This window comes from Kitasatospora sp. NPDC002543, from assembly GCF_053594915.1.
The window spans coordinates 1-83,778 of sequence record NZ_JBSFWR010000029.1 but is presented as its reverse complement, the minus strand read 5'-3'; the positions used below and the strand labels follow the sequence as shown (position 1 = coordinate 83,778).

Below are 83,778 nucleotides of genomic sequence, written 5' to 3'. Positions count from 1 at the left end.
TGGAGGAAGCCGCCGCGGCGGGTGTAGGTGTGTCCTTCGGTGCCGGGGGTGGGGTCGTAGAGGCGTTCGGTGTCCCAGCCGCGGTTGACGGGGAAGTCGGTGGTGGCGTCGCGGCCGTCGGCGACGAGCTGCCAGAGCTGTTCGGGGGTGGTGATGTCGCCGGGGTAGCGGCAGGCCATGCCGATGATCGCGATCGGGTCGTCATCGACGGCCCCGACCACACCCACCGACACCGCGCCCGCCTCGGCACCGGCCGCGTCGGCGACCTCGGTGAGCAGGTGGCGGGCGAGCGCGACCGGGCTCGGGTAGTCGAAGACCAGGCTGGTGGGGAGCCGCAGGCCGGTGGCGTCGTTCATCGCGTTGCGGAACTCGACGGCGGTCAGCGAGTCGAAGCCGAACTCCTGGAACGCCCGCTCGGGGTCGATCGAGTCGGCGGTGGCGTGGCCGAGGACGGCGGCCGTGCGGGTGCGGACGAGTTCGAGGAGGGCGGTCTCCCACTCCTCCTCCGGGAGCGCGGACAGCTGCCGGCGCAGGCCGCTGGTCTCGTCGGACGCGGCGTCGCTGCTGCGGCGCGGGGCGGCCGGGACGAGGTCGCGCAGCAGCTCGGGCAGGGCGTCGCCCTGGGCGCGCAGGGAGGGGAAGTCGAGCCTGGCCGGGACGACGACGGCGGCGTCGACACCGGGCGCGGTGTCGAACAGCGACAGGCCCTCGTCGTCGGCGAGCGGAATGACGCCGCCCTGGGACATCCGGGTCCGGTCGACACCGGTCAGCGTGCCGGTCATGGCGCTGGCGCGGGCCCACAGGCCCCAGGCGAGCGACTGGGCGGCCAGGCCGTGGGCGCGGCGGTGGGCGGCGAGGGCGTCCAGGAAGACGTTGGCGGCGGCGTAGTTGCCCTGGCCGGGGGCGCCGAGGGTGCCGGCGACCGAGGAGAAGAGGACGAAGGCGGACAGGTCCAGGTCGCTGGTCAGCTCGTGCAGGTGCAGCGCGGAGTCGACCTTGGCGGAGAGCACCTGGGAGAGGCTCTCGGGGGTGAGTGAGGCGATCACGCCGTCACCGAGCACACCGGCGGCGTGCACGACGCCGCGCAGCTCGGTGCCGCGCGCGGTGAGGCCGGTGAGCAAGTCGGCGAGGGCGGCCCGGTCGGCGACGTCGCAGGCCTCGACGTCCACCTCGGCGCCCAGTGCGGTGAGTTCGGCGGCGAGCTCGGTGGCGCCGGGGGCCTCGGGGCCGCGGCGGCTGGTGAGGACGAGCCGGCGGACACCGTGCTCGGTGACCAGGTGGCGGGCGAGCAGGGCACCCAGCCCGCCGGTGCCGCCGGTGATCAGCACGGCGCCCTCGGCGCCGAAGGCGGAGGCGGGACGGGCCTTGCCCGGGGCGTCGTCGCCGGTGGTTCCGGCCACGGTCGCCCGGGTGAGCCGGGGGGTCCAGAACTCGCCGTCACGGTGGGCGAGTTCCGACTCCTCGGTGGCGAGCGAGGCGGCGACCAGGAAGTCGGTGGTGGCGTCGGCGGTGGCGGCCGCGTCGAGGTCCAGCTGGACGATGCGGCCGGGGTTCTCGGACTGCGCGGCCCGGACGAGACCGCGCAGGGCGGCCTGTGCCAGGTCGATGCGGGTGGCGTCGTCGGCGCCGGGCAGGGCGACGGCGCCGCGGGTCACGACGAGCAGCCGGGAGTCGGCGAACCTGGCGTCGGACAGCCACTCCTGAAGGATCGTCAGGGTCCGTCCGGTCGCGGTGTGGACGGCGGCGGCGTCGCTTCCGCCGTCCACCTCCAGCACCAGGACGGCGGGCGGCGTGTCGGAGCCGGCCGCGTCCTCCCAGCGGGCCCACGCGGCGGCGGGCGGAGCCGTCGGAACGGCGGCCTGATGCCAGCGCAACGTGAACAGGGAGTCGTGGACCAGTGCGCGGGCCGCCGAGACCTGCTCGGCCGAGATCGGCCGCAGCGCGACCGAGCCGACCGACGCCACCGGCCGGCCGGTGGCGTCCGCGAGGTCGAGGGTCAGGCTCCCGCCGGCCGAAGCGGTGAGCCGGACCCGGGCGACGGCCGCGCCGACGGCGTGCAGCGTGACGTCGGACCAGGTGAACGGCACCATGGCCTGCTCGCCCGTCAGCTCGGCGAAGAAGGCCGGGTGCATCGCGGCGTCGAGCAGGGCAGGGTGGACACCGAACCGGGCCGCGTCGGCGTGCGCGGACTCCGGCAGGGCGAGCTCGGCGAACAGCTCGCCGCCGCGCCGCCAGGCGGCCTTGAGCCCCTGGAAGACCGGTCCGTATCCCAGGCCGACCCGGGCGAAGTCCTCGTACAGGCCGTCGGCGTCCACCGGCTGGGCGCCGGCCGGCGGCCACGCGGTGAGTTCGGTGCCGGCGCGACAGGCGCCGGGGGCCAGCACGCCGGTGGCGTGCCTGGTCCAGGGTGCGCCGACCGAGGAGCTCTGCAGGCGCGAGTGGACGCTGATGGTCCGGGCGCCGGTGCGGTCGGCCGGGCCCACGACGACCTGGACGGCGACCGCGCCGCGCTCCGGGAGGACCAGCGGGGCGTGCAGGGTCAGTTCGGCCAGCGCCTCGGCGCGGACCTGCTGCCCGGCGCGCAGGGCCAGCTCGACGAAGCCGGTGCCCGGGAAGAGCACCGTGTCGCCCACCCGGTGGTGGGCGAGCCAGGGCTGGGCGTCGACGGAGAGGCGGCCGGTGAGGACGACACCGTCGGAGTCGGCGAGCACGACGGCCGCGCCGAGCAGCGGGTGGTCGGCGGTGTCGAGGCCGGCGGCGCGGACGTCACCGGCGGCGGGACGGGACTTCACCCAGTACCGCTCGTGCTGGAAGGGGTAGGTGGGCAGGTCGGTGTGCTGGGTGTTGAGGCCGGTGAAGGCGGTGGTCCAGTCGATGGTCACACCGGTGGTGTGGAGCGAGCCCAGGGCTGCGAGGAGGGTTCGGGTCTCGTCGCGGTCGCGGCGCTGGGTGGGGATGGCGGTGGTGTCTTCGGTCGTCTGCTGGGCCATGGCGGTGAGGACGGCGTCGGGGCCGATCTCCAGCAGGGTGGTGACGCCGTGGTCGGCAAGGGTGCGGACGGCGTCGGTGAAGCGGACGGCGGCGCGGACCTGGTCGACCCAGTACTGCGGGTCGGTGAGTTCGGTGGTGGCGAGGGTGCCGGTGACCGTCGAAACGAGCGGGATGGTGGGCTCGTTATAGGCCAACTCCCGTGCCACGGTGGCGTACTCGGCGAGCATGGGCTCCATGAGCACGGAGTGGAAGGCGTGGGAGACGCGGAGCTTGGAGGTGCGGCGGCCCTGGGCGGCGAAGCGCTCAGCGAGCGCCTCGACAGCGGTCGCTTCGCCCGAGATGACCACGGAGCGGGGGCCGTTGAGGGCGGCGATGTCGACGCCGTCGGTCAGGTGCGGGGAGATCTCGTCCTCGGTGGCCTCGACGGCGATCATCGCACCGCCGGTGGGCAGGGCCTGCATCAGCTTGCCGCGTGCGGCGACGAGTCGGGCGGCGTCGGCGAGCGTCCAGACGCCCGCGACGTGCGCGGCGGCGAGCTCGCCGATGGAGTGCCCGGCGAGGTACTGCGGCTGAACGCCCCACGACTGCAGGAGGGCGAAGAGCGCGACCTCGACGGCGAACAGGGCGGTCTGGGTGTAGGCGGTCTGGTTGAGAAGGTCGCTGTCCTCGCCCCAGACGACCTCGCGCAGGGGTCGGTCGAGCCACCGGTCGAGTTCGGTGCAGACCTGGTCGAAGCGGGCGGCGAACACGGGGTGGGTGTTGTACAACTCCTGTCCCATGCCGAGGCGTTGGGCGCCCTGGCCGGTGAACAGGAAGCCGGTGGTCCCGCCGGAGCGGGCCGGTCCGGTGAGCGGTTCGGTGCCGTCGGCGATGCGGTCGAGCGCGGTGAGCAGTTCCTCGCGTCCGGCGGCCGCGACGACCGCCCGGTGCTCGAAGCTCGCGCGGGCGGTGACCAGGGCGTGCGCGACGTCCGGCACCCGCACCTCGGGGTGCGCGGTCAGGTGGGCGTGCAGGCGGGCGGCCTGCTCCCGCAGGGCGGGCGCGGTCTTCGCCGACAGCACCACGGGCAGCACACCCGCACGAGAACCGGCATCGGAATCCGCGGCCGCACCCGCGTCGGCGACCGGAGCCTCGGTGCCCTCCGCGACCGGAGCCGCGTCCGCCTCCTCCAGGATGATGTGGGCGTTCGTCCCGCTGACCCCGAACGAGGACACTCCGGCCCGGCGCGGCTGCTCGCCGCGCGGCCAGTCCCGGGCCTCGGTCAGCAGCTCGACCGCGCCCGCCGACCAGTCGATGTGGCTGGACGGCCGCTCGGCGTGGAGCGTGCGCGGCAGGACGCCGTGCCGCATCGCCATGACCATCTTGATGATGCCGCCGACGCCGGCCGCCGCCTGGGCGTGGCCGATGTTGGACTTGATGGAGCCGAGCCAGAGCGGTTCGCCGTTCGCGCCGCGCTGCTGGCCGTAGGTGGCGAGGAGCGCCTGGGCCTCGATCGGGTCGCCGAGCGTGGTGCCGGTGCCGTGCGCCTCCACGGCGTCGACCTGGTCGGGCGTGAGGCGGGCGTCGGCCAGGGCCTGGCGGATGACGCGCTGCTGGGCGGGGCCGTTGGGGGCGGTGAGGCCGTTGGAGGCGCCGTCCTGGTTGACGGCGGAGCCGCGGACGACGGCGAGCACGGGGTGGCCGTTGCGGCGGGCGTCGGAGAGCCGCTCCAGCAGCAGGATGCCCACGCCCTCGGACCAGCCGGTGCCGTCGGCGTCCTCCGAGAACGCCTTGCAGCGGCCGTCGGGGGCGAGGCCCTGCTGCTTGCTGAAGGCGATGAACGGCGCCGGGGTGGCCATCAGCATGACACCGCCGGCGAGGGCGAGCGTGCTCTCGCGGCGGCGCAGCGACTGGACGGCCAGGTGCAGGGCGACCAGCGAGGAGGAGCAGGCGGTGTCGACGGTGACGGCCGGGCCCTCCAGGCCCAGGGTGTAGGAGACGCGGCCGGAGATGACGGCGGCCGAGCTGGCGGTGGTCAGGAAGGACTCGGCGAGCTCGGGGACGCTGTCGAGCAGGTAGCCGTAGTCCTGGAGGCCGGAGCCGGCGAAGACGCCGACCCGCCGGCCGCGGGCGGTGGTCGGGTCGATGCCGGCCCGCTCGAACGCCTCCCAGCAGGCTTCCAGCATCATCCGCTGCTGCGGGTCGGTGGCCGTCGCCTCGCGCGGGCTGATGCCGAAGAAGCCGGCGTCGAAGTCGGCGGCGTCGTGGACGAAGCCGCCCTCGTCGACGTAGCTGGTGCCGCTCTGCGCCTCCGGGCCGCCCTCGCCGGTGCCCGTGGCGCCGCCGCGCAGCGCCTCCAGGTCCCAGCCGCGGTCGGTCGGGAACCGGGAGACCGCGTCGGTGCCGTCGGCGACCAGCTGCCACAGCTCCTCGGGGGAGGTGACGCCGCCCGGGTAGCGGCAGGCCATGCCGACGATGGCGATCGGCTCGGACTCCTGGCTCTCCACGTCCTGCAACCGCTGGCGGGTCTGGTGCAGGTCCGCGGTGACGCGCTTCAGGTAGTCGAGGAGCTTCTCGTCGTTTGCGTTTGCCATCTCAGTCACACCGGGTCTCTTTGTGCAGGGCTGATGGTCCGCCGCGTGGGGCGGGCCGGTCGCGCGAAGTTCGGGGGCTTGCCCCCGGGCCGGCGGGTCGGGCGGGTCCGGGGGCGGTGCGGGGCGGCGGCCGGTGGGGCCGCTCGCCGGGGGGCCGTGATCAGGACAGGCCGAGCTCCTGGTCGATGAAGGCGAACACGTCGTCGGCGGAGGCGGTCTCCAGGCGGTCGGCCACGTCCTGGCCGGGCTCGCCGGCGGGCGGCTGGTTGAGCCGGGTCGCGAGCGCCTGGACGCGGACGGCGATCTGGTCGCGTTCGATCTCGGCGGGGGAGAGGAGCGCGATCGCGGCCTCCAGCCGGTCGAGTTCCTCCCCGGCGGGCAGTGGCCCGGTCGGGGCCTGCGGTGCGAGTTCGGCGAGCAGGTAGCCGGTGAGGGCGGTCGGCGTGGCGTAGTCGAAGATCATCGTGCTGGGCAGTCGCCGGCCGGTGGCGTCGCCGAGCCGGGTCCTCAGGTCGACGGCGGCGACGGAGTCGAAGCCGAGGTCGGTGAAGGCCCGGCCGGCGTCGATGTCGTCCGGGTCGGCGTAGCCGAGGACGGCGCCGACGTGCTCGCGGACCAGGCCGAGGACGGCCGTCCGCCGGTCGGTTTCGGAGAGCGCGGCGAGTTTCGCCGCGAAGGCGGGCGCGGCGGTCGCCGCGTCGTCCGGGGAGGCGTCCCCGGTGAGGGCGGCCCGGACCTCGTCCAGCTCGTCGAGCAGGGGTCGGGGGCGGGCCGCGGTGTAGGTCGGGGCGAACCGGGACCAGTCGAAGTCGGCGACGACGACGCCCTGTTCCGGGTCGGCCAGGACCTGGCCGAGGGCGCGCACGGCACGCTCGGGGGCCATGGCGGGCGCGCCGATCCGGCGCAGCAGGGCGGCGAGCTCGGCGTCCACCATGCCGGCGTCCCAGGAGCCCCAGGCGACCGTGGTGACGGCGAGTCCGGCGGCCCGGCCCTGCCGGGCGAGCGCGTCGAGCTCGGCGTTGGCGGCGCCGTACGCGGCCTGGCCGGCGCTGCCCCAGACGGCGGAGCCGGAGCCGAAGTGCACCAGGGTGGTGGCGGGGCGGCCGGTGAGCAGCTCGGCCAGGTGCCGGGCCCCGGCCACCTTGGCGCGGGCGACGTCCGCGAACTCCGCCAGGGGCAGCTCGGACACGGTGGCCACGCGCTGGGCGGCGCCCGCGGCGTGCAGGACGGTGAGCGGGCGGTCGGCCGGGACAGTCGTGAGGACCCGGCGAAGCTCGTCCCGGTCGGCGACGTCGCAGGCGGCGACGGTCACGGCCGTTCCGAGGGCGGCCAGTTCGGCGGTCAACTCGGCGACGCCGGGGGCGTCGGCGCCGCGCCGGCTGGTCAGCAGCAGGTCGGTGGCGCCGCGGCGGGCCAGCCAGCGCGCGACGTGCGCGCCGAGCCCGCCGGTGCCGCCGGTGACGATCACGGTGCCGCCGGCGGGCGGCGACCACGGCTCCGCGCCGGTCCCGGTGGCCGTGGTGGCCGCGGCGCGGACGAGCCGGCGGACGAAGGTGCCGTCGGGGCGGACCGCCAGCTGGTCCTCGCCGTCGGTCCGGGCGAGTGCCGCGCGGAGCGCCTCGGCGGCCCGGGCGTCGACGACGGCGGGCAGGTCGACCAGGCCGCCCCAGGTGTCGGGGCGGTCGAGCGAGCGGCTCACGCCGAGGCCCCAGACGGCGGCCTGGGCCGGTCCGGTCGCCTCCTCGGCCTGCCGGACGGCGACGGCACCGCGGGTGGCGCACCAGAGCGGGGCGGTCGCCCCGGCCTCGTCGAGTGCCTGGACCAGGGTGACGGTGGCCGCGAAGCCGCGCGTGAGCGGGGCGTGTCCGGCGTGCTCCCGCTCGTCCAGGGAGAGCAGGGAGAGCACGCCGGCCGGGCGTTCGGCGACCGCGCGCAGCTCGTCGGCGAGAGCGGGAACGGCGGTGTCGGGGGCGACGGTGACGGTCCGGACGTCGGCGCCGCCGGCCGTGAGCGCGGCCGTGACGGCCGCCACGACGTCCGTACCGGCCTCGGACCCGGCGGGGACGGCGAGCAGCCAGCTGCCGGCCGGCCCGGACGGCGCCGCCTCGGCGGCCGGGGCGGGGCGCCAGACGGTCCGGTAGTGCCAGGACGCGAGCTCGGTCTCCGCCTCGAACTCCCGGCGCCAGGCGGAGACCGCGGGGAGCACCTCGGCCAGGGCCTGCGGACCGACGCCGAGGCGGTCGGCCAGCCGGGCCGGATCGGTGGACTCCAGCGCCTCCCACCAGGCGCTCCCCGGGGCCGTGCCGCCGACCGGAGCGGGCGCGCCGGTGGCCGCGGTGGTCGGGGCAGCCCAGTAGTGGCGGCGCTGGAACGGGTAGGTCGGCAGCTCGACGCGCCGTGCACCGGATCCGGCGAAGTACGCGGCCCAGTCCACCGCGGTGCCCCGGGCGTGCGCGGCGGCGACGGCGCGGACCAGCTCGGCCGCCTCCTCGCGGCCGCGCCGCTGGGCGGGCACGAGCAGCAGGTCGCTGCCGTCGGGGACGCAGTCGGCGCCCATGGTGGTGAGCACGGCGTCGGGGCCGACCTCGATCAGGGTGGTGACGCCCTTGTCGGCCAGCGCGCGGACGCAGTCGGCGAAACGGACTGCCTCGCGGGCGTGCCGGACCCAGTACCGCGGGTCGGTGAGGTCCGCCCCCGGCCCGCCGGTCAGACCGGAGACGATCGCGACGGTCGGCTCGTGGTAGGTCAACTCCCCTGCCACGGCGGCGAACTCGGCGAGCATGGGCTCCATGAGGGCGCTGTGGAAGGCGTGGGAGACGCGGAGCCTGGAGGTGCGGCGGCCCTGGGTGGCGAAGCGCTCGGCGAGCGCCTCCACGGCGGCGGTCTCGCCCGAAATCACTATGGAACGCGGCCCGTTGAGGGCGGCGATGTCGACGCCCTCGGTCAGGTGCGGGGTGACCTCGTCCTCGGTGGCCTCGATGGCGGTCATGGCGCCGCCGCCCGGCAGGGCCTGCATCAGCTTGCCGCGTGCGGCGACGAGTCGGGCGGCGTCCGGCAGGGTCCAGACGCCCGCGACGTGGGCGGCGGCGAGTTCGCCGATGGAGTGCCCGGCGAGGTACTGCGGCTGGACGCCCCACGACTGCAGGAGCGCGAAGAGCGCGACCTCGACGGCGAACAGCGCGGTCTGGGTGTACGCGGTCCGGTCGAGGAGGTCACCGTCCTCGCCCCAGACCACCTCGCGCAGCGGCCGCTCCAACCACCGGTCCAGCTCCGCGCAGACCTCGTCGAAACGTGCCGCGAACACGGGGTGGGCCTCGTGCAACTCCCGGCCCATACCCAGGCGTTGGGCGCCCTGGCCGGTGAACAGGAAGCCGGTGATCGCGCCCGCGCGGGCCACGCCGAGCGCCGCGCCGGGGGCGAGGTCGCCCTCGGAGATCCGCTGGAGCGCGGTGAGCAGCTCCGTGCGCCCGGCGGTCGCGACGACCGCCCGGTGCTCCAGCCCGGCGCGGGTGGTGGCCAGCGAGTACGCGACGTCCAGCAGCCGCTCGTCCGGGCGGGCGGTCAGGTGCTCGTGCAGCCGGGCGGCCTGGGCGCGCAGCGCGGCGCCGCCGCCGCCGCTGAGCGGGACGGGGACGACGCCCGGAGCGGCCTCGGTGGCGGCGGCCTCGTCGGCGGGCGCGGTGTCGGCGGGGGCCTCCGGGGCCTCCTCGATCACGATGTGGCTGTTGGTGCCGCTGAGGCCGAAGGAGGAGACGCCGGCCCGGCGCGGGTGGTCGCCGCGCGGCCAGTCCCGGGCCTCGGTCAGCAGTTCGACCTTGCCCGCCGACCAGTCCACCTCGGGGCTCGGCGCGTCGACGTGCAGGGTGCGCGGCATCAGGCTGTGGCGCATCGCCTCGACGACCTTGATGATGCCGCCGACGCCGGCCGCCGCCTGGGCGTGGCCCAGGTTGGACTTGATGGAGCCGAGCCGCAGCGGCTCGCCGTTCGCCCCGCGCTGCCGGCCGTAGGTGGCGAGGATCGCCTGGGCCTCGATCGGGTCGCCGAGCGTGGTGCCGGTGCCGTGCGCCTCGACCAGGTCGACCTGGTCGGCGGAGACCTGGGCGTTGGCCAGGGCCTGGCGGATGACGCGCTGCTGGGAGGGGCCGTTGGGGGCGGTGAGGCCGTTGGAGGCGCCGTCCTGGTTTACGGCGGAGCCGCGGACGACGGCGAGCACGGGGTGGCCGTTGCGGCGGGCGTCGGAGAGCCGCTCCAGCAGGAGCAGGCCGGCGCCCTCGGCCCAGGCGGTGCCGTTGGCGGCGGCGGCGAAGGAGCGGCAGCGGCCGTCGGGGGCGAGACCGCGGTCCTGGCTGAAGCCGACGAAGGAGCTGGGCGTGGCCATCACGGTGACGCCGCCGGCCAGGGCGAGGGTGCACTCGCCGGAGCGCAGGGCCTGGGCCGCGAGGTGCACGGCGACCAGCGAGGAGGAGCAGGCGGTGTCGACGGTGACGGCCGGGCCCTCCAGGCCGAGGGTGTAGGAGATCCGGCCGCTGGCCACGCTGGCCAGGCCGCCGGTGCCGGAGCCCTCGGCGTAGTCGTGGTAGACGACCCCGGCGAAGACGCCGGTGCGGCTGCCGCGCAGCGAGGCCGGGTCGATGCCCCCGCGCTCCAGCAGCTCCCAGGAGAGCTCCAGGAGGATCCGCTGCTGGGGGTCGGTGTCGCGTGCCTCGCGCGGGCTGATCTTGAACAGGTCGGCGTCGAACTCGCCCGCGTCGTGCAGGAATCCGCCCTCGCGGACGTACGTCCGGTCGGGGGTGCCCGGGCGCGGGTCGTAGAGGCCCTCGGTGTCCCAGCCGCGGTTCTCCGGGAAGGGCGAGACGGCGTCGCGCCCGTCGGCGACCAACTGCCAGAGGTCCTCGGGGGAGTTGGCGCCGCCGGGGTAGCGGCAGCTCATCGCGACGATCGCGATCGGCTCGTGGGCGCGTGCCTCCAGCTCGCGCAGCCGGCGGTTCGCCTGCTGGAGCTCGGTGGTCGCGCGCTTGAGGTAGTCGCGGAGCTTGTCGTCGTTCCCCATCGCACCGTTCCTCATCGCACCGTTGCCGTTCGAGCCGTTGCCGTTCGAGCCGTTGTCCATCGAGCCGTTGCCGTTCGAGCCGTCGTCATTCGGGATTCGCCGATCGCGGGGCCGCCCGCGGCGGGGCCCCGGTCCGCCCACCGGTGCGCCATCAGAGCGCTCCCAGTTCGCCGTCGAGAATGTCGAAGAGTTCGTCGTCGCTGGCGAACTCGGTGTCGCGCACCGCGTCGGCGCCGTCGGCGGCCGGTCCGCCGGCGTCGTGCCAGCGGCGGGCGAGCGCGTCCAGCCGGGCGGCGATCCGGGGGTGGGCCGCGTCGGCATCCCCCAGGGCGTGCAGCGCCGCCTCCAGCCGGTCGATGTCGTCCAGCAGGAGCGCGGCCGGGTCGGCCTCGACCGGGGTGATCGAGACCGCCAGCAGCCCGGCGGTGGCGAGCGCGTTCGGGTGGTCGAAGACCAGGGTGGCCGGCAGTCGCAGGCCGGTCGCGGCCTCCAGGCGGCGGCGCAGTTCGACCGCGGCGAGCGAGTCGAAGCCCAGCTCCTGGAAGGCGCGGTCGGGCTCGACCGCCTCCGGCGCGGCGAGGCCGAGCACGTCGGCGACGTGCCGGCGGACCAGTGCCAGCAGAGCGCCCTCCCGCTCGGCCGCCGGCAGCTTCAGCAGCCGGCGCACCAGCCGGGCGCCCTCGGCGTCGGCGGCGGCCGCAGTGCCCTGGGTGCCGAGGAGGCCGGCGAGCGGGCCGACCGGTTCGCCGGCCCGGGCGCGCAGCGCGGCGCGGTCGAGGTGCAGGGCGGCGAGGGCGGGCTCGCCGGTGCCCAGCGCGGCGTCGAACAGGGCGAGCGCCTCCCGGTCGGTGAGGACGGGCGTGCCGAACCGTGCCATCCGGGCGTGCTGCGCCTCGTTGGCCGGGCGGCCGGCGTCCCACGGGCCGAGGGCCAGGGCGAGGGCGGGTGCCCCGGCGGCGCGGCGCTCGGCGGCCAGCGCGTCGAGGTGGGCGTCGGCGGCGGCCTCGGCGGCCCGGCCGAGGCCGTGCAGGGCGGCGGTCGCGCCGCCGACCAGGACGAACGGGCCGGGGACGGCGCGGGTGGCCTCGTCCAGGAGTCGGGCGCCGGCGGCGCGGTGGTGCCAGACGGCGGCGAAGCGCGGTTCGTCGAGCGCGTCGAGCAGGGCGCCGCCGCCGGGGTCGGCGACGTGGACGACGGCGGTGAGCGGGTGCTCGGCGGGGACGCCGGCGAGCAGGGCGGCGAGGGCCGTCCGGTCGGCGAGGTCCACCGCGGCGGTGGCGGCCCGCTCGGCGCCGAGCGCCCGCAGCTCCGCCGCCAGCTCGCCGAGCCCGGTCGCGTTCTCGGCCGTGCCTCCGGCCGGGTGCCCGGTCCCGGCCAGGAGCAGGTGGCGGGCTCCGTGGGTGCGGACCAGGTGCCGGGCGAGCGCGGCGCCGGCCGGCAGGTCGGCGCCGGTGAGCAGGACCGTGCCGGTGGCGAAGGGCCGCTCGGCGGACGGGCGGGCGGCGACGGTGTCCGCGGCGGGGGCGTACGGGATGCCCTGACGGATCGTCAGTTCGGCGTGACCGGAGCGCAGTGCGGCGCCGAGGGCCGCGCGGGACTCCTCGCCGCCGTCCAGGTCGACGACGGCGAACCGGCCGGGGTGCTCGGCCCGCGCGGCGCGCACCAGGCCGAGGACGGCCGCCTGCGCGGGATCGGCGGGCCGGTCGGGGGTGGCCACGGCGCCCTCGGTGACCACGACGAGCCGGCTCGCGGACCAGCGCTCGTCGGCCGCCCAGCGGCGCAGCAGCGCGAGGGTGCGGGCGGCGGGCCCCCGGTCGGTCCCGTCGGCGGGCGCGGAAACAGCCGTGGCGGGGACGGCCGCGGGGTGGAGCACGAGTGCGGGCCGGGCCGGGCCGTCACCCGCGGCGGCGTCGAGCGCGTCGAGGTCGCGGTGCACGGCGGCCGGGGAGCCGTCGGGCGCGGTCGTCGCGTACGGGTCGGTGCCGAGTACGGCCCACCCGTGGGCGTGGCCGCCCTCGTCGGCGGTGTGCCCGGACGCGCCGGCGGCCACGGGCGCCCAGCCGAGGCGCAGCAGGGTGCCGGTGGAGCGGGCGGCGGCGAGGTCGGCCGCGTCCAGCGGACGGGTGGTGAGGACGGCGTCGAGCACGGGCTCGCCGTCGGCGTCGGCGAGGTGCAGGGCGAGCCGGCCGGGCCCGGCCGGGGCGAGGCCGGCCCGCAGGGGGCCGTCCGACGCGCGGTGCGCGGTCAGGCCGCTCCACGCGACGGTGGTGTGGGCCCGGTCGGCGTCCTCGCGCAGCAGGTGGGGCAGGTGGGCCGCGGCGTCCAGCAGGACGGGGTGCACCAGGTGGCCCGGGTCGGTGACGCCGGAGGGCAGGGCGAGTTCGGCGAACAGCTCGTCGCCCCGGCGCCAGCCGGACTGCAGGGCCCGGAACGCCGGGCCGTACTCCTGCCCGGCGGCGGCCAGCCGCTCGTACGCCTCGTCGACGTCGACGGGCCGGGCGCCGCGCGGCGGCCACTCGGCGGCCACCGCCGGGGCGGGCGCCCGCTCGCCGTCGTGCCGGGCGGCCCCGAGGGCGCCGGTGGCGTGCCGGGTCCACGGCTGGTCGGTGCCCTCCGGGCGGGCGTGCACCCGGACGGTCCGCTGCCCCGGCTCCTGCCCGGGGGCGACGGTGACCCGCAGCTGCGCGCCGCCCTCCGGCAGCGCGGGGAGGGACTCCACGGCGAGGTCGACCGGGCCGCTGTGGCCGAGGTGCGCGGCGGCGGCGAGGGCCAGCTCGGCGAGCAGGCTCGCGGGCACCACCGCGGCGTCCAGCAGCCGGTGGTCGGCGAGCCAGGGCTGGGTGCCGGGGGAGAGCCGGCCGGCCAGCACGGTGAGGTCGCCGTCCGGCTCCTCGACGGCGGCGCCCAGCAGCGGGTGGCGGGCGGCGGTGAGGCCGGCGGCGGTCACGTCGCCGCTGCCCGGTCGGTGCTCCAGCCAGTAGCGGCGGTGCTCGAACCGGTAGGTCGGCAGCTCGACCGGCGCGGTGGCGCGGCCGGCGAAGAAGGCCGCCCAGTCGACGGCGAGTCCGTCGACGTGGGCCCGGCCGAGGGCGGCGAGCAGGCCGCGTTCCTCCGTGACGCCCTTGCGCAGCAGCGGTACGAACGCGGCGCCGGCGGCGGTGCCCGGCGCGGTGGTACTGCCCGGCCCGGCGTCGGGGGCCGCGTCCAGCACCGTGTCACCGAGCGAGCTGAGCGTGTCGCCGGGGCCCAGCTCCAGGAAGCGGGTGGCGCCGTCGTCGAGCAGCGCCCGCACGCAGTCGGCGAACCGGACCGCACCGCGTACCTGGCGGACCCAGTAGCCGGGGGTGAGCATCCCGGCGGCCCCGGCCGCGTCCCCGGTCAGGTTGGAGACCAGCGGGACGGTCGGCGCGCGGTAGTCCAACTCCTGTGCCACGGCGGCGAACTCGTCGAGCATCGGCTCCATCAGGGCGGAGTGGAAGGCGTGCGAGACCCGCAGCCGGGTGGTCCGCCGGCCTTCGGCGGAGAGCCGGTCGGCGAGCGCCTCGACGGCCCGGGCCTCGCCCGAGACCACCACCGAGCGCGGGCCGTTGACGGCGGCGATGTCCATGCCCGCGGTGAGCAGCGGGACGACCTCGGCCTCGGTGATCTCGACGGCGGCCATCGCGCCGCCGGCCGGCAGCGCCTGCATCAGCCGGCCGCGCGCGGCGACCAGCCGGGCGGCGTCGGGCAGCGACCAGATGCCGGCCAGGTGCGCGGCGGTCAGCTCGCCGATCGAGTGGCCGGCCAGCCGGTCCGGCCGCACGCCCCAGGACTCCAGGAGGCGGGCGAGGGCGACGCCGATCGCGAACAGCGCGGCCTGGGCGTACACCGTCCGGTCGAGGAGTTCGGCGTCCTCGCCCCACAGCACCTCGCGCAGCGGTCGGTCGAGGTGCCGGTCGAGCTCCCCGCAGACCTCGTCGAAGGCCCGGGCGAACGCCGGGTGGGCGGTGTACAGCTCGCGGCCCGCGCCGAGCCGCTGGGTGCCCTGGCCGGGCAGCAGGAAGGCGGTCGCGCCGCCGGGCCGGGCCTGGCCGGGGCCGGCCAGGGAGGCCCGGGCGGTGCCCGGGAGCGCGGCGCCGGGGGCGGCCGCGGCGAGCAGGTCGAGGGCGGTGAGCAGCTCGTCCCGGTCGGTGCCGAGCACCACCGCGCGGTGCTCGAACCGGGCCCGGCCGGTGGCGAGGGCCGCGCCGAAGTCGACCGGGCGCCGGTCCGGCTGGGCGCGCAGCGCGGAGGCCAGCGCGGCGGCCTGGCCGGGCAGCGCGGCACGGGTGCGGGCGGAGACCGGCAGCGGCACCACGGGCCCGTCGGTGTCGGTGCCGTCGGGGCCGGCGGTCCCGGCGGCGGCCTCCGCGTCCACCGGGGCCTGCTCCAGCAGCACGTGCGCGTTGGTGCCCGACAGCCCGAAGGAGGAGACGCCGCAGCGGCGCGGCCGGCCGGTCCGCGGCCACGGCCGGGCCTCGGTCAGCAGCTCGACGCCGCCCTCCGCCCAGTCCGCGTGCGGCGTCGGCGCGTCGACGTGCAGGGTGCGCGGCAGCACGCCGTGCCGCATCGCCATGACCATCTTGATCAGGCCCGCGGCCCCGGCGGCGGCCTGGGTGTGGCTGATGTTGGACTTGATCGAACCCAGCTGCAGCGGCGCGGCCCCGTCCGCGCGGCCCCGGCCGTACGTGGCGAAGAGCGCCTGGACCTCGATCGGGTCGCCGAGCGTGGTGCCGGTGCCGTGGCCCTCCACCGCGTCCACGTCGGCCGGTGCCAGCCCGGCGTCGGCCAGCGCCTGCCGGATGACCCGCTGCTGGGCGGGGCCGTTGGGGGCGGTGAAGCCGCTGGAGGACCCGTCCTGGTTGACGGCGCTGCCGGCGATCACGGCGAGCACCGGGTGGCCGTTGCGGCGGGCGTCGGAGAGCCGCTCCAGCAGCAGGACGCCCGCGCCCTCGGCGCAGCCCGTCCCGTCGGTGGCGGCCGCGTACGACTTGCAGCGGCCGTCGGCGGCCAGGCCGCGCTGCCCGCTGAAGTAGACGAACATGTCGGGCCCGGCCATCACCGCGACCCCGCCGGCCAGCGCGAGGTCGCACTCCCCGGCGCGCAGCGAACGGGCGGCCAGGTGCAGGGCGACCAGGGAGGAGGAGCAGGCGGTGTCGACGCTGACGGCCGGCCCCTCCAGGCCCAGGGTGTAGGAGACCCGGCCGCTGACCAGGCTGCCGCCGCTGGTGGAACCGGCGTCCACGCCGAGCCCGTAGTCGTGGTACATCACCCCGGCGAACACCCCGGTGGCGGAGCCGCGCAGCGCCGTGGGGTCGATCCCGGCGCGCTCGAAGGCCTCCCAGGAGATCTCCAGCAGCAGCCGCTGCTGGGGGTCCATCAGCTGGGCCTCCGCCGGGCTGATCCCGAAGAAGCCGGGGTCGAACAGCCCGGCGTCGTGCAGGAACCCGCCGTGCCGGGTGTAGGAGCGGCCCGGCCGGCCGGGCTCCGGGTCGTACAGCGCCTCGGTGGCCCAGCCGCGGTCGGTGGGGAACGGGGTGATGGCGTCGACGCCGTCGGCGACCAGCCGCCACAGTGCCTCGGGGGAGTCGACGCCGCCGGGGTAGCGGCAGCCCATCGCCACGATCGCGACCGGCTCCTCGGCGGCCGCCCGGGCGGCCTCGGCCTCGGCCAGCCGGCGGCGCGTCTCGCGCAGGTCGGTGGTGGCGCGCTTCAGGTAGGCGAGCAGCTGCGCCTCGTCACTCATCGTCGACTCTCTCCCCGTGTCGGCGCGCTGCCGCCGTCGTCCGAACTCTGGTGTGTCTGAGGGCCCCTGGGGGGCCTGGTGGTCGCCCGGCCGGTGGCGGGCGGGCGTGCCCGGTGCCGGCTCCGGCGGCGCCGTCGGTCGTGGCGACCGCGCCGCCGGAGCCGCCGTGCCGCTACCGGGCGGGGTCGGCGGCCGGCCGGACCGGCGCCAACTGCGGGAACTGGCCGAGCGCCTGGGCGTCGGTGAGCGGCGGGCGCTGCGGTCCGCGCATCACCGCGAACATCACGGAGGGCGCCATCATCGCGGTCATCGGCGCGACCAGCGTCGAGATGTCCTGCATCCGGCGCGCCACCATCGGGTTGTCGGCGACGGTGCGGGCGAAGCGGACGCCGAACTTGCGCTGGCCCTCGCCGCCGCTCAGCTTCAGGTTGGTCTCGACGCCGGGGAACCAGCGGTCGTTGGTGATGGCCATCTGCCACGGGCCGGCGCCGATCCGGGCGACGGCCTTCTGCACCCGGCGGGCCAGGCCGGGGACGAGCCCGGTCTTCTCCAGCTGGGTGCGCAGCGCCAGCGCGCCCATCGCGGCGACCGACATGCCGGTGCCGAAGTTGGGGCTGAGGACCATCACCGAGTCGCCGAGCGCGAGGAAGCCCTCGGGCATCCGCGCCTTCTCGAAGCGGCGCCGCCGGTTGGCCAGGCCGCGCGAGGCGCGCATCGGGGTGACCGGCTCGGCCATGGCGAGCAGGTCGCCGATGACGGAGTGGCGCATCGCGCGGGCGAAGTCGAGGAACTCCCGCTCCTCGGTGGGCGGGTGGTTGCCGCGGGTGCCCATCAGGGCGACGATCCAGCGGCCGTCCTCCTGCGGCATCAGGGCGCCGCCGGCGGCGTGCGGGCCGTTGCCGGGGCGGGTCTGCACCAGGATCCCGGGGAAGTCGTCGCCGAAGCCCTCGGGCACCAGGTAGGAGCGTCCGACATAGGCCAGCCCGGTGTCCAGGCGGTCCTCGTGGACCGGGCCGGCGCCGAGGTCGGCCAGCCACTGCGGGGCCTTGGAGCGGCTCCCGGTGGCGTCGACGACCAGGTCCGCGGTGAGCGTGCGGACGGTGCCGTCGGCGTCCTCCACCTGCGCGCCGGTGACCCGGGCGGCGGTGCCGGTGAGTCCGGTGACCTTGGTGCCGGTCAGCACCTCGACGGTGCCGGCGGCCAGTGCGAGGCGGCGCACGGTGTGGTCGACCAGGGGCCGGCTGCAGGCGATGGTGTAGGCGTCGCCGTCGGTGCTCCGGCTCCAGCCCTCGGCGCCGAGCAGCAGGAACTGGCCGACCTTCCGGTGGTGCGCCCCGGCCCGGTACAGCGCCTCGGTGGTGCCGGGCAGCAGCGCGTCCAGCGCCTGGGCGCCGCCCGCCATCAGCAGGTGGTTGTGGTGCGCCTGGGGCACCCCGCGCCGGCCCTGCGGGCCGTCCGGGTACTGGTCGCCCTCGACGACGGTGACGGAACCGACGTGGGGCAGGAGGGCGACGGCGGCGGTCAGGCCGGCCAGGCCGCCGCCGAGCACGAGGGCGGTGGTCACTTGACGACCTCCCCGGCCTCCAGGCGGCGCTTGGCCTCGGCCTCCAGGAAGTGCAGGCTCTCGACCATCTCCTCGCGGGTGGACTTGAGGAAGAAGGCGCGGAAGAACGGCACGAAGCCGCCGTGCACGGCCACGTCGCGGGTGATCTCCACCCGGCCGTCGGGCAGCACCTCGAAGCGGTTGTCGATGCACATCTTGCCCATGGGCATCTTGGTGGTGGTGGAGAAGGACTTCTCGACCTCGACGGCGTCCACGGTGAACGGGGCGCCGCCCTCGCCGGGGGTGCCCTTGGGCTTGTTCCAGCCGGTGGCGCCGACCACGAAGGGCCCCTCGAAGCCGGTCTTGACGTAGTGCTCGTCCCACTCGGGCCAGGAGGCCACATCGGTGATGGTCTGCCAGATGGCCGAAATATCGCCACTGATGACCGCCGACACGCTGAAGTTCAGAGCCATGGGTACCGCGACAGCCTCTCGTCGGAAGGTGAGGGACGGTGCATCGAAACGGGGAGGGAAGCGGTGCATCGCCGCAGGGTGCGCCGGGCAGGCAGGAATCGGGGGATCTCGGGAAACGCGCAGGTAGCGCCGGGCGCCCATTCAAGCCAGCCGGGCGGTGCGGCTGCCAGTGGATCCGCCCCCTAAACAGACCCCCGGCACCCCTAACCGCCCGCCCGTCGGCGCAGGCCACGCCCGGTGGGGCCGGTCACCTGCCGCGACCCCTTCCCCCTTACCCCGGTCGGCCCGCCGCCCCGTCCGCCGGAGGGCGGCCCCTAGCAGGCGGGGCGGGCCGGTGACCCCTAGATGTGCGGCGGGCGGCCCGGCGGGCCCGGACCGGGGTTGGAAAGGCACCCGCGCGTGGCGCACGGTGGGTCGGTGCTTACGTCGACCGATCACCTGTCCGGCCCCATCGGGGGAACGGCCCCCGTCGGGGGGATGCCCTTCGCGCAGGGCGCGCCCGCCGTGCCCGGGCCGCTGCGCTACGAGCTGCTCGGCCCGCTGCGCGTGGTGGACGAGCACGGCGAGCACAGCCCGAGCGCGTACAAGGTGCGGCTGCTGCTGGCGACCCTGCTCGGCCGGGCGGGCCAGGTGGTCACCATGGAGCAGCTGGTGGAGGCGGTCTGGGGCGATCGGGCCCCGACCCGGGCGTCGGCCAACGTGCACGTGTACGTGTCCCAGCTGCGCAAGTTCCTGCACCGGGACGGCGTGACGCAGACCCCGATCGCCACTCAGCCGCCGGGCTACCGGATCACGGTGGCACCCGAGTCGATGGACCAGTTCCGCTTCCGCCGCCTGGTGCAGGAGGGCCGCGGCCACGCCCGGGCGGCCCGGCACGAGGACGCGGCGACGGCCTTCGGCGCCGCGCTGTCGCTGTGGCGCGGGCCGGCCCTGGAGGGCCTGCGGGACAGCGCGCCGCTGGACACGCTCGCCTCGCGCCTCGACGAGGACCGGCTGGAGTGCATCGAGCTGCTGGCCGAGTCGGCGCTCGCGCTGGGCCAGCACCGCGAACTGATCGGGCTGCTGTACGCCGCGATCGACGAGAACCCGCTGCGCGAGCCGTTCTACCGCCAGCTGATGCTGGCGCTGTTCCGTTCGGAGCGGCAGGCGGAGGCGCTGCAGCTCTACCAGCTCGCCCGGCGTACGGTGAGCGACGCGCTGGGCGTCGAGCCGTGCCGCTCGCTGCGGGAGCTGCACCAGGCGATCCTGGAGGACGACGACCGGCTCTACCTCCGGACCGGAGCCTGAGGGCCTCCGTACCGGATCCGGGGAGCCGTGCCGCCGTCCCCGCCTCACCCGCCCGGCCCGCCGGCCGGCGCCGGGCCGGGCGCTCAGGCGCGCGAGCCGGTGACCTTCGCCTTGCCGAACGCGCCGAGCTTGACGTCACCGATCAGGGTGTCGCCGGTCACGGTCAGGGTGTAGCGGCAGTCCATCGGCATCGGCTTGACCAGGCGCACCTTGAAGGTGATCACGTTGTCCTCCAGCTTGCCCTCCTGCAGCGCCAGCGTGGTGCCGGCCGAGGTGCTGGTGCCGGTCAGGTCGTCGCCGTCGGCGACGATCAGCAGCGCGGCCTCCTGCCGGCCGATCGGGGTGTTCACGGAGATGTTCCACTTGCCGGCGACGTCCATCGAGCCTCCATAGTCGGGTGTTGGCCCGAGCCTAGGAGCCGGTCCTAGACCCGCCCTTGGCCCGGCCTAGCCCTCGCCTTGCGCCGGTCTAAAGCCGTCCGTCCGGAGCCGTCCGGAGCCGTCCGGGGCCGGCTCCGGACGGAGGGGCTCAGTCGCGCATGAACACCACGCGCCGCGCGGTGCCCGGCTGGCCCGGCACGGAGGCGTTCATGGCGGGCCGGCCCGCGGGGACGGCGCGCTCGCGGCCCCAGGTCCGGATGTCCTCCAGCTGCTCCGGGTTGGTGCGGCTGAACGGCGTCATGTTGGTGAAGGTGTCCAGCACGAAGGAGAGGTCGGGCTCGGCCGAGCCGCCGTCGAGGTGGACCTGGGCGGCGACGTCGTGCAGCGCGGCCTCGATGTCGGAGCCGGCGAAGCCCTCGGAGAGGTCGACCAGCCGCTCGACCTGGTCCGGTTCGGGCTCGATCCGCAGGTAGCGCCGGTAGTACAGCTCGATGATCTCCTTGCGGTCCTGGTCGTCCGGCAGGTCGACGAAGAACAGCTCGTCGAAGCGGCCCTTGCGCAGCAGCTCCGGCGGCAGGCTCCGGACGTCGTTGGCGGTCGCGACCACGAACGCGCGCGACTGGGACTCCTGCAGCCAGAACAGGAACTGGCCGATGATCCGCTGGGGCACGCCCGACATGTCGTGCCCGCCGGCCAGCCCCTTCTCGATCTCGTCGATCCAGAGCACGCACGGCGACACCCGGTCGGCCGTCTCCAGCGCCTCCCGCATCCGGCCCTCGGACTCGCCCAGGTACTTGCCGTGGATGCTGGCCATGTCGAGCCGGTAGAGCGGCAGTTGCCACTCCGAGGCGATCGCCTTGGCGGACAGCGACTTGCCGCACCCCGGTACGCCCACCAGCAGGACGCCGCGCGGCGGCCGCAGTTCGGTGCCGCGCAGGTCCGCGTGCATCAGCTGGTGCTTGCGCTTCAGCCAGGCGCGCAGGCTGGACAGGCCGCCGACCGAGTACTCGGAGGACTTCAGGTGGACCCGCTCCAGGCCGGCCAGGTCGCTGAAGATCCGGTCCTTGGCCCGGGCCAGCGCCAGGACGTCGTCCGCCTCCACCGAGCCCTTGGCGACGATGGTGGCCATCAGGTTGACCGCCTCGCCCTCGGTCACCCCGATCAGGAACTCCGAGGCCCGCCGCACGTCGTCCTCGGTCCAGCTGATCGGGACGACGCCGTGGTGGTCGTCCAGGAAGCTCCGGACGATGTCGTACATCTCCTCCGTGGTGGGCAGGTCGAGCTGCAGGCTCATGCCGAGCCGCTGGAGGCCGCTCCAGATCGGGTTGTCGGTGATGAGCACGATGCTGCCGGCGTTGGAGTCGGCGAGCCGGGCCAGTTCGGCGACGTGGCGGGCGGTCGGGCTGTCGACGTCCAGGCCGTCCGGGTCGACCAGCACCAGCGTCGCCTGCGGGCGGGCGGTGAACTGGGCGGCGGCGAACTCCATCGCGCCGACGAACGAACGGTCGTCCTGCATGGGGCTGTTGGTCCGCAGGTCGCGCAGGCCGGTGGCCCGGGTGTAGACCCAGAAGGGCAGGTTGCCGCTGCGGGACTGGGTGGCGACCTCGCGGACGAGGCGCAGCGCGCGCTGCTGCTCGATGGTGCGCAGGCCGATGACCGGCACCCGGGCGGTGAGGTAGCTGCCGAGGTCCCGGCGGCTGTCGGCGTAGTTGGGCATGGGGGCCTTCCGGCGTCGGGGGAGGGGCGGGTCAGCCGCGGACGATCCGGCGGCGGGGCGGGGCGGCGGGGTCGTACGACCAGCCGTCCCGGGAGGCCGGGGCGGTCTCGGCGATCACCGCGGTGAGCGGGTTGTCGCGCAGGGTCCGGCGGCGCTCCTCCAGCCAGCCCGGATCGACGTCGAGCGCCGCGAGCCGGTCCAGCTCGCCCTCCTGGTCGGTCTGGAAGCGGCGGATCCGCTCGTCCACCACCTCGGTCAGCCGGGTGCGGAACTCCTCGTCCAGGCCGGGGTGCTCGGCCAGGGCGCGGACGGCCCGCAGGCCGGTCCTGGCCTGGGCCAGGGCCCGGCCGGCGCCGAACTCGTCGGGTGCGGCGTTGAGCGCGGCGGTCAGCGCGTCGGACCAGTCCTGGAGCCGCCGGGTGAGCGCCTCGGTGACGCGCACCCGGAACCGCTCCCGGGTGTCCTCGGGGAAGTCCTCGAGGACGAGCGGCGGCAGCCCTTCGGCGGCCTCCGGCGCGCCCCGGGCCCAGCGTTCCAGGAAGTCGGCCCAGGCCCGGTAGGAGCCGCCGGAGCCCAGCAGGCCGGTCACAGCCCGGTGCCCGGGCGGCGCACGGTGAGCTCGCCCGGCGGCAGCGGCTCCCAGTCGGGCAGGCCCTCGACGAGCCGGCGCAGCCGGCTGGTGGCGCGGTCGGTGGAGGGGCGGGGGCTGGCGGCCCACGGGGAGCCGGCGGCCGGCGGTCGGCGGGGCGGCGGCGGGGGAGGGGTGGTCACCGGTGGCTCCCTTGCTGGGTCTGGTGGTCCTTGGTGAGGACGGTGCGTCCGTCGAAGGGGGAGGGGCCGTGGGCGGCCCCGGCGAGCGAGGCGATCATCGCGCGGGTCTGCTGCTCGACGGCGTCGGCGGCCCGGTAGCGGGACTCCCAGTCGGTCAGTTCCGCCGCCGCCGCGCGCAGTTGCAGCAGGGACTCCTGCTTGGCCTGTTCCAACAGTCGGCGGGCCGAGCCGACGACCCGGCGGCCGGCCTCGTTCCTCGTGTGGAGGACCAGCCCCCAGATCCCGCCGACGACCGCGGCGGCGATGAAGGCGAACCCCGCGTTGACGCCGGTGAACACCAGCAGGATCATCGCGACCGCGGCGACCAGCGGCACCAGCTTGCGCTTCAGCGGGTACGCGAGGGCGGCGAGGAAGGGCTGGGCGTGCCGGTCCCAGTGCTCGGCCAGCGAGTGCTCCAGGACCTCCAGCGGGGTGGTGAAGGCGCCGGTCCACGGCGGCAGCTGGAAGGTCTGCGCGCCGACGTTGTGGGAGGAGCCGAGCACCGCGTGCACCTCGGGCGGCACGGCCCGGCGGTAGGCGAGGGCGAAGGAGGCGTGGGCGTCGGCGAACCACTCGTGGCAGGCGGCGACGGCCAGCCGCTGGGTGGCGGCGGAGGCGCCGATGGCGCTCGGGTTGAGCGCGGCGGTGGACTGGACGGTCAGGTAGTCGAGCGTCTCGTCCAGCGAGGCCGCGTCGACCTCGACGGCGTGCCGGGCGCGGTCCAGGTCCCCGTCGTGGTCGACCACCGCCTGGTTGAACGCCAGGTCGCGCCGGAGCGGCAGCTCCTCGTTGTCGTACTCGGACACCAACCGGTCGAGGATGTCGTCGATGGCGTCCTCCAGCCGGTCCGACGCCTCGCTCTCCCGGGCCATCATGGCCGTGTACTTGTCCAGTACCCGCTGGTGCGCGCGGGCGCCGGACAGCGCCGCGTCGAGCTGCGGCCACTGCGGGGAGAGCGCCGCGAGCCGGGGGAACTCCGGCTGGGCGGTGGGCGTGCGCAGCGACTCGATCTCGGCGAGCCAGCGGCGGACCTGGGCGGCCCGGGCCTCGTCGTCGCCGAGCAGCGTCGCCCGCCAGCCGGAGAGGGTCTCCTGGAGCAGCTCGCGGCCGGCCGCGCCGAACGCGCCCTGCGAGAGCGACTCCAGGATGACGGCGAACTCCCGGCCCAGCCGGGCCGGGTCCTGGGCGATCAGGTAGTGGCGCAGCCAGCGCACGGCGACCGCCTGGCGCCGCTGGCGGCGCAGCACCAGGGCGAAGAGCAGCGAGGTGCGTTCGGGCGAGCGCCGGAAGGCCTCGTCGATCGCCCGGTCGCAGAGCGTCCGGTCGTCGGCGGCCCAGGCGGCGAGGGCGACCAGGGCCGGCGCCAGCCAGTAGCGCGGGGTCTGGATCATCAGCTGTTCGCTGACCGTGCGCACGGTGTCCTCGGAGACGAGGCCCGTGTCGAAGGCCTGGAGCATGCCGACGGCGGTGCGGCGCACGGTCTTGTGGTGGCCGAACTCGTGGTCGAGCTTGTCCTGGACGACGCCGATCCTGGTCTCCGCCCGCTGGACGGCGGCGGTCAGTTCGAACCGCTGGGCGAAGGCGAGGAACTTGTTCTGCAGGTCCTGCAGTTCGCCGCGGGTCTGCTGCTGGGCGGCGTTCACGGCCGTCACCTGGCCGGAGACCGCGCCGACCTGCTCGCCCAGCCGGACGACCATGTTGTTGACCTGCTGGACCTGGCCGCGCAGATAGTGGTCCACCTCGGTCATGCTTCGCTCCGATCGGTGCAGTGCGTGTGCGAGTGAGGGTGTGTGTGCGGGTGAGGGGGTGGGGTGCGGCTCACGGCCGGACCACCGTGCCGTCCTGGAGGACGGGCAGGACGAGGCCGCTGCCGTACACCTCGACGTAGGCGTAGGCGCCGGTGCGCACGATCATGCGCGCCGCCCCGAACGGCTCGGGGACCTGGTCGCCGGGCGCGAAGTGCTGCAGGATCACGCGGAACAGGTCCAGCCGGTGGTCGACGAACGGCGGGCCGAGGTAGCAGGTGGCGAGGAAGCCCAGCGGCACGTCGCCGTAGGCGGCCTGGTAGTGCTCCTTCAGCCAGTCGGACAGTTCGGCGCAGGCGGCCGGGTCCAGCCCGGCGTCCAGACGGCGCACCGCCCGGAGCAGGTCGGCGGGCCGCGGCCGCAGCTGGTCCGCGGTCGCGCCGGACCGCACGGCGCGCTGCGGGGCGGCGGCCGCCCGGGCGGGTGGAGCGGCGGCGGGGCCCGGGCGCACGATGCGCCGGGGCCCTTCGATGGATCCCATGATTCCCCCGAACCGAATGGCGTGATGTGGACTGCGCGGCCGGAAACCGTCGGCGGTCGCCCGAGCAGGATAGTGACGGATCATCAAGAATGCGAAGTGTTCGGCGGGCGGGATCGGACCGGCGACCGGAAGGCGCCCCGAAGTCGACCGCTCCGCGACCGGACCGCCGGTCGGTGGGGCCCGACGAGGCTGCCACACTTGCTCGCCATGGGGAACGTCCACGCACTTCTGGTCGGGATCGACGACTACACCGCCCTCGGGTACGACGCGCTCGCCGGCTGCGTCAACGACGTGACGGCGGCCGAGGAATGGCTGCGCCGACGGGTGGGGGAACGGCTGGTCGCGCACCGGCTGCTGGACCGCGAGGCCACGGTGGCCGCGGTCCGGGCGGGCATCCGCGAGCACCTCGGGCAGGCCGGCCCGGAGGACACCGCGCTGCTCTGGTACGCGGGCCACGGCGCCGAGTTCGACGTGCGCACGGAGGAGGAGGCGCGGATCGAGGCCACCGGCCGCTACCAGGCGCTGGTCTGCGCCGACGCGCCGCTGGCCGACAAGGAGCTCGCCGTCCTGCTGGACGAGGTGGCCGGCACCGGCGCGCACCTGGCGGCGGTGCTCGACTGCTGCTTCTCGGGCGGGGCGACCCGCCGGCCACCGCGCGGGCCCGCCGTCCGCTCGGTGACCCCGCACCCGTCCTGGTACGGACGGGTCGCGCCCCCGAACCCCGCGCCCGTCGAGGGGGCGCCCGCCGGAGGGATGCGCGACGCGACGGCGGGCGGCGCGCGGCCGGAGCGGGCCGGGCACGTCCTGCTGGCTGCGAGCCGGCTCGACCAGGTCTCGCACGAGGACTGGTTCGACGGCCGCCGCCACGGCGTGTTCACCCACGCCCTGCTGGGCGCCCTGGACGAGGCCGGGACGGGTGCGAGCTACCGCGAGATCATGGCGGCCACCCGGTGCCGGGTCCAGGCCTGGGGCGAGGTCCAGCACCCCACCCTCAGCCCGCAGGAGCCCGGCGGCCCCGCCGACCGGCCCTTCCTCGGCGGGGCGGTCCGCCCCGGCAGCCCGTACCTGCTGACCCACGGGGTGGACGGCTGGGAGGTCGACTGCGGCCAGGTCCACGGCCTGCGCGACGACGAGGGCGGCGGCGCCACCGAGTTCACCGTCACCGGTGGCAGCGGGGGCGGTAACGAGGACGGCGGCGGGGGCGGCGGCGAGAGCGCCGAGGAGGGCGCCGGCGGCTCCGGGCCCCGGGCCAGGACCGTCCGGGCCCGGCGCGTCCGCGCCCGGCACACCCTGGTCGACCCGGCCGGCTGGGAGCCCGACCGGGGCCGGGTCTACCCGGTGGCGCCGTCCGCGCTCGCCCTGCCCCCGACGACGGTGCTGATCGAGCCGGGCGCCCCGGAGGCGGAGCGGCTGCTGCGCGAGGCCGTCGCCACGGCCGGGCCCGGCGGCGGCCCCTCGCCGCTGCTCCGCGTCGCCGGCGACCCGGCGGCGGCGGGCGACCTGCTGCTCCGGGTCGACCCGGCCGGCGGGCGGGCCGTGATCACCCGGCGGGACGGCACCGGCACCGTGGACCCGCTGCCGCTCACCGGCCCCGCCGACGCCCGCACCGTCGTCGACTGCCTCGAACACCTCACCCGCTGGTACCGGCTCCAGCGGCTCTCCAACCCCGGCTCGGACCTCGCCTCCGCGGTGCGGATCGAGATCCTCCCGTGGGACGACCCGCAGGCCGGTCCGATCCTGCCCGACGGCAACGGCGAGATCGTCCGCGCCCACGAGCCCGACGCGGGCGGCTGGCTGGAGCCCCGGGTGACGATCCGGCTGCACAACCGCTCGCACCGCCGCCTCTGGTGCGCCCTGTTCGACCTGACGGACCGCTACCGCAGCCACTCCGCCCTCTACCGGGGCGACTTCATCGGGCCGGGGCGCACCGGCCACGCCCTGGACGGCCGCCCGGTCGCCCTGAGCCTGCCGGCCGGCCGCGCGGTGCGGCCCGGCAGCCAGGGCCGCGACTGGCTCAAGCTGATCGTCGCCGAGGAGGAGCTGAACACCGTGCCGTTCCACCTGAACGCCTGGGACCCGGGACGCCCGGCCGGGCGCGGCGGCGGCCCGGCCTCCGACGGGGTGCTGCGGTTCACCGCCCGCGGTGGTGCCGGCCGCGACCTCGGCGAGGGCCGCTCGACCGGGCGGTGGGCCACCCGGACGGTCGCCCTGCGGTCGGTGGTGCCCGGGCCGGGCCACTGAGGCCCCCCGGGCGGCCGGTCCGCCCGGCCGGCCGCCCGGACGCTACCGCCCGAGGTGGGTGAAGCCCGCCCAGGTCGTCAGGTCGTCGGGCTCGACCGCGCGCGCCCGCGCGGCGAGCGCCGGCGGCATGTCGGGCGGCGCCACCCGGTCCCGGTCCAGCATCCACAACTGGGCCGAGCGCAGGGCGCGTCCGGGCGGCTGCCCCTCGCGCCGCAGGAAGTGGTGCGTCATGAACATCAGCACCGAGGTGGCGTCGTCCGGCACCGTCCACAGCGAGCCCACCACCGACCGCGCGCCCGCCACCAGGAACGCCGTCGCCAGGCTGTACGCCTCGTTGTGCCCGCGCCCCGACACATGGGTGCGGCAGGCCGCCAGCACCACCAGGCCCGGCCGCGCCGAGCCCTCGGCCGTCATCGTCCCGGTGAGCTCCTCGGCCGCCAACTCGCCGCCGTGCAGCGACAGGTACGAGCTGTGCCGGTCGTTCGCCGCCACCGTGCCGTGGCAGGCCAGGTGCAGTACGGCGCCCGCGCTGCGCCCGTCGCGCAGCCACTCCAGCACCTCCCGCGGCGTCCCGCTGCCGTCCGGCACGCCCGAGGCGCGCCGCCCCAGGTAGCCGCCCCGGGGGTAGAAGCCCTGGTGCAGCGCCTCGGCCTCCTCGCCCGCGTAGCGCAGGTCGCCGGTGGGGTTGCCGACGATCAGCGCGGACTCCGAGTACGGCAGGTCGGGGCGGCGCGACACGTCGCAGAGCAGCCGGGCCGAGGCCGCGTAGGAGATCTGCGCCGCCTCGACGGCGTAGCGCCGCCGCCCCGCACTGCCCGGCTCGTACGCGGCGTGCCACGGCACGGTGCCGAGCGCCCCCATCGGCACCAGCATCAGGCGCGGCGTCCGGCCCTCCCCGACGAAGGGTTCGAGCGCGGTGAGCAGCGGGCGCACCGCCGCGTACCAGGCCCAGGAGCAGAGCCGGTCCAGCTGCCGGCGCAGCGGCGGCGGCGCCTCGCCGGGCGGCTGGGCCGGCCCCAGGTCACGGGCCGCGCCGGCGTCCGGGCGGTACTCCCGCACCGGGCCGGCGTCCTCGCGCAGCCGGGGCAGCGGCAGCGAGCGCACCCGCCCGTCGTCGGTCACCACGACCGCCGCGCCGCCGCCGTCCGGCGAGGCTGGCACCAGGTACGCCAGGGCGTCGACGCCCAGCCGGCGCAGCGCCTCCCCGACCTCGGCGGGCTCGGGCGGTTCGAGCAGCCCGTCCGCGGAGCCGTCCGCCCGGGCCGCGTCGGCGAGCACGGCCAGCACCTGGCCGCGCAGCCGGCTCGGCACCGTCCTCGCGGGCCGCACCAGCGCGCTCTCCCCGGGGGCGGGCTCCGCGGCGCCGGTGCTCAGCCACTCCTCGGCGAGGTCCGGCCGCCCCGCGGCCGTCAGCCGCTCGGGGACGGAGCGGGCGACGGCCGCCGAGTGCAGCACGAGGCCGCGGCAGGAGTCCAGCGCCTGCAGGGCCTGCTCCGGGACGCCGTCCTCCAGGCACCAGGCGGCCGCCTCCAGCGCGGCCTCGGTGGCCCGGGCGGCGGCGGTGGCGGCGTGCTCGGTGCCCGACTGCAGCAGCGCCGCCCAGGCGAAGCCGCGCAGGGCGTCCAGTCCGGCGTGCCGGCCCCGTCGGCGGTCGTCGCGGGCGGCGTCGGCCCGCAGCCGGTAGGCCCGGCCGAGGGTGAGGCAGGACGCCGCCCAGAGCCGGTGCGCCGGGCCGTCGAGGCGGGCGACGGCCCGCTCCAGCAGCACCACCCCCGCCTCGTAGCCGCGGCGGTCGCCGGTCGCGGCGGCCTGCCCGGTGCGGCCGTTGCCGAGGGCCATCGCGTAGCGCACCCAGTCCTCGGTGTCCTCGCCGACCAGCCCGAGCGCCTCCTCGACCAGCTCCAGGCCCTCGGCCAGCAGCCGCAGGTCGCCGCGCGGGCCGGCCGTCAGGCAGCGGGCGATGCCGCCGTCGCCGAGCAGCCAGGCCCGGTGCTCACGGGGCAGCCGGGCCGCCTGCCGGCGCAGTTCGGCCACGGTCGGCCTCCCCGGGGGCGGTCCCAGCTCGCGGGCGCCGAGGCGGCGGGCGAGCGCGTCGCGCAGGTTGTGCGAGTGCTCCAGGGCCAGCCAGAGCTCGGCGCGGCTCGGGTCCTCCGGGTCGAGCGCGCGGTACACGGCGGCGAGTTCGGCGACGGCCCGGTCGGCCCCGGCCAGGTCGCCGCGCGCGGCGGCGCGCTGCGCCTCGAAGCCGGCCCGCTGGCCGTCCATCAGGCGCCGCAGGTAGGGGGGGAAGTCCGGGTTGTCCCGCAGCTGCTCCATCGCCTCCAGCGCGGACTCCATCTCGTCACCGCGGGCCTGCAGTTGGCCGAGCTGCGCCGAGGCCATCGCGCGGGCCAGGTCGACCCCCGCCCGGAGGCGCTCGTCCTGCCCGTCCAGGAGCGCGGCCGCCGCCTCCAGCTGGGCCAGCGCCTCCTGGGTGGAGGCGGGGTCGCCCTTGGACACGCCCTCCCGCATCCGGGCGGCGCCGAGCATGCCCTGGACGGCGCCCCGGGTGGTGGCGGGCCCCTCGAAGGCGGCGGAGCCCTGGAACAGGGCGGCCTTCTCGGCCTCGCCGACCAGGGTGCCGTGCGGGTCGATCAGGGGCAGCGCGCCGAGCAGCCGGGCCCCGAACAGGGCGCGGTCCGGGCTGTCCGGGGGCAGCTCCTCCCACATCCGGTAGAGCCGCCGGAACCCGTCCTTCGTGTGCTGGTCGAGCGTCAGGTCGTTGGCGAGGTGGCTGAACTCGGCGTTGTTGAGGTTGATGAAGCTCCGGCCCTCGGTGATGTCCTCCTGGAGCTCCCGGGCGGCCTTCAGGGCGTCGGTGTAGACCGGGTCGTCGACCGGGGCCAGCGGGTCCGGGGCGTTGCCCGGCTCCTCCGTGCGGGCCCAGGCGAGCAGGATCCGGGCGGTCTGCCGGACGGCGGGGATCGCGTCCTCGGACAGCGCCTCGGTCGCGCCGCGGACCACGTCCGGCAGCCGCTGCCGGTCCCGGTCGTCGAGGTAGCGGGTGTGCTGGAGCACGGCGAGCAGGGCGGCCGGGGCCCACAGCGGGCCGTCCCGCTCCGGCTCCCAGCGGTGGACGGCCTCCCGGAGCAGTCCGAGGGCGCGGTCGCGGCCCTCGTTGTCGTCGCGTTCGGCGGCCCGGTCGTAGAGCAGGCGTCCGAAGGCGTCGAGGTAGATCGGGGGGAGGGTCCGCACGGCGTCCGGCCGGGCCAGCACCGGCGCCAGTTCGGCCTCGGCGGCGGCCGGGTGGGAGCGGTCCTCCCACTGCCACCAGAGCAGCGCGCGGATGAAGATCGCCCTGGTCTCGGCCTCCTCGGCCCACACCGGCGGTTCGGCCGCGCGCTGCCGGGCGGCGGCCAGGGCGGCCCGGAACTCCCGCCGGGCCTCCTCCAGTTCGGCCCGGTCGGCCCGGTTGCGGCCGGTCCACAGCAGCGAGGTGGCCAGCCCGTAGCGGAGCAGCGGCACGTCCTGGTCGGCGCCCGCGGCGGCGAGGGCCGAGCGGTAGTGCCCGACGGAGGCCTCGGCGTCCTCCGGGCTGTTCGCGAACCGGGCCCGCTCGTAGTGGAGGTGGCCCAGGTCGGCCCGGAGTTCGACGGCCTGCGGACTGTCCGGCGCCGCGTCGGGCAGCGCGTCGTGGTGGCGGCGCAGGGCGTCGTCGATCAGCGGCAGGCGTTCGGGCGGCGGGGCGCCGTCGGTGATCCGGGCCTTGGCGGCCAGGGCGATCAGCCGCCGGCCCAGCACCTGGACGTCCGGGTGGGCGCCGGGGTCGGCGGCCAGTCCGCGCAGGCCGGAGTCGACCAGTTCGTAGACGTGGTCGAGGAGTTCGGCCGACGGGTCGAGGTCGTACTGGAACGCGCGGACGTGCCCGTACACCACCCGCCAGGCGTGCCAGAGGTCGTCCTCGCCGGGCCGGGCGAAGGCCCGCTCCATCGCCTCGGCGGCCAGCCGGAGGTCCTCCGGGCGGTCCTGGCGCAGGTGGAGCCGGTAGCTCTGCTCCCCGACCGTGGCCCAGGCGGTCGGCGCGTCCGGGTCGTCCGGGTCGTCCGGGGCGTGCGCCACCTCGGCGAGCAGCGCGTCCCGTTCGGCGCGCAGTTCGTCGTCGGTCGGCTCGGCCGGTTCGGTGCTCTCTTCCACGGCGGTGCTCCTGCTGCGGGCGCGCTGCGGCGCGCTGGGGACGTGGGACCGGAACGGGGGCGCTACGGTGCGACCTGGGCGTGGTACGGGGCGAGGACGGCGTTGAGCCGGCGCAGCCCCTCCGGGGTGTCCAGGTCGATCGGCGGGACGCCGGCGGGCTCGACGGCGCCCGCCGGGCAGCGGTCCAGGAACAGCACCGCGGCGCGGTCCGCCGGTTCGCGCTTGGAGGGCCAGACGAAGCCCTGCGACCAGGGGGCGGTGTGGGCGCGGATCCAGTGGCCCCAGGCCCGGGTGAACGGGTACTCCGCCGCCTCCGCCTGGACCAGCCAGGCGTCCTGGGCCACGCTCGCCAGGTCGCGCCCGGCCACCAGGGAGACCACGGTGACGTCGGCCGCCAGGCGCAGGAACGACAGCCGTCGGCCCCGGACGGCGGCCCGCTGCACCAGCCGCGGCCCGGCGGCGGGGTCGAAGGGGATCGAACGCAGCAATGTCTCGCAGACGGCCGCCTCCACGGTCAGCCCCGCGTACAGGAAGCCGTAGTCGTCGAGCGCGGTGCCGTCGAACCGGCCGCCGCCGTAGAAGCAGTCGGCCGGATTGCCGTTGAACGCGGTGGCGGCGCGCCGGGCCGAGTGCACCCGGACCAGCTCCGTGCCGGCGGCCAGGGTCACCCTGGTCGGGTTCCCGGGCAGCTTCTCGGGCGGGCGGACGTTGACCACGGACTACTCCTCCTCGGTCAGGTAGCGGGCGGCCTCGACCAGCCGGCCGTCCTGGCCGGTGCCGAGCAGTGCGGACGGGACGGCGTCGAGCAGGGCGTCGCGGGACAGCCACCAGTCGCTCACGCCCCACGGGTCCCGGTCGCCGCCGAGCAGGGCGTTGACGTCCAGGACGGCGATCCACGGGGTGGCGGCCTCGGCGAACTGGAAGGCCGGCAGCCGGACCGCCCCGCCGGTGCCGGTCAGGCGGAGCAGGCCGGACGCGTCCGGGTCCCCGCCCAGCCCCCGCACCTCGGCGGCGGACAGCGCCGGAGCGGCGAGCAGCCGGCGGCGGACCGCGCCCAGCACCGGGCCCACCATCCGGGAGCCGTCGAGCACCAGGACGGCGAGGTCGGAGGCCCGGAACCCGAGGTGGGCGGCGTCCACCGCGCCGGCGGTGAACCGCGGGGAGCCGGTGCCGGCGGCCCGCGGCAGCAGCGGCAGCAGGAGCCGCGCGGCCTCCTCGGCCGCCTCCCGGTGGCCGGGGCGGTCGGGGCCGTCCGGTCCGCGCAGCCGCTCCAGCAGCCCGGCCAGCCGGGCGGCCCGGTCGGCGGGGAGCCGCGCCGACAGCCGGTCCCAGTCCGCGGCCGCCGCGGCGAGTACCAGGTAGGGGTTCATCCGTCTCCTCTCAGACGGCGCCGAGCAGTCGCTCGACGACGTCGGCGGCGGCCGGGCGGCGCATTACCAGGTGGACCTCCCAGTCGGCGCCGCGGGCCGCCTCCGCCTCCACGGCGGCCCAGAGCGCGCCCAGACTCGCCTCGTAGCGGAGGCCGCCGCGCCCCGAGCCGAGCAGAGGGAAGGCCACCGAGCGCAGCGGCGGGTCGAAGGCGGTGCGCTCGCCGGCCATCGTGGCGAAGACCCGGGCGGCGGCCCGGGTGATGTCGGCCAGCAGGACGTCGTAGTCGTTGCTGTCCGAGCGGGGGACGGCGGTGACGGCGTGGTAGATCCGCCGCACGCCCTGCTCGGCCAGCCGGCCGGCCCCGGTGGGAGCCACCGTGCCGGGGGCGACGGCCCGACCGGTGACGCCGTGCCGGGCGGTCCAGGCGCGCAGCTCGTCGTGGACGAGGTCCTCGACCACGTCGCCGCCCGGGCCGCGGCTCGCGCCGGCCCGCCGCAGCGCCGCGGCCACCGAGGACTTGTAGGTGGCCGGGAGGGCGAGGAAGGTGTTGGCCGGCGAGACCACCACGTCGACGTCCCGCAGCAGGTCCACCGGGTGGACGTGCAGGGTGAGCGGCACCGTCCGGCCGCCCGCGTCCGCCAGCACGGTCCGGTGGGTCGCGGGGAGCTGGTGCGGGGGCCTCCCGGCGGCCCCGGCCCCGCCCGCGGCCCCGCCCGCGGCCCCGCCCGCGGCCCCGTCACCGGTTCCGGCCTCGGTCCCGGTCCCGGTCCCGGCTCCGGACTCGGGCGAACGCGCGGCGAGTTCGGCCAGCTGCTGCGACAACTGACCCAGCAGCACCACTTCGTGGTACTTGCGGAAGCGCTCGACGCTCACCCTGTACACGTCGGCGGCGCGCCTGCGGCGGTCGGCCGCGGCCCAGTCCCGGGTGCCCCGGGCCAGGCCGAGGCTGAACCCGGCGGCCTCCTGGAGCGTCCCGGCCTCGATCCGGGACAGGGCCAGCCGCAGTACCGCCTCGATGGCGGCGGCCCGTGAGGACCGCCCGCCGGTCGTGCCCACCCGGGCGGCGATCCGGCCCAGCGCCGGGAGTTCCAGGTCCCGCAGCCGCACCACGCCCGCCCGCCGGACCTGGCGGAGCTCGGCCATGATCGACTCGTGGTCGGGGTCCTGCCCGGGGCCGTGATCGGGCGCGTCGGCGCGGGGGTGATCGTGCGGCATGGGCGACAGGATTCCACCGCGCCGAGGACCGGGACAAGTTCGGCCCGGCCCCGGCAGGCATATGCACCGGGCCCCTTCCCGCCCGCCACAGGGGACTCATTCACCACCCGCGCACCATCTTGGGCGCCTTGTGGCGGCTTTGGCCGAAATTCGTCTCCGGTGGGTCTACGCTCTCCCAACGTCGGACCGAACCAAGGCCGTTGACGATCTTTGGGGGTGACATGGGCCTGCTCGGCGATGACCTGCCGTTCGCCCGTACCCTGAGTGCGCACGACCATGAGGCGTTCCTCGCGCTCGGCGCTCCGAAGGCCTACGCCCCCGACCAACGGCTGGTCGCGGAGGGGGACCGCACCACCCACGTCCTGCTGGTGCTGACCGGCTGGTCCATGGTCCACGTGGCGACCGACCGCGGGGCCACCCGGCTCGTCCTCGGCCTGCGCGGCCCGGGCGAACTCGTGGGCGAGCTGGCGGCGCTGGACGAGCGGCCGCGCAGTGCGACCGCGCAGGCACTCGGCCCGGTCGAGGCACTGGTGATCCCGGGGGAGCGGTTCCGGCGGTTCCTGGCCGAGACCCCCCGGGTCGGCAGCCGGGTGATGTCCCAACTCGCCTCCCGGCTGCGGGAGTCCGACCGCGAACGGTCCGCTTTCGCCTCCCTCACCGTCGTCCAGCGCCTGGCCCGGCGGCTCGTCGAGCTCTCCGCCACCGGCGCCACCGCCCGGGCGGCCGACTCCCGCGGCCCCGGCGGCGGTTCGACCGCCGTCGTGCACCTGGCGCAGGACGACCTCGCGGCCACCGTCGGCGCCACCCGGGAAGCGGTGGCCAAGGCCCTGAAACTGCTCCGCGACCAGCGCCTGGTGCGCACCGGCACCCGGATGGTCGAGATCCTCGACCCCGCCCCGCTCCTGCTGCTCGCCCAGGGGCAGTACGGGCAGGGGCCGGGAGCCGGGGGCCGTCCGAGCACCTGAACCCCGGGCGGCCCCGAACACCCGGGCGCCCCGTACGTCCCGCACATCCCGAACGTCCCGAGCACCCGAGAACCGACCGAGCGAGACCCGAACACCAGGACCCGAAGAGCCGAGGCCGGCGTGGAGCCGGGCTCCGGCCGCGCATGTAAACCATCACAGACAACCCGGCATGCGGCGCCGGATCCTGGCGGCATGTCGAAGACAACCGCGGGGGTGACCATGCTCGACCAGGCAGTCGACGCCGTGTACCAGCTGGTGGTCAGCGTGGACGTCCGGAGGTCCGGCGCCTACGACGACTCCGGGAAGACCCGGATGCGCGGACAGCTGTACGCCGTGCTCGACCGGGCGTTCGCCGAGGCCGGGGTGCCGGCCCCCGCCGTCCACCGGGAGGACCGGGGCGACGGCATCCTGGCGGCCCTCGGCCCCGACATCCCGCCCGCCCGGATCCTCGGCGTCTGGGCCAACGAGGTCCAGGAGCAACTGCGCCGGCTGAACGCGGGGTTGCGGATGCCGCTGGGGCTGCGGGTCGGCCTGCACGTCGGCCCGGTCACGCGCGACGCCCAGGGCATCAGCGGGCACGCCGTCGACCTCGCCTGCCGGCTCGCCGACGCGGACACGGCCCGCCGGGTGCTCGACCGGGACGGGGCCGACCTGGTCGTGATCGTCTCCGACTCGCTCTACCGCGAGGTGGTCTGCCACGGCGGCCGCTTCGTCGATCCCGAGGACTACGGCCCGGCCCTGCTGCGGCTCAAGGACGGCACCACGCCGGCCTGGGTCCGGCTGCCCGGGCGGCCCCGGCCCGCGCCGCTGCCGGAGGACGGGGGACCGGCGGAGTCCGACCCGGGCGGGCCGTCCGACGGCCCGTCCGACGGCCCTTCCGGCGAGCCGCCGCGGGGACCGTCGGGAGGGCCGCCGCGCCCCGCGCCCGGCGGAGCGCCGAGTGAGAGGCCGGGCGACACCTCGTTCCACACCCGCAACACCTACAACGGGCCGGTGCACATCGGCCGCACCGTCAACGGGGGGCAGCATGCCTGAGCCGCTGAACACCGCCGGGGCCGCCGAGCTGAAGCCGCCGAAGCTGACCCTGAAGAAGGACCTCCCCCCGCCCGCGGGCGCCGACCCGGTCCGCTCCCAGCCCCCCGGCGACCAGGACCGGGGCGCCGGCGACGCGGGAGCCGCCGGAGCCGAGGGGCCGAAGCCGGAGGCCGCCTCCGGGGAGGAGGCGGCCGGGGACCAGGAGCGGATCGACCGGGAGCAGGCCGCCGACCGGTTCCGCGAGCGCAGCCGCGACCGCCTGCTCGACGAGGAGGGCGACGAGGAAGGGGCCGCCGCCGGCCTGGGGGCGACCTTCCGGGCGCACCGCGAGGCCCGTGGCGCCTACCGGGTGGCCGGCGACCACAACCTGTTCGACCGCAACGTCTTCCACCAGGCCCACATCGGCGACATCCACCTGCGGCTGGACAGCCGGCAGGCGGTCGGCGCGGTCAGCGGGCCGGTCCCCGAGTCGGAGCTGCGGCGGGTGCGCCGGATCTACCGGGAGCCGGAGGGCTACGTCGACCTCCAGCGGGCGCTGCGCCGCCAGCGCGTCCTGGTCCTCGCCGGCGCCCCCGGCACCGGGCGGACCTGCACCGCGCTGGCCCTGCTCGACGAACTGACCCAGCACCGGACGGCCGCCGAGGACACCGCGCCGGGCGCCCCGGCGGCCGGCAGCGCCCCGGGCGCCGCCCCGGAGCCGTCGCGCCGGGTCTCCCGGGTCTCCCCGGAGACCGCCGTACGGCGGCTCGCCGCCACCGCGGCCGACGAGGCCCGGCGCGGGCACGGCTACCTGCTCGAACTCCCCTCCGGCCGCGGCAGCGTCGCCGAGCCCCCGAGCGAGCTCGAACTGGACGCCCTCGCCACGGCGCTCGCCGCCTCCGACTCCTACGCCGTCCTGGTGGTGGCCGCCGGTCCGACGGCGACCCCGCTGCTGTCCGGCCGGTACGGGCTGATCTGCCCGCCGGCGCCCACGGAGGCGCTGCTGCGCGCCCGGATCGCCGCCCACCTGGCCGCCGGCCCGACGGCCGGCGCCGGGGTCCCCGACGACCCGACCGCCCGGGCCCACGAACTCGTCGACGACGCCGAACTGCGGTCCGCCGTCGGGCTGGAGGACCTCCGGCCCGCCGAGGCCGAGCTGCTCGCCGACCTCGTCGCCGCCCATGTGCTGGGCCGGCTGAGCCGCGCGGAACTCCTCGGCGGCTGCGCCAGCCTGGCCCCGCAGCAGGCCCAGGAGTGGTTCGCGGGCGCGGACCGCGAGATCGTCGACGCGACCGCGTCCGGCGCCGGGTCCCCCGAGCGGTCCGCCAGCCGGTCGGCCGCCGCCGTCCTGCACCCGACCGCCTCCCGGATCGCGCTGGCGGTCCTCAACGGCGCCGCCCACAGCGCGGTGGCCGAGGCCGCCCGCCTGCTCACCTGGGAGCTCGCGGTGGCCCGGGACCCGGACAGCACGCCCGCGCGCCCGCTGTTCTGCGACGACCCGGTCTCCGATCTCGCCTCGCTGCGCGCCGAGCTGACCGAGGGCGAGGTGGAGACGGCGGGGGTCAGGGCGCCGGCCCGGATCGTCCGCTACCGGGGCTCGGCGCTGTCCGGCGCGGTGCTCGCGGAGGTCTGGGACCGGCACCACCCGGCCCGCGAGCCGGTGGTCCGCTGGATGCGGCTGCTCGCCGACGACCCCAGGCCCGAGATCTGGGTGCGCGCCGCGCTCGCCTCCGGTGAGCTGTGCGCGCGCGACTTCGCCACCGGCTACGAGAAGCTGGTCCGCCCGATGGCCACCGCCGCCGCCACCCGGCGCCGGGCCTTCGCCGCCACCGTGCTGGACCAGGTGGCCCGGCACGAGAGCCACCGGAAGGTCGTCCACGAGCTCGTCCACGACTGGACCAGGTCGCACTCCGCGCACCTGTGCTGGACCGCGGCCATGGTGCTCGGCTTCGGCCACGCCGCCCCGGTGGAAGCCGCCCTCGACGACCTGGCCCGGATCGGCACCCGCGAGGGCGACGCAGAGCCGCCGATCGCCTCGCACGGCGTCGTCCGGCTGCTGGCCGGCCCCGACGACCGGGCCGTGCTGCGTCGCCTCGGCGAGTGGACCGCCGACCAGCGGGTGCCCCACCAGGACCTCGGCCTGCTGGCCGTCGTCCGGCTCGCGGTGACCGAGGTCGGCGAGGTCTGGGACGGCGAGGCCTCCCCGGACCTGGGCGGGTACCTGGAGTGGCCGCTGCCGCTGGCCCTGGCCGCCGCCCGCCCCGACCGCGCCGGCCCGCTGGCCGACCTGCTGTGGACGGCGCTGCACACGCCGCGCTCCTCCGAGGCCGCCACCGACTGCCTGGAGTCCTGGCTGCGGACCGCCGACGACGGGGGCGGTCCGGACACCCGGGCCGGCCTGGCCGCGCTGCTGCCGGCCCTGGTCCGCGACAACCGCGACCGGCGGAGCCTGGACTGGCTGCTGCGGCGCATGATGAACGACCAGGACGAGCCGCTGCCCAAGGCACGGGCGAGCGAGCTCTGGCACCTCGCCACCGGCGACCGTCCCGCCGGAGACCGTCCGGCCGGCGACCGTCCCGCCGGAGACCGTCCGGCCGGGGACCGCCCCACCAGTGACCGCCCCGCCGGAGCCCGTCCCGACGGCGCCGGGCGCGGCGGCCGGGACCGGCCCGCCGACCGCCGCGAGGGCGGCCGGACGGGCGAGGGCACGAGGGAATCGGAGGAGCGAGGATGAAGGACGACCAGCAGGCCGCCGGCGCACCGGCCTTCGCCAAGACGGGCAGGCCCGAGCGGCCCGCCGGACCGCTGCTGAAGGAGTACAAGCGCCCGAGCGAGTGCACCCGCAAGCCGAGCGCCGAGGTCGCCCTGGTGCACTTCTACCGCAACGGCGGCCACAGCGTGGTCACCGCGATGGGCACCGAGCACGTCGACCGGCCCCGCTTCGGCCGGCCGGTGACGATCTGCGAGGTGGCCCGGGGCACCCACCTGTGCCAGCTCTCCCTCAAGGTCCCGGCGGTCGGCAGCGCCACCTTCTTCCAGGTGGAGGCGGACGTCTACTGGTCGGTCACCGACTACCGCAAGGTGGTGGACGGCCAGGTCACCGACGTCGCCGAGCGCCTGAAGGGCCCGCTGCTGGAGCGCCTGCGCACGATCTGCTCCGGCTACCCGGTGGGCGCCGCCGCCGAGGTCGACCGCGCGGCCAAGGCCGCCTGCCGCAACGGGCAGTGGGACGACCTGGGATACGACCTCGGGCTGCACGCGGACCTCTACGTGCGGGTCGCGGTGGACGCGACGACCATCGAGTACGCCGACCACGCGCGGAAGGCCGACCAGCAGGACCTCACGACGGCCCGGGACCGCGACCGCGAGCGGGCGGCCGAGTACCACCGCACCGAGCTGCTCCAGATCCGGATGCGCGCCTTCCGGGCGATGCTGGAGGGCGGCGAGTGGAACCAGATCTGCTTCATGCTCTCGGACGACCCGGACCAGGCGCGCGCCTTCATGGAGCTGCTGCGCCAGGAGGCGCGCGCGGACAAGCAGGAGCTGTTGAACCACACCCTGCGGCTGGTCGAGAAGGGCGTCATCCAGTCGGCCGAACTCGAATCGCAGGTAAGGGAGTTGCTGGGAACCGGCACCTACCGGATCGAGGGCAGCTTCGGCCGGCCGCCGGTCCGGGAGGCCGCCCGGCGGCCCGAGCTCCCGTCGAAGGACCACGGCCGCCCGGACGACCGGCGGGGCGGCGGCACCTCGTTCACCCCCTCGTGGGTGGACCCCGGGCCCGCACCCCGGGACCGGGACCGGGACCGGGGCCTTGACCGTACCGAGGCACCGCCCGCGGCCCGGCCCAGCGAGGCCTTCGACGACTGGGACCACCCCGGACCGGAGGCCGCCCCGGCGGACCGCCCCGCCCCCGAGGACCGCCGCCGTGACCGCCGCGACGACCGCGACGACCGCGACGACCGCGACGACCGCGACGACCGCGACGACCGGGACCACGGCCCGTGGTCCCCCGGCGACTGGAGCTGACCGCTCATGACCGCGACCGGACCCGCCCCCGCCCCCGACCCCGCCTCCGCCGTCGCCCCCGACCCCGTCCCCGACCCCGAACCCGACCCCGAACCCGTCCCCGACCCCGCCGCCGGGCCCGAGGCGGCCGCCCGCCCGGACGAGGCCCGCTTCATCGCGGACCGCCTCCTGTGCGTCGTCCGCGAGGACATCGGACGCGCCGACACCAAGTCCTCGATCCTGCTCACCGCCGCCCTCGGCCTGCCCGCCCTGCTCCTGGACCGCAACTGGGCCGACGGCCGGCCCGGCACGCTCGCCGCCGTCCTGCTCGCGCTCGGCGGCGTGTTCTGGGCCGCCGGGGCGGTCGCCCTGGTCCGGGCGATCCTGCCCCGCACCAAGACCCTGCGGGACCACGACGGGGTCACCTTCTTCGCCGACCTGCTCACCTCCGAGGGCCGGCCCCGGCTCACCGAACAGATCGTCGCGGCCGGCCGGGACCCGCTCGACTGGCTGCTCGTCCAGGCCGTGGACGTCAGCACCATCCTGGCCGCCAAGTACCGCCGCATCCGCTGGGGCGTCGCTTGCCTCGCCCCCGGATCGGTCCTCGCCACCGCCGGGATCCTGCTCACCTGAGCCCCGCCCGGTCCCGACCGCCTGCCACCGGCCGACGGCCCGGCCGCCCGCCGGCCGGTGGAACGCACCCTGATCCAGAGGAGATGACGGTGCCACACCTGCTCTTCGCGCGCCCCCCGCGGCGCGGCACCACCGGCCCGCGGGCCCGCCGCCCCCGGCGCGCCGCCGGCGGACTCGGGCGGGCCGCCGCGCTCACCGCGGCGTCCCTGCTGACCGTCGGCCTCCTGCCCGGCCAGGCCTCCGCCGAGCCCAGCCCCACGCCGGCCCCCTCCACGGCTCCCGCGGCGTCGGCCGCACCGACGGCGCCGGCTCCCGCCGCCATCGGCCCGGTCGACTACGCGATCGCCGTCGACGAGTCCGGCAGCCTCAAACCCGCCGAGGTCGACCGCGAGCGGGCCGCCGCCGCGGGGATCGCCCTCGGCGAGGTCCACCCGAAGTCGACCGTCACCGTGCTCGGGTTCGCCAGCGCGGACAACGACGCCCAGCACCCGGTGGACGAGGTCTGCCCGCCCACCGTCCTGGACGGCGCCGGCCGGGACCGGATCGGCGCGTGCATCGGCAACCTGCGCAGCCGCAAGCCGGACGAAGGGCAGGGCACCGACTTCCCGAACGCGATCCTCCAGGGGGTCAGCCGGCTGTCCACCGGGACGGACCCGGCCACGCCCCGGGTGCTGTTCCTGCTCACCGACGGCAAGCTCGACGTCGGCGACAGCCCGGCCTACGGCGACGACCGCGACCACCGCGCCACCGCCGGAGAGGCGGCCCTGGCCCAGGCCCTGGCCGCCGCGCAGGCCGCCCGGATCCAGGTCTGGCCGCTCGGCTTCGGCTCCGACATCGACCGGGCCGCCCTGGACCGGATGGCGGCCGCCGGCTTCCAGGACGGCTGCGTCGACCTGCCCGACGCGCGGCCCCGGGCCACCGCGGTGCCGGACGCCGCCGCCGTCGCCGGCGCGATGCAGACCGCCTTCGCCGCCGCCCACTGCCTGCGCGCCACCACCGGCGGCACCGGACACCCGCCGATCGACATCGAGATGCGGATCTCGCCGCTCACCACCGTGGGCAGCATCGTCGTCGACAAGGGCGACCCGGCCGTCACCGCCACCTACTTCGACCCCTCCGGCCGGCAGATCACCGCCACCACCACCGACCCGGTCTCCAAGTTCGAGCTCTCGCCCCGCGACCAGACCGTCGAGTCGCTGCGCATCACCGACCCGGCGCCCGGCCAGTGGAAGGTCCACCTGGACGCCCCGGCGGACCACCGGGCGCAGCTGGCCTCCGTCAGCGTGCTGTGGCGCGGCGCGCTGCGCAGCTCCATCACCATGGCGCCGCCCTCGCCGCGCCCCGGCGAGCAGGCCGTGGTCACGCTCAAGCTCCAGACCCGCAAGGGGGTCCAGGTCACCGACCCGCAGGACCTGAAGGACCTGAAGGTCAGCGCCGTGCTGAGCGGCGACGGCTTCGCGCCGGTGCCGGTCAGGCTGGCCGACGACGGGACGGGCCCGGACCGCACCGCCGGTGACGCCACCTTCAGCGGGACGGTGACGGTGCCCGCCACGGCGACCGGCCGGATCAAGGCCTCCGGCACGCTCGCCGCGTCCGGGCTGACGGCCGACGAGGACCGCACCCAGGGCACCCTGGTCGCCCCGGCGGTGCCGAAGGTGACCGCCGGCCTCACCCTCGACGACACCGCCGGCCACAAGCTCCACCCCGGGGACGCGCTGGCCGGCCGCCTCGACCTGCACAACGCGGACGGCACCCCGCACACGCTGCGGCTGGCGCTGCGGGACACCTCCCCGGGCCTGCTGGCGGTCTCCCCGGAGGAGGTCACCCTGGCGCCCGGCGAGTCCCGCCGGGTGGACGTCGCGGTGCGGGCGGCCCGGCCGGCCGCCTTCCGCGGCCTGCTCGACGGCGGCGACCTGCGGCTCGGCGGCAAGGTCACCCTGGTCGACGGCACCGACCAGGACCGGGTCCTGGTCGACAGCCCGTTGTCGCTGACGGTCACCCGGCCGCCGACCTTCTGGGAGAGCTGGTGGTGGGCGCTGCTGCTGGGCGGCCTCGTGGCGGTGCTGGCCGCCCTGGTCGTCCTGGTCCTGCACCGCGGGAAGGTGACGGGCCGGAACCCGGCGGGGCTCAAGCTGCTCCTGCTGGACCAGGAAGGTCATCAACTCGCCGACGTCACCGCCGACTCCGGCACCAACGGCTGGTACGAGTTCGACGTGGCCGGCCTCGGCGGCCCCTACCCCCGGCTCGTCCGCAAGCCCGGCGGGCCGTACCGGGTGCAGCGCAGCCGGGACGGCGGAGCGGTGCTGGAGAAGCGCCGCCAGTCGACGACCCGGATCCACCCGGACCGGCCGGCCTCGCTCACCGACGGCCTCGGCCTGGGGATCCGGGACGAACGGCGCGCCCCGCGCCGCCGCACCGGCCCGACCGCCCGCCCCCGGCCGGGCCGCGCGGGGAGCCCGTCCGCGCCACCGGCGGCCCCGCCGCCGACCACCACCTACCTCTGAGCCCCCGTCCCCGCACCTCCGAACCACCACCCTCCGACCGGAGCCGGTCGACACCCGAACCGGTCGACACCCGAGCCGGCCGCGCCCGCGCGGCCGGATGAAGGCGGAACACCATGAAGATCTTCCAGCCGATGCTGTTCGTCGGCCTGGGTGGCACCGGCGGCCTCGTCGGCGCCGAACTGGAGCGGCGGCTGCGCGCCGAACTGTGCGGCCCCGACGGCACCGCGCTCACCCACCTCGGCGGCATGGCACCCCACCAGCTGCCGGACTGCCTGCAGTTCGTCTACGCCGACTTCAGCGAATCGGACCTGGCCCACCTGCCGCTGTCCACCGCCGACCCGGCGCTGCGCGCCGCGTACAGCCGCACCTCGCGCACCACCCCCAACCTGCTGCCGAACTACGACAGTTCGCCCGACATCACCAAGATGCTCCGGGCCAGCCTCCCGGAGGAGACCGCCTCCTGGCTGCCGCCGCGCGCCAACGAGCCCAGGGTCGTCCCGCTCAAGAACGGCGCCGGGCAGCTGCCGACGGTCGGCCGCGCCGGACTGTTCGGCACCCTGCGCGACGGGCTGGACCCGGTGCTGGCCCCGCTCAGCGACGCCATCGACGCGCTCGCCCGCGCCGGCGGGACCCTGAGCCAGCTCGGCGGCGGCCCGGTCTCCGGCTGCGACGTCTTCGTGGCCTTCTCGGTCGCCGGCGGCACCGGCGCCGGGATCTTCCTCGACTACCTGCACCTGATCAACCACGCCTTCCAGGAGAAGCGCCTCGGCGGCGTCAAGATCTACCCGCTGGTCGTCATGCCGTCCGCGTTCCCGGCCGCGCGCGGGGGCGGCCGGGAGGCGGAGCTGAACTCGGCCCGCGCCCTGGTGGACCTGTTCCGGCTGGTCGACGAGCAGAACGCGCCCATCGAGGGCGCGGAACTCGGCGACCTCGACGAGGACCTGACGCTGCGGATCCGCTACCCGCACGCCGCGCCGATCCGGCTGCGCAGCGGCATCCTGCCGACCGCCTTCCTGTTCAGCCGCACCGCCGGCATCCGCCAGGACGACCTGCGCCGCTCGATGGTCTCCCTGGTGATGTCGCTGATCGGCACCGAGCTCGGAGACGGCCGGCAGAGCACCCACTCCCGGGCCGACGACGACTACCAGACCTTCGCCGCGAGCTTCATCAACCGCGGGGTGTCCCGGGCGGCCGTGTCCGACGCCGGGATCGGCCGCAAGGGCGTCTCGACCAGCCTGGTCGCCTCGATGACCGCGCCGGTGGACGAACTGGCGGCGCTGGTCTCCGGCCGCTTCCTGCGCGCCTCGGTCGAGCAGCTGAGCGACGCCTCCCGCCGCACCCACCGGCCCGCCGAGGAGCTGGTGAAGCAGATGTTCGCGGACTCCGGCCTGGAGGAGCTGCTGGAGCGCCGGGCACTCGAACTGGACCCGCTCACCGTGGAGCCGCGCGGCGGTTCGGCGATCGAGGCCGCGCTGATGGCCCGGCAGAGCGACATGCAGCAGGCCCTCGCCGACCTGACCCGCCGGGTGGCGCAGCGCACCGCCGACATGGCGCAGAACTTCACCCCCCGGCGGGCGGTGGAGAAGCTGCTCTCCACCGTCGACCCGTTCACCGTCGAGCGGATCGTCAAGGGGGTGCCGCAGGATCCCAACGACCTCGCCCGCCTGGGCTTCCTCGGCCTGCTCGACAACCGCACCCGGGCCGCCGTCCTGCCGCCGGGCACCCCGGACCAGCCGCCGCCGGTGCCCCGGATCCGGCGGCAGCTCTACGGGCTCGTCCAGCCGCGCTGGGGGGACGAGGACGTCCAGACCGTGCTGCGCGAGCAGGACGCCTGGTACCGCTGGCGCGCCCGCCAGGTCTGGAACGACGGCTGGCGCAACCAGCAGCAGCGCTGGGAACCCGCCGCCCGTGCCCTGGAACGGGAGGTGACCCGGCTGGTCGAGGCCCTGCGCCGGCACTCCACACAGGAGCCGAAGGCCTTCGCCGAGCAGTCCCGGGTGCTCTACGAGGACCGGACCGGCGTCTCCTACCTGCTGCCGCCCCAGCGCGACCTGCGGCACTTCTACGACGACCTGGTCGCCCGGCTCGCCACCCGCGAGGGCCTGGCCGACAGCGGGGACTCGGCCGCTCTGCTGCTGCGGCTGGTCGGCGGCGACGAGTGGCGCACGGCGCACGCGGCGAGCCGGCGCGACCCCGACGGCGCGGTGGGAGGCGTCAAGTCGGTCGTGGAGGCCGGGGTCAAGCGGCTGTTCGCGGAGAGCGGCGAGCATCTGGAGGAGCGTCCGCTGCTGCCCTCCATGGGAGTCCTGCTGGCCGCGGCGGCCGGCAGCGCCGAAGCCGGCGAGCAGGTCGGCAAAGAGGCCCTGGAGCAGTTCGGCCGCAAGGTGGCCGGCCTGCTGCCGGCGGGCTTCGTGCCGGAGGGCACCGGGGTGCTCAAGGTGCTGGTGACCTTCCCGAAGGTCAAGAACGGTGACGAGGTCGAGGGCTACCTGCGCCGGGTGCTGCGGCTGCCCGGCGAGGCCCTCGCGGAGTTCCGGGGCGTCGAGACGGACTCCATCACGGTCGTCCAGTTCCGCAGCGAGATGAGCCTCACCGAGGTGCCCGAGGTCCGCAAGGTGCTGCGGCAGTGGGCCAAGGCACGGGAGGGGGAGCAGGCCGAGGACGTCCTGCGCTGGCGCCAGCGCCTGGGCCACCGGGACGACTGGCTGGTGTCCACCGAGGCCGACCGCCGCCACGTGCTGCACCGGCTGCTCTGCCTGCTGTGGAACGGCCAGGTGGACGTGCTGGAAGGGACCGAGGACTCCCCGCAGCTGGTCCGGCTGCGGCTGTTCCGCGACCGCGGCGCCGACGTGCCGGGCGTGCGGCTGCGCCTGGGCGCGCAGCACGACGGCATCTCCGGCTGGGCCGAACTGCTGCGCGCCTACGAGCGCTGGACCGTCCTGGACGACGAGCGGACGGTCGGGGCGTACACCGAGCGGCTGATGGACGCCCGCCCGGTCGGACTGACCCGGTCGGCCAGCCGCCCCGACCCGCTGTTCGTCCGGCTGGTCGAGAAGATCGCGCCGCAGCAGCTGCGCCTGCTCGCGGCCCGCCGGGAGACGGGCGGGGAGCGCGTCGAGGGCTGGTTCCGGCCGCTGTGGCAGTTCTGGGCGGAGACCCTGCCGGGGGCGCTGGCCATGGAGTTCCGCGACGAGCGCGCCGTCCAGCCGAACCTGGGCCGGCTCCTGCAGGCGATCCAGCAGGGGGACCTGTCGCCGCGTCCGGTCGACGAGGCCGAGGACGAGGGGCCCGCGCAGCCGACCCACGGGGCGCAGGACGACTGGGGCACCAACCGGCCGGTGGACCCCGCCGACTGGCGCGAGACCGGACCGGACCGGGGACGGCCCCCGGCCCAGGACCCGGACCGCGACCGGGACCGCTACCGGGACCGTGACGGGAACGGGGGTGGGGACCGCGACCGGGACCGGGGCCGTGCCGGAAATGGAGGCTGGGACCGCGACCGCGACCGGAACCGTGACGGGGGCCGGGAGCCTGAGCCCGACCGGGGCCGTGACGGTGGCCAGGGCTGGGGCCGTGGGCCTGACCGCGATCGGGGCCGTGACGGTGACTGGGGCTGGGACCGCGAGCCGGAGCCTGACCGGGGTCGTGACGGTGACCGGGGCTGGGACCGCGAGCCGGAGCGCGACCGCGACCGCGACGGTGACCGCGACCGCGACGGTGACCGGGGTTGGGGCCGCGACCGCGACCGCGACGGCGGGCGTCGGGCCGAGCCCCACCGCCCGCCGGCCGAGCCGCCCGGCTGGACGTCCTGGTCGGACGGCGACCGCGACGGCGACCGCGACGGCGACGGACCGGCCGGCGGCCGCGAGGGCGGTGAGTTCGCATGAGCGAGCCGATCCGCCCCCGCACCCCGGTCGTCCACCTCGACCTGCGCACGGCCGAACTCGCCGGCACCGACCCGGTGGACCTGCGGTCCGCCGTGACGGCCCGGCTGGCCCGGCACGGCCGGATCCGGCCGCACGACCACCGCTTCCTGGTCGTCGACACCCCCGCCGGCCTGGTCGAACACCGCACCAGGTACGAGCAGTTGATGGGCTACCCCGCGCCCGGCCGGGTGCGCGTGCTCTGCCTGCTGGTCGGCGGGCTGCCCGCCCTGCCGGCCGAGGGCCGCCCGGCCGAGCGCCGGCTGGTCCGCCCCGCGACCCTGCGCGGCCCCGAGGCCGGGCTGATCTGGGCCGGCGACCTCCACGCGGGCGACGGCGGCCCCGGGTCCGCCGCGCCCGACGACCCGTCCGCGCTGGCCGTCCTGGTCGACCTGCTCGGCCTGCCCGAGGTGTTCGACGAGACCCTGGACGTGCTGGGTGTGCTGCCCGACGGGGTGGCCGCTCCCGGTCTGCGGGTGCTGGAGCACGGGCTGGCCCCGGAGGTCAGGAGCCAGGCGTGGAGCGAGGCGCTGGTGCGGTTCGCCGGCGCCCACACCGCCGCCCCGGTCGGGGCGGCGGCCCACACCGGCGCCGACCTGCCGCCCGCCCTCTCCGCGCTGGTCGTCGGCGCGACCTCGGGCAGTCCGGGCCGGCGGGAGGAGGGCGGTGCCGCCGGCCGGGCCCATGACGAGGCGGTCGAGGCGCTCGCCGACGCGGACGGCGAGCTGCTGGCCTTCGGCAGCCCCGTCGGCCTGCTGACCGGCGGGGGCCGCGCCGGTCTGGAGTCGGCGCTCGACCGCGCCCGGCAGGCGCTGGACGGCTACCACGGGGTGGTCGAACAGGTCCTGCGCAGCGACGGCGGGACCGCCGACATGCGGTCCGCCGCCGAGTCCGCGGCCCGGCTGGCCCGGCTCGGGGTGACGGTGGCGCCCGCCGCGACCAGCGGCGAGCGGGTCGGCGACAGCCTGCGCCGCCTCGCCGTGGGGCTGCTGCGCGACGGGCTGCCGCTGCGCGCGGCGGCCGAGCGCTTCGCCCTGCTCTCCGGGAAGGTGCAGCCGTTGTCCAACACGCCGCGGCTCGCCGACCTCCGCCGGCTGCGCGCGGCCGGCGCGGAGGGCCGCGCACCGGAACCCGACCCGCCGGGGCTCGGCGTCCTCGCCGTCACGGCGCTGTGCGGCCTCCTCGGCGGCCTGTGGACCGGGCCCGCCGTGGCGGCCGCGTCGGCCGTCCCGGTGCTGGTGCTGCTGGGCATGCTGCTGGTCGCCCACCGCCTGCCCGGCGGCCCGGCGCGGCCGTCCGACGCGGTGCGCCTCGGCGCGGCCGCGTTGGTCGGTGCCGCGGCGGGTGCGGCGGCCGCCGGGGCGATCGGTCTGCCGCTCTGGTCGGCGGCGCTCGCGCTGCCGTTCGCCCTCGTCGGCTGGGGCTGGCTGCTGCTGCGGCTCTGGCACGACGGCGCCCAGCGTTGGGGCCGGGAGTGCGGAATCGTCCCGTTGCGGGACGAACTCGACGGCCTGGACGCGCTGTTGGACCGCGCGCTGCGCGAGTTCTGGGCCGTCGAGGAGCGGCGCCACTGCGCGGACGCCGCGCTGGCCGTCGTCGGGGTGCTGCGGGCGACGGCCGAGGCCGCGGAGGAGGAGGCGGCGCGCGGCCTCGATCCGGCCCGGCCCGCGGAGTTCGACGAGGAGTTCGGCGACTGGCTGAGCGGGGTCGGCGAGGACGGGGCCGGGTTCGAGGAGCTGTCCTGGTCGGACGACGAGGACTGGAACCTCGATCCGCCGCTGGCCGGCCCGGGCCCCGACGGAGACCTCGACGACGTCCTCGGCCGCTACCTCGACGGCGACGTCGGCGCCGACCACGGTGCCGGGTCCGACCTCGACCCGTCCGCCGTCGGCGCCGGCACCGGCCCCGCCGCGGCCGGGCCGGCCTGGCTGGAACGCGGCGAGGCCAAGGGCGGCCCCGACCTCGTCACGGCGCTGACCGGCGACCTCACCGACGCCGCCCTGACCGCGCTGGCGCCGTACTGGGGCGCGGTCGAGCGCGGCCACGTCGGCGACGCGGCCCAGGAGCGGATCGCCGAACGGGTCCGCGAACTCCTCGGCGTGGCCCGCGACCACCTGCGGGACAACGACGTGCTCACCGCCCCGCCCTTCGCCTCGCCGCACCGCGACCGCGGCGGGCCGGCCGGCCTGCTGGGCATCGACGCCCGGCGGTCCGCCGACCCGCACGCCCTCGACCCCGACGGGCCCGGCGTGGTCCAGCTGAACTCCTCGGAGCAGCTCGACCTGCTCAGCCGGGACCCGGCCGCCGTCGCACTGATCCGCTTCGGCCCGGACGCGGCCCGCACCGCCACCGGCCCCGACGCGGCCTTCGGCGACCCGCCGTTCGGCGACGCCCGCCACGGCGGGGCGCCGGGCCCGCGGCAGGAGCGGGAGGTGCTGACCGCGGCCGGCCGGTACGCCGGGCTGCTGCGGCTGACCGGCCTGAAACCCGGTGTCGTCAGGACCGTGCGGCAGTGGCACGACGACCCGCCGCAGAACGAGGAGGAGGAGTGGTGACCACCCCCGCGACCGGTCCGCGGACCGGCGAGCCCGCCCGGGCGAAGCCCGTCGGACTGTCCTTCCTGACCCCCGACGGGCGGCGCAGCCGGGCCTGGGCCCGGTTCGGCCCCGACTACGGCCCGCCCTCGCGCGGCCCCGTCCGGACCCGCAACGCCCTGCTGAACAACGGCGTCAAGTGCGTCCAGGTCCGGGCCGTCGGGGCCGACGCGCCCGGCGGCGCGGAGGCCGCCTTCGCCTCCTTCGCGGCCCTCGACGCCGAGACCGCGGTCGCGCTGCGGCTGCACCGCGCGCTCGGGGCCGGCCTCGAGAACGGGCCGTTCCCCGTCCTGATCGGCAGCGAACTCGACGCCGCCGAGCCGTTCGCGCTCTACCGGCCGCCGCGCGGCCGGACCGTCGAGCGGCTGCACGGCCTGTCCGGCTCCCAACTGCGCGTCATCGAACGGGACCTGGTGGACGCCCTCGCGGTCCTGGCCGAACTCGGCCTGGTCCACCACGGGATCTCCCCGGGCACCGTCCGCTGGGACGGCAAGCGGATCCAGCTCTGGGGCCTCGACGCGGTGACCCACACCGGCCGCCCCCGCAGCCCGCGCGGCGCCGCGCCCGCGCCGTACGCGCCGCCGGAGGTGCGCGGCGGGACCGGCCGCAGCGACCCCCGCGACGGCCTGTGGAGCGCCGCCCAGGTGATGTACAGCCTGGTCACCGGCCGGGCCGGCGACCCGGACCGGTCGCCCCCCGACCTCGCCGACCACCGCTCGCTCGCGCACACCATGGGCTCCTCCTTCGCCCCGCGCGCAGCCGACCGCCCCACCCCGGCCGCCCTGTTCGGCCTGCTCGCCCCCGACCGTCCCCCCGCCGCCGACCGGCTGGCCGCCGACGGGCTCGCCGCCCACCGCGCCGGGTACGACCGGGCGCTGGAGCTGAAGCGCTCGGCCGGCGCGGCCGCGCCCGGCGAGGCGGTCGCCGAGGCCGTCGGCCACCCGGCCGGCGCCCCGGCCGGCGAGGTGCTCTGCCCGTACTGCCTGGAACCGATCCGCTACGACCCGACCGCCCTGTACACCCCCGACGCCGTCCAGGAGCTGCGCCCCTACAACCCGCAGGCCCAGCCCAACCCCCGGCTGCTCGCCGACGAACTGCGCGGCGCCTTCCAGCGCTGCCCGGGCAACGGCGGCGTCCGGGAGCACCACATCCCCGTCCCCTACCTGACCAACGGCCGCCCGCTGACGGTGGCCCTGATCGGGCAGTCCAACACCGGCAAGAGCCACCTGCTCACCCAGATGGTGGCCGAGATCGCCGACGACCGGCTGAAGCCGTACGGGATCAGCTGGCAGTCCGTCAACCCGCAGCAGCACGCGGGCTTCCTGAACAGCCGGGTGGTGCCGCTGCGCGGCGGCCGGGTGCTCGCCCACACCGCCGGCCTCGGCCAGGACGACACCGCCCGGTTCGTCGAGTCCCTGCTGATCACCGACGCCGCCGGACGGACCAGGCCGCTCGCGTTCTTCGACCTCGCCGGCGAGGACCTGCTGCGTACGGACGCCCTGCTGCGGTTCCTGCTGGGCATCGACGCGCTGATCTTCGTCGTCGACCCCACCATCGCCATGCCGCTCGCCCAGCTCGACGACATCCGCGCGGCGCTCGACCAGCACGTCAACCGGGACGGCGACCCCGCCTTCGCCACCGTCCTGGATCGCGTCCCGCGCACCGGCCCGCACCTGACCGTCCCGTCCGCCGTGGTCGTCGCCAAGGCCGACCTGCTGCGGTCCGAACCCCCCGTCGACCGCTGGCTCAGCGAACCGGGCCACCCCGAGCTGAGCCGTCGACGGCTCCACGAGGAGAGCCGCGACGTGTACGCACTGCTCGACCGCCACGCCGGGAAGGCCTGGCTGCGCCCCTTCGACACGGCCCTGCACTGCACCCTGCACGTGGCCTCGGCGACCGGCGGCCGGCAGGCGGACAGCCGCTACCCGCGCGGCGTCCGCGCCCAGCGGGTCCTGGAACCCCTGCTCTCGCTGTTCGCGATGCACGGCATCGTCGAACTCGCCGAGGGCCGACCCGTCGACGAGGTGGACCGATGACCGCTCGAGGAAAGGGCCCCGACCAGGACACCGTCGACCAGATCGTCTTCCGCTGGCAGGGCAACCAGGGCCGGCGCAGCGCCGGCCTCACGGCCGCGGCCGCGTCCTGCCCCCGCGCGGACGCCGAGGAGATCGGCCAGGAGATCGCCCCGTTCCTGCGCGTCGACGGCGCACCGTTCCCCAGCGTGGTCCGCACCCGCCTCCGGGGCGACCGCGCCGCCCTCGTCCAGCGCTGGCCCACCGCCGACCTCGGCGGGCGGCCCAGCACCACCGCGCACGTGCTGGTCGGGGCGGCCGCGATCCTCACCCCCCGGACCTGCCTGGGCCTGTGCGACTGGGCGTGGAGCGGACAGGAGTTCGCCGAATCGGCCCACGGCCCGCAGCCCCCGGTCCGGAAGAGCGAGCTGGAGGAGACCGCGGGGCCGGCCTGGGGCGCCGCCCTGGACCGGCTGCCGGACGTCCGCGAGGCGCTCACCGCCGCCACCGCCGCCCTGCTGCGCCGGCCGGCGAGCCGCCTCTCGCTGCGCAGTGACGCCCTGCCGGGCTGGCCGGAGCGGAACCGGGCCAGCGTGGTCATCGCGGGCCTCGCCCGGATCCTCAACCCCTGGCTGAACCAGGCCTGGACCTTCGCCACCTACGACATGACGGACCGCCACGACCTCCTGGTCACCTGGGTCTCCGACTGGTCGGCCGACGGCGGCCACCAGCAGGCGCGCTACCGCGTCGACCCGAGGCGCCCCGAGGCCGACCGCGCCCACGAGCTCGCCGTCCGCCTGGTGGACCTCTGCCTGGCCGGCGTCGCGGACGGGCGCGGCGGCTTCGGCCTGGCGGACCTGATGGGCAGGCAGGAGTCCGCCGGGGGGAGGCGGCCGGAGGAGCGGCTGCGGAGGATCGCGCACGCGCTCGACGAGGCCGGTGCCCGGCGCGCCCCGATCGGCCCGGAGCAGTACGGACCCCGCGGGACGGCCGAGCCGCACGTGTCCGGCGGGTCCCGCGAGCCCGGTGAGCCCCGTGAGGTCGACGAGATCCACGAGATCCATGAGCGCCATGAGCGCCATGAGCCTTTCGGGACCCATGAGCCCGTCGAGCCCTACGCGTCCGTCGAGCCCCGCGCGCCCCACGAGCCCGCCGATACCGCCGATACCGCCGAGACCGGCGCGTTCGGCGAGCCCGTCGAAGAGCCGGAGGCCGAACCGGAGTCCGTGTACGAGACGGCGGACGAGGAGCTTCGGCTCCCGGCGGTCCCGCCCCCCGGCCCGGCCGCCCTCGGGCTCGTGCGCGCGGCCCTGCTGGACCCCGCCCCCGACGGGCCCGGCATCGGCGAACTGCGCGACAGTGTCAGCCGGTTGACCGACCGCGAGGCGCTCGGTCTGCTCCAGGAGGAGGACCTCCCCTTCCGGGCGACCAACGAGCTGCTGCTCCACCTGGCCCGGGTCCGGGGCGGGCGGAGCGCCGGGGAGGCGGCCGACCTCTGCGCGGAGGTGCTGCGCCAGCGGCTCTACCTGTTCCGCGTCGGCCCGGACAACGCCGACGACAGCCATCTCTCCCAGCGGGCGGCCTGGTTGTTCTCCTGGGCGGTCTCGCCGCACGCCCGTGACGCCCGCCACGCCGAGGCGCTCGACCACTGGCTCACCGGACTCCTCACCTCCGGCGACGACCTGGAGGTCGATCTGCTCCGCCGCCTGGTGCCGCCGCCGGGGGAGGAGTCGAGGGAGGGGATCCCGCCCGACCTGCCGCCCGCGCTCTGGCAGCGGCTGTACCACCGGCCTCCGCCGCCCCCGCCGGCCGTACCGGCTCAGCCGACCTCACCGGCGCCGTCGGCCGTACCACCGGCACCGCCGGCTGTGTCGGCCCCACCGGCGCCGCCGACCCTGCCGGCCCCGCCGACCGTGCAGGCCCCGCCGCACTCGCAGGCCCGGTCCCGGCCGTCGGACGCGCAGGCCCCACCGGCCGCGCCGGTCCGGCCGGAGCCCCCGCCCGCCCCGGTCGAGCGGGCGGTCGCGGAGGTGCCCGCCGAGGCCCCGGGCCTCCCCGCCCCGGTCCGTCAGGAGGATCCGCCCCCGCCGCAACCCCCGCCCGCCCCGGCACCGGTCGGTCCGTCACCCGGCCCCGCCTACGGCCCGCCGCAGCACCGGAAGCCCGCCCGGGACGACGACAGCGGCCGGATCGCCGTCGCCTTCTGCGTGCTGCTGCTCGTCCTCACGGTCGTCGGCGTCATCCTGGTCATCCGTCTGATCTGAGGCCGGACGCGGCCGGTCAGCCCTCTCCGTTCCACGACCGCCACAGCGCCGCGTAGGGCCCGTCGGCGGCCACCAGTTCGTCGTGGGTGCCCAGTTCGACGATGCGGCCCGCCTCCATGACGGCGACGCGGTCCGCGTCGTGGGCGGTCTGCAGCCGGTGGGCGATGGAGACGACCGTCCGGTCCGTGCGTACGGCGGCCATCGCCCGCTCGGCCTGCCGGGCGGTGGTCGGGTCCAGCAGCGAGGTCGCCTCGTCGAGGATCAGGGTGTGGGGGTCGGCGAGGTGGACCCGCGCCAGGGTGAGCTGCTGGGCCTGCGCCGCGTCGAGTTCGAGGCCGCCGGCCCCGAGCGCGGAGTCCAGCCGGTCCGGGAGGCCGTGCACCCAGTCGGCCTCGACCAGGGCGAGCGCGGCGAGGATCTCGTCGTCGCCCGCGTCCGGGGCGGCCATGGTCATGTTGTCCCGGAGGGTGCCGATGAACACGTGGTGCCGCTGGGTGATGAGGACGATGCGGTCGCCCAGTTCGCCCGCCGCCGCCAGGTCCGCGACCGGCACGCCGCCGACCCGGACGGACCCGGAGTCCGGGGCGTCGACGCCGGACAGCAGCTTGCCGAGGGTGGACTTCCCCGCGCCGGACGGGCCGACGATCGCGAGCCGCTCGCCCGGGCGGACCACCAGGTCGATGCCCCTGAGCACGTCGTGCGAGCCGGGGTAGGCGTACCGGACGCCGTGGACCTCGATCCGGTCGTCGGACGGCCGCCGGTCGAGCACCGGCGGCTCCTCGGACACCAGGCCGACGCCCTTGATCCGGGCGAACGAGGCACCGCTGCGCTGCAGTTGCTCCATCCAGTTGAGGGCGCGGTCGAGCGGGTCGACCAGCTGCCACATGTACAGGCCGCCGGCGACCACGGTGCCCAGGCCCACCGCGCCGTCCAGGTAGCCGAGGCCGCCGACCAGCAGGATGAGCGCCATGGGCAGCGCGTGGGCGAACTCGGTGACGGGGAACAGCACGGTGCGCAGGAACAGGGTGCGCACGCCGGCCCGGTAGGAGGCGTCGACCGCCCGGTCGACGGCGAGGTCCTGACGGGCGCCGAGCCCGAACGCCTCGACGGTGCGGGCGCCGTGGGCGGTGGCGTTCAGCGCCTCGGTGACCCCGCCGGAGGCGGCGCCCTCGGCGAGGTAGGCGTCCCGGGCCCGGTTCAGGTACCAGCGGCTGACCGCCCAGACGACCGGCAGGCCCACCAGCGCGCACAGCCCGATCAGCGGGTCGAGGAGGAACGCGGCGGCGAGGATGAACAGCACCTGGACGGCGGCGACGAAGACGTCCGGGGCGGCGTTGCGCAGGGTGTCGGCCACGGTGCCCACGTCGAGGGAGGAGCGGGTCACCAGGTCGCCGGTGCCCACCCGTTCCGCGTACCGCCCGGGAAGCGCCAGCGTCCGGTCGACGACCTCCTCGCGCAGCCGGGCCAGGGCGCGCTCCCCGAACCGGTGCGAGGCGCCGCGCGCGAAGCGGGTCAGCACCAGCTGGGCGAGGGCGCATCCGAGCACCGCCGCGGCCAGTGCGTCGACCTGGCCGACGGTCAGTTCGCCCTTCTCGACGCGGGTGACGACGCGGCCGAGCAGCCACGGCCCGGCGACCCCGGCCAGGGCGGCGAGGCCGGTGAGGAGGATGATGCCGCACATCGCCCGGCCGTCGTCGGTGAGCAGGCGCCGGACGGCCCGGCGGACGGTCGCCCGGTCGGCGACCGGGAGCCGGCGGGTCTCGTCGTCGTGGCTCATCGGGCGGCTCCTTCCGGGAGCCCGGTGGCGGCGCCGGTGCGGTCCTCGGCGGGGTCCTCGGCGTGTGCCCCGGTGCCCGTCCGCGGGTGCGTTCCGGCGTGTGCCCCGGTGTCGCCGCGGAAGACCAGCGCCGCGTAGGCGGGCTCGGCGGCGAGCAGTTCGCCGTGGGTGCCCACGGCCCGGACCCGGCCGTCCACCAGGTGGCAGACCCGGTCGGCCCGGGCGAGCACCAGCGGGGAGGTGCTGACGACCAGGGTGGTGCGCTCGGCGCGGTAGGCGCCGATCCGGGAGGCTGCGGCGGCCTCGGTGAGCGCGTCGAGGGCCGAGGTGGGCTCGACGAGCAGCAGGACCTCGGGATCGGCGAGCAGGGCCCGGGCCAGCCGCAGCCGCTGGAGCTGGCCGCCCGAGACGTTGCGGCCGCGGTCCTCCAGCGGCGCGTCCAGGCCGCCGGGCAGGAGGTCGAGGAGGTCCTCGGCCGCCGCCGCGCGCAGGGCGCGTTCGATCTCCGCCGGGGTGTGCCCGCCGTGGACCGCGACCGCGGAGGCCAGGGTGCCGCCGAACACGTAGGACTCGTTGTCGGACACCAGGACGTGCCGCCGCAGCGCCGCCGGCTCCCAGTCGCGGACGCCGGCGCCGCCCCAGGTGGCGTCGGACTCGCGGTAGCCGGCCAGCCGGTCCACCACGGCGCGGGCCTCGTCGGGCCGCGCGGCGACCAGGGCCGTCACCCGGCCAGGGCGCAGCACCAGGCCCGACTCCGGGTCGCGCAGTTCGGCCGGCCCGGCGGGCGGCGCCGTGCGGGTGCGGGCCCGGGAGGACTCGGGCCGCAGCGCGAGGATGTCGATGACGCGGCGGGCGGAGACCAGGCCGCGCGGGAGGTCGTCGGCGCCCTCGATGAACATCGAGACGGGCACCAGGAGCGCCGCCACGTAGCCGTAGACGGCGACGAGTTCGCCGACCGTGATCTCGCCGGCCGCCGCCATCCGCGCGCTGAGCCAGGTCACCACGGCGAGGAAGACGACCGGCAGGCAGGCGCCGAGCGCCTGGACCCAGCTGGTGAGGGAGGCCACCCGGTAGCCGAGCGGCACCAGTTCGCGGGAGCGCCGCCGGTAGCGCTCGGCGAAGACGGGCTTGCCGCCGAGGCCGTTCAGCACCCCGAGCCCGGCCACCAGGTCGCCGGCGAGGGCGGTCAGCGCGGCCTGCTCCTCGCGGTACCGGCCCTCGGCTCCGTGCAGCTTCTCCAGCAGGGGGCCGATGGTGACGGCCAGCAGGGGGACGCCCAGCAGGATCACCGCGGCCAGGACGGCGGATATCCGGACCAGCAGGACGGCGGTGGCGAGGTAGGCGACGACCGCGCCGACGCCGGGCCCGGTGATGGTCAGGGTCCGGGCGATCCGGCCGATGTCCCCGGCCTGCAGGTGCGTCAGCTCGCCGGCCGACACCTGGCGCGGCAGCTCGGTGCCCAGCCGGTTCACGTGCCGGGTGACGGCCTGGACGGTCCGGTAGGCGCCGTCGACGCGGATGAACGTCATGGTGCGGTGCCGCAGGATGCCGAGGACGGCGATGAGCGCGCCGACCGCGAGGACCACCGCCACCCAGCGGACCAGCGCCCCGGTGTCCCGCCCGCGCAGCCCGTCGTCGATCGTCCGCGCCATCAGGTACGGCGGCAGCATCAGCGCGCACATCCACAGGGTTCCCCAGGTCGCGCCGAGCAGTACGCGGGCGCGCTGCATCGTCACCAGCCACCAGAGGAACCGCAGCGGGCTCCGGTGGTCCGGAGCGCCGGGGTCGGTGTACGGGACCCGGCGTGTCCCGGTGGGAGGGTCCGGTCGGTCGGTCATCTCGTTCGTCCTCGGGTAGCTCGGCGGAACGCCCGGCCAAGGGGTCGCCCGGCCGGGCGTTCGCGACGGTCGGCCTTCCTCCTCGACCGACCCTACGGTCGGCCGGCGGTGAGGCGCAGGGCCAGTTCGCGGGCGTGGGCGGCGGCGGTGGGGCCCCGGGTGGAGTCGGGCGCCTCGGAGAGGAAGACCAGGGCGAGCATCAGGGCGGCGTCCAGCCGGGCGACGAGCAGGCCGGGGTCGTCCTCGGCGGGCACGGGCGCGACGGTGGCGTAGCCGGCGCGCAGGGCGGGCAGGTTGAGGTCGTTCTCCGGGTACCGGGCGTACTCGGCGAGCCGCCCGAACTCCAGGGCGGGGGAGCCGAGCAGGGCGTTCGACCAGTCCAGCAGGGCGGTGGTGCGGCCCCGTCCGCGGCGGATGTTGGCGCTGCGGACGTCGAGGTGGAGCAGGCCGTCGCCGGTGAGGCCGGCCAGTGGCCCGGAGAGCAGGGCGGCGGCCGGGGGCTCGGGCCAGTCGTCGACGCGGCGGGCGAGTTCGGCCCAGCGGCGGCCGATCCGGGCGGCGACCGCCCCGGCGGTGGTGCCGCCCTCGGCGGCGACGGGCCGCAGCCGCGGCGGCGGCACCCGGTGCAGCCGGGCGAGCAACCGCCCCAGGGCGTGGGGGTCGAGCGGGGAGCCGTCGTCGGGGACGTAGTCGGAGAGCAGCACGTCGGGGGTGCCGGGGTCGTCGGCGAGCACCAACTCCCGTGCCCGGGCGACGGGCAGGCCGTGCCGGGCCAGGTGCCGGGCGAGGGCGTGCTCCTGGACGAGCAGGGCGCGGGTGTCCACGTGCGGGTCGTTGGCGTTGGAGTCGAACCGCCGGTGCGCGAGCCGGACGGCGACCGGTCCGCCGTCCCGCGCCCGGGCTCGGAAGACGGTGAACTCCAGCCCCTTGCCGACGAGTTCCAGGCCGCTCAGGCCCCACTGATCGGCCAGTCGGTCCAGTGCGGCGAATCGCTCACTCATGGGCATCCTCGGGGGTCCTCCGGCGGTCGGTCGCCCCGCCGCCCCGGCGGGGCGGCGGGTGGCGCGCGGCCGGCAGAGATCCGCGGGACGCGCCCCAGGGCATCGTGCCCCATGCGAACGGTCGGTGGACACCGCGGGTCCGGCCCGCTCCGTGCGCGGGGCGGGCCGGAGGTGACGGAGGGTCAGTCGGCGACGACCGCCTCCACCACGGACAGCACCGTCCCGGTGGGCAGGATCCGGGAAAGCCGCAGGCCCGCCCGGTCGAGCAGGTCCGCGAAGTCCGCCTCGGTGCGTTCGCGGCCGGTGAGCGAGGCCATCATCATCAGGTCCATCGTCTTGGCCTGGTGGGGCGCGTCGTCCCGGGGGACGACGGCGTCCAGGACGAGGAGCCGGCCGCCGGGGCGCAGGGCGCGCCGGCAGTGGCCCAGCAGGGTGACGCACGCGTCGTCGTCCCAGTCGTGGGTGATCCGCTTGAGCAGCAGGACGTCCCCGGCGGGCACGGCGGTGAAGAAGTCGCCCTCCATGGTGCTCCAGCGGCCCGCGACCTCCTTCTCGCCCTCCAGCCGGTGGCCGGCCAGGACGTGGGCGCGGTCGTGGAGCACGCCCTCCAGGCCGGGGTTGCGGCGCAGCACCTCCAGCAGCAGGCCGCCGTGGCCGCCGCCGACGTCCACCACCGTGCCGGTGTCCGGGAGGTCGCAGGCCGCCGCGATGGCCGGGTTCTCCACGTCGGACATCGCCGCCATGCCGACGTGGAAGACGGCGGCGGTCTCCTCGTCCTGGGCGAAGTGGTCGAAGAAGGGCATGCCGAAGACGGCGTCGAAGGCCGTGGTGCCCTCGGTGAGGCAGTGCGCCATCCGCTCCGCGGGCCGCCAGAAGGTGCGGTCGGTGAGCATCCGCACGGCGCTGCGCGCGGAGTACGGGACGTCGCTGCGCAGGGCCTGCCCGGTCTCGGTCAAGGTGAAGCGGCCGTGCCCGTCCTCGGCGACCACGCCCCGGGTGGCGAGCAGGCGCAGCACCCGGTACAGGTTGCGGGCGTCGGTGCCGGTGGCGGCGGCGAGTTCGGCGGCGGTGGCCGGGCCGTCCGCGAGGGCGTCGGCCACCCCGGTGTCGGCGGCGGCGCGCAGGGCCGCGGGGAAGACGAAGCCGAGCGCCTCGTCGATGAGGAAGGCGGCCGAGCGGCGCAGGCCCTCCTCCACGGCCTGCGGCGACCGGTCGGCGGCGGGCTGGTTCTCGTCGTGCGGCATGCGTCCTCCTCGGACGGGGCTCCGGTGCTTGCGCCGGGATGCTGCCCCAGCGTGGCCCGGTCGATGCGCACCGTCACCGATCGGGGCGGACGCGGGTGCCGGAAGGGGCGCCCCGGGCGGGCGGGACGCCCCTTCGCGGCGGGTGGGTCAGGACCGCGCGGCGAGCAGCGCGGCCAGCCCGTCCAGCCCGCGGTCGACGGTGGCCGGGTCGACCTGGCTGACGGAGAGCCGCAGTTGGTGCTCCCCGCCCGCTCCCGGGTAGAAGTGCGACATCGGCGTCCAGATCACCCCGTACTCCGAGGCCGAGAGCTCCAGCAGGGCGTCGTCCACCACGCACGGCACGGTGAGCACCAGGAAGAAGCCGCCGCGCGGTTCGTTCCAGGTCACGCCGCTGCCGGGCGGGAAGCGCTTCGCCAGGCCGTCCAGCACCAGGGCGAGGTTGCGCCGGTAGAGCGCGGCCACCTCGGTGTTGGCGGCCCGCAGGCTGTGGGCGTGCTCCAGCAGGGCGCCGCCGATCACGGCCTGGGCGATCGGCGAGGTGTTCACCGTGGTCATGCTCTTGATCATGCCGAGCAGGTCGGCGAACAGCGCGGTGCCGCCCTGCCCGTCGGCCACCAGCTGGTCGGCCACCACGTACCCGACCCGGGCGCCGGGCAGGGCGGTCTTGGCGAAGGAACCGAGGTGGACGACCCGCCGGTCGGTGTCCAGCGCCTTGAGCGAGGGCAGCCTCGGCTCCCCGGCGAAGACGCAGTACGGGTTGTCCTCCAGCAGCAGGATGTCCTCCTCGGCGGCCAGCGCCAGCAGGTCCCGGCGCAGTTCGAGCGGCAGGCTGGCCCCGCTCGGGTTGGCCACGTCCGGCACCAGGTAGAGCGCCCGCGGGCACAGCCCCTCGGCCCGGGCGGCGGCCAGCTGCCGGCGCAGGTCGGCGAGGTCCACGCCGTCCGGGCCGTCGGCCACCGCGCGCACCGGCAGGTCCGCCAGCAGGGCCGCGCCGGTCAGCCCCACGTAGGTGGGGGAGACGGCCAGCACCACGTCCTCGGGGCCGCGGCGCAGGGCCCGCAGCACCAGGAACATCGCCTCCTGGCAGCCCACCGTCACCACGACGGACTCGGCGGGCACCTCGATGCCCTCGTCCGTCGCCAGGTGGGCGGCGATCAGGTCGTGGATGATCCCCTTGGTGCGCCCGTACTGGAGCACCTGCCGGCGGGCCTGTTCCTCCGTCAGTCCGCGGTCGGTGCGCAGGTGGTCGAGGTAGCGGTCCAGGTGGCGGTGGACGGCGTCCGTCTCGAAGAACTGCTCGGCGGGGCGGCCGGCCGCGAAGGAGACCGCCTCCGGGTAGCGGATCGAGATCTCGTTGAGCAGGTTCATCGAGGTCATCGCCGGGTCGGCGAGGGAGGTGTGCAGGCCCGCCAGCAGCAGGTCGTGCGGTGCGGCGATGGTGGTCACGGGGTGCTCCAGGTGGTGCCGGGCGGAGTGGTGGTGCGCAGGTCGGCGGCGGCCCGCAGGTCGGCGCAGCCCGCGAGGCCGAGCGCGTGCCGCAGTTCGGCGGCGAGCAGGTCGAGGACCTCGGTGCAGCCCGTCTCGCCGCCGGCCGCCAGGCCCCAGATCAGCGGGCGTCCGAGCAGCACCCCGGAGGCGCCGAGGGCCAGCGCGGTGAGCACGTCCGTGCCGCCGCGGACCCCGCTGTCCATCAGTACCTGGCAGTCCTCGCCGGCCAGCGCCTCGGCGACGGCGGGCAGGGCGGTCAGGGCGGGCACGGCCCGGTCGAGCTGGCGGCCGCCGTGGTTGGAGACCACCACGGCCGCGGCGCCGATCCCGGCGGCCCGGCGCGCGTCGGCCGGGTCGAGCACGCCCTTGACGACCAGTGGCAGGTCGGTCCGGTCGCGCAGCCAGGCGAGGTCATCCCAGGTGACGCCGGGGGAGAGCAGTTCGGCGGTGTGCGCGGCCACGGCCGAGACGGCGGTGGTGGACTCGTGCGCCCTCCCGGCGGCGCCGTCCTCCAGCAGCACCGCGCGGACGTCCGAGGGCAGCGCGAAGGCGTTGCGGGCGTCGCGCAGCCGGCGGCCCATGTACGGCACGTCCGCGGTGACCACCAGCGCCTCGCTGCCGGCCTTCTCGGCGGCCCCGACCAGGTCGAGCAGCCGGTCGCGGTCGCGCAGCCAGTACAGCTGGAACCAGAGGGTGGCGCCGGTCCCGGCCAGCTCCTCGAAGCCGACGCTGCTGAGCGTGCCGACGGTGAACGGCACGCCCGCGGCGGCGGCGGCGCGGGCCGAGGCCAGCTCGCCCTCGGGGTGGAACAGCCGGTGGTAGGCGACGGGCGCCACCGCCACCGGCAGGGCCGCCCGGCTGCGCACCAGGGTGGCGGCGGTGTCCCGGGTGCCGACGTCGGTCAGCACCCGGGGCACCAGGCCCACCCGGTCGAAGGCGGTCCGGTTGGCGGCGAGGGTCAGCTCGCGCTCGGCGCCGCCCTCCAGCCACTCCCAGACCTCGGGCGCGAGCACGGCCCGCGCCCGGTCGGCGTACTCGGCGACGGACAGCGCCGGGTGTCCGTCGGCCGGTGGCCCGGTGCGGACGGGCGCGCTCATCCGGCCACTTCGCTGGCGTTGCGCTGGAGCTCCACGGCCTCGTAGAGGGCGCGGATGTTGTTGCTGCCGAAGTTGCGGGCCCGGATGCGCTCGATCACCTCGAAGAAGAAGGTGTTCCGGGGGTGCTGGGAGCGGGTGAAGATCTGGAACAGCTGGCCGTCGTGGTCCTGGTCGACCAGCAGGTTCAGCTCGCGCAGCTGGTCGAAGGAGTGCCGCAGGGGCGTCAGGCGGCCGGGCAGCGCGTCGTAGTAGGTCTGCGGGGTGCGCAGGAACGGCACGCCGCGCTCGGCCATGGTGGCGACGGAGTGCACCGCGTCCTGGGCGGCGAAGGCGACGTGCTGCACCCCGGCGCCGCCGTGGCCGGACAGGAAGGTGGCGATCTGGCCGCCCGCGTCCGCGGTGAGCGGCTCGATCAGGGTGAGGGTGACGCTGCGGTCGGCGCTCTGCACGACGGCCGAGTCCATGCCGAGCGCGCCGACCTCGACCCGCTCCTCGAAGATCGTCCGGAAGCCGAAGACCTCGCGGTAGCGGTGCTCGGTCTTGCGCAGCTCGCCGAACGGCACCAGGACGGCGAAGTGGTCGACGGAGCGCAGGCCGACGCCGCTGTCGCCGGCCAGCGGGGCCGGGTCCGGCAGGCCGGGGACGCGGCCGGCCGGGACGCCGGGGCCGCGCTCGACCAGGGTGTGCACCACGTCGCCGAAGGCGTCGACCACGGCGGTGACGCAGCCGTCCTCGGCCCGCGGCTCGCGCAGCGAGGCGGCGCCGCGGGCGGTCAGGGTGCGGAACGCGTCGGTGGCGTCCGGCACCCGCAGGCCGAGGGCGCCCACGCCGTCGCCGTGGCGCTCCAGGTAGCCGGTGGCCGGGTGGCCGGCGGCCAGCGGCTGGGTGACCAGCAGCCGGATGTCGGCCTGGCCGAACAGGGCGGAGAGGCAGCGCTCGGCGGCCTCGCCGCGCTCGGTCGGCGGGACGAGCAGCTCGAAGCCGTACTCCGCGGTCAGCCGGGTGGTCTCGGCTCCCAGGTCGGCCACGTAGAACTCGACGTGGTCCAGCTCGACGGGGATCGGGGTGACGGTGGGAGAGGAACGGTCGGTCATCTGAGGAGAGCTCTCTCGTGAGGAGGACGGGAGGTGCTGAGGGTCGGTCGGACGTGCGGGGCGGGGCGGCGAGGTCGTCCGGGTGGTGCGGTCGTCCGGTGGCGTGGGTGTCCGGGCGGGTGCCGGTCAGGTGGGCTGGAGGTCCTTGGCGTCCTGCGGCTCGGCCGGGCCGTCGCCCTCGGACCCGGCCTCCGGCGGCTCCGTCGGGGCCTCCGGCTTGCCGATCAGGTGGGCGGCCGCGAGCAGCGCGCCGACCACCATCACGCCGAGCACCACCCGGAAGTCCAGGGCGGCCACCAGGCCGGAGCCGACGCCGACGGCCAGCGCCTGCGGAGCGGTGAGGGAGAGGTTGACGGCCGCCTGGGCACGGCCCATCAGCTGCGGCGGGGTGGAGGCCTGGGCGGCGGTGGCGAGGCCGACCAGGGCGGCCGGGATGCCCGCGCCCGCGATCACCAGGCCGGCCTCCACCGCGTACAGCGACGGGGCGAGCAGCAGGACGATCCCGAGGCCGAACACCGCCGAGCCCGCCATGACCGTCCGGCGCGGACCGAGCCGGCCGATCAGCAGGCCGCCGACCACCGAGCCGGCCAGCGCGCCGACGGCCTCGGTGGTCTCCAGCACGCCGAGGAACTGCGGCGAGCGGTGCAGCCCGTGCTGGGTCAGCGCGAACAGCACCGGCTGGAGCAGGCTCAGCACGAAGCCGGCGGCGGCGGTGGCCGCCACCAGCGGCCGCAGCCCGACCGAGGAGCGCAGGTGGACGAAGCCGGCCAGCACCTCGGTGCGCCACCGCAGGCCGGTGGGCTCGGGTTTGACCTCCTCCACCCGCAGGGTGAGGAAGCTCAGCGCGGCCAGCAGCAGCACGGCGAGGTCGGCCACGGCCACCGCGTGTCCGCCGAACCAGCCGTAGAGGCCCGAGCCGAGCAGCGGCGCCACCAGGGTGGTGCCGGCCCGGGCGCTCTGGGTCAGTCCGGCTGCCGCCCCGAAGTCCTGACGGTCCGTCAGGATGCCGCGCAGCAGCGCGCTCTGTGCCGGAGCGAGGACGGCCCCGGCCAGGCCGCAGACCGTGGCGGTGCAGTAGATGATCCAGACCGTGTCCGGGCCGTCGACCAGCAGCAGCGGCAGCAGCGACACCGCCACCGCCAGGTTGACCCCGACCAGCAGCGGCTTGCGCCGCACCCGGTCGGCGAGCAGGCCGCCGAGCGGCAGCAGCAGCAGCGGGGCGGAGAAGCAGAACAGCACCAGACCGGCGGCGGAGTTGCTGCCGGTCAGCACCTTGGCCCAGATGCCGAGGGCGATGGAGAGGGCGCTGTCACCGAGGACGGACAGGGTCTGCCCGGCGAGGTAGTGCCGGAACTCCGGGCGGGCCAACAGCGGCTGCATGGCGGTTCCTTCGTTGCGCCGACGGCGCTTCGGGGTGTGCGGGGATGCTCGGCGGGTTCGCAGAGGTGCGGGAGGTGCGGAGGGCGCGGTGGCGTGGAGGGTACGGGGAAGAGCCCGGGGTGCGCCCTGACGCACGCGGGGTGCTCAGGGCGCCTGCCGGTCAGCGGGCGACGGGGTGCGCCGGGGCGAGCGGGGCGACGGCGGCGAAGCCTTCGATCACCGCGTCGTTGGCGTCCTTCTCGCCGATGGCGACCCGGATGCCCTGCCCGGGGTAGTAGCGGACGGCCACCCCCAGGCTCTCCAGCTCCGCGCGCAGCGGGCCGTGGTCGCCGGGGGCGTCGACCCACACGAAGTTGGTCACGCTGGGCGCCACCGTCCAGCCGAGCCGCAGCAGTTCGGCCTCGGTCCGCTGCCGCTCGGCGGCGATCTCGGAGATCCGCCGGGCCATCTCGTCCTCGGCGGCGACGGCGGCGAGCAGGCCCGCCTCCTGGAGCCGGTTCACCGCGTACGGCACCTGGTGGTCCCGCACCCGCTGCGCCACGGACTCCTCCGCCAGCGCGTAGCCGATCCGCAGCGCGGCGATGCCGTGCGACTTGGACAGGGTGCGCAGCACCACCAGGTTCGGCCACCGCTCGATCCGGGCCGGCACGTCCGGGGCCTGCCAGCCCAGGGCGAAGTCGACGTACGCCTCGTCGAGCAGGATCAGCGCCGTGGACGGCACCCGGTGGAAGAACTCCGTCAGCTCGGCCCAGGAGTAGACCGTGCCGGTCGGGTTGTGCGGGTTGCACAGCACGACGATCCGGGTGCGCTCGTCCGTCCGCTCGGCCATCGCCGCCAGGTCGTGCCGGGCGTCGGGGCCGAGCGGGACCGGCCGGGCCTCGGCCCGGGCGATCTCGCAGAACAGCGGGTACGCGTCGAAGCAGGGCGCCGAGTGCACCACGTTGTCGCCGGGCTCGACGACCGCGTGGAAGAGGTCCAGCGCCACCCCCGCCGAGCCGTGGCCGACCACGACCTGGCCGGCCGGGACGCCCTGCCAGTCCGCGACGATCCCGGCGATCCGCTCGGGGCGGAAGTCCGGGTAGCGGTGCAGGTCGGCACCGGCCGCGGCCAGCGCCTCCAGCACCGACGGCAGCGGCGGGTAGGGGTGCTCGTTCTGCGCCAGCAGGTATCTGGCGCTCGACGGGGCGGCCATCAGTCGGCCTGGAGGACGTAGAGCCAGGAGTGCGGGGTGGCGAGCGCCTCGACGCGGTCGATCCGCAGGCCGGCGTCGGTGAACAGCTCCTCGTAGGTGGCCTTGGTGTGCAGCGGCACGCCCATCATCGCGTGCGCCAGCTCGAAGCCGACCGAGAAGACCGGCTGGGCGCCGTCGGAGGTGCCCGGGTCGCGCAGCATGGTGTCGCCGAGGACGAAGGTGCGGGCCTTCGGGAAGGCCTCCCGCATCCGGGTGAAGATCGAGGAGCGGGTGCTCGGGTCGGCCAGCAGGTCGTGCAGCAGGAAGAAGCTCATCACGGTGTCGACCTCGGCCACCTCGGCGGCCTCGGCGTCGTTGTCGATCTGGGTGCCGAGCAGGCCCAGCACGTCCGCGCGGACGGCGGTGACCCGGTCCTGCATGCCGGCCTCGGCGATGTCGCGGCGGGCGATGTCGGTGGCCGGGCGGCTGATGTCGATGCCCAGGCCCCGGGTGCCCTCGCGCTGCGAGACCACGCGGCGCACCCGGGCGGAGGTGCCGGAGCCGAGGTCGGCGATGGTGCGGAAGTCGATCCCGTTCAGCACGTCGGTCAGCTGCGCGGCGAACAGCGACTGGTCGCACTGGGCGGAGCCGAGGGCGACCATCGCCTCGTCGCGGAAGACGTTCTCGTCGTAGCGGTGGGTGCCGGCGCTCAGGTGGCCGGCGCGGCCGAACACGTCGTGGTAGCCGCCGACGGCCCAGGTGAAGTAGCCGCGCGCGGCGGCGACCTCCAGGCCGGCCTCGGTGGGCAGGTAGGCGTCGCCGTCGGCCTTGAGGTAGCCGTAGTCGGAGGCGGCGCGCAGCACGGCCTCGGTGCGGGCGGTGTCGCCGGCCTGGGCGGTGGCCTCGGCGGCCGTCAGCGGCTCGCCGCGGCCGATCCGCTCCAGCAGGCCGATCCGGTCCAGCGCGAAGATCACGTTGGCGGCGATGAAGCCGTTGTAGGCGTCGGTCGAGGTGATCGGCGACGGGGTGATGCCGCGCCAGGCGTCGGGGATGGCCGAGGTGGTCATGGGTGGTGTCCGTTTCTCCGTGGGCGGACCGGGTGTGGTCCGCGTGGTGTGCGCAGGTCGGTCGCCTGCGGTCGGTAGGGGTGTCGGGCCGTTGGGCGGGCGGGTCAGGAGGTCAGGCGGGCGGCGAGCAGCGGGCCGATGACGGCGAGCGCCTCGGCGCCCGTCATCGCGCCGTGGGTGCTCGGCACCTCGTGGACGTCGAGCCGGCCGCCCAGGTGCGGGCGCCAGCTCTCCGGGTCGGGGGCGTCGGCCGGCCGGTCCTTGGCGGCGGTGAAGAACAGCGCGTCGCCGTCGTAGCCGGGCAGCGGGAGCTCGTGGGACAGTTCGGCGTTGGCCTGGAAGACCGAGACCACCCGGGCCACCCCGGCGCCGCTGAGGCCGGTCAGCGGGCCCTCGCCGTCCCGGACGAGCGCGGCGTAGCCGTCCTCGTCCGCGGGCCAGGCGGTGACCTCGCCGGCCGGGTGGCCGAGCGAGTCGAGGATCACCGCGAGCTGGGCCGGGTCGTCCCGCCACCGCTCGGGCCCCGGCTCGCCGGTGCCCGGGTAGGCGTCCAGCAGGGCCAGCAGCCGGACCTCCTCGCCCTGTTCGCGCAGCAGCGCGGCGATCGCGTGGGCGACGGCCCCGCCGAAGGACCAGCCGAGCAGGGCGTACGGGCCCTCGGGCCGGACGGCGCGGATCCGCGCCAGGTAGGTCCGGGCCAGCTCCGCGACGGAGGCGGGCTGTGCGGCCGGGTCGGCCAGGCCGGGGGCCTGGAGGCCGTAGATCGGCTGCTCGGCGTCGAGGTGGCGCAGCAGGCCGGTGTAGACCCAGCTGATGCCGGCGGCCGGGTGGACGCAGAACAGCGGCGGGCGCGAGCCGCGGGTGCGGATCGGCAGCAGGACGGGGAAGGCCTCGGCGGCCGGGCCCCGGTCGAGCCGCTCGGCCAGCCGGGCGACGGTCGGCGCCTCGAACAGCGCGCGGACGCCGATCGCCTCGCCGTCGCCGACCAGCTCGCGCAGGTCCGCGACCAGCCGGCTGGCCAGCAGCGAGTGCCCGCCCAGCTCGAAGAAGTTGTCGTCGACCCCGACCTTCTCCAGTCCGAGCAGGTCGGCGAACAGGCCGCAGAGCAGCTCCTCCCGGGGGGTCGAGGGTGCCCGCCCGGTGCCGAGCCAGGCGGTGTCGGGGGCCGGCAGGGCCTTGCGGTCCACCTTGCCGTTGGCGGTCAGCGGCAGGGCGTCCAGGGCGACGACCGCCGAGGGCACCATGTAGTCCGGCAGCGAGGCGCCGACGTGGGCCCGCAGCTCGGCCTGGTCGACGGCGTGCCCGGGGCGGGCGACGGCGTAGCCGACCAGCCGGCGGTCGCCCGGTCGGTCCTCCCGGACCAGCACGAACGCCTGGGCCAGCGACGGGTGTCCGGCGAGCGCGGCCTCGATCTCGCCGGGCTCGATCCGGAAGCCGCGGATCTTCACCTGGTGGTCGGTGCGGCCCAGGTACTCCAGGGTGCCGTCGGCCTGGCGGCGGACCAGGTCGCCCGAGCGGTACATCCGGCTGCCGGGCTCGCCGTACGGGTCGGCGACGAAGCGCTCGGCGCTCTGGCCGGGCCGGTTGAGGTAGCCGCGGGCCAGGCCGGCGCCCGCGATGTACAGCTCGCCCTCGACCCCGGCCGGGACGGGCCGCAGCGCGGCGTCCAGGACGTAGAGCCGGGTGTCGAGCACGGGCCGGCCCATCGGCGGGGCGGTCCGGCCTTCGAGCGGGCCGCTCATGCTGGCGCAGACGGTGGACTCGGTCGGGCCGTAGGCGTTGACCATCCGCAGCCGGGCCGACCAGTGCTCGACCAGGTCCGGCGGGCAGGCCTCGCCGGCGACCACCAGGGTGGCGCCGCGCGGCAGGGCGTCCGGGGCGAGCACGGCCAGCGCGGTCGGCGGCAGGGTCAGGTGGGTGACGCCCTGTTCGGCGACCAGCTCCGCCAGCGAGGGGCCGGGCAGCAGCCGGTCGGCGTCGCCGAGGACGGCCCGGGCGCCGGTGAGCAGCGCCATGCCCAGCTCCCAGACGGCGGCGTCGAAGGACGGCGAGGCGAACAGCAGCACCCGGCTGTCCGGGGTGACGGCCAGGCCCCGGCGCTGGCTCTCCACCATGGCGGCGAGCCCGCTGTGGGTGACCACCACGCCCTTGGGGCGGCCGGTGGAGCCCGAGGTGTAGATGACGTACGCGGCCGAGTGCGGGGTGATCGCGGTGCCGGTGAGGTCGTGCGCCGGGTGGCCGGAGGCGTCCAGGTCCTCGATCAGCAGCCGCGGGACGGTGCTGTCGCCGAGCAGGCCGTCGACCAGGGCCGCGCTGGTGAGGACCAGCGCGGGCCGGGCGTCCGCCAGCATGTGGGCGATCCGGTCGGCCGGGTAGCGCGGGTCCAGCGGCTGGAAGACGGCGCCGGCCTTGAGCACGGCCAGCTGGGCGACGATCAGCTCGATCGAGCGCTCCAGGCCGATCGCGACGAACCGTTCGGGGCCCGCGCCGTGCTCGACCAGCAGCCGGGCGAGGCGGTTGGCGCGCTCGTTCAGCTCGCCGTAGCTGACCCGCTCGGTGCCGAAGGCGAGCGCGACGGCCTCCGGGCGGGCGGCGGCCTGCGCCTCGAAGAGCGCCGGGAAGGTGGCGAGCGGGAGGTCCTCCCGGGTGTCGTTCCAGCCGGTGAGCAGCTGCTCGCGCTCCTCGGGGGCCAGCACCTCGACCCGGCTCACGGACTGCTCCGGGTCGGCCAGCACCGAGCGCAGGACGCGCTCGAAGCGGGCGGCCGTCGCCTCGGCGGTGGCCCGGTCGAACAGGTCGACGGCGTACTCCAGGGTCAGGCCCAGCCCGGCGGGCGCGCCGGCCGCGTCGAAGCTCTCACTGAAGGCGAAGGTCAGGTCGAACTTGGCGAGGTCCGAGTCCAGTTGCTCGACCCGGGCGGGCAACCCGCCGAGACTGGTCTCCCCGGCCTCGCCGCCGGAGGTCAGCATCACCTGGCAGAGCGGGTGGCGGGCGGTCGAGCGCACCGGGTTGAGCAGCTCGACCAGCCGCTCGAAGGGCACGTCCTGGTGCTCGAAGGCGTCCAGGGTGGCGAGCCGGACGCGCTCCACCAGCTCCCGGAAGCTCGGGTCGCCGCTGGTGTCGGTGCGCAGCACCAGGGTGTTGACGAAGAAGCCGACCAGGTCCTCCAGCGCCTCCTCGGAGCGGCCGGCCACCACGGTGCCGATCGGCAGGTCGGTGCCCGCGCCGATCCGGCCCAGGGTGGTGGCCAGCGCGGCCTGCATCACCATGAACACGCTGGCCCGGCCGCGCTGCGCCGACTCGACCAGGGCGGCGTGGAGTCCGGCGTCCATCCGCAGTTCCACGGCGGCGCCGCGGCGGCTCGGGGTGGCGGGGCGCCGGCGGTCGAAGGGGAGCGCCAGCTCCTCCGGCAGGTCGGCCAGGGTGCGCTGCCAGTAGGCGAGTTGCTCGGCCAGCAGGGCGCTGGGCCGCTCGTCGGTGCCGAGCAGCTCGTGCTGCCAGAGGGTGTAGTCGGCGTACTGCACGGACAGCGGGCGCCAGCCGGGGGCGGTGCCGGCGCGGCGGGCCTCGTAGGCCTCGCCGAGGTCGCGCAGCAGCGGGACCACGGACCAGCCGTCGGTGGCGATGTGGTGCATCAGCACCAGCAGGACGTGCTCCTCGTGCGGCAGCGACAGCAGGGTGGCGCGCACCGGCAGGTCGCGGGCGAGGTCGAAGACCTGCGCACCGGCCTCGGCGAGGGCCTCGGCGAGCTCGTTCTCGTCGGCCACCGCCGCGGTGTGCAGCGGGAGTTCGGGGTGATCCAGGACCAGCTGGTGCGGCCGGCCGTCGGTGGTCGGGTAGACGGTGCGCAGCACCTCGTGGCGGTCGAGCACGTCCGCCAGGGCGGAGCGGAGGGCGGCGGCGTCGACCGGTCCGGTCAGCCGGATCGCGCACGGGGTGTTGTAGAGCGCGCTCGGGCCCTCGAACTGGTCGATGAACCACAGGCGTTGCTGCGCCGGGGAGAGCGGGACGCGCTCGGGCCGGCGGGCCGGCCGCAGGGCCGGGCGGGCGTCCGGCCGCTCGGCGGCCGGGGCGGCCAGGGCCTCGGCCAGCGCGGCCACGCTGGGGGCGTCGAACAGCGCGCGGACGGGCAGTTCGGCGCCGAGCGCGGTGCGGACGCGGCTGACCAGCTTGGTGGCGAGCAGCGAGTGGCCGCCCAGGTCGAAGAAGCTGTCGTCGATGCCGATCCGGTCCAGCCCGAGGACGTCGGTGAACAGTTCGCAGAGCGCGCGCTCGGTGTCGGTGCGCGGGGCGCGGCCCTCGGCGGCCCCGGCCCAGTCGGGGGCGGGCAGGGCGCGGCGGTCCACCTTGCCGTTGGCCGTCACCGGGAGGGCGTCGAGGACGACCACGGCGGCCGGGAGCATGTAGCTGGGCAGGCTGTCGGCGACGGCGGCGCGCAGTTCGGCGGGGGTGCTCCCGCCGGTGCCGGTGACGGTCGCGTACACCACCAGGCGCTTGTCGCCCGGCTGGTCCTCGCGGACCACGGCGAAGGCCTGGCCGACGTCCGGCAGGGCGGTGAACGCGCCCTCCACCTCGCCGAGTTCGATCCGGAAGCCGCGGATCTTCACCTGGTCGTCGGCCCGGCCGAGGAACTCCAGCACGCCGTCGGCGGTCCAGCGGACCAGGTCGCCGGTGCGGTACATCCGGCTGCCGGGCTCGCCGAACGGGCAGGCCACGAAGCGCTCGGAGGTCAGTCCGGGACGGCCGACGTAGCCGCGGGCCAGGCCGGCCCCGGCGAGGTACAGCTCGCCCGCCACCCCGGCCGGCACCGGGCGCAGCGCGGTGTCCAGCACGTACGGCCGGGTGTTGTTCAGCGGCCGCCCGATCGGCACCACGGCGGGGACGGGCTCGCCCGGGCGCATGGTGAAGGTGGTCTTGATGGCGGTGGTCTCGGTGGGCGCGTACACCGCGACGACGTCGGTGTCCGGGCAGGCCCGGTGGATCCGGCGCACCGACTCCGGGGGGACGACGTCGCCGCCGGTCCACACCTGGCGGACGTCGCGGAACGCGGCCGGGTCCTCGTCGGCCATCAGCCGCAGCAGGCCGGACGGGGCCTGGACCAGGGTCACCCGGTGGGTGGTGACGGTCTCGGCGAGGCGGCGGATGTCCAGTTCGCCGGGCTCGGCGAGCACGATCGCCCCGCCGGTCACCAGCGGCGCCCAGATCTCGGTGGTGGAGGCGTCGAAGGCGGTGGGGGAGTGCAGCAGCACGCGTTCGTGGTGGCCGGCCCGGAAGTGCGGGTTGCCGAGCAGGTCGACCACGTTGCGGTGGGTCACGGCGACGCCCTTGGGCACCCCGGTCGAGCCCGAGGTGTACATCACGTAGACCAGCTGGCCGGGCAGCACCGGCAGGGCCGGGTCGCCGGCCGCGGGGGCGTCGGCGAGCAGCGCGTCGGTGACCTCGACGGTGGCGAAGCCCTCGGTGGCGAGCACCGGGTGGCCCCGGTGGGCCAGGTCGGTCAGCAGCAGGGCGGTGCGGGTGTCGGCGAGGATGTGCTGGAGGCGGTCCAGCGGGTAGCGGTCGTCCAGCGGGACGTAGGTGCCGCCCGCCTTGGCGATCGCGAGGACGGCGGTGAGCAGGGCGGCGGAGCGCTCCATCAGCACGGCGACCGGCTGTTCGGTGGTCAGACCGCTTTCCAGCAGCAGGGCGGCGAGCCGGTTGGCGCGGTCGTTCAGTTCGGCGTAGTCGAGCCGTTCGGCGCCGGAGACCAGGGCGAGGGCGTCGGGGGTGGCGGCGGCCTGGGCCTCGAACAGCCGGGGCAGGCTCCGCTCGGCGACGGCCGCGGCCGGTCCGTTCCAGCCGGTGAGCAGCTGTTCGCGCTCGGCCGGGGCGAGGATCCCGATGGTGCCGATCGGCGCGTCCGGGGCGGCCACGGCGGCGCGCAGCACGCGCACCAGCCGCTCGGCGAGGGAGACGGCGGTGGCGTGGTCGAAGAGGTCGGCCGCGTAGTCGACGGCGCCGCGCACGCCCAGGCAGGTGCCGTCGGCCGCGAGCCGCTCGACGAAGTTGAAGTTGAGGTCGAACTGGGCCTGGGCCTCGCCGGTCTCGACCGGGGTGCCGGTCGCGGCGCCGAAGGCGAGGTCCCCGGCCCGTTCCGCGTTCAGGGTGACGACGGTCTGGAAGAGCGGGTGGCGGGCGGGGGTGCGGGTCGGGTTGAGGTGTTCGACCAGGCGCTCGAAGGGGATGTCCTGGTGGTCGTAGGCGTCCAGGTCGGTGCGGCGGACGCGGTCCAGCAGCTCCCGGAAGGTCGGGTCGCCGCCGGTGTCGGTGCGCAGCGGCAGGGTGTTGACGAAGAAGCCGACCAGGTCGTCCAGGGCCTCGTCGGTGCGGCCGGCCACCGGGGTGCCGAGCGGCAGGTCGGTGCCGGCGCCCAGGCGGGTGTAGAGGACGGCGACCGCGGCCTGCAGCGCCATGAACAGGCTGGCGTGCCGGCCGGAGGCCAACTCGGTCAGCGCGCCGTGCAGTTCGGCGTCCAGCTCGAAGTCGGCGGCGCCGCCGCGGTGGCTCGGCCGGCTCGGGCGGGGACGGTCGTAGGGGAGCGCCAGCTCCTCCGGAAGGCCGGACAACGCCTGCTTCCAGTGGGCGAGTTGCAGGGAGACGACGCTCTCCGGGTCGTCCTCCTCGCCGAGCAGCTCGCGCTGCCAGAGGGTGTAGTCGGCGTACTGCACCGGCAGCGGCTCCCACTGCGGGCCGGTGCCGGCCAGCCGGGCCCGGTAGGCCTCGGCGAGGTCGCGGAAGAGCGGCCCGACCGACCAGCCGTCGCTGGCGATGTGGTGGGTGAGCAGCAGCAGGACGTGCTCGCCCGGCGCGGGCAGGGCGTACAGCCAGGCCCGGAGCGGGAGGTCCCGGGAGAGGTCGAAGACGTGCCCGGCGGCCGCGCTCATCAGCTCCCGCAGCTCGGCCTCGCCGGCCACCGGCACCCGGTGCAGCGGCGGGCGCCCCTCGGGAAGGATGTGCTGGTGGGGCCGGCCGTCGGCGGTGGGGAAGACGGTGCGCAGCACCTCGTGCCGGTCCACCACGTCCCCGAGCGCGCCCTCGAGGGCGGCGGCGTCGAGTTCACCGGTCAGCCGGAGGGCGAACGGAGTGTTGTAGAGGGCGCTCCGGCCCTCGAACTGTTCGATGAACCAGAGCCGCTGCTGGGCGAACGACAACGGGATCAAGGTCTGCCTCCGACTGGCGACGTACGGCTGCTGTGGCTGGTGGTGCTGCTCTGACGGGTGGGGCCGGGCGGTCGTGCGGCGGGGCGGGCCGCCGCCGGTGGGCGGCCCGCGTCCCGCCGCCGGTCAGGCCTGCGGGCGGCGCATCGGGCGCAGGGCCGGACGGGCCTTCTTCGGCGCGGGCGCCTGCTCTCCGCCGGGCAGGGCGGCGGCGAGGGCGGCGACCGTGGGCGAGTCGAACAGGGTGCGGATCGGCAGCTCCGCGCCGAGGGTGGCGCGGATGCGGCTGACCAGCCGGGTGGCGAGCAGGGAGTGGCCGCCGAGGTCGAAGAACCGGTCGTCGATGCTGACCGTCGGCACGCCCAGCACCTCGGCGAACAGGGCGCACAGCTCCCGCTCGCGCTCGGTGCGCGGGGCGCGGCCCTCGGCCGCCCCGGCGTACTCGGGCGCGGGCAGGGCCTTGCGGTCGACCTTGCCGTTGGCCGTCACCGGCAGGCTGTCCAGGACGACCACCGCGGCCGGGAGCATGTAGGCGGCGAGGCGGTCCGCGACGAAGGCGAGCAGTTCCCCGCCGGTGGCCTTGCCGGTGGCGTACACCACCAGGCGCTTGTCGCCCGGCTGGTCCTCGCGGACCACCGCGAGCGCCTGGCCGACGCTCCCGTGGGCGGTGAACGCGGCCTCCACCTCGCCGAGTTCGATCCGGAAGCCGCGGATCTTCACCTGGTCGTCGGCCCGGCCGAGGAACTCCAGGACGCCGTCCGCCGTCCAACGGGCGAGGTCGCCGGTGCGGTACATCCGGCTGCCGACGCCGTCGAAGGGGCAGGCCACGAAGCGCTCGGAGGTCAGCCCGGGGCGGTCGACGTAGCCGCGGGCCAGGCCGGCCCCGGCGATGTACAGCTCGCCCGCCACCCCGGCCGGCACCGGCTGGAGTCCGGCGTCCAGCACGTACAGCCGGGTGTTGGCCAGCGGGCGCCCGATCGGCACCGTGCCCGGCACCGCCGCGGCGTCCGGCATCGGGTACTGGGTGGCGCACAGGGTGGTCTCGGTCGGCCCGTAGAGCGCCCGCACGGCGATCCCCGGGACGGCCTCCAGGACCCGGCGCACGGCCGGGGCGGAGACCACGTCGCCGCCGGTCAGCACCTCGCGCACACCGGCGAAGATGCCCGGGTCCTCCTCCGCGATGACCCGGAACAGGCCCGCGGTGACGTGCACGTGGGTGAGCGCGTGGACCCGGACCAGCTCGCGGATGGCGGCCGCGTCGAGGTCGCCGGGCGGCGCGACGACCACCCGGCCGCCGGAGAGCAGCGGCACCCAGATCTCGTAGGTCGAGGCGTCGAAGGCGTGCGGCGCGTGGAACAGCACCCGCAGGCCCTCGTCGTGCCGCCAGCACGGGTCGGTGGCGAGCTGCACCACGTCCCGGTGGCTGATCGCGATGCCCTTGGGCTCCCCGGTGGAGCCGGAGGTGAACATCACGTACGCGAGCTGCTCCGGGTGGGGCGCGGTCCGCTCGGCGCGCCGCTCGCGCGGGCCGTCGAACCAGCCCTCGGTGAGCGGCAGGACGGGGCAGGGGGCGTCGGCGGCCAGCGGGTGGTCGCGGTGCGCCCCGTCGACCAGGACGAGGGCGGCGGCCGTCCCGGCGGTGATCCGCCGCAGCCGTTCGGCCGGGTGCCGGTCGTCCAGCGGGACGTAGCAGCCGCCCGCCTTGGCCACCGCGAGGATCGCCGTCAGCAGGTCGGCGGAGCGGTCCATCAGCAGGACCACCGGCGTCTCGGCGCCGACCCCGGCGGCGGCCAGGCGGACGGCCAGGTGCTCGGCCCGGGAGTCCAGTTCGGCGTAGCTGAGGGTGCCGTGCTCGGAGACCACGGCCGGCGCGTCGGGGGTGGCCGCGGCCCGCGCCTCGAACAGCTCGGGCAGGGTCGCGTCCGGGACGGGCGAGGCGGTGTCGTTCCAGCCGGTGAGCAGCTGCTCGCGCTCGGCCGGGGCGAGGATCCCGATGGTGCCGATCGGCGCGTCCGGGGCGGCCGCGGCGGCGTCCAGCACCCGCAGCAGCCGCTCGGCGAGGGAGGCGGCGGTGGCGTGGTCGAAGAGGTCGACGGCGTACTCGAGCGCCACCGTCAGGCCCGCCCCGGGGCCCTGCTCGGTGAAGCGGAAGGAGAGGTCGAACTTGGCCACGTCCAGTTCGAAGGGGTGCTCCGCGCAGCCCAGGCCGCCGAAGGAGGCGGGGACGGTGACCCGGCTCTCCAGGGCCACCAGGGTCTGGAAGAGCGGGTGGCGGGCGGGGGTGCGGGTCGGGTTGAGCTGTTCGACCAGGCGCTCGAAGGGGATGTCCTGGTGGTCGTAGGCGTCCAGGTCGGCGCGCCGGACGCGGTCGAGCAGCTCCCGGAAGGTCGGGTCGCCGCCGGTGTCGGTGCGCAGCGGCAGGGTGTTGACGAAGAAGCCGACCAGGTCGTCCAGGGCCTCGTCGGTGCGGCCGGCCACCGGGGTGCCGAACGGCAGGTCGGTGCCGGCGCCCAGGCGGGTGTAGAGGACGGCGACCGCGGCCTGCAGCGCCATGAACAGGCTGGCGTTCTGCGCCGCCGCCAACTCGACGAGGGAGCCGTGCAGTTCGGCGTCGACGGCGACCTCCACCAGGCCGCCCCGGTGCCCCGGCGTGGCCGGGCGCGGACGGTCGTAGGGGAGTGCCAGCTCCTCCGGGGCGTCGGCCAGGGCCTGCTGCCAGTAAGCGAGTTGGTCGGTCAGCAGGGTGCTGGGCCGCTCGTCGGTGCCGAGCAGCTCGCGCTGCCAGAGGGTGTAGTCGGCGTACTGCACCGGCAGCGGCGCACGGGTGGGCGCGGAGCCGGCGCGGCGGGCCTCGTAGGCCTCGGCGAGGTCGCGGAAGAGCGGCCCGACCGACCAGCCGTCGCTGGCGATGTGGTGCATCAGCACCAGCAGGACGTGCTCCTCGTGCGGCAGCGACAGCAGGGTGGCGCGCACCGGCAGGTCGTGGGCGAGGTCGAAGACCTCCTCGCCGGCCGCGACCAGCGCGGTCCGCAGCTCGGACTCGTCGGCCACCCGCACCTGGTGCAGGGGCAACTCGTCGGCGCTGACGACGCGTTGGTGCGGCTGCCCGTCGACGGTCGGGAAGACGGTGCGCAGCACCTCGTGCCGCCGCACCACGTCCCGGACGGCCAGCTCCAGGGCGGGCAGGTCGACGGCGCCGGTGAGCCGGACCGCGACGGGGGTGTTGTAGAGCGCGCTGGGGCCCTCGAACTGCTCGATGAACCAAAGGCGTTGCTGCGCCGAGGAGAGCGGCACCCGCTCGGGCCGCTCGGCCGGCCGCAGGGCCGGACGGGCCGCCGCGGAGTCGGGCAGCGCGGCGGCCAGCAGGGCCACCGTCGGGTTGTCGAAGAGGGCGCGGATCGGCAGTTCGGCGCCGAGGCCGGCCCGGATCCGGCTGATCAGCTTGGTGGCCAGCAGGGAGTGGCCGCCGCGGTCGAAGAAGTTGTCGTCGATGCTGATCCGGGCCAGCCCGAGGACCTCGGCGAACAGCCCGCACAGGGCCTGCTCGGCGGCGGTGCGCGGCGCGCGCCCGCCGTCGGCGCCGCTGTAGTCGGGGGCGGGCAGGGCCTTGCGGTCCACCTTGCCGTTGGGGTTCACCGGCAGTTCGTCGAGGACGACGATCGCGGCCGGCAGCATGTAGCCGGGCAGCCGGTCGGTGACGAAGTCGCGCAGCTCCTCGGCCCGTACCTCGCCGGTGACGTACGCGACCAGGCGCTTGTCGCCGGGCTGGTCCTGGCGGACCGCCGCGCAGACCTGGCCGACCGCCGGGTGGGCGGTGAACGCCGCCTCCACCTCGCCGAGTTCGATCCGGAAGCCGCGCAGCTTGACCTGGTCGTCCGCTCGGCCGACGAACTCCAGTTCGCCCGCGGGCGTCCAGCGCACCACGTCGCCGGTGCGGTACATCCGGCCGCCGGGCTCGCCGAACGGGCAGGCCACGAAGCGCTCGGAGGTCAGCCCCGGGCGGCGGACGTAGCCGCGGGCCAGGCCGTTGCCGCCGATGTACAGCTCGCCGGCCACGCCGACCGGCACCGGGCGCAGTCCGGCGTCCAGCACGTACAGCCGGTTGTTGGGCAGCGGCCGGCCGATCGGCACGACGGCCGGCACCTCGGCGGCCGAGGTCATCGGGAAGTGCGTGGCGAAGGTGGTCGTCTCGGTCGGCCCGTAGACGTTGACCAGCCGCAGCCCGGGGCAGCTGTCCAGCACCCGGCGCATGGCGGCCGGCGAGGCGATGTCCCCGCCCGTCCACACCTCGTGCAGCCCGGCGAAGGTCTCCGGGGCCTCGGCGGCCAGCACGTTGAACAGACCGACGCTGATCCAGGCGGAGGTGGTGCGCTCGTGGCCGATCACCGCCGCCAGCTCGGCGATGCCGAGCCGGCCGGCCGGAGCGATCACCAGCTGGCCGCCGGAGAGCAGCGGGGTCCAGATCTCGTAGGTGGAGGCGTCGAAGGCGGAGGGCGCGTGCACCGGCAGCCGCTCGTGACCGCCGCCGGTGAACTGCCCGCCGAGCGCGAGGTCCACCACGCCGCGGTGGGTGACGGCGATGCCCTTGGGCACGCCGGTCGAGCCGGAGGTGTGCATCACGTACACCAACTGGTCGGCGTGCTGCGGCAGTCCGAGGTTCCCGGGGTGCTCCTCGGCGTCCGGGGCGAGGACCGTCAGCCCGGCCAGCGCGGGGTGTGCGCGGTGCGCGGCGTCGGCCAGCACCAGGACGGCCCCGGCGTCCGCGAGCACGGTGCGCAGTCGGTCGGCCGGCTGGGCGTCGTCCAGCGGCACGTAGAGGCCGCCGGCCTTGAGGACGGCGAGGATCGCGACCACCTGGGCGGCCGAGCGGTCGATCATCAGCGCGACCGGCGTCTCCCGGACGACCCCGGCCTCGACCAGCCGCAGCGCCAGGCCGTTGGCCCGGGCGTTGAGCTGGGCGTAGGTGAGCTCGGCGTCCTCGGCGGTGAGCGCGATCGCGTCCGGGGTCGCGGCCGCGCGGGCCTCGAACAGCTCGGGCAGCGAGCCCTCCGGCAGCGGGGTGGTGGTGCCGCTCCACCGGGTGACCAGCTCGGCGCGCTCGTCCGCGGTCAACACCTCGACGGTGCCGACGAGTTCGGCCGGGTCGGCGACGATCCGGTCGAGCAGGGCGAGGAAGCGGTCCAGCAGGGTGCGGGCCTGCTCCGCGGTGAAGGCGTCCGGCTGGTGGTCGAGGCGCAGCTGGAGGCCGTCGCCCGGGGTGAGGGCCAGCACCAGCGGGTAGTGGGCGCTGTCGACGTCCTCGACCAGGGCGACGCGGGTGGCGCCGCTCGGGTCCGCGTCGTCCAGCGCGGACGGGTCCGGGTAGTTGCCGTACACCGTGACGGTGTCGAACAGGCTGCCCACGCCTGCGAGTTGCTGGATCTCGGTGAGGCTGAGGTGCTGGTGGTCCAGCAGCGCGGACTGCTCGTGCTGCAGCCGCAGCAGCAGCTGGCCCCAGCTCTCCGCCTGGTCCAGGCGCACCCGCACCGGCACGGTGTTGATGAGCAGGCCCATCATCCGCTCCACGCCCGGCAGGTCGTGCGGCCGGCCGGAGACGGTGGTGCCGAACAGCACGTCCTCGCGCCCGGTGAGCCGGGTCAGCAGCACGCCCCAGGCCGCCTGGACCAGGGTGTTGAGGGTGACGCCGTAGCGGCGGGCGGTGCGGGCGAGGGCCTCGGTGGTCTCCGGGGTGAGCCCGGTGTGCAGGCGCAGCGGCAGCTGCGGGGTGGCCGCCGACCGGCCGGGGGCGAGCAGGGTGGGCTCGTCGGCGCCGGCCAGGGCCTGGGCCCAGGCGGCGCGGGCGGCCGCGCCGTCGCGCCGGGTGATCCAGCGCAGGTACTCGCGGTACGGGGCCGCCGGGGCGAGCGGCTGCTCGAAGTACAGGCCCCACAGCTCCTCGGCGAACAGCGGGGTGGACCAGCCGTCCAGCAGGATGTGGTGCGCGGAGGCGATCAGCTGGTGGCGCCCGGGCGCGAGCGTGAGCAGGGTGTAGCGCAGCAGCGGCGGGCGGTCGAGGTCGAAGCGGCGGCCGTACTCGGCGGCGGCGATCCGGGCGGCCTCCGCGGACGGGTCGGCGTGGGCGCTCAGGTCGAGGACGGTGAAGGGCAGCTCGACGCCGTCGGGGACGACCTGCACCGGCGGCCCGTCGTGCCGCTGGTGGAACGCGGCCTTCAGGTTCGGCTGGCGGGTCAGCAGCGCCTCGGCGGCGGCGCGCAGTCGGGCGGCGTCCACCGGGCCGGTGAGGTCGAAGGTCACGACCGAGGTGTAGACGTCCGCGCCCTCGGCGTCGTACGCCGAGTGGAAGGCCATGCCCTGCTGGAGCGGCGAGGTGGGCCAGACGTCCGCCAGGCGGGCCGGGGCGTGGTGGGCGGCGAGCCCGTCCAGCTCCTCCTGGGTGAGCGCGACCAGCGGGAAGTCGGAGGGGGTGTGCCCGCCGGCGTCCGGCCGTTCGGCGTGCTCGGCGAGCGCGGTCAGCGCGGCGAACCAGGCCTCGGCGAAGGCGCGCACCCGCTCCTCGGAGAGCAGCCCGCCGGCGTACGACCACTGGGCGACCAGCAGCGGGCCCTGCGGGGTGTCCACGGTGGTGGCGTCCAGGCCGAGCACCCGGCCGAGCGCCAGGCCGTGCGCGGCGCCCTCGGACATCGCCTCGGTGCCGGCCAGCACGTCCTCGGCGGTGACGCCCTCGGGTGCGAAGCGGCCCAGGTAGTTGAACTCGATCTGCGGGTCGGCGTGGCCGGCGAGGACGGCGGCGGTGTCCGGGTTGAGGTGGCGCAGCAGGCCGAAGCCGATGCCGTTGTCCGGGACGGCGCGCAGCTGCTCCTTCACCCGGCCCAGGGCGCGGCCGAGTCCGGGGCCGGCCGCGGTGACCTCGGACCAGTCCAGAGCCCCGGGGGCGAGCCGGACGGGGTATACGGAGGTGAACCAGCCGGCGGTGCGGTGCAGGTCGACGCCCTCGACGACCTCCTCGCGGCCGTGGCCCTCGACGGTGACCAGCACGGCGCCGTCGGGCCCGGTGGTCTCCCGGCCCCGCCAGTGGCCGAGGGCCAGTGCGAGACCGGTCAGCAGCACGTCGTTGACCTGGGCGTGGTAGGCGGCGGTGACCTTGGTGAGCAGCGCCCGGGTGGTCGCGGCGGGCAGCACGAGCCGCAGCTGTCCCTCGGTGGCGTAGGTGTCCAGGGCCGGGTCCAGCGGGCGGTCGCCGAGCAGCGGGTCCGGGGTGGCCAGGGCGGCCTGCCAGAGCGGGAGTTCGGCGGCCCGGCGGTCGGTCCGCGCCTCGGCGCCGAGCCGCTGGGCCCAGCGGCGGAAGGAGGTGGGCACCGGCGCGAGCTCGACGGCGCGGCCCTCGCGGAGCGCGGCGAGCGCGCCGAGCAGGTCCTCCTCGACGATGCGCCAGGTGACGCCGTCCACCACCAGGTGGTGGATCACCAGCAGCAGCTGGGAGGGCAGTGCGGGGCCGCTGTCGAAGTGCACCGCCCGGACCATCCGGCCGTCCTCGGGCGACAGCCGCTCCCGGGCGGCCCCGGTCGCGGAGCGCAGCGCCCCGGCGGTGGCCGGGCCCTCGACCCGGCTCAGCACCTCGGCGGCGGCGACGGCGCCGGGCTCGGGCACGTGCAGCGTCCAGGGGCGCTCGGCGAGCGGGGAGGTGCGGGCGCGGAACAGGTCGTGGTGGTCGAGCAGGGCCTGGACGGCGGTGGCCAGGTGCTCCCGGGCGGTGCCGGCCGGCAGGGTGAGCACGGTGGACTGGTAGAAGCTCTCGACCTCGCCGTGCTGGGCGGCCAGCCAGTGCACGATGGGCGTCGCCGGCACCTCGCCGAGGCCGGCCCCGGCGGGCTCGATCACGACGGGCCCCTCCAGCGGACGGGCGATCCGCGCCAGTGCCTCGACGGTCGGGGCGAGGAACACCTCGCGCGGGGTGAGCTGGAGGCCCGCGTGCCGGGCTCGGGAGACCAGCTGGATGGCGACGATGGAGTCCCCGCCGAGCTCGAAGAAGGAGTCGGTGACGCCCACCCGGGGCAGCCCCAGCACCTCGCCGAACAGCCGGACCAGGGTGTGCTCCAGCTCGCCGGCGGGGGCGCGGCCGTCCTCCTCGCCGGCGCCGAACACCGGCGCGGGCAGGGCGCGCTTGTCGACCTTGCCGTTGGGCGTGAGCGGCAGCCGGTCGAGCACCACGACGGTGGGCACCATGTGGTCGGGCAGCCGCTCGGCGCAGTACGCCCGCAGCTCGGCCGGGTCGGCGGTGCCGACGGTGTAGCCGACCAGGCGGCGCTCGCCCGGGCGGTCCTCGCGGACCAGCACCACGGCCTGGCACACCCCGGGGTGGGCGGAGAGGGTCTGCTCGATCTCGCCGAGCTCCACCCGGAAGCCGCGGATCTTCACCTGGTCGTCGGCCCGGCCGAGGAAGTCCAGCTGGCCGTCCGGGCGGTAGCTGCCGAGGTCGCCGGTGCGGTACATGCGGTCGCCGGGCTCGCCGTACGGGTCGGCCACGAAGCGCTCGGCGGTCAGGCCGGGGCGGTTCAGGTAGCCGCGGGCCAGGTGCGGGCCGGCCAGGTACAGCTCGCCCACGGTGCCCGGTTCGACCGGGCGCAGCCGCTCGTCCAGCACGTGGATGCGCACGTCCCGGCAGGGCCGGCCGATCGGGGGCTGCTCCTCACCGGTCAGCGGCTCGCTCATGGAGACGATGACGGTGGCCTCGGTCGGCCCGTAGCTGTTGAGCATCAGCCTGCCGCGGCCGCAGCGGGCGGCCAGCTCGCGGGAGACCGCCTCGCCGCCACCGATCAGGGTGCGCAGCGAGGGCATCGGCAGGTCGGGCAGGGTGGAGATCATCGCGGTGGCGACGTCGGCGTGGGTGACGCCGAACCGGTCGATCAGGGCGGCCAGCGGCTCGCCGACCAGCTGGCTCTGCTCGCGGGGCAGGACGAGCGCGGCGCCGGTGGTGAGCGCCACGCACAGGTCGGAGACCGAGACGTCGAAGCTGAGCGAGGAGGCCTGGAGCACCCGGCTGCCGGGGCCGACCCCGGTGGCGGCGACCTGGGTGGCGACCATGCTGGGCAGCCCGGTGTGGGTGACGGCCACGCCCTTGGGCACGCCGGTGGAGCCGGAGGTGTAGATGACGTACGCGGTGTTCGGCGCGCTCACCGGCCGCACCCGCTCGGCGGCGGTGAAGGGGTCGGCGGGCAGGGCGTCGAGCGCGGCGAGGTGCTCGGGCGAGTCGAGCAGCAGCCGGGGGGCGCCGGTCTCGGGCAGCTGCCCGGCGGCCTCGGTGGTGGTCAGCACCAGGGCGGCGCGGGAGTCGGTCAGCATGTGGCGCAGCCGCTCGGCCGGGTAGGCCGGGTCGGCGGGCAGCCAGGCGGCGCCGGTCTTGGCGACGGCGAGGATCGCGGCGACCGCCTCGGGGGACTTCGGCAGGGCCAGCGCGACGACGTCCTCGGTGCCCAGGCCGCGGGCGGCCAGCACCCGGGCCAGCCGGTTGGCCCGGGCGTCGAGTTCGGCGTAGCCGAGGGTGGTGCCCTCGGCGTACAGCGCGGGGGCGTCCGGGGTGCGGGCGACCTGGGCGTCGACCAGCTCGGTGAGGGTCGGGCGGGCGTCGGGGCGGGCCGCG

37 protein-coding genes and 2 pseudogenes are annotated in these 83,778 nt (G+C 76.4%); 12 read left to right on the top strand and 27 right to left on the bottom strand.

The genetic code is table 11. The features are described 5' to 3' along the window. The 5 genes and pseudogenes from ACWD4P_RS15280 to ACWD4P_RS15260 all read right to left on the bottom strand — a co-directional run. Positions 1-5,573, bottom strand: a 5,573-nt coding sequence (locus ACWD4P_RS15280) for an SDR family NAD(P)-dependent oxidoreductase (RefSeq protein WP_449779915.1), incomplete at its 3' end; no start/stop codon positions are given. Between the two features lie 151 nt (positions 5,574-5,724). Beyond that, positions 5,725-10,614 carry a type I polyketide synthase gene (locus ACWD4P_RS15275; protein WP_449779914.1) on the bottom strand — a complete coding sequence of 1,630 codons (4,890 nt, stop codon included), beginning with the start codon at positions 10,612-10,614 and terminating at the stop codon, positions 5,725-5,727. 151 nt (positions 10,615-10,765) lie between these two features. Continuing rightward, positions 10,766-16,342 (bottom strand): annotated as a pseudogene (locus tag ACWD4P_RS15270) (beta-ketoacyl synthase N-terminal-like domain-containing protein); the annotation flags it as partial. A gap of 208 nt (positions 16,343-16,550) precedes the next feature. After that, positions 16,551-17,942 carry an NAD(P)/FAD-dependent oxidoreductase gene (locus ACWD4P_RS15265; protein WP_449779913.1) on the bottom strand — a complete coding sequence of 464 codons (1,392 nt, stop codon included), beginning with the start codon at positions 17,940-17,942 and terminating at the stop codon, positions 16,551-16,553. Next, a complete protein-coding gene (locus tag ACWD4P_RS15260) occupies positions 17,939-18,394 on the bottom strand; it encodes an SRPBCC family protein (protein ID WP_359829589.1) in 456 nt (151 codons plus the stop codon). Before ACWD4P_RS15260 ends, ACWD4P_RS15265 begins: the two co-directional genes overlap by 4 nt. A gap of 477 nt (positions 18,395-18,871) precedes the next feature. Here ACWD4P_RS15260 and ACWD4P_RS15255 point away from each other — a divergent pair, with 477 nt between their 5' ends. Further along, complete coding sequence (locus ACWD4P_RS15255) at positions 18,872-19,681, top strand: AfsR/SARP family transcriptional regulator (RefSeq protein WP_359829588.1); 810 nt, start codon at positions 18,872-18,874, stop codon at positions 19,679-19,681. Between the two features lie 83 nt (positions 19,682-19,764). On the opposite strand, the gene ACWD4P_RS15250 is transcribed toward ACWD4P_RS15255, so the two are convergent. The 6 genes from ACWD4P_RS15250 to ACWD4P_RS15225 all read right to left on the bottom strand — a co-directional run bounded on the left by ACWD4P_RS15250 (position 19,765) and on the right by ACWD4P_RS15225 (position 24,874). Further along, positions 19,765-20,061 carry a hypothetical protein gene (locus ACWD4P_RS15250; RefSeq protein WP_359829587.1) on the bottom strand — a complete coding sequence of 99 codons (297 nt, stop codon included), beginning with the start codon at positions 20,059-20,061 and terminating at the stop codon, positions 19,765-19,767. Positions 20,062-20,209: 148 nt separating this feature from the next. After that, positions 20,210-21,778: an AAA family ATPase gene (locus ACWD4P_RS15245; RefSeq protein WP_449779912.1), complete on the bottom strand. Its 1,569-nt coding sequence runs from the start codon at positions 21,776-21,778 to the stop codon at positions 20,210-20,212. A 31-nt stretch (positions 21,779-21,809) separates the two neighbouring features. Then, positions 21,810-22,367 carry a hypothetical protein gene (locus ACWD4P_RS15240; RefSeq protein ID WP_359829585.1) on the bottom strand — a complete coding sequence of 186 codons (558 nt, stop codon included), beginning with the start codon at positions 22,365-22,367 and terminating at the stop codon, positions 21,810-21,812. Further along, positions 22,364-22,549 carry a hypothetical protein gene (locus ACWD4P_RS15235; RefSeq protein ID WP_359829584.1) on the bottom strand — a complete coding sequence of 62 codons (186 nt, stop codon included), beginning with the start codon at positions 22,547-22,549 and terminating at the stop codon, positions 22,364-22,366. The genes ACWD4P_RS15240 and ACWD4P_RS15235 overlap by 4 nt, the downstream gene beginning before the upstream one ends. Further along, positions 22,546-24,336: a hypothetical protein gene (locus ACWD4P_RS15230; protein WP_359829583.1), complete on the bottom strand. Its 1,791-nt coding sequence runs from the start codon at positions 24,334-24,336 to the stop codon at positions 22,546-22,548. Before ACWD4P_RS15230 ends, ACWD4P_RS15235 begins: the two co-directional genes overlap by 4 nt. 70 nt (positions 24,337-24,406) lie before the next feature. After that, positions 24,407-24,874: a hypothetical protein gene (locus tag ACWD4P_RS15225; protein ID WP_449779911.1), complete on the bottom strand. Its 468-nt coding sequence runs from the start codon at positions 24,872-24,874 to the stop codon at positions 24,407-24,409. A gap of 207 nt (positions 24,875-25,081) precedes the next feature. Between ACWD4P_RS15225 and ACWD4P_RS15220 the strand changes: the two genes are divergently transcribed. After that, positions 25,082-27,115, top strand: coding sequence for a caspase family protein (locus ACWD4P_RS15220; protein WP_449779910.1), 2,034 nt, complete (start codon positions 25,082-25,084; stop codon positions 27,113-27,115). Between the two features lie 42 nt (positions 27,116-27,157). On the opposite strand, the gene ACWD4P_RS15215 is transcribed toward ACWD4P_RS15220, so the two are convergent. From ACWD4P_RS15215 to ACWD4P_RS15200, 4 genes are all read right to left on the bottom strand, one after another. Further along, positions 27,158-31,288 (bottom strand): CHAT domain-containing protein, encoded by a 4,131-nt coding sequence (locus ACWD4P_RS15215; RefSeq protein WP_449779909.1) that lies wholly within the window; start codon positions 31,286-31,288, stop codon positions 27,158-27,160. 62 nt (positions 31,289-31,350) lie between these two features. Next, positions 31,351-32,004 (bottom strand): RES family NAD+ phosphorylase, encoded by a 654-nt coding sequence (locus tag ACWD4P_RS15210; RefSeq protein WP_449779908.1) that lies wholly within the window; start codon positions 32,002-32,004, stop codon positions 31,351-31,353. A gap of 3 nt (positions 32,005-32,007) precedes the next feature. Next, positions 32,008-32,658 (bottom strand): hypothetical protein, encoded by a 651-nt coding sequence (locus ACWD4P_RS15205; protein WP_449779907.1) that lies wholly within the window; start codon positions 32,656-32,658, stop codon positions 32,008-32,010. Between the two features lie 10 nt (positions 32,659-32,668). Next, positions 32,669-33,802, bottom strand: coding sequence for a macro domain-containing protein (locus ACWD4P_RS15200; RefSeq protein WP_449779918.1), 1,134 nt, complete (start codon positions 33,800-33,802; stop codon positions 32,669-32,671). Between the two features lie 293 nt (positions 33,803-34,095). Between ACWD4P_RS15200 and ACWD4P_RS15195 the strand changes: the two genes are divergently transcribed. The 10 genes from ACWD4P_RS15195 (at position 34,096) to ACWD4P_RS15150 (ending at position 53,788) form a co-directional block, all read left to right on the top strand. After that, the gene (locus tag ACWD4P_RS15195; protein WP_449779917.1) at positions 34,096-34,839 is read left to right on the top strand and encodes a Crp/Fnr family transcriptional regulator; all 744 of its coding nucleotides are present in this window, start codon (positions 34,096-34,098) and stop codon (positions 34,837-34,839) included. 192 nt (positions 34,840-35,031) lie between these two features. Continuing rightward, positions 35,032-35,874 (top strand): hypothetical protein, encoded by an 843-nt coding sequence (locus ACWD4P_RS15190; protein ID WP_449779906.1) that lies wholly within the window; start codon positions 35,032-35,034, stop codon positions 35,872-35,874. After that, complete coding sequence (locus ACWD4P_RS15185; protein WP_449779905.1) at positions 35,867-38,587, top strand: hypothetical protein; 2,721 nt, start codon at positions 35,867-35,869, stop codon at positions 38,585-38,587. The genes ACWD4P_RS15190 and ACWD4P_RS15185 overlap by 8 nt, the downstream gene beginning before the upstream one ends. After that, positions 38,584-39,879, top strand: coding sequence for a hypothetical protein (locus ACWD4P_RS15180; RefSeq protein WP_449779904.1), 1,296 nt, complete (start codon positions 38,584-38,586; stop codon positions 39,877-39,879). Before ACWD4P_RS15185 ends, ACWD4P_RS15180 begins: the two co-directional genes overlap by 4 nt. A 6-nt stretch (positions 39,880-39,885) precedes the next feature. Next, a complete protein-coding gene (locus ACWD4P_RS15175; protein ID WP_449779903.1) occupies positions 39,886-40,491 on the top strand; it encodes a Pycsar system effector family protein in 606 nt (201 codons plus the stop codon). A gap of 83 nt (positions 40,492-40,574) precedes the next feature. Next, complete coding sequence (locus ACWD4P_RS15170; RefSeq protein ID WP_449779902.1) at positions 40,575-42,995, top strand: choice-of-anchor X domain-containing protein; 2,421 nt, start codon at positions 40,575-40,577, stop codon at positions 42,993-42,995. A gap of 113 nt (positions 42,996-43,108) precedes the next feature. Then, positions 43,109-46,882, top strand: a complete 3,774-nt coding sequence (locus tag ACWD4P_RS15165; protein WP_449779901.1) for a tubulin-like doman-containing protein — start codon at positions 43,109-43,111, stop codon at positions 46,880-46,882. Next, entirely contained in the window at positions 46,879-49,473 is a 2,595-nt protein-coding gene (locus ACWD4P_RS15160; RefSeq protein ID WP_449779900.1) for a hypothetical protein, read from the top strand. Before ACWD4P_RS15165 ends, ACWD4P_RS15160 begins: the two co-directional genes overlap by 4 nt. Beyond that, on the top strand, positions 49,470-51,548 hold the full coding sequence (locus tag ACWD4P_RS15155; protein WP_449779899.1) for a hypothetical protein: 2,079 nt from the start codon (positions 49,470-49,472) through the stop codon (positions 51,546-51,548). Before ACWD4P_RS15160 ends, ACWD4P_RS15155 begins: the two co-directional genes overlap by 4 nt. Beyond that, positions 51,545-53,788 carry a hypothetical protein gene (locus ACWD4P_RS15150; RefSeq protein ID WP_449779898.1) on the top strand — a complete coding sequence of 748 codons (2,244 nt, stop codon included), beginning with the start codon at positions 51,545-51,547 and terminating at the stop codon, positions 53,786-53,788. The genes ACWD4P_RS15155 and ACWD4P_RS15150 overlap by 4 nt, the downstream gene beginning before the upstream one ends. Before the next feature lie 16 nt (positions 53,789-53,804). Here the strand turns inward: ACWD4P_RS15150 and ACWD4P_RS15145 are convergent, their stop codons facing one another. The 12 genes and pseudogenes from ACWD4P_RS15145 to ACWD4P_RS15090 form a co-directional block, all read right to left on the bottom strand. After that, a complete protein-coding gene (locus ACWD4P_RS15145; RefSeq protein WP_449779897.1) occupies positions 53,805-55,565 on the bottom strand; it encodes an ABC transporter ATP-binding protein in 1,761 nt (586 codons plus the stop codon). After that, on the bottom strand, positions 55,562-57,403 hold the full coding sequence (locus ACWD4P_RS15140) for an ABC transporter transmembrane domain-containing protein (RefSeq protein WP_449779896.1): 1,842 nt from the start codon (positions 57,401-57,403) through the stop codon (positions 55,562-55,564). The genes ACWD4P_RS15145 and ACWD4P_RS15140 overlap by 4 nt, the downstream gene beginning before the upstream one ends. Positions 57,404-57,495: 92 nt before the next feature. After that, positions 57,496-58,404, bottom strand: coding sequence for a phosphotransferase family protein (locus ACWD4P_RS15135; RefSeq protein ID WP_449779895.1), 909 nt, complete (start codon positions 58,402-58,404; stop codon positions 57,496-57,498). Between the two features lie 182 nt (positions 58,405-58,586). Next, the gene (locus ACWD4P_RS15130; protein ID WP_449779894.1) at positions 58,587-59,648 is read right to left on the bottom strand and encodes a methyltransferase; all 1,062 of its coding nucleotides are present in this window, start codon (positions 59,646-59,648) and stop codon (positions 58,587-58,589) included. A 147-nt stretch (positions 59,649-59,795) separates the two neighbouring features. Beyond that, positions 59,796-61,025 carry an aminotransferase-like domain-containing protein gene (locus ACWD4P_RS15125; RefSeq protein WP_449779916.1) on the bottom strand — a complete coding sequence of 410 codons (1,230 nt, stop codon included), beginning with the start codon at positions 61,023-61,025 and terminating at the stop codon, positions 59,796-59,798. Positions 61,026-61,090: 65 nt separating this feature from the next. Beyond that, positions 61,091-62,233: an alpha-hydroxy acid oxidase gene (locus ACWD4P_RS15120; RefSeq protein ID WP_449779893.1), complete on the bottom strand. Its 1,143-nt coding sequence runs from the start codon at positions 62,231-62,233 to the stop codon at positions 61,091-61,093. Beyond that, positions 62,230-63,327, bottom strand: a complete 1,098-nt coding sequence (gene hppD / locus ACWD4P_RS15115; RefSeq protein ID WP_449779892.1) for a 4-hydroxyphenylpyruvate dioxygenase — start codon at positions 63,325-63,327, stop codon at positions 62,230-62,232. The genes ACWD4P_RS15120 and hppD overlap by 4 nt, the downstream gene beginning before the upstream one ends. 126 nt (positions 63,328-63,453) lie before the next feature. Beyond that, the gene (locus ACWD4P_RS15110; protein WP_449779891.1) at positions 63,454-64,707 is read right to left on the bottom strand and encodes an MFS transporter; all 1,254 of its coding nucleotides are present in this window, start codon (positions 64,705-64,707) and stop codon (positions 63,454-63,456) included. A gap of 160 nt (positions 64,708-64,867) precedes the next feature. Beyond that, on the bottom strand, positions 64,868-65,899 hold the full coding sequence (locus ACWD4P_RS15105) for a pyridoxal phosphate-dependent aminotransferase (RefSeq protein ID WP_359826552.1): 1,032 nt from the start codon (positions 65,897-65,899) through the stop codon (positions 64,868-64,870). Continuing rightward, positions 65,899-66,945, bottom strand: a complete 1,047-nt coding sequence (locus ACWD4P_RS15100) for a class I SAM-dependent methyltransferase (protein WP_359826549.1) — start codon at positions 66,943-66,945, stop codon at positions 65,899-65,901. Before ACWD4P_RS15100 ends, ACWD4P_RS15105 begins: the two co-directional genes overlap by 1 nt. Before the next feature lie 104 nt (positions 66,946-67,049). Beyond that, positions 67,050-74,144, bottom strand: a pseudogene (locus ACWD4P_RS15095) (amino acid adenylation domain-containing protein); the annotation flags it as partial. A 123-nt stretch (positions 74,145-74,267) separates the two neighbouring features. After that, a partial coding sequence (locus ACWD4P_RS15090) for an amino acid adenylation domain-containing protein (RefSeq protein WP_449779890.1) occupies positions 74,268-83,778 on the bottom strand: 9,511 nt, incomplete at its 5' end.

What these genes read in the sequence shown, in the direction of transcription:
- ACWD4P_RS15135 (WP_449779895.1), bottom strand. Translation starts at nt 58,404, where the DNA reads ATGAGTGAGCGATTCGCCGCACTGGACCGACTGGCCGATCAGTGGGGC.
- ACWD4P_RS15175 (WP_449779903.1), top strand. Translation starts at nt 39,886, where the DNA reads ATGACCGCGACCGGACCCGCCCCCGCCCCCGACCCCGCCTCCGCCGTC.
- ACWD4P_RS15180 (WP_449779904.1), top strand. Translation starts at nt 38,584, where the DNA reads ATGAAGGACGACCAGCAGGCCGCCGGCGCACCGGCCTTCGCCAAGACG.
- ACWD4P_RS15185 (WP_449779905.1), top strand. Translation starts at nt 35,867, where the DNA reads ATGCCTGAGCCGCTGAACACCGCCGGGGCCGCCGAGCTGAAGCCGCCG.
- ACWD4P_RS15130 (WP_449779894.1), bottom strand. Translation starts at nt 59,648, where the DNA reads ATGCCGCACGACGAGAACCAGCCCGCCGCCGACCGGTCGCCGCAGGCC.
- ACWD4P_RS15230 (WP_359829583.1), bottom strand. Translation starts at nt 24,336, where the DNA reads ATGACCGAGGTGGACCACTATCTGCGCGGCCAGGTCCAGCAGGTCAAC.
- ACWD4P_RS15150 (WP_449779898.1), top strand. Translation starts at nt 51,545, where the DNA reads ATGACCGCTCGAGGAAAGGGCCCCGACCAGGACACCGTCGACCAGATC.
- ACWD4P_RS15145 (WP_449779897.1), bottom strand. Translation starts at nt 55,565, where the DNA reads ATGAGCCACGACGACGAGACCCGCCGGCTCCCGGTCGCCGACCGGGCG.
- ACWD4P_RS15250 (WP_359829587.1), bottom strand. Translation starts at nt 20,061, where the DNA reads ATGGACGTCGCCGGCAAGTGGAACATCTCCGTGAACACCCCGATCGGC.
- ACWD4P_RS15120 (WP_449779893.1), bottom strand. Translation starts at nt 62,233, where the DNA reads ATGAGCGCGCCCGTCCGCACCGGGCCACCGGCCGACGGACACCCGGCG.
- ACWD4P_RS15140 (WP_449779896.1), bottom strand. Translation starts at nt 57,403, where the DNA reads ATGACCGACCGACCGGACCCTCCCACCGGGACACGCCGGGTCCCGTAC.
- ACWD4P_RS15125 (WP_449779916.1), bottom strand. Translation starts at nt 61,025, where the DNA reads ATGACCTCGATGAACCTGCTCAACGAGATCTCGATCCGCTACCCGGAG.
- ACWD4P_RS15245 (WP_449779912.1), bottom strand. Translation starts at nt 21,778, where the DNA reads ATGCCCAACTACGCCGACAGCCGCCGGGACCTCGGCAGCTACCTCACC.
- ACWD4P_RS15100 (WP_359826549.1), bottom strand. Translation starts at nt 66,945, where the DNA reads ATGACCACCTCGGCCATCCCCGACGCCTGGCGCGGCATCACCCCGTCG.
- ACWD4P_RS15275 (WP_449779914.1), bottom strand. Translation starts at nt 10,614, where the DNA reads ATGGGGAACGACGACAAGCTCCGCGACTACCTCAAGCGCGCGACCACC.
- ACWD4P_RS15195 (WP_449779917.1), top strand. Translation starts at nt 34,096, where the DNA reads ATGGGCCTGCTCGGCGATGACCTGCCGTTCGCCCGTACCCTGAGTGCG.
- ACWD4P_RS15170 (WP_449779902.1), top strand. Translation starts at nt 40,575, where the DNA reads ATGACGGTGCCACACCTGCTCTTCGCGCGCCCCCCGCGGCGCGGCACC.
- ACWD4P_RS15110 (WP_449779891.1), bottom strand. Translation starts at nt 64,707, where the DNA reads ATGCAGCCGCTGTTGGCCCGCCCGGAGTTCCGGCACTACCTCGCCGGG.
- ACWD4P_RS15105 (WP_359826552.1), bottom strand. Translation starts at nt 65,899, where the DNA reads ATGGCCGCCCCGTCGAGCGCCAGATACCTGCTGGCGCAGAACGAGCAC.
- ACWD4P_RS15165 (WP_449779901.1), top strand. Translation starts at nt 43,109, where the DNA reads ATGAAGATCTTCCAGCCGATGCTGTTCGTCGGCCTGGGTGGCACCGGC.
- ACWD4P_RS15220 (WP_449779910.1), top strand. Translation starts at nt 25,082, where the DNA reads ATGGGGAACGTCCACGCACTTCTGGTCGGGATCGACGACTACACCGCC.
- ACWD4P_RS15200 (WP_449779918.1), bottom strand. Translation starts at nt 33,802, where the DNA reads ATGGCCGAGCTCCGCCAGGTCCGGCGGGCGGGCGTGGTGCGGCTGCGG.
- ACWD4P_RS15255 (WP_359829588.1), top strand. Translation starts at nt 18,872, where the DNA reads ATGCCCTTCGCGCAGGGCGCGCCCGCCGTGCCCGGGCCGCTGCGCTAC.
- ACWD4P_RS15225 (WP_449779911.1), bottom strand. Translation starts at nt 24,874, where the DNA reads ATGGGATCCATCGAAGGGCCCCGGCGCATCGTGCGCCCGGGCCCCGCC.
- ACWD4P_RS15190 (WP_449779906.1), top strand. Translation starts at nt 35,032, where the DNA reads ATGTCGAAGACAACCGCGGGGGTGACCATGCTCGACCAGGCAGTCGAC.
- ACWD4P_RS15205 (WP_449779907.1), bottom strand. Translation starts at nt 32,658, where the DNA reads ATGAACCCCTACCTGGTACTCGCCGCGGCGGCCGCGGACTGGGACCGG.
- ACWD4P_RS15160 (WP_449779900.1), top strand. Translation starts at nt 46,879, where the DNA reads ATGAGCGAGCCGATCCGCCCCCGCACCCCGGTCGTCCACCTCGACCTG.
- hppD (WP_449779892.1), bottom strand. Translation starts at nt 63,327, where the DNA reads ATGACCGACCGTTCCTCTCCCACCGTCACCCCGATCCCCGTCGAGCTG.
- ACWD4P_RS15260 (WP_359829589.1), bottom strand. Translation starts at nt 18,394, where the DNA reads ATGGCTCTGAACTTCAGCGTGTCGGCGGTCATCAGTGGCGATATTTCG.